We start from the raw sequence: 85,214 nt of genomic DNA, 5'->3' as shown, positions 1-85,214 counted from the left end.
TGCCCGGACTCGGAATCGAACCAAGGACACGGGGATTTTCAATCCCCTGCTCTACCGACTGAGCTATCCGGGCAACGGGGCGCATTAAACCGTATTCACGCATGCCAGTCAATCAAATTTCAGGAAAAGCTGCTCAACCGCTTAATATTGCGGCAATCTGTGTGTTTTTGCCTGAAGTTTGCACAAATTATCCCTGATAATCCAGGTGTAAGGGGGCACAACCATGGTGACACGTATTGCGTGCTAAATACGGTGGTTTTTGCTGATTCCAGCTGCGTGGGTGCATGGTAAGACAAGGTGAATAACAGAACATTTCGCACCACCGTGAAGATGGTGCGGTTTTAGCCGTGCGCCGGAAAGGAATGCTCGTTTAGGTGAGTGCGCCACCCTGACGACACTGAGCAAAACGCAGGATATCTTCGGCCAGACGATGTGCTGTTTCTACATCAGCATGGCTGCGATTAACCAGCATGCGACTCAGGCAGCCCTCCAGCACCAGTTCCATCTGTTTGGCGACCATGGCCGGGTCATCAACTTCCAGTGTCGTCAGCAGCTCATGTGTGAAGTCATGTGCAGCTTTTTTCTGCTGATCAGCTAACTGATGGACAGGATGGCCAGGATCGGGATAAAACGTGCAGGCAGCGATGAACAGGCAACCGGGATAGCGATTATTACTCACGCATTCGGACAGTGCGTTATAGCGTGCCAGTAGTTTCTGCTCAGCACTCAGCGTGTCATCCAGCAAAAGCTGACGCCGCCAGATATCCACCCGTTGGCTGAGGTAACGCAAGGCATCGTATAGAATGGCCTCTTTATCAGGCCAGAAGCGTTGCAGTTCATCAAGTGGATAATCGACATGCTCAGCCACCATTTCCAGTGTGGTATTGGCTATCCCTTGAACCTCAAGTAATTTCAGGGCTTCTCCCAGGACATCTTCACGTTGCACGGTATTCTCCTCCGTATTTCCTTTTGCAAGTGTCGCTCACGGTTGGCGATCACGCAAATGCGCACTAAAGGTCGATGCATCCATAAAGCCCGTTACCCGTGCTTGCGGATGCTCTTTACCCTGGGCATCAAAGAACAGAATTGTCGGCAGCCCTAATACCTGTAAATGTTTAAGAAGTGCGACATCTTGTGCATTGTTTGCGGTGACATCCGCCTGCAACAGCACCGTATCGCCCAGCGCGTGTTGCACCTGTGGGCTACTGAAGGTGTACTTCTCGAACTCTTTACAAGCAACACACCAGTCAGCATACAAATCCAACATGACAGGCTTGCCTCTGGCTCGCTCCAGTGCCTGATTTAACTCGTCCACCGATGTCACTGGGGCGAAGTTCAGGTGCGTCTGGGTTTGGGCATGCGACGCACCAAATGCCCAATCCTGCAATGGTCGTACACTTACCAGCGCTGCAGCTAACAGGACAATCTGCACGATACGCATCCAGCCTTGTTTTGCCTGCAGACTGGTGATGAACGCCCAGGCAAAGAATGCCACGCCAAGCAGTGACCACAGGCGAATGCCCCAATCATTGCCGATAATCCGCTCGAGTAAAAAGACGGGAAGCGCAAGGATGACGAAACCAAAAGCAGTCTTGACCTGTTCCATCCATGGGCCACTTTTTGGCAGTAGGCGGTTGCCAAATACGGTAATCAGCATCAGGGGTAATCCCATCCCCAGTGCGTAAAGATACAGCGTACCGCCTCCCAGCCACATATTCCCGCTCTGAGCGATATACAGCAAAATCGCGCTCAGTGGTGCCGTGGTGCAAGGGGAACAGATCAGTCCAGCAATCGCTCCCATTGTAAATACGCTGCCCGGAGAACCGCCTTGCTGGCGATTACTCATCAATGTCAGACGCGTTTGCAGCGAGGAAGGTAGTTGCAGCGTAAACAGGCCAAACATCGACAGAGCCAGCAGCGTAAAGACAATGGCAAGCCCAATCAGTACATAGGGATGCTGTAGCGCGGCCTGGAACTGTAGCCCGGCAGCCGCAACAACCAGACCCAGAGCAGTGTAGGTGAGCGCCATTCCCTGTACGTAGATGAAGGTCAGCAGCAGCGCACGCCCGGTTGATAAGCGTTGTTTACCACCGAGTACGATCCCGGAAATTAGTGGATACATCGGCAGTACACAAGGGGTAAAGGCAATGCCAATCCCGATCAGCAATGCCCACAGTGCGGAAAAGGGGAGTTGGGCGGCTGGTTGTGATTGTTCTTCCGGGGCGACTGTAACAGGCGTTGGTGTAGGCGTCGCATCTGTACGAGCCATGACTTCGCTGAGTGGAACGGTTTTGGTTTCCGGCGGATAGCAAAATCCGGCATCGGCACAGCCCTGGTAAGTGACGGTCAGCGTTGCTCCAGATGCGGCCTGATTGATCGTTACTGGAACGTTCAACTGCTTACGGTAAATTTCGCTTTTGCCGTAAAACTCATCTTCATGCCAGACGCCTGGCGGCAGCTTTACCTCGGCAATATCGGCCTGTGATGGCGTAATGCTTATCTGTTTGCGGTACAGGTAGTAGCCGTCTTTTACCTGCCATGAGAGGTTCAGATCATGTTGGTTTTGCTGAAAATCAAAAATAAATGCCCGGTCAGCAGGAACAAACTGCGAGCGGCCAGGCGAATCGAATAATCCGGCAAAAGTGGATGTGCTGCATAGCAGCAGGATCAGCGTAAGGATGCGTTGAGCCATGAGCGGTAATCAAAGTCTCCGTGAGTGACGGGTAAAACCAGAAGTTCAGGGGTTTGATACGGATGATGAGACTTCAGGCAATCGAGAAGTGCTTGCTGGTGCGTGACGGTGGTTTTTAAAATCATCTGGACTTCATATTCCTGCTCCAGCTTACCCTCCCAATAATAGAGAGACGTTGCACCGGGCAGCAGAGTCACGCAGGCGGCCAGTTTTTCTGCCAGTACTTTGGCTGCCAGATCCTGGGCCGTTGCTTCATCCGGGGCGGTACAAAGCACCACAACGGTATCGGGGATGGAAATATCCTGACTCTTTACATCAAGCATAAACACCTCGAAATAACAGAGTAACCAGCAAGAGAACGGTAACTATACAACGGACGAGGGAAGGATGTTAGTTAAAGCGAGGCGGGGAGGAACTGCGGGATGCATAAGCACCCCGCAGGTAAAACTTACAGCATGAAGCTACCCAGCAAGAAGCCGAAGCAGACAGCCAGAACCACACCCAGCGTACCTGGGATGAAGAACGGATGGTTAAAGACGAATTTACCGATACGGGTAGTACCGGTGTCATCCATCTGAACCGCCGCAACCAGAGTTGGGTAGGTAGGCAGAATGAACAGGCCAGAAACCGCAGCGAAAGACGCTACAGCGGTCAGTGGAGAAACGTTTAGTGCCAGAGCCATCGGCATCAGTGCTTTAGCCGTTGCAGCCTGAGAATACAGCAGTGCAGAAGCAAAGAAGAAGATGACGGCCAGCAGCCACGGATGACCCTGAATTACGCTACCTGCAGTATCTTTGATCCAGTCAATGTTGTGAGATACGAAGGTATCACCCAGCCATGCAACACCCAGGATACAAATACAGGCACTCATACCTGCTTTGAAGGTGCTGGAGTTCAGGATGGAGTCAGTTTCAACGCGGCAGATGATTGTCGTCAGCGTCGCGATGCTCAGCATAATGATCAGAATGGCGTTGGTGGTGTTCATCAGCGGCTTAGCAACCAGACCGAGGCTTGGGCTGTTGACGATGGCGTAAACGACGACACAAACCACACCGAGCAGGAACAGCCATACGGAGGTTTTCGCACCGGCTTTGATTTCAACTTGTCTTTCACCGCGCAGCTCAACCAAACCTTCTTCCAGACGCTTACGATAAATCGGATCGTCAGACAGTTTGGAGTTGAACAGCATGGTGACCAGGAAGGACATCACCAGCACAGCCAGCAGGGTGGACGGAATGACCACTGACAGCAGGTGAATGTAGCTGATACCATGACCTTCCATTACGGAAGACATGTAAACCACGGCCGCAGAGATAGGTGATGCGGTAATCGCAATCTGTGCAGAAACCACGGCAGTAGAGAGCGGACGGCAAGGTTTGATCCCTTGCTCCTTCGCGACTTCAGCGATAACTGGCAGCGTTGCCAGAGAGATGTTGCCGGTACCCGCGAAGATAGTCAGGAAATAGGTCACGATCGGTGCAAGGATTGTGATGTATTTCGGGTTCTTACGCAGCAGTTTTTCAGTTTGATGGACCAGATAGTCCAGACCACCAGCAATCTGCATGGCAGAGATAGCAGCGATAACTGCCATGATAATGGAAATAACATCGAACGGAATATTACCCGGTTTTACGCCAATAGCGGCGAGAACCAGAACACCCAGCCCACCTGCAAATCCAATACCGATACCCCCAAGTCTGGCACCTAAAAAGATTGCCAGCAAAACGATGATAAGTTCTAAAACTATCATATTAGCCTTCCTTGTTGTTTAACAAGTTGATATTAAATTGTTGTTTTTAAGTAACTTCGTGCAAGAAAAAAGGCACGTCATCATGACGTGCCCTCTCTGGTACTACCCTACACGATTACTGTTCGCTTTCATCAGTATAACGTTTTGCTTTATAAGCCGGGTGCATCAGGTTCTGTGCAGAGAAGATATCGTCCAGTTCTGCTTCGGTCAACAGACCGCGCTCCAGGACAACTTCACGCACGCTCTTACCGGTTTCGGCACAAATTTTACCGACGATGTCGCCGTTGTGGTGACCGATGAACGGGTTGAGGTAGGTGACGATACCGATGGAGTTATAAACGAATGCTTCACACACTTCTTTGTTAGCAGTGATGCCGCTAACGCATTTTTCCAGCAGGTTGTAGCAAGCGTTGCTCAGGATGTGGATAGATTCGAACATTGCCTGGCCGATAACCGGTTCCATTACGTTCAGCTGCAGCTGGCCTGCTTCAGATGCCATGGTAACAGTAACGTCGTTACCGATGACTTTGAAGCAAACCTGGTTTACAACTTCTGGAACAACCGGGTTCACTTTTGCTGGCATGATAGAAGAACCCGCCTGCAGTTCCGGCAGGTTGATCTCATTCAGGCCGGCACGTGGACCAGAGGAGAGCAAACGCAGGTCGTTACAGATTTTGGACATTTTCACAGCCAGACGTTTCAGTGCACCATGCACCATAACGTATGCGCCGCAGTCGGAGGTTGCTTCAATCAGGTCTTCTGCCGGAACGCAGGCGAAACCGGTCACTTCAGCCAGTTTTTGCACTGCCAGCGGAGAGTACTCTTTCGGTGTGTTCAGACCCGTACCGATTGCAGTTGCGCCGAGGTTAACTTCCAGCAGCAGCTCAGCGGTACGTCCAATGTTTTTCACTTCTTCTTTCAACAGTACGCTGAAAGCACGGAATTCCTGACCGAGGGTCATCGGTACAGCATCCTGCAACTGGGTACGACCCATTTTCAGGATGTCCTGGAATTCAATAGCTTTTTGCTCGAAGCCTTCACGCAGCTGGTTAAGAGCATCAATCAGTTTGATGATGGATGCGTAAACAGCGATACGGAAACCGGTCGGGTAAGCGTCGTTGGTAGACTGACATTTGTTGACGTGGTCGTTCGGGTTCAGGTACTGATATTCACCTTTCTGGTGACCCATCAGTTCCAGACCGATATTGGCCAGCACTTCGTTGGTGTTCATGTTGACGGAGGTACCCGCACCACCCTGGTAAACATCTACCGGGAACTGATCCATGCATTTTCCGTTATTCAGGACTTCATCACACGCCGCGATGATGGCATTTGCCACGCTCTTAGGAATAGTTTGCAGCTCTTTGTTGGCCAGTGCCGCTGCCTTTTTAACCATTACCATGCCGCGAACAAATTCAGGAATGTCACTGATTTTGTTGTTGCTAATGTAGAAGTTTTCAATCGCTCTCAGAGTGTGAACACCATAGTAAGCGTCCGCTGGAACTTCCCTGGTACCCAACAAGTCTTCTTCGATACGAATGTTGTTTAACATGTGAACCTTCTTTTTCAAGCTGCCAATGATTTGACTAAACACACAGGATATATGTGATTTCGATTGTTTCTCGACCGACGATTATCCCCTGCATCGGTCTGATACCCGAGATCATATGCTGGTTCAGGATTTCTACCGTAATCTGGATCACTTAAAACGTGGAATTTACCCCTTATTTATTATTCTGTGAAATAGATCACCCCTTTAGGATTAACACCAAATATTAGTGTACAAGTAGCTTGAAATTTTGCTAATCACCACAATATTTGGGTGATGCAAGTCACACAATTTTCGAACAGTTGTTGGTGAAAACGACTGTTTTCAACAGGAGAGCCCTTTGCGCTGGATACCATTACTTGCCATTTTTCTCTATGTTTACATAGAGATATCTATTTTTATCCAGGTCGCCCATGTGCTGGGTGTCCTGATGACCCTGATTTTGGTTATTTTTACCTCGGTTATCGGTATGTCTCTGGTTCGTAACCAAGGATTTAAGAACTTTTTACTGATGCAACAGAAAATGGCAGCAGGTGAAAGTCCGGCTGCAGAAATGATCAAGAGCGTGTCGCTGATTATCGCCGGCTTACTGTTGGTGTTGCCTGGTTTCTTCACCGATTTCCTCGGTCTTCTTCTTTTATTACCACCAGTGCAGAAACATTTGACCATGAAGTTACTGCCGCATTTGCGTTTTTCGCGTATGCCAGGTGGTGGATTTAGTGCCGGAACTGGCGGTGGTGATACCTTTGACGGTGAATTTCAGCGCAAAGATGACAAGCGCGACAGCATCGAACATAAAGACGATCGTCGGGATTAAGCATCAGTATGTAGGCCGGATAAGCGTTAGCGCCATCCGGCAAAAGTATTTATAGGCCGGATGATGGCGTCAACGTTGCCTTATCCGGCCTGCGGGGTAAAAACAGCCACAGTCCTGCCAGCATAATCAACGCATACAGACTCTTCCAGCCGATCATCGCCAGCAGCAGTAGGCACAGCAGCCCCCCCACTATCGCCAGCACGCGATAGTGCCCTTTTAGCAATCGACACCCTGCCAGCATGCATAGCAGATAAATCATAATAAAGATGCCGTTAGCGTAGACGATTAACGCGTCGAGATTGATTTGCAGCATATAGATGCACAAGGTACTGACGACGCAGCAACCCAATACGGCGTTTAGCGCATTGCTCGGAAGATGGCGAGGGGACAGGCGAGCCAGGTAGCTCTCAGGTTTATATTGTGCTTGCGACCACACCAGACGGGCGAAACTTTGGATATAAATGTTCAGGCTGGCAAAGCAGGCCAGATAACCAATGATGCAGGCAACCCACAGGGCCTGAACGCCAAACAGTTGGACGACGATTTCAGGCAGCGATGCCGCCGCCGCCATCTGTTCGCCGTAGGCATCAAAATGTAATACAACGACGGTACATGCCCAGTACACGGTACCGGCCAGGAGTAGGCCAATCATCAGGGCGCGCGGGAAATCCCGTTCTGGATTTTTGAATTCAGAGGCCAGGTGTGCGAACGCCTCAAGGCCAACAAAGCACCAGAACATCACCGACAGCGCGGCAAAAAGCCCGGGAAACTCAATCTTGTCGATGGCAGGAAAGGGGATCTCACTCGGTTTCAACTCGCCAGCCCACCAGATGGCGACAATCAGTGCTACGATCAGTCCGGCAATCACCGTTTGCAGGTTAGCGCTGGAGCTGGCACCCCGCGAACCGATGTACCAGACCAATACCAGCGTGCCAAGTTCAGCCAACAGAAGCTGCCAACCATGCCAGCCAAACATTGCCTGGCCAAATCCTGCGGCGATGTGCAATGCCGCAGGTAACCCCACTGGAATTACCGATAAAAAAAGCCATCCGGTAACGCGCTCAAGCCGTGAGCCAAAGGCCATGCCGACAAAATGCGCCACACCGCCTGCGCTGGGAAAATGGCGACCGAGTACGGCGAAGACAATCGCCACAGGAAAGACTAAAACGATCAGCACCGGCCATGCCCACAGGCTGTTGTTGCCAGCAACCAGCGCAGCCAGTGCGGGGACGGCGAAAACGCCTGTACCTAACAATGATGTCGACAACAGGCCAATGCCTTGAGCCAGTCCCAGCTCTTGTTTTAGTCCGCTCATAAGTTGTTATCCGGTTATGCCCATGTACCGGGCTACAGCGCAGATTTTCGATGGTATCACAATAGGATTTGCTTATGACGACGTGGCTGAAATCGTTATGAAATGTGAGGCGTGTCGGTGTTTTGACGGGATTTTCTGCTGATAAAAATTTTTTTTCGCTTGCCCCCTTGAAGGCACAAAAGCCCATCCCCATCTCTCTGGTCACTAGCCGGGATACCGTTTACGGGCCGGCGTCACCCATAACTGATAAAGACTTTCTCAAAGGAGAGCTATCAATGAGTATTCGTCCGTTACATGATCGTGTGATCGTCAAACGTAAAGAAGTTGAATCCAAATCTGCTGGTGGCATCGTACTGACCGGTTCCGCAGCAGGTAAATCAACTCGTGGCGAAATCATCGCTGTCGGTAAGGGTCGCATCCTGGACAACGGTTCTGTACAGCCGCTGGACGTGAAAGTCGGCGATATCGTCATTTTCAACGATGGCTACGGTGTTAAATCTGAGAAGATCGACAATGAAGAAGTGTTGATCATGTCTGAAAGCGACATCCTGGCAATTGTTGAAGCCTAATCCGCGAACGACACTGAACATACGAATTTAAGGGAAAGAGAAAATGGCAGCTAAAGACGTAAAATTCGGTAACGACGCTCGTGTGAAAATGCTGCGCGGCGTAAATGTACTGGCAGATGCAGTGAAAGTTACCCTCGGTCCAAAAGGCCGTAACGTAGTTCTGGATAAATCTTTCGGTGCACCGACCATCACTAAAGATGGTGTTTCTGTTGCACGTGAAATCGAGCTGGAAGACAAGTTCGAAAACATGGGCGCGCAGATGGTGAAAGAAGTTGCCTCTAAAGCGAACGACGCTGCAGGCGACGGTACCACCACCGCAACCGTTCTGGCCCAGTCTATCATTACTGAAGGCCTGAAAGCTGTTGCCGCGGGTATGAACCCGATGGATCTGAAACGTGGTATCGACAAAGCTGTCGCTGCTGCAGTTGAAGAACTGAAAGCACTGTCCGTACCGTGCTCCGACTCTAAAGCTATTGCTCAGGTTGGTACCATCTCCGCTAACTCCGACGAAACCGTAGGTAAACTGATCGCTGAAGCGATGGACAAAGTCGGTAAAGAAGGCGTGATCACCGTTGAAGACGGTACCGGTCTGCAGGACGAACTGGACGTGGTTGAAGGTATGCAGTTTGACCGCGGCTACCTGTCTCCTTACTTCATCAACAAGCCGGAAACTGGCGCAGTAGAACTGGAAACGCCGTTCATCCTGCTGGCTGACAAGAAAATCTCCAACATCCGCGAAATGCTGCCGGTTCTGGAAGCCGTGGCTAAAGCAGGCAAACCGCTGCTGATCATCGCTGAAGATGTTGAAGGCGAAGCGCTGGCTACTCTGGTAGTTAACACCATGCGTGGCATCGTTAAAGTAGCTGCAGTTAAAGCACCTGGCTTCGGCGACCGTCGCAAAGCAATGCTGCAGGATATCGCAACCCTGACTGGCGGTACCGTTATCTCTGAAGAGATCGGTATGGAGCTGGAAAAAGCGACCCTGGAAGATCTGGGTCAGGCGAAACGTGTTGTTATCAACAAAGACACCACCACCATCATCGATGGCGTGGGTGAAGAAGCGGCAATCCAGGGTCGTGTGACTCAGATTCGTCAGCAGATCGAAGAAGCAACTTCTGATTACGACCGTGAAAAACTGCAGGAGCGCGTAGCGAAACTGGCTGGCGGTGTTGCTGTGATCAAAGTCGGTGCTGCAACCGAAGTTGAAATGAAAGAGAAGAAAGCTCGCGTTGAAGATGCCCTGCACGCGACCCGTGCTGCGGTAGAAGAAGGCGTGGTTGCTGGTGGTGGTGTAGCGCTGATCCGCGTAGCATCCAAAATTGCTGGCCTGAAAGGTCAGAACGAAGACCAGAACGTGGGTATCAAAGTTGCGCTGCGCGCAATGGAATCTCCGCTGCGTCAAATCGTTCTGAACTGCGGCGAAGAGCCGTCTGTTGTTGCTAACACCGTGAAAGCGGGCGACGGTAACTACGGTTACAACGCTGCAACTGAAGAATACGGCAACATGATCGATATGGGTATTCTGGATCCGACCAAAGTAACTCGTTCTGCTCTGCAGTACGCGGCTTCTGTTGCGGGCCTGATGATCACCACCGAATGCATGGTTACCGACCTGCCGAAAGGCGATGCGCCTGACTTAGGTGCTGCCGGTATGGGCGGTATGGGTGGAATGGGCGGCATGATGTAATTTAATCTTCATACTTCAAGCCGCAGGTTCGTTGGCTGCGTTCGTTCACCCCAGTCACTTACTCATGTAAGCTCCTGGGATTCATGAACTTGCCGCCTGCCTGCAACTTGAATTATTTGATTAAATACATATCTCGCGAAAAATGAGAAACCCTCGGGCAGAAATGTCCGGGGGTTTTTCTTTTGGTCATCTTTTTAGTATATGATTCAGCTACGGACATAAGGTCCAACTAATTGATTATGGGGAATGACATGCACGTGAAATATTTAGCAGGGATCGTTGGTGCCGCGCTACTGATGGCGGGTTGTAGCTCCAGCAATGAACTGAGTTCAGCCGGACAAAGCGTTCGCTTTGTTGAAGATAAGCCTGGTGCTGAGTGTCAACTGCTCGGCACTGCGACCGGTAAACAGAGCAACTGGCTTTCTGGCCAGCATGGCGAAGAAGGTGGCTCTATGCGTGGCGCGGCGAACGATCTGCGTAACCAGGCCGCTGCAATGGGCGGTAACGTGATTTATGGCGTCAGCAGCCCATCTCAGGGAATGCTCTCCAGTTTTGTCCCGACCGCCAGCGAGATGAATGGCCAGGTTTATAAGTGCCCTAACTGATAGATGCTGTTGATGCCGGCTGGCGAGGCTGACATGTCTTATCCGGCCTACAGGTATCAGTAAACGTAGGCCTGATAAGCACAGCACGGAGTGTCCCTGAACAGGGCACTCACAGGGGTTACTGCTAGGGGTTACTGCTGTCGTAATTGCAAATCCAACGGCGTTTTACTTGGCTCACCGCCAATTTCGCGCGCCAGTTTTGGGACCATATAGCCTGAAATAAGCGTCAGCAGCTCTCGCATGATTTTACGCGCTTCATCGTCACTCACCATAAAGTGAGCGGCTCCCTGCACTTTATCCAAAACATGCAGGTAATAGGGCATCACGCCCGCATCAAACAATGCATTGCTCAGGTTTGCCAGCGTTTGTGCGTTGTCGTTCACGCCACGCAGCAGGACGCTTTGGTTAAGCAATGTGACCCCCACTTTACGCAAGCTGACCATCGCCTGACGAAATGTCTCATCAATTTCGTTCGCGTGATTAATGTGATTCACCAGCAGAATTTGCAGAGAAGATCGTGCAAAACGATCGACTAATCCTTCAGTAATGCGAGCCGGGATCACAATGGGCAAGCGGCTGTGAATTCGCAGACGCTTAATGTGTGAAATGGCCTCCAGTTGCGTGAGTAACCAGTCAAGCTCGTGGTCCTTAGCCATGAGGGGATCGCCACCGGAGAAAATAATCTCATCCAGCTCAGGGTGCGCGGCGATGTAATCTAACGCCACCTGCCAGTTGCGTTTATTCCCCTGGTTCTCGGCATACGGGAAGTGGCGACGGAAGCAATAGCGGCAGTTTACCGCACATCCGCCTTTTACCAGCAACAACGCCCGGTTGCGATATTTATGCAGCAATCCAGGAACGACGCTGTGCTGCTCTTCCAGTGGATCGGTAGAGAATCCGGGGGCGGCAACGAATTCATCCTGCGAGGTAAGCACCTGACGCAGTAGCGGATCGTTGGGGTTGCCTTTCTCCATGCGTGCGATAAACGATCGCGGCACACGAAGGGCAAAAAGACGTTTTGCCTCACGACCAGCGAGCAAATTTTCATCAGCGTCTATATTCAAAAGACGTAATAGTTCATCCGGATCGGTGAGAACATCGGCAAGTTGTACTAACCAATCTTCTCTGGATGGGGTGTTTAGGGTTACAATATGCGCCATTTTGTGGCTTAGCTACCAGTTAACAATTTCAGAGGGCCTTATGGCGACTTACTATAGCAACGATTTTCGTGCCGGTCTTAAAATCATGATGGATGGCGAACCTTATGCGGTTGAAGCCAGTGAATTCGTTAAGCCGGGTAAAGGCCAGGCATTTGCACGCGTTAAGCTGCGCCGCCTGCTGACCGGTACTCGTGTAGAGAAAACCTTCAAATCCACCGACTCTGCAGAAGGCGCAGACGTTGTAGATATGAACCTGACTTACCTGTACAACGACGGTGAGTTCTACCATTTCATGAACAACTCCACTTTCGAACAGCTTGCTGCTGACGCGAAAGCGGTAGGTGATAGCGCTAAATGGCTGCTGGATCAGGCTGAGTGCATCGTGACCCTGTGGAACGGTCAGCCTATCTCCGTGACCCCGCCGAACTTCGTTGAGCTGGAAATCATTGAAACTGACCCAGGTCTGAAAGGTGACACTGCAGGTACTGGTGGTAAACCAGCGACGCTGTCCACCGGTGCAGTGGTTAAAGTTCCGCTGTTCGTACAGATCGGCGAAGTCATCAAAGTGGATACCCGCTCTGGTGAATACGTATCCCGCGTGAAGTAATATTCTTCATCTTTCAGGCTGCATCAGGCGGCCTGAATGATTTTGCGTATTTTTAAGATGTTGGTGCAGATTGCTGCGCCATACTTTTCCAGGGCAGGAATGATGAAACGTCTTCTCGGTCTTGTAATGCTTATCCTTTTCACCAGCACCCTCCTGGCGGGCTGTAATACGGCGCGCGGTTTTGGTGAAGATATCAAACATCTTGGTAATTCAATTTCTCACGCTGCCAGCTAGTCCCCTCATATTGTCTTAAAAACGGTCGTTTATCCGTCACCCCCCCCGGATCTTGTCTATTATTAAGTAGCTATACACAAACAATATTGGCTAGAAAAGGAAGACGTTATGGTTAAGAAGACAATTGCTGCGATCTTTTCTGTGTTGGTACTTTCTTCCGTATTAACGGCGTGTAATACGACGCGAGGCGTAGGTCAGGATATTTCTGAGGGCGGTAGTGCCATTTCTGGCGCAGCGACAAAGGCTCAGCAATAACTATGAACGGTACGACGCACCGTCGTACCGTTAATTCATCTTCTCAGGTAGAGAGAGAAACGGTGAAAAGCGATTCCCAAGGTGCAGCTTCATACGGATATTTCGCTTATAGGTGTATACCGTCTTACCATGAATGCAGAGCGCGGCGGCTATTGCATTGTTATCAACGCCATCCATCCACAACGACAGTACCTTCTCTTCCTGCGGTGTAAGCAGCGGTGTGGCATTTTTGGATGTATCTAATACGGGGCGGATCTGTAGTGCATTTTGGATCGTGCGCGAAAGATCATGCAACGTGATGTGTTTGGACAATGTCGAGTGAACGGCAGAGTGAGGGGGATCGATTGGGTTATGCGATCGATCGCCTGATTGTAGTAAAATCAGCGGGATGGCGCCACAGCTCATAAAAAAGGGTGCGATAGGGGGGCTGGAGTGAATATCGCTGAGAAAACTACATAAATCTGCGATTACCAGATGTGGCTTCCACTGCAAAATATGCTCTTTAGCCAACATCAGATTATTAATCCCTGACACCAGAAATGAAGAGTTGAACATACCAGAATGATTAAGCAAGGCCTCTATCCCTATGCGGGTGAAGTGGCACCGGTCAATCACTAAAATTTTAAGCATAAACCTTTCGCATTCAGAAGAGGATCAAACGGCTTCCTGAGTTCAGAAAGCTCCCCATCATAGAGAAGTCCAATGTGAGCCAAATGCGGGAACTACGCCTCTAATTGGGCTTAATTCTTGCTTTAAGTAAGCAATGAATAAAAAGGTTGAAATTCATTTTCTCCCGGGCAAAAATGCCATTTCATACATCCGCTTTGCGGGACGACCTGCAAACGCATCTTTCACCCGGGGACGGCCCCATAGTGTTCTGGAGCCTGTTATGTCCTGGATCGTTTTACTTATCGCGGGCCTGCTTGAAGTTGTCTGGGCGATTGGTTTGAAATATACCCACGGTTTTACCCGTTTAACGCCAAGTATTATCACCATTGCGGCGATGATCGTCAGTATCGCTATGCTTTCCTGGGCGATGAGAACGCTGCCAGTTGGTACAGCTTATGCCGTCTGGACCGGGATTGGCGCGGTAGGGGCAGCCATTACCGGCATTCTGCTACTGGGTGAATCAGCCAGCCCGGCGCGTCTGCTCAGCCTGGGGTTGATTGTTGCCGGCATTATTGGCCTGAAGCTCAGCACCCACTAAGCGCCTGGCTGTTTTACCCAAATCAACTTGTTCACTTCAAACCCTTCCCGGGTCGCGACTGCCAGCATCTGCTGTTTCATCTCATCTGAAATCGTTGGGGTGCGAGAGAGGATCCACAGATAGTCGCGATCCGGGCCACAGACCAGCGCATGGCGATACTCCCGGTCGAGTGCAATCACGTTATACCCGCCATAGAAGGGACCGAAGAACGAGACCTTAAGAGCAGCCCGTCCAGGATCGCCGGTGAAATAGGCTTTGCCTTCCGTTTTTTGCCACATGCCTCGGTCCGGGTTGTAGCCTTTGTTGATGACGTTGATCCCACCGTCATCGCGCAAGCTATAGGTTGCAGTAACTTTATCCAACCCACGTTCAAAGCGGTGGTCGAACCGCGCGATCTCATACCAGGTGCCAAGATAACGTTTGGCATCAAAGTTGTTTACAACAGTAACGCCTTTGGGCGGCGTAGGTGAACTGCAAGCCACTACCAGAAATGCAGCCGTGACTGCAGCAACGACAGGCAGAATGCGCATGGGATATTCCTTGCTGTATTTTTGTTAAGTGTAGATGACAGCAGGAAAAGACGTGGAAGAAAGGAGGCCCGACGGATCGGACCTCAACGCCGGTTACTGCAGTTTTTCAAGGATGCGCCAGGCCGCGTCGACGCGAGCAGGATTCGGGTAGCTTTTATTGGCCAGCATCACGATGCCCAGATTTTTCTCCGGAATAAAAGCTACATAACTACCAAATCCGCCAGTCGAACCTGTTTTATGTACCCAGGAGGTTTTTACTGCGGGGGCTGGTGGGGTTACCTCAACGGCCGGAAGCGCCGCCAGAGCGATTTTACTGTCGCTGCCGTTGATAATCGTCTCTGCTTTTACTGGCCAGTTCAGCATTTCCCAGCCTAAGCCCTGGTACATCTCGCCAAGGCGCCAGTAACGTGACTGTGCGAGCCGGATGCCCTGCTGCAGGGTTTTCTCCGGTACGTGGCTGGCGTCCATATTGGCCTGAACCCAGCGTGCCATATCCATAATGCTGGATTTCACACCATACGCTTCGGCATCAAGCTGGCCCGGCGAAACATGTACGGGCTTACCATCGCGATAGCCCCAGGCATAATCCCGTTGCTCGTTCTGTGGAACGGTAATCCAGGTGTGTGCGAGTTTTAATGGCTGCAGGACGCGTCTGGTCATCGCCTCTTCGTAGCTCATTCCTGAGGGTTTCACCGCCAGTGCGCCAAACAGACCAATGCTGGAGTTAGCATAGAGACGTTTAGCGCCTGGGGCCCACTGAGGTTGCCAGTTTTGATAAAAGTGCATCAATGCGGTTTTATCCGTCACCTCGTCGGGGACCTGAAGCGGCAGGCCACCAGCCGTGTATGTGGCTAAGTGCAGCAGACGAATGCCCTGCCATTGTTTGCCTGTGAGTTCCGGCCAGTACTGGGTGACCGGATCGCTGAGTTTGATTTCGCCGCGGGCGATCGCATCGCCACCCAGCACGCCATTGAAGGTCTTACTGACTGAACCGAGCTCAAACAGCGTATTCTGTGTGACCGGGCGATTATTGGCGATATCAGCTTTACCCCAGGTAAAATAATACGGTTTTCCCTGGTAGATAACGGCCACGGCCATACCCGGAATGGCCTGTTCTTTCATCAGCGGTGTGATGGTGCGGTTAACGATATCGGCAATGTGTTGTTCTGTGTTCGAGGCGGCAAACGTTGAGAAAGAAGCGGCCATCAGCAGCATGCAGCATAACGATTTTTTCATCATGAAATCATTTCCGTAATAAAAAGCGAAAGGGTGTCCGGGCCCATCAGACGCGATAAGTTTGTTTGATTTGCACTGTGTTGACAAACGGTTAAATTTAGCAGCAGATATAAGTTTTTCTAACAGGCAAGATGATGACGCGTAGCTATATCCCACTTAATTCTCTGCGGGCTTTTGAAGCGGCCGCCAGGCATCTCAGCTTTACCCGCGCAGCAATTGAGCTGAATGTAACGCATTCTGCTATCAGCCAGCATGTGAAAGCGTTGGAGCAACAGCTGAATTGTCAGCTCTTTATCCGCGTTTCACGGGGACTGATGCTCACGACAGAAGGTGAGAGTCTGTTACCTGTACTTAATGATTCCTTCGATCGTATGGCGGCGATGTTAGACCGTTTTGCCGGTAACCAGGCTCAGGAAAAACTGAAAATTGGTGTGGTGGGCACTTTTGCGGTGGGGTGCCTTTTCCCACTTCTACACGATTTTAAACGGGGTTATCCGCATATCGATTTACAGCTTTCCACGCATAATAACCGTGTTGATCCTGCCGCCGAAGGCCTGGATTATACCATTCGCTATGGCGGTGGAGCCTGGCACGATACCGATGCGCAATATTTATGTAGCGCGCTGATGTCTCCACTTTGTTCACCCGATCTGGCCTTTCAGATTCAGACGCCTGCAGATATCCTGAAATTTCCGCTATTACGATCGTATCGTCGTGATGAATGGGCGCTGTGGATGCAGGCGGCCGGAGAGGCTCCCCCTTCACCAACGCACAATGTGATCGTGTTTGACTCGTCCGTCACGATGCTTGAAGCGGCGCAGGCAGGGCTGGGGGTGGCGATTGCTCCCGTCAGAATGTTCACGCATTTGCTGAACAGTGAGCGTATCGTACAACCGTTTTTAACGCAGATTGATTTGGGAAGTTACTGGATTACGCGATTGCAATCCCGTCCGGAGACGCCTGCGATGCGTGATTTTTCCCGCTGGTTGACCGGCGTTGTGCACAAATAAAAAGGCCCGCCAGTGGCGGGCCTAATAGGTAGCAACTGCGATTAGATAGTCAGAATGCCAATCGCTGTTACAACGGTCAGGATTGCAGCCAGGCCGTAGAATACCCATTTGCCAGCAGGCACGTGGATTTTCAGGTCATGCATAGCGTGGTGCATACGGTGTAAACCACACCACAGCGGCAGAACGATCATCAGGAACAGAAATGCGCGTCCGATGAAGCTCTGGGCAAATGCCATAATGCGCTCATAGCTCAGCGCATCGCCCGGGAACAGACCCAGCGGCAGCATAATACCAACCAGCAGAACCACTACCGGCGCAATGATTGCGCCCCACATACCACCTGCACCAAACAGACCCCAGAATACAGGTTCGTCAGAGCGTTTTGGATTTGGATTAATCATCCCGGACTCCTTACCAGTACAGGGCTACATACAGTATGACTACGGTCACAACCGCAGTAACTACCCAGAGACCTTTGATGATCGGCTCTGGCCCCATTTTTTCGTCTTTTACGATGATGTTGGCGGCTTTCGGCGCCAGTTCAAACCAGGTTTTGGTATGCAGCAGCGCTGCAGCCAGAACAACCAGGTTGAGGATGACCACCACCGGGTTTTGCAAAAAGCCGACAAAGCCCATCCAGGACTCAGCACCATGCTTCAGAGCAAACAGGCCGAAAATCAGTTCAATACTGAACCAGACTGCCGGAACTGCCGTGCCTTCGCGCAGCATGTAAAAGCGATAAAATGGCAGCTTTTTCCACCAGGTGGACGTCATCGGCCGCACATAGGGTTTGCGTTTAGTCGTCATCATGCACTCCTTAGCGTGGTTTCAGGGTAGCGATAAGAAAGTCTTTTGAACTTTCAACTTTACCCTGCTGAATGGCCGCAGCCGGATCGACGTGTTTCGGGCAGACTTCGGAGCAGTAGCCCACGAAAGTACAGGTCCAAACGCCGTTCGGGCTGTTCAACTGAGCCATACGCTCCTTCTTACCGTGGTCGCGGCTATCTTCGTTATAGCGATGCGCCAGCGTAATTGCAGCCGGTCCAATGAACTCAGGGTTCAGGCCGAACTGCGGACACGCGGCGTAACACAGACCACAGTTGATGCAACCGGAGAACTGATGATATTTCGCCATCTGCGCCGGAGTCTGGGTGTTTGGACCCTGATCCGGAGTACGCGGGTTACCAATGATGTACGGCTTGATCGCTTCCAGACTTTCGATGAAGTGCGTCATATCGACGACCAGATCGCGTTCAATCGGGAAGTTGCCCAACGCTTCAACCTTCATACCGCTGGTGTAATCACGCAGGAAGGTTTTGCACGCCAGCTTCGGCACGTTGTTGACCATCATGCCGCAAGAGCCGCAGATTGCCATACGGCAGGACCAACGATAGCTCAGGTCCGGTGCCAGGTTATCTTTGATGTAGCCCAACGCATCCAGCAGAGACGTGGTTTCATCATAAGGAACTTCATAGAAAGCACTGTGCGGCGCGGTATCGGTTTCCGGGTTATAGCGCACCACCTCAACTTTCAGGTTTTTCATCTCAGCCATTCGCCTTCTCCTTCTTATCGGCTGCTTCCGCTTCGCCACCGTACACACGTTTAGCTGGTGGCAGAGTGGTGATTTTCACGTCGCTGTATTCCAGGCGAGTCGTGCCGTCAGCATCGCGGAAGGCGAGGGTATGTTTGAGGAAGTTAACGTCGTCACGCTCGGTGCAGCCTTCATCCAGACGCTGGTGCGCGCCGCGGGATTCTTTACGTGCCAGCGCGGAGTGCGCCATACATTCGGCAACGTTCAGGCCGTGACCCAGTTCAATGGTGTACAGCAGGTCGGTGTTAAAGACGCTGGAGGTATCAGTGATACGTACGCGCTTGAAGCGTTCCTGCAGCTCAGCCAGCTTATCAACGGTTTTCTGCATGAGTTCCGGTGTACGGTAGATACCGCAACCTTCTTCCATAGACAGACCCATTTCGTCGCGGATCTTAGACCAGTTTTCGTTACCTTCCTGGTTAACCAGATCTTTCAGACGTTTTTCAACGCCAGCAACCTGTGCATCGAGCGCGGCACTGTTTGCAGCGCCAGCCGTTGCAGCACGTTCTGCAGCCTGCTCACCCGCCATACGGCCAAAGACCACCAGTTCCGCCAGAGAGTTGGAGCCCAGACGGTTAGCACCGTGCAGACCAACAGAGGAACATTCACCCACCGCGAACAGACCTTTAATACGGGTTTCGCAGTGCTGATCGGTTTCGATACCGCCCATGGTGTAGTGTGCGGTCGGGCGTACCGGGATCGGTTCTTTAACCGGATCAACACCCACGTAGGCTTTCGCCAGTTCGCAGATGAACGGTAAACGTTCGAGCAGTTTTTTCTCGCCGAGGTGACGCAGGTCGAGGTGAACGACATCGCCACGTGGGGTGGAGATGGTGTTGCCTTTACGCCATTCGTGCCAGAAAGCTTGAGAAACTTTGTCACGCGGACCGAGTTCCATGTATTTGTTTTTCGGCTCACCCAGCGGAGTTTCCGGGCCCATGCCGTAATCTTGCAGATAGCGGTAGCCATTTTTGTTGACCAGAATACCGCCTTCACCACGGCAGCCTTCAGTCATCAGGATACCGGAACCAGGCAGACCGGTTGGGTGATACTGAACGAATTCCATATCACGCAGCGGAACGCCGTGGCTCAGCGCCATGCCCATACCGTCGCCGGTTACGATGCCGCCGTTGGTGTTGTAACGGTAAACACGACCCGCGCCGCCCGTTGCCATCACGACGGCGTTAGCACGGATTTGTACCAGGGTGCCTTCCATCATGTTCATGGCGACCAGGCCGCGAGCATGACCGTCATCCACCAGGATATCCAGAACGAAGTGTTCATCAAAGCGCTGAATCTGCGGGAACTGCAAAGAAGTTTGGAACAGCGTATGCAGCATGTGGAAGCCGGTTTTATCCGCGGCAAACCAGGTACGCTCGATTTTCATGCCGCCGAAGCGACGTACGTTGACGCTACCGTCTTCACGACGGCTCCATGGGCAGCCCCATTGTTCCAGCTGCGTCATTTCAGTTGGGCAGTGGTGGACAAAGTAATCCACGACATCCTGCTCACACAGCCAGTCTCCGCCTGCTACCGTATCGTGAAAATGGTAGTCAAAGCTGTCATGATCCTGCGCGACAGCAGCAGAGCCGCCTTCGGCAGCAACGGTATGGCTGCGCATTGGGTACACTTTTGAGATCAGTGCGATTTTAGCGTTGGGATTTGCTTGTGCGGCAGCAATTGCAGCACGTAATCCCGCGCCACCGGCGCCTATAATGGCAAGATCGGCTTGAAAGGTTTGCACGACATTCCTCCAGATTGTTGTTATTTCATCCCCGCCCGAATTCAGATGCTTAATCGGATTCAAACAGGTTATGAACGCGTTTCCACTGCTCCTTTATAGGTACAATAGTATAGTCTTAGGGATGTGAGGGAAATTTGACGTGTTCGATTTTTTTAGCGTATCAGAGGGCTGAATTATCATTGAATTTGATTAATTTAATTACTAAACCACCCAATATTGCTTTTTTTACCCGCCAGCCAGTGTTTATTATTCCCGCGTGAAATTTGTCTCGCTAGCACGATACGAGTAGACTTCGTGCCCTTGTCTGAAATCGGAGAAACAACCATGAGCGAAACGGCAACCTGGCAGCCGAGCGCGTCCATCCCCAATCTGTTAAAACGTGCAGCAATTATAGCGGAGATTCGCCGCTTTTTTGCCGATCGTGGAGTGCTTGAGGTTGAGACACCTTGCATGAGTCAGGCGACGGTAACGGACATTCATCTGTTCCCGTTCGAAACGCGTTTCGTTGGCCCTGGTCATTCCCAGGGGATGAACCTCTATTTAATGACCAGCCCGGAATACCATATGAAGCGCCTGCTGGTCGCTGGATGTGGCCCGGTGTATCAGCTATGTCGCAGCTTCCGTAATGAAGAAATGGGGCGCCATCATAATCCTGAGTTCACCATGCTTGAGTGGTATCGCCCACACTACGACATGTATCGCCTGATGAACGAAGTGGATGATTTGCTGCAGCAAGTGCTGGACTGTTCACCTGCCGAAAGCCTTTCTTACCAGCAAGCTTTCCAGCGTCATCTGGAGATTGACCCGCTGTCTGCGGATAAAACCCAACTGCGAGAAGTGGCGGCGAAGCTGGATCTCAGCAATATCGCGGATACTGAAGAAGACCGGGATACCTTGCTGCAACTGCTGTTTACAATGGGTGTTGAGCCGCATATTGGCAAAGACAAACCAACGTTTGTGTACCATTTCCCGGCCAGCCAGGCGTCACTGGCACAAATCAGTACTGAAGATCATCGGGTCGCAGAGCGATTTGAGGTTTATTACAAAGGTATTGAGCTGGCGAATGGTTTCCATGAGTTGACCGATGCGCGTGAACAGCAGCAACGGTTTGAGCAGGATAATCGTAAACGTGCAGCGCGTGGCCTGCCGCAACAGCCAATTGACAACAACTTGCTTGAAGCGTTGAAAGTTGGGATGCCGGATTGCTCTGGTGTGGCGCTGGGTGTTGATCGTCTGGTGATGCTGGCGCTGGGCGCTGATAGCCTGGCTGACGTTATCGCCTTTACCGTCGATCGCGCATAACGTGTTTTCCCTTCACAAAACAAAGTGGCGGTAAAACCGCCACTTTGTAGCACATTTTTTCACTTTCCCTCTAATAGCCACAATTTGACTCTGGATATCTGGTATCGTTTAGGTATCAATTCTGTGTTGATTTTTAATTGCTGAACTCTGCAAAGAGAGCGGTGCCAATCGGTGAGCGGCGTTTGCTAAACGCTTGCCAGAGTAAGGGATGGTTGAATGACCCAAACAATAAAGAAGATGAGCCTGATAGGTCTCATCCTTATGATATTCACGTCAGTTTTCGGATTTGCAAATAGTCCCTCTGCATTTTATTTGATGGGATATAGTGCGATTCCTTGGTATATATTTTCTGCATTATTATTCTTTATTCCCTTCGCTTTAATGATGGCAGAAATGGGTTCCGCCTATCGGAAAGAAGAGGGTGGAATATATTCGTGGATGAATAATAGCGTTGGACCACGCTACGCGTTTATCGGCACGTTTATGTGGTTCTCCTCCTACGTGATATGGATGGTTAGCACAGCGGCAAAAGTATGGGTGCCTTTCTCGACCTTCTTATTCGGCGCAGACATGACGCAGCATTGGGGTATCGCCGGGCTTGAACCAACCCAGGTTGTCGGACTGCTTGCGGTCGGCTGGATGGTGGTGGTGACCTGTGTTGCTTCTCGCGGTATTAATAAGATTGCACGTATTACGGCTGTAGGCGGAATTGCCGTAATGTGTCTTAACTTAGTTCTGTTGTTAGTGAGTGTCGCTATTTTGTTATTAACAGGTGGCCACTTTGCGCAGGATATTAATTTTACATCTTCACCCAATCCGGGATATCAGTCAGGCCTGGCAATGTTGTCGTTCGTGGTATTTGCCATTTTTGCTTATGGTGGAATTGAAGCCGTTGGTGGACTGGTCGATAAAACGGAGAAACCAGAAAAGAACTTTGCAAAAGGCATTGTCTTTGCCGCTATCGTCATTTCAGTTGGTTATTCGCTGGCCATATTTTTGTGGGGTGTTAGCACCAACTGGCAGCAGGTATTAAGTAATGGTTCCGTTAACCTTGGTAATATTACTTATATCCTGATGAAAAGTCTTGGCATGACATTGGGTAATGCGCTGCACCTTTCCCCAGAGACGGCAACGACGATGGGGGTATGGTTTGCGCGTATTACCGGGCTTTCCATGTTCCTTGCCTATACCGGTGCTTTTTTTACCCTTAGCTACTCGCCGCTGAAAGCGATTATTCAGGGAACACCAAAAGCGCTGTGGCCGGCACCGATGACCAAACTGAATGCGATGGGTATGCCAACGACAGCAATGTGGATGCAGTGCCTGTTGGTGAGTTTGTTTATTCTGTTAGTTTCCTTCGGCGGTGATACGGCCTCCGCGTTTTATAACAAACTGACGTTGATGGCGAACGTATCTATGACGTTGCCGTATCTGTTCCTGGCGCTGGCGTTTCCGTTCTTCAAATCCCGCGTGGGGTTGGAAAGGCCGTTTGTTATTTTTAAAACCCGGGCGGCAACGTTGCTGGCAACGGGAGTGGTGGTACTGGTGGTGACGTTTGCCAACGTATTTACCATCATCCAGCCGGTGATCGAGGCCGGAGACTGGAACAGTGCGCTGTGGATGACTGGCGGTCCGATATTCTTCTCACTGCTGGCGATGGCGATTTATCAGAACTACAGTCGCCGCGCGGCCAATGAGCCTGAGTGGGCTGTGGAATAAACGACCTGCTTAATCCGGCCTACAAAGAAGCATCTTCGTAGGCCGGATTAGACCCAACGGGTCGCCATCCGGCATTTCTTGCCTGGATCATGCGCTACAAACTTCCCGCCGGACGACTGCTTCTGCCCGCAGAACTTAACGTTCTTCCCGTTTGCTTACCCCCCAGACTTTCCAGACGCATCTGGAACGGCGGGAATGGCATATCAATACCGTGCTCACGGAAGCCTGCCAGAATCAGTTGGTGGATCTCGTGGCGCAGCGGCATACGGTGTCCCATCTCCGCAGCATAGATACGCAGTTCGAAGATCTGAATCCCTTGCTGAAGGTCAACCAGGAAGACTTCCGGAGCAGGTGTGTCGATCACCAGCGAACAGCGGTGTGCGGCGGTAAGCAGGATTTGTGTGACTTCCTCGCTGTTAGCTTCCGACGGCGCCGGGATAGTTAACACGACACGCGTGACCGAGTCAGATAGTGACCAGTTGATAAACTGCTCGGTGATGAACGCTTTGTTGGGCACGATTATCTCTTTGCGGTCCCAGTCGCTGATGGTGGTCGCGCGGGTATTAATTTTCGTCACGCTACCGGTGAGATCGCGAATGGTCACCGTGTCGCCAATACGGATTGGTTTTTCAAACAGGATGATCAGGCCAGAAATAAAGTTGGCGAAGATCTCCTGCAAGCCAAAGCCCAGCCCCACACCGAGAGCCGCTACCAGCCACTGCAGTTTTGACCATTCGATACCAATCATTGAGAAGCCCACCAAACCGCCAATCAGCATCAGCAGATATTTGGTGATGGTGGTGATGGCATAACCGGTACCGGGGGTTAAATCCAGGTGTTGTAGCAACGCCAGTTCCAGCAATGCGGGCAGGTTTCGCACCAACTGCGTCGTGATAATAAACACCAGAATCGCAATTAACACCGCACCCAGTGTAATGGGCTCTAAACTTTCTACGCCCTGCACCGTGGAGGTGACATCCCATAGTGAGATATTTTCCAGGAAGCCGAAAGCGGAATGAATTTCTGACCACAGCACGATAACCGAGAGCAGGGCGATGAGCATCAGGATAGAACGCACCAGGCGCAGTGATTGTGCACTGATCGCATCAAGATCCACTTCGCTTTCGTCAACATCGACGGCCCCTTCAAGGCTGGTTGAATGAGGTGGCTCTTCCTCACCGCGCGCGCGTTGCGCCAGCATTTCAGCACGTCGATGCTTGGCACGATCGAATGCCAGACGGCGACGTTGGATTAGCATCCAACGGCGAATGACGTGATAGACCACCAGTAACAAGAACCAGATTGCTACCGAAGTCTCCAGGCGCGCCAGCAAGGCTTGTGATGTTGCCAGGTAGCCCACAGCAGCCGCGAGAATAGCAATGAGTGGTGCACCCATCAGCATATTCCACAGCATGCTGTTGACCATGTTGTCGCCATTGCCTTCTTTGTCGAGATACAGCGGTATACCGGCGCGTTTCAGGCTCAGGGTTACGATCGCCAGCGCCCCGCAAATCAGGATGAAGCACAAGCGTCCCAATGAGGCGGAGAATTCCCGGTCATTGAGGTTATCAAACATAATTACCGCCATGATCAGCGGGACAATCAGCCCGATACTCATCAGGTAATAGTGCATGGCCTTCGCGACACGGTTACGCGGCCAGCCAAAGTGCGCAATGAACAGACCGTTGGGGCGTGCGAAGGTGGCGCAAATCATTACCGCCCACAGCATGGGTACCGTTGCGGTAACGCCGTCTCCTATCGCGACGGCCAGCGGGTAGGGCCAGGCTTCCTGTAATCCGTAACCCAGTGTTGCCCATAGCACTGGCAGCGGTGAGGCCACAAGTATCGACCAGAATACCGTGCGTATCGTGAGCCAGAAGTGGTCCTGGGTGACTTTACCAACACGCGCTGACGAGCGTTCAAGAAAGCGGGTGAAGTGTTTACGTGAAGAAAGGCTAAACCCAACCAGCACCAGCGCACCGAACAGTGGCAGCAGCGTTTCTTTGCTGGTCAGCATCATGATCGTGGCTTTGCCGAGCTGATTAAATGTATCGAGTGAGATCAGGCGGCGCAGATCCTGAACAATGTCGACAGGCCAGGAAAGCGAGATGGGGCTGACGTCTGATGTCCAGAACAGATAACGGTGCGTCGCCTCGTTGACCTCTTTCAACGCGTCTTCCAGTTGGCTATTGGAGACTTTTAGCTTAGTGAGCTCGAGGATCAGTGTATCGCCACCCTGTAGCAGTGAGTTCAGTAGTTCACGCTGAGTGCGCAACTGGGCGTTGAGAATGCTGCTCTGCTCAGCGGTTAGTGGTTGTCCGTCGGCCTGGTGAATTTGACGTAATTGCGGCTGCTTGTTGAGGAGATCTTCATAGCGCATGCGGTGTACGCGCAGCTGTGCCATTTCGGTATCTAACTGCTGGGGTTTGGGCATTTCTGGCAGACGAGAAACTTGTGCACGCAGTGCTTCTCCCAGCATATTCGAGACGCCAAGCCATTGTGACTGTTCCCGCAGCGTATTCAGCGCCTGACGTACCTGCAACGTTTGGCTGGTGGCCTGACGCTGCTGGGAGGCGACCAGATCCATACGTTGCGCCTGCTGATTGAGTGCCTGAGACAGCTCACGGTTAACTTTAAACTGGTCAATGATGCCTTCCGGCAATCCTGCGCTGTTTTCTGCCAACAGTTCCGTGCTTTCCAGCGCACGTTCGGCTTCACGCTGGCGCTGGCTGTTGAGTTGGTTGCGTAATGCCTGCAGGTAAGCGTCGAGCTGTTGGCTCTGTTTTTCTGCCAGTTCGGAGCGCATGCGCGCCAGTTCCTGACGGTTGTTTGCGGAAAGCTGAGCCAGTTCCAGTTCATCGACCTGGGCTTTAAGCCTGGCGGATTCTGCCTGCATTGCTTGATTGAGCGCTGAGTTACTGTTGGCTGTACCAAGGCGCCGCTCAATATCATTTAGCTGGCGGCGAGCATCGGTTTGTTGCTGGGGAAGCTGGCTTAACGAGTCGGCGATTTCCCTGGCGCGATCCTGCTCCTGTTGAGCCTGGCGGCTTTTATCCAGTAACTGACTGCTGACCTGAAGGATCTCCTGGTTTAATGCATCCGTCGTGAGGCCGGTCGGTACGCTACGCGGTTCGTCGCGCAGGTTGTTTAGCTGTGCGCGTAACGTGGCGGACAGCTTGGGGAAGTTATCGATAACCTGTTGATATTGTTCAGCACGCTCAAGGGAGCCTTTCCGCTCCTCAAGAGCATTCAGCGCGGACTGGAGCGCCTCAACGGTTTCTGGCTGAGCGGGTTTCGCCGCCTTTGCCTGCTCCAGTTCCTGAGTGAGTTGTTTACTGTCGGGGGCCGTCGCAGCGTACGCCCCCTGGCTGAGGCACCAGGCCATCAGAAAAGTGATAATCAGGCGCACAGCAGCGATTCCTATGGTTAACTTTCGTCTTTTTTGTCTTCAACCAGCGGGCTGGCATCGTGTTCTGCTTCGATCTCTTCTTTCGGCAATGGCACGGGCTCTGCCGCTGGCGTCACGAAGGTCTCGGTCGAGATGGCCATCGGCTGGCCAATTTTGGTTACCGACAGATCCTGCAACTGTGCAACCAGATTAACTTTACCCGGCGCAAACAGGTTGATAACGGTTGAACCGAGTTTAAAGCGGCCCATTTCCTGACCTTTCAGCAGCGCCACAGAGCCTTCGCTTTCGCCTTCCGGCCATGTCCAGCGTTTGATCACGCCTTCACGTGGTGGGGTAATGGTGCCAGCCCATACGGTTTCAATGCTGCCGACGATGGTCGCACCGACCAGAATCTGCACCATCGGGCCGAATTCGGTATCAAACAGGCAAATAACACGTTCGTTGCGGGCAAACAGGTTCGGCACGTTCTGCGCGGTCAGGATGTTCACAGAGAAGAGATCGCCTGGCACGTACATCATTTCTCGCAAGATACCGTTACACGGCATGTGGACACGGTGGTAATCACGCGGTGAGAGGTAAGTCGTGACAAACGTCCCGTTACGGAATTTATCCGCCATCTGGTAGTTGCCTGCCAGCAGCGCTTCAAGGGTGTAGCTATGCCCTTTGGCCTGCAACAGTTTGTCTTCCTCAATATTACCCAACTGATTAATCACGCCGTCAGCGGGCATGACCAGCACATTGGGATCGGTATTGATCGGGCGTGCATCTTCGCGCAGCGGGCGAACAAAAAAGTCGTTAAAGGTACGATAGCTGGCGGTGTCCGGCTTTTGCGCCTCTTTCATATCGACCTTGTAATATTTCACGAACAGATCGATGACCAGTTTGGTCAACCATCCTGCACGTTTGCTCGCACCCCAACCCGCCAGGCGAGTGAGCCATAGTTTCGGCAGAATGTATTGTAGCGAAAGCTTAAATGAGTTTAACAAGGTAGCCTCCAGGCCATAATTTGTTCCCGATCCGGCATAGGGGCCGGATCCTGAAAAAAGGGGGACGATTCTAGCGATGCTTAGCTTAGTTGTCAGTTGTCTGTATCAGAAAAGTTTTTACGCGTTTTTACCTGCGCCATGCTTTCCAGGATGCGGTGATAATTTTCAAACCGAATCTCAGCGATTTTCCCTTCCTCGACAGCTTCACGGATTGCACAGCCCGGATCTGCATCATGTTTACAGTCGCGATACTTGCAATGGCCTAAATAGTCATGAAATTCGACAAAGCCATCAGTGATTTGTTCCGGTTCAAGATGCCACAGCCCAAACTCACGTACACCGGGGGAGTCGATGACATCGCCGCCGTGAGGGAAGTGGTACAGGCGAGAAGCTGTTGTGGTGTGCTGCCCAAGACCTGAGTTGTCGGAGACATCATTGGTCAGGATCTCTTCCTGCAGGCCGAGAAGGTTATTGAGCAGGCTGGATTTGCCTACGCCTGACTGACCAGCAAAGATACTAATACGATCGGTCAATGCTTCTTCAAGCGGTTTCAGGCCGTCTTTGGTGCGGCTTGAGACCATCAACACGCGATAACCAATGTTGCGATAGATGTCCATCTGCTCGTTAACGAAGGCCATACCTTCGTTGTCCAGCAGATCGATTTTGTTGAGTACGATGATGGGCTCTACGTGCAAGGTTTCGCAAGCCACCAGATAGCGGTCGATAATATTCAGTGACAGCTCAGGTAAGATGGCTGAAACAATCACGATTTGATCGATGTTGGCCGCAATGGGTTTCACCCCGTCGTAAAAGTCCGGGCGTGTGAGTACGGAGGTACGCTCATGTACCGCTTCAACGATCCCTTTAACATTAACGCCCTCTGCTGCCGCTTTACCCGGACGCCAGACTACACGATCGCCGGTAACCAGCGAACGAATGGTACGGCGGATGTTGCAACGGTGAATTTTCCCGTCAGCAGATTCTACGTCGGCATGCATGCCAAAACGGCTGATAACGATGCCTTCAGCAGTCTCGCCAAACAGGTTGTCGTCGTAGTCGGGCTTCTCCGCGGACGTTTTAAGACGACGCTGGTGATTGGCGTTCACGCGGCGCTGTTGGCCTTTGGAGAGTTTATTCTTACTCAATCGGACTGGCTCCTGGTCGCCCATAATGGGCAAAACATTTATGATACACGCAATTTTAGATGAATATAGTCACACTGAATGTGACGTCTGAAGGGTGGAAAATAGCATGAGTGCCAATGAAAACAACCTGATTTGGATCGATCTGGAGATGACAGGTCTGGATCCCGAGCGCGATCGCATTATTGAGATCGCTACGCTAGTGACTGATGCCAACCTGAATATCCTGGCTGAAGGACCAACAATTGCGGTGCATCAGTCTGATGAGCAACTGGCGCTAATGGATGACTGGAACGTACGTACGCATACCGGAAGTGGACTAGTGGAACGCGTAAAAGCGAGCACCATGGGCGATCGTGAAGCCGAGCTGGCAACGCTGGCCTTTTTAAAAGAGTGGGTACCTGAAGGAAAATCACCTATCTGTGGCAACAGCATCGGCCAGGATCGCCGTTTCCTGTTTAAATATATGCCGGAGCTGGAGGCGTATTTCCATTATCGCTATCTGGACGTCAGCACGCTTAAAGAGTTGGCCCGTCGCTGGAAACCAGAGATCCTTGATGGCTTCAAGAAACAAGGAACACACCAGGCAATGGACGATATTCGTGAGTCCGTTGCTGAGCTGGCTTACTATCGCGAGCATTTTATTAAGCTTTAATTTTGTGGATGACCGGGTGGCGGTTGTACTCTGCCCGGCCTACGAATATCGTTCCTGTGCGCTTGCACTGGGGCAAGATTGCCGCTAAATTAGACGACTTGTCGATAAATTCAGCACTTGAGCAGAAAAACGAAAAAATCGCTTTTAGGGGGGTTGCAGCTAAACGGATTTCTCGTATAATGCGCCTCCCGTAACGACAGAGAATTACACGTTACGGCAGCAACAAAAGAAGTACAAATTTGCGGGAATAGCTCAGTTGGTAGAGCACGACCTTGCCAAGGTCGGGGTCGCGAGTTCGAGTCTCGTTTCCCGCTCCAAAATTTGAAAGTGCTTATTAAGCACAGACCACCAATCGCAGAATTTCGAATTGCGACAAGGCGGCAACTGAATGAGTCCTCAGGAGCTTACAAAAGTAAGTGACTCAGGCGAATGAAGGCAGCCAACGCAGTAGCGGTTCGAAAGACGAAGATTATGCGGGAATAGCTCAGTTGGTAGAGCACGACCTTGCCAAGGTCGGGGTCGCGAGTTCGAGTCTCGTTTCCCGCTCCAAAATTTGAAAGTGCTTGTTAAGCACAGACCACCAATCGCAGAATTTCGAATTGCGGCAAGGCGGCAACTGAATGAGTCCTCAGGAGCTTACAAAAGTAAGTGACTTAGGCGAATGAAGGCAGCCAACGCAGTAGCGGTTCGAAAGACGAAGATTATGCGGGAATAGCTCAGTTGGTAGAGCACGACCTTGCCAAGGTCGGGGTCGCGAGTTCGAGTCTCGTTTCCCGCTCCAAAATTTGAAAGTGCTTGTTAAGCACAGACCACCAATCGCAGAATTTCGAATTGCGGCAAGGCGGCAACTGAATGAGTCCTCAGGAGCTTACAAAAGTAAGTGACTTAGGCGAATGAAGGCAGCCAACGCAGTAGCGGTTCGAAAGACGAAGATTATGCGGGAATAGCTCAGTTGGTAGAGCACGACCTTGCCAAGGTCGGGGTCGCGAGTTCGAGTCTCGTTTCCCGCTCCAAATTCTTATCTCAATAAAAATATCCACAACGTAGTATCGCGTTGGGGACGTTTTCGTTCGCCATTGACATACTTCTGTAAACAGACTTATCCACAGGTCGAGGCATCATTCCTTGAATGCAAATAACTTCGCCGGGTGAATAATATCTTTGTAACCAATTGAAATTATTGAACTAATTATCATTTCAAATTGTTAATGCGATCACTTGACGATTTTTTCCCTCTTGAATATCAATGTGTTTTTATTTTTATACACAAGCTGTGGATGATTTAAGCATCGCGCGGCAATCCTTTTTCAACGACCCTGACCAGGCGTTGTTTCTTCGGTAACTGTACTTCCACTACGCAGGCATTTCGCTTCTCAATTTGCCGGGCAATCGCCCATGATATGTGCTCGTCGAGAAGTGGGTGCTCACCTCTGCGGGTTTCCAGCGCATTGATTACGGCTTCATCCCAGGGGGCATTTCCCAGCGCAACGGCGATATTGCGCAGCCAGCGCAGATGGCCAATACGACGAATGGCAGATCCCTCCGTGACTTTCAAAAACCACGCCTCGCTCCAGCTAAATAGTTCTATTAACTCCGGAGCATGAAGCTGCTTGCGCGGATTGAAGTCATCCTCTGCCGTCAACTGCGAATAGCGATTCCACGGGCAGATGAGCTGGCAGTCATCGCAGCCATAGATGCGGTTCCCCAGTAGCGGACGAAACTCTTCCGGGATCGCGCCTTCCAGTTCGATCGTGAGATAAGAGATACAGCGGCGCGCATCCACCGTGTAGGGTTCAACGATAGCGCCGGTAGGACAAATGGTCATACAGGCCACGCATTTGCCGCATCCTTCTTCGACTGGCTTATCAACCGGGAGAGGCAAATCGATCAGTAACTCACCGAGAAAGAAGAATGAGCCAGCCTCACGGTTGAGGATAAGTGAGTGCTTACCTGTCCAGCCAAGCCCGGCTTTTTCCGCCAGTGGACGCTCAAGAATGGGCGCTGAATCGACAAAAGGTCTAAAATTCAGCGAAGCGCAGTGCTGTTGAATCATCTCGCCCAGCTTTTTTAAGCGGTTACGTAGCAACTTATGGTAGTCACGTCCAAGCGCGTAACGGCTGACGTAACCCAGGGAGGGGTTTTTCAACGTGCTGGCAAAGGCCGCGTTGGCAGGAAGATAGTTCATTCGCACGCTGATAACGCGTAATGTACCGGGCAATAATTCATGAGGTCGGGCGCGCATCATGCCGTGACGGGCCATCCAGTCCATCTCGCCGTGATAGTGTTTATCCAGCCAGGCCTGCAGTTTGGGTTCGGCTTCGCTGAGGTCGGTATCGGTAATACCGACCTGCTGAAAGCCAAGTTCCAGCCCCCACTGTTTAATATTTTGCGCTAACTGATTGAGATCGAGGGGCTCTGACATGACGGACCATACAATGAAGAAAAACCTCGCAAGTATACCACACTCCATCTGGCACGCCGATGACATCAAACGGATGGAACGAGAGGCGGCAGACAACTTAGGGCTGACGCTTTATGAACTGATGCTGCGTGCGGGAGAGGCTGTGTTTCAGGCTACACGGAACGTATATCCGTACGCTCAACACTGGCTGGTGCTATGCGGCCACGGTAACAATGGCGGTGATGGGTATGTGGTGGCAAGACTCGCTAAAGCGCTGGGTATTGATGTCACATTGCTGGCGCAGGAGAGCGATAAAACGCTTCCCGAGGAAGCACAGCAGGCGCGCGATGCCTGGCTTAATGCGGGGGGCGTCATCCATTCTACAGATATCGTCTGGCCAGGTCGTGTGGATGTCATTATCGACGCGCTGTTGGGGACCGGTTTAAAACAGGCTCCGCGCGAACCTCTCCGGACGCTGATTGAGCATGCCAATACCCATCCTGCCCCCATCGTCGCCGTAGACATTCCTTCTGGTCTGCTGGCACAAACAGGAGCGACACCGGGGGCGGTGATAAACGCAGCGCATACCGTCACCTTTATTGCGTTGAAACCAGGGCTGTTAACTGGCAAAGCGCGCGATGTTACCGGACATCTGAACTTTAACGCGCTTGGGTTGGACGCCTGGCTTGCCAGGCAAGATGCGCCGATTCAGCGTTATGAAGCCTCGCAGCTTGCGCATTGGTTAACACCACGTCGACCTACCTCACACAAAGGTTCCCATGGTCGGTTGGTCATTATTGGCGGTGACCACGGCACGGCGGGTGCCATTCGTATGGCCGGTGAAGCGGCGCTGCGTGCGGGGGCTGGATTGGTCAAAGTACTGACGCGCAGTGAAAATATCGCCCCCATTTTGACTGCCCGACCGGAACTCATGGTCGATACGCTAACGCCAAAGACGCTGGAAGAGGGTTTGGCGTGGGCGGATGTCGTGGTGATTGGTCCTGGTCTTGGACAGCAGGAGTGGGGCAAAAAAGCATTGCAAAAGGTCGAGAATTTTCGCAAACCGATGCTCTGGGATGCCGATGCGCTTAACCTGCTGGCAATCAATCCCGATAAACGTCACAATCGCGTGATCACGCCGCATCCGGGTGAGGCAGCACGGCTGCTGGGTTGTTCCATTGCAGAAATTGAGGACGATCGCTTACTTTGTGCACAACGTCTGGTAAAACGGTACGGGGGTGTGGTGGTGCTGAAAGGCGCGGGGACGGTTGTCGCCTCTGAACAGGCTGCATTGAGTATTATTGATGTCGGCAATGCCGGAATGGCCAGCGGCGGGATGGGGGATGTGCTTTCCGGTATTATTGGCGCATTGCTCGGACAGAAGCTTACCCCGTATGATGCAGCGTGTGCGGGATGTGTTGCGCACGGTGCGGCGGCGGATGTACTGGCAGCGCGTTTTGGTATGCGCGGCATGCTGGCGACAGATCTCTTTACCACGCTACAGCGTATTGTTAACCCTGATGTGATTGACGTTTATCATGATGAATCGAGTAATTCCACTACCTGATGAGCAGGCAACTTTAGACCTGGGACAGCGGGTAGCCAAAGCCTGTGACGGCGCGACGGTTATTTATTTATATGGCGACCTGGGGGCGGGTAAAACGACCTTCAGTCGGGGATTTCTGCAGGCGTTAGGTCACAAAGGTAATGTAAAAAGCCCGACCTACACACTGGTCGAACCCTATGCGCTCGATAATTTAATGGTCTATCACTTCGACCTGTATCGCCTTGCGGACCCGGAGGAGCTGGAATTTATGGGGATCCGCGATTATTTTGCCAATGATGCCATCTGCCTGGTGGAATGGCCGCAACAAGGTAAAGGTGTACTGCCAGACCCGGACGTCGAAATACACATTGAATATCAGGCGCAAGGTCGTGAGGCGCGCGTTAGTGCGGTCTCCTCATCGGGTGATTTATTGCTGGCGCGTTTGGCCGATTAACCTTAAGGGTGGCGGGATGATTTATCGCATCAGAAACTGGCTGATGGCAACCCTGGTCCTGCTGTGCGCGCAGGCAGGGGCCGCCAGCCTCTCCGATCTTCAGGTTTCCAATGGCGATCAACAGGCGCGGATTACGCTGAGCTTTATCGGTGAGCCGGAATACGCTGTGTCACAGGAGGGGAAACGAACGGTCACGCTGGATATTAAACAAACCGGTGTGATTCAGGGATTACCACTGCTGTTTAGCGGCAATAATCTGGTGAAGGCGATCCGTTCGGGTACGCCAAATGATGCCCAGTCTCTGCGGCTGGTTGTCGATTTAACCGAAAACGGAAAAGCAGAAGCCGTAAAACGACAAAACGGTGGCAATTACACCGTTGTGTTTACGATTAAAGCGGATGCGCCGCCACCGCCACCGCCGCCACCTGTGGTGGTCAAGCGTGTCGAGGCACCGGTTGTCGCTCCGCGTCCCGTTGAGCCAGCACGTAATCCGTTTAAAGCAGAAAATGATCGCACCACCGCGGTGACCAGCAGCAATACGGCCACGAGACCGGCAGCTCAGGCTCGCGTCAGCAACGGCGATAAAGTTGTTATTGCTATCGATGCCGGACACGGCGGGCAGGACCCAGGGGCGATCGGCCCTGGTGGTACACGCGAGAAAAACGTCACTATCGCTGTTGCACGCAAACTGCGCGGCTTGCTGAATGATGATCCGATGTTTAAGGGTGTACTCACCCGTGACGGCGATTACTTTATCTCGGTGATGGGCCGTTCTGATGTTGCGCGTAAACAAAATGCCAACTTCCTGGTCTCTATTCATGCGGATGCCGCACCAAACCGCGATGCGACAGGCGCTTCCGTATGGGTGCTGTCAAACCGTCGTGCCAACAGTGAAATGGCCGGTTGGCTGGAGCAGCACGAGAAACAGTCGGAACTGCTGGGCGGCGCGGGTGATGTGCTGGCTAACAGCCAGTCTGACCCCTATCTCAGTCAGGCCGTACTGGACCTGCAGTTCGGTCATTCGCAACGCGTCGGCTATGATGTGGCGACCAGCATGATCGGTCAGTTAGAGCGTATTGGTTCGATGCATAAACGCCGCCCGGAACACGCCAGCCTTGGCGTATTGCGCTCGCCGGATATCCCGTCAGTCCTGGTCGAAACCGGTTTTATCAGCAACAACAGCGAAGAACGGCTGTTGGCAAGCGATGATTACCAGCAGCAGCTGGCCGAGGCGATTTACAAAGGACTGCGTAACTATTTCCAGGCGCATCCGATGCAAACCGGCCCACAGGGTGCACCGGCGCAAACTGCCAGCGCCGTATCGCCTGGCAGCACGTTAACAAACTAAGGATTAGCCATGCCGATTCAGGTTCTACCGCCACAGCTGGCGAACCAGATTGCCGCAGGCGAGGTGGTGGAACGACCTGCGTCGGTGGTTAAAGAGCTGGTAGAAAACAGCATCGATGCGGGTGCAACGCGTATCGATATTGATATCGAACGCGGTGGGGCGAAGCTTATCCGTATTCGTGACAACGGTTGTGGGATTAAAAAAGACGAGCTGGCGCTGGCGCTGGCGCGTCACGCCACCAGTAAAATTGCCTCGCTTGATGATCTCGAAGCGATTGTAAGCCTTGGATTTCGTGGAGAGGCACTGGCGAGTATCAGCTCGGTTTCCCGTTTAACACTGACATCGCGTACGCAAGAACAACCCGAAGCCTGGCAGGCCTATGCTGAAGGGCGTGACATGGATGTGACGGTTAAACCCGCTGCGCATCCGGTGGGTACCACGCTGGAAGTACTGGATCTGTTTTACAACACGCCAGCACGACGCAAGTTTATGCGCACGGAGAAAACGGAATTTAACCACATCGACGAAATTATCCGCCGCATTGCGTTGGCGCGTTTCGATGTGACGATTAATCTGTCGCACAACGGCAAAATGGTGCGCCAGTATCGTGCCGTCGCGGAGGATGGACAAAAAGAGCGCCGACTGGGTGCTATTTGCGGGACGCCGTTTCTGGAGCATGCTCTGGCGATTGAATGGCAGCATGGCGATTTGGCGCTGCGCGGCTGGGTGGCCGATCCGAACCACACGACGGCGGCGCTGGCGGAAATCCAGTATTGCTATGTGAATGGCCGGATGATGCGCGATAGACTGATCAACCATGCCATTCGCCAGGCTTGTGAAGATAAGCTGGGCGCCGATCAGCAACCCGCATTTGTACTGTATCTGGAAATTGACCCGCATCAGGTGGATGTAAACGTGCATCCAGCCAAACATGAGGTACGCTTTCACCAGTCTCGTCTGGTGCATGATTTTATTTATCAAGGGGTGTTAAGCGTCCTGCAACAGCAGTTGGAAACCTCGCTGCCGTTGGTTGATGACGAAGAACTCGCCCCGAGACACATCCCGGAAAATCGCGTGGCGGCAGGGCGTAACCATTTTGCCGAACCTGCGCCAGCGCGTGAACCTGCTACTCCCCGTTATTCTGCCTCTTCCAGTAGCGGGAGTGGTCGCCAGGGGCAGGCAAGCGCCAGTTGGCCGCATGCCCAGCCTGGATATCAAAAGCAGCAGGGCGAAATTTATCAGCGCCTGCTGCAGACACCGGCTCCGATGCACAAACCACCGGTCGCTGAAACACCGACGGTACCTCTTACCGGCAACAGTCAGGGGTTTGGACGGGTGCTGACTATCGTAGGGACAGACTGTGCATTACTGGAAAGCGATGGCCAGATTCGGCTGCTGGCGTTACCTGTTGCGGAACGGTGGTTGCGTCAGGCGCAGCTTACGCCTGGGCAGGGTCCTGTTTGCGCTCAGCCACTGCTGATCCCGTTGCGTCTAAAAGTCACCGCTGATGAAAACGTCGCGTTGCAAAAAGGACAAAGCCAACTGGCTGATTTGGGGATTGAATTTCAGCTGGATGCGCAGCATGTGACCATCCGAGCGGTGCCTTTACCCTTACGCCAACAAAATTTACAAATCTTGATTCCTGAACTGATAGGCTACCTGGCGCAGCAAACCGTATTTGAACCGGGCAACATTGCGCAGTGGATTGCACGTAATCTGATGAGCGAGCATCCGCAGTGGAGCATGGCTCAGGCGATTACGCTGTTGGCGGATGTTGAGCGGCTATGCCCACAACTCGTGAAGGCGCCGCCGGGTGGTCTGTTACAACCTGTTGATTTACATTCGGTAATGAACGCCCTGAAACATGAGTGATACCTGTAAGGCGAGCCTGCCAAAGGCAATTTTTTTAATGGGGCCGACGGCCTCCGGTAAAACGGCATTAGCAATTGAATTGCGTAAAGTTTTGCCTGTAGAGTTGATAAGCGTTGATTCCGCCCTTATTTACAAGGGGATGGATATCGGCACCGCGAAGCCTGATGCTGATGAATTGAAGGCCGCACCACACCGATTGCTGGATATTCGTGATCCGGCGCAAGCGTATTCTGCAGCGGATTTTCGTCGCGATGCGCTAGCCGAGATGGCCGATATCACCGCAGCGGGGCGTATCCCGCTGTTAGTGGGTGGCACAATGTTATATTTCAAAGCGTTGCTTGAAGGGTTGTCACCGTTACCGTCGGCGGACCCGGAGGTCAGGGCCAGAATTGAGCAGCAGGCGGCAGAGCTTGGATGGGACGCGTTACACCGACAGCTTCAGGAGATTGACCCGGTAGCTGCGGCGCGGATTCATCCAAATGATCCGCAAAGACTTTCCCGGGCACTGGAAGTTTTTTTCATTTCGGGTAAAACTTTAACGGAGCTGACGCAAACGTCAGGAGATGCTTTACCGTATGAGGTGCACCAGTTTGCGATCGCTCCGGCGAGCCGTGAATTGCTCCATCAGCGAATTGAGCAGCGTTTTCATCAGATGTTAGCTTCAGGTTTTGAAGCAGAAGTCCGGGCGCTTTTTGCCCGAGGAGATTTGCATACGGATTTGCCTTCCATTCGTTGTGTAGGGTATCGCCAGATGTGGTCATACATTGAAGGCGAAATTTCATACGATGAAATGGTTTATAGAGGTGTTTGCGCCACGAGGCAGTTAGCGAAGCGGCAGATAACCTGGTTGCGTGGTTGGGAAGGGGTGCACTGGCTTGACAGTGAAAAGCCTGACCAGGCGCGAAACGAAGTATTACAGGTTGTTGGTGCTATCGCGAACTGAATGTGTACAATTGAAACGTATCGTGCGCAATTTTTCAGAACCATAAGGTTCAATACGCAAAGTCATTCAAGTTGCATCAAGGCAGCAAGAGAGTGAATCCCCAGGAGCTTACTCAAGTAAGTGACAGGGGTGAACGAACGTCGCTAACGTAGAGGCAACCTGAAGGATGAAGCGTATTAAGTACAAATAAGCATATAAGGAAAAGAGAGAATGGCTAAGGGGCAATCTTTACAAGATCCGTTCCTGAACGCACTGCGTCGGGAACGTGTTCCAGTTTCTATTTATTTGGTGAATGGTATTAAGCTGCAAGGTCAAATCGAGTCTTTTGATCAGTTCGTGATCCTGTTGAAAAACACGGTCAGCCAGATGGTTTATAAGCACGCGATTTCCACTGTTGTCCCGTCTCGCCCGGTTTCTCATCACAGCAATAATGCCACCGGCGGCACTGGCAGCAACTACCATCACGGTAGCAACGCGCAGGGTTCATCAGCGCAACAGGACAGCGAAGAAACCGAATAAGGTTTTAGGCTGTTTTACACACGGGGAGCCAGAGATCCTGCGTTCCCCGTTGATATATATTGAGGGGTTGACGCTTGTTTGACCGTTATGATGCCGGTGAGCAGGCGGTACTGGTACACATCTATTTTTCGCAAGACAAAGATATGGAAGACCTCCAGGAGTTTGAATCTCTGGTTTCTTCCGCCGGTGTCGAAGCAATGCAGGTGATTACCGGGAGCCGTAAAGCACCGCACCCGAAGTTTTTTGTTGGTGAAGGTAAGGCAATCGAAATTGCTGAAGCCGTAAAAGCGACTGGCGCTGCGGTGGTGATTTTTGATCATGCTCTAAGCCCCGCCCAGGAACGTAACCTGGAACAGTTATGCCAGTGTCTTGTTATCGACAGGACTGGTCTCATTTTAGATATTTTTGCCCAGCGTGCGCGGACCCATGAGGGTAAGTTGCAGGTTGAGCTGGCGCAGTTGCGCCATATGGCTACACGCCTGGTCCGTGGCTGGACTCACCTTGAAAGGCAAAAAGGCGGGATTGGTTTGCGTGGTCCGGGTGAAACCCAGCTCGAAACTGACCGTCGTTTGCTGCGTAATCGCATTTTGCAAATACAGTCGCGCCTGGAAAAAGTTGAAAAGCAACGTGAGCAGGGGCGGCAGTCGCGCAAGAAAGCGGATGTCCCAACCGTATCACTGGTGGGATATACCAACGCCGGAAAATCCACCCTGTTCAACCAGATAACCGAAGCTCGGGTCTACGCAGCGGATCAGCTGTTCGCGACCCTGGATCCGACGCTTCGTCGAATAGACGTTGCGGATGTCGGTGAAACCGTGCTGGCGGATACTGTAGGGTTTATCCGTCATTTGCCGCACGACCTGGTGGCGGCGTTTAAGGCCACTTTGCAGGAGACTCGTCAGGCGACCTTGCTGTTGCACGTTATTGATGCGGCAGATTTTCGTGTGCAGGAAAACATTGAGGCCGTCGACACGGTTCTTAAAGAGATCGATGCAAATGAAATCCCGACGCTGCTGGTAATGAATAAGATCGATATGCTGGATGATTTTGAACCGCGTATCGACAGAGATGAAGAGAATAAACCCATTCGCGTGTGGGTCTCAGCGCAAACGGGAATTGGCATACCACAGCTTTTTCAGGCTTTGACAGAGCGACTTTCCGGTGAGGTTGCGCAACATACGTTGCGTCTGCCGCCGCAGGAAGGGCGACTGAGAAGCCGGTTTTACCAACTTCAGGCAATAGAGAAAGAGTGGATGGAGGAAGACGGTAGCGTAGGTCTGCAAGTACGTATGCCGATCGTAGACTGGCGTCGCCTCTGTAAACAAGAACCGGCACTGGAAGACTATGTTGTCTGACCTGACGGATATGGCCTGAAGATTTTTTCGCCTCTATTCCTCGTGGATTTTATGCGGCAGGAAGGCGGCAAGTCCTGAAATCTCCAGGCACATAGTCAACTATGTGACTGGGGTTGAAAGACGTAGCCAACGCATCTGCAGCTCAAAAGACGCAGGTATAGCATCGCATAACAAATATGGAGCACAAAAATGGCGTGGAATCAGCCCGGTAATAACGGACAAGACCGCGACCCCTGGGGAAGCAGCAAACCTGGCGGCAACCCTGAGGGAAATGGAAACAAAGGTGGTCGCGATCAGGGACCTCCCGATCTGGATGATATCTTCCGCAAACTGAGTAAAAAACTCGGTGGTTTGGGTGGCGGTAAAGGTACTGGCTCTGGCGGTGGTAGTTCATCACAAGGCCCGCGTCCGCAACTGGGCGGCCGAGTCTTTACTATCGCAGCGGCAGCTATCGTCATTATCTGGGCGGCTAGCGGTTTCTACACCATTAAAGAAGCGGAACGTGGCGTGGTGACACGCTTCGGTAAATTCAGCCATCTGGTTGAGCCGGGTCTGAACTGGAAACCGACCTTTATCGACGAAGTGACTCCGGTCAACGTTGAAGCTGTGCGTGAACTTGCCGCATCCGGCGTGATGCTGACATCAGACGAAAACGTCGTGCGCGTTGAAATGAACGTGCAGTACCGTGTGACCGATCCACAGCGTTACCTGTTTAGCGTAACCAGCGCGGATGACAGTCTGCGTCAGGCAACTGACAGCGCCCTGCGTGGGGTCATCGGCAAATACACCATGGATCGTATCCTGACCGAAGGGCGTACCGTTATTCGTAGCGATACCCAGCGTGAACTGGAAGAAACCATTCGTCCGTACAATATGGGTATCACCCTGCTGGACGTCAACTTCCAGGCTGCACGTCCGCCGGAAGAGGTAAAAGCGGCGTTTGATGATGCTATCGCAGCGCGTGAAAACGAGCAGCAGTACATCCGTGAAGCAGAAGCGTATACCAACGAAGTTCAGCCACGTGCAAACGGTCAGGCGCAGCGTATTCTGGAAGAAGCGCGTGCGTATAAGACCCAGACCATCCTGGAGGCACAGGGTGAAGTGGCTCGTTTCGCAAAAATTCTGCCGGAATATAAAGCCGCACCGCAGATTACTCGCGAGCGTCTGTATATCGAAACCATGGAAAAAGTGCTGAGCCATACCCGTAAAGTCCTGGTTAACGATAAGGGCAGCAATCTGATGGTTCTGCCGCTGGATCAGATGCTGAAAGGCGGTAATGCGCCGGCAGCGAAGAGCGACAGCAGTTCAAATCTGCTGCGTCTGCCACCGGTAACGTCTTCCGGCACTGGAGCAAGCAACACCTCGTCCACCAGTCAGGGCGATATTATGGACCAACGCCGCGCGAACGCGCAGCGTAACGACTACCAGCGTCAGGGGGAATAACGATGCGTAAGTCAGTTATTGCGATTATCATCATCGTTCTGGTAGTTCTGTTCATGTCTGTCTTTGTGGTCAAAGAAGGCGAGCGCGGTATTACCCTGCGCTTTGGTAAAGTTCTGCGTGACGATGACAACAAGCCGCTGGTCGTTGCACCAGGCCTGCACTTCAAGATTCCGTTTATTGAATCCGTGAAGATGCTGGATGCGCGTATTCAGACCATGGACAACCAGGCCGATCGCTTTGTGACCAAAGAGAAGAAAGACCTGATCGTTGACTCCTACATCAAGTGGCGCATCAGTGACTTTAGCCGCTACTACCTGGCAACGGGCGGTGGCGATGTTTCTCAGGCAGAAGTGCTGTTGAAACGTAAGTTCTCTGACCGTCTGCGTTCTGAAATCGGTCGCCTGGACGTGAAAGATATCGTTACCGATTCCCGCGGTCGTTTGACTCTGGAAGTCCGTGATGCGTTGAACTCCGGTTCTGCTGGCACAGAAGATGAAGTCGCGACTCCGGCGGCGGATAGCGCGATTGCCGAAGCGGCTGAACGTGTGCAGGCTGAAACGAACGGTAAAGTCCCGGTCATCAACCCGAACAGTATGGCGGCACTGGGTATCGAAGTGGTCGATGTGCGTATCAAGCAAATCAACCTGCCAGCTGAAGTGTCCGAGGCTATTTACAACCGTATGCGCGCTGAGCGTGAAGCGGTAGCACGTCGCCATCGTTCACAGGGTCAGGAAGAAGCGGAAAAACTGCGTGCAACAGCGGACTATGAAGTCACTAAAACGCTGGCAGAGTCTGAGCGTCAGGGCCGCATTATGCGCGGTGAAGGCGATGCAGAAGCCGCTAAATTGTTTGCCGATGCGTTCAGTCAGGATCCTGACTTCTACGCCTTCATCCGTAGCCTGCGCGCTTACGAGAAGAGCTTCGAAGGAAACCAGGATGTCATGGTCATGAGCCCGGACAGCGATTTCTTCCGCTACATGAAGACGCCGAATAGCGCAACACGCTAAAATAGTTCCAGCGGTTTTAGACCAGCAAAACCACCGGTATCCCCAGGGATGCGGTGGTTTTCTTTTTTATATAAGGACGACGGATGAATTCAACAATTTTGCTGGCGCTCGCGCTGGTTTTGGTGCTGGAAGGCTTGGGTCCTATGCTGTATCCCCGCGCCTGGAAGAAAATGATCTCGGCGATGGCACAACTTCCTGAAAATATTTTGCGTCGTTTTGGTGGAGGTCTTGTGGTCGCGGGCGTTGTCGTCTACTACATGTTGAGGAAAACGATTGGCTGATCAATAAGTAGACTAATTTGCAGATTTTTGGATGCAAAAAGTGCTGTATATCTGAAAAAGCGGTGGTAGAATCCATTTTTAAGCAAACGGTGATTTTGAAAAATGGGTAACAACGTCGTCGTACTGGGCACCCAATGGGGTGACGAAGGTAAAGGGAAGATCGTCGATCTTCTGACTGAACGGGCTAAATATGTTGTGCGCTACCAGGGCGGTCACAACGCAGGCCATACTCTCGTAATCAACGGTGAAAAAACCGTCCTCCATCTTATTCCATCAGGTATTCTTCGCGAGAATGTAACCAGCATCATCGGTAACGGTGTTGTTCTGTCTCCGTCCGCGCTGATGAAAGAGATGAAAGGGCTGGAAGATCGTGGTATCCCGGTTCGTGAGCGCCTGCTGCTGTCTGAAGCGTGTCCGCTGATCCTTGATTATCATGTTGCGTTAGATAACGCTCGTGAGAAAGCGCGCGGTGAGAAAGCGATCGGTACCACCGGTCGTGGTATCGGCCCGGCTTATGAAGATAAAGTGGCTCGTCGCGGTCTGCGCGTTGGCGATCTGTTTGATAAAGCAACTTTCGCTGAAAAACTGAAAGAAGTGATGGAATATCACAACTTCCAGTTGGTGAATTTCTACAAAGTTGAAGCAGTTGACTACCAGAAAGTGCTGGATGATGTGATGGCGATTGCCGACATCCTGACGTCTATGGTTGTTGATGTTTCCGATCTGCTGGATCAGGCGCGTAAGCGTGGCGATTTCGTCATGTTTGAAGGTGCGCAGGGTACTCTGCTGGATATCGACCACGGTACCTATCCGTACGTAACGTCCTCCAACACCACTGCTGGTGGCGTGGCGACCGGCTCCGGCCTGGGTCCGCGTTATGTGGACTACGTTCTGGGTATCATCAAAGCTTACTCTACTCGTGTAGGTGCAGGTCCGTTCCCGACTGAATTGTTTGATGATGTCGGCGAGTTCCTGTGTAAACAAGGTAACGAGTATGGCGCAACGACGGGTCGCCGTCGTCGTACCGGCTGGCTGGACTCCGTCGCTGTGCGCCGTGCGGTACAGATTAACTCCCTGTCTGGCTTCTGCCTGACCAAACTGGACGTACTGGACGGTTTGAAAGAGGTGAAAATCTGTGTTGCTTACCGTATGCCGGATGGCCGTGAAGTCACGACTACTCCGTTGGCAGCAGACGACTGGAAAGGTATTGAGCCGATTTACGAAACCATGCCTGGCTGGTCTGAATCCACCTTTGGTGTGAAGGAACGTAGTGGTCTGCCGCAGGCAGCACTGAACTACATCAAGCGTATTGAAGAACTGACCGGTGTGCCGATTGATATTATCTCAACTGGCCCAGACCGTACTGAAACCATGATCCTGCGCGACCCGTTCGACGCATAATCATGTTTGGCGCAGTGCCGCTGGCGCTGCGCATATCAGGCCTACATGTGTTATTTTGTAGGCCGGATCAGGCGCTTTTCACCGCCATCCGGCTTAACAAAGAGTGAATTCCTCGCTTTTTTCCTTCCCGAACTGAAATAAATTAGCGACCTGGCTGGTGGCTGGTTTATCATCAATATAAATAATACTACCAGGCTTATCCGTTTTATCCCTTTTCCTGAGGTTGATGTGCAGTTAACAAGTTTCACCGATTACGGATTACGTGCGCTAATCTACATGGCGTCGCTACCCGAAGGACGTATGACCAGTATTTCTGAGGTGACAGAAGTCTACGGCGTGTCCCGTAATCATATGGTCAAAATAATCAATCAACTTAGCCGGGCGGGCTTCGTTACTGCTATTCGTGGAAAAAATGGCGGCATCCGCCTGGGCAAACCGGCTAAGGCTATTGGAATTGGTGATGTGGTTCGCGAGCTGGAACCCTTATCGCTGGTTAACTGTAGCAGCGAGTTTTGCCACATTACCCCTGCCTGCCGACTCAAGCAGGCGCTTTCTAAGGCAGTGCAAAGTTTTCTCACGGAACTGGACAACTACACACTTGCTGATTTGGTTGAAGAGAATCAACCGCTTTATAAATTATTGCTGGTGGAGTGACGAAAATCTTCATCAGAGCTGACAATGGAGGAACCTCGATGTCACAAGATCCTTTCCAGGAGCGCGAAGCTGAAAAATACGCGAACCCTATCCCGAGCCGGGAATTTATCCTCGAACATTTAACTAAACGTGAAAAACCGGCCAACCGCGATGAGCTGGCCGCTGAACTCAATATTGAAGGTGAAGAGCAGCTGGAAGCGCTGCGTCGCCGCCTGCGCGCGATGGAGCGTGACGGGCAACTGGTCTTTACCCGTCGTCAGTGCTACGCGCTGCCGGAGCGTCTTGACCTGCTAAAAGGCACCGTTATTGGCCATCGTGATGGCTACGGTTTCTTGCGCGTCGAAGGACGCAAAGATGATTTGTACCTGTCCAGCGAGCAGATGAAAACCTGCATTCATGGCGATCAGGTACTGGCACAACCGCTGGGTGCGGATCGTAAAGGCCGCCGCGAAGCACGTATCGTGCGCGTGCTGGTACCGAAAACTAGCCAGATTGTTGGTCGCTACTTTACTGACGCTGGTGTGGGATTTGTCGTACCGGACGATAGCCGACTGAGTTTTGACATCCTGATCCCGCCTGAAGAGGTGATGGGTGCCCGTATGGGCTTTGTGGTGGTGGTTGAACTCACTCAGCGCCCGACTCGTCGTACCAAAGCGGTGGGTAAAATTGTCGAAGTGCTGGGCGATAATATGGGCACCAGCATGGCCGTTGATATGGCCCTGCGTACTCATGAAATTCCCTATATTTGGCCGCAGGCCGTAGAGAAACAGGTCGCCGGTCTGAAAGAAGAAGTACCGGAAGAAGCGAAAGTCGGGCGTGTTGATTTGCGTGATTTGCCGCTGGTTACAATCGATGGTGAAGATGCGCGTGATTTCGATGATGCCGTCTATTGCGAGAAAAAGCGTGGCGGCGGCTGGCGTTTGTGGGTGGCGATTGCTGACGTAAGTTATTACGTTCGCCCACCGACCCCGCTGGACCAGGAAGCCCGTAGCCGCGGTACATCCGTGTACTTCCCGTCGCAGGTTGTACCGATGCTGCCGGAAGTACTTTCCAACGGATTGTGTTCGCTCAACCCGCAGGTGGACAGGTTGTGTATGGTGTGCGAAATGACCATTTCGTCAAAAGGTCGTTTAACCGGCTTTAAATTCTACGAAGCGGTAATGAGCTCCCATGCTCGTCTGACCTACACCAAAGTCTGGCATATGCTGCAGGGCGATCAGGAACTGCGTGAGCAGTACGCGCCGTTGGTGAAACATATTGAAGAGCTGCATAACCTCTACAAAGTGCTGGATAAAGCGCGTGAAGAGCGCGGCGGTATCTCGTTTGAAAGTGAAGAAGCGAAGTTTATCTTCAATGCTGAACGCCGCATCGAGCGTATTGAACAGACGCAGCGTAATGACGCGCACAAACTGATTGAAGAGTGCATGATCATGGCGAATATCTCAGCGGCGCGATTCGTTGAGAAAGCCAAAGAGCCTGCACTGTTCCGTATTCACGATAAGCCAACGACCGAAGCGATTAATTCTTTCCGCTCGGTACTGGCCGAGCTGGGACTGGAGCTGCCTGGCGGTAACAAACCAGAGCCGCGTGATTATGCTGAACTGCTGGAGTCGATTGCTGACCGACCTGACGCAGAAATGCTGCAAACTATGTTGCTGCGCTCCATGAAACAGGCCATTTACGATCCGGAAAACCGTGGTCACTTTGGTCTGGCGCTGCAATCTTATGCGCACTTCACCTCACCGATTCGTCGTTACCCGGACCTCTCGTTGCACCGTGCTATCAAATATCTGCTGGCGCAGGAGCAGGGTCATAAAGGTAACACCACGGAGACGGGGGGCTACCATTATTCGATGGAAGAGATGCTGCAACTGGGCCAGCACTGTTCGATGGCAGAGCGCCGTGCTGACGAAGCCACGCGCGATGTTTCTGATTGGCTGAAGTGCGATTTTATGCTGGATCAGGTCGGTAATGTCTTTAAGGGCGTTATTGCCAGCGTGACGGGTTTTGGCTTCTTTGTTCGTCTTGATGAGCTGTTTATCGACGGTCTGGTGCATGTCTCCTCGCTGGATAACGACTACTATCGTTTTGACCAGGTAGGGCAACGCCTGACAGGCGAATCCAGCGGTCAGATGTATCGCCTTGGCGATCGTGTGGAAGTCCGTGTGGAAGCCGTCAATATGGACGAGCGCAAAATCGACTTTAGTCTGATTTCCAGCGAACGTGCTCCGCGCAATGAGGGTAAAACCGCGCGCGAAAAAGCCAAAAAAGGCGATGCAGGTAAGAATACCGGTAAACGTCGCCAGATGGGCAAAAAGGTGAATTTCGAGCCGGACAGTGCTTTCCGCGGTGAGAAAAAAGGCAGAGCCAAACCTCAGGCGGATAAAAAAGCGGCTGAGAAAAAAGGCGACAAAAAAGCGAAAAAGCCTTCGGCGAAAACGCTTAAAATCGCTGCCGCCACCAAAGCCAAACGCGCGGCGAAAAAGAAAGTCACGGAATAAGCCATAAACCGTAAGCCGGGTGGCCAGCGTGCCGCCCGGCGTTACACCTAAACTATTAACGAGTACATTCATGAGTGAAATGATTTACGGCATCCATGCGGTGCAGGCTCTGTTGGAGCGTGCGCCTGAGCGCTTTCAGGACGTCTTTATTCTCAAAGGTCGCGAAGATAAACGTCTGCTGCCGCTGATCCATGCACTGGAAGCACAGGGTGTTGTCATCCAGTTAGCTAACCGCCAGTTCCTGGATGAGAAAAGCGAGGGTGCGGTACATCAGGGGATTATTGCGCGCGTGAAGCCGGGTCGTCAGTATCAGGAGAACGATCTGCCGGATCTGATTGCTGCGCTCGATCAGCCGTTCTTTTTAATCCTCGATGGCGTCACCGATCCGCATAACCTGGGCGCATGCCTGCGTAGCGCGGATGCAGCTGGAGTTCATGCGGTTATCGTACCTAAGGATCGCTCTGCACAGTTGAATGCGACGGCGAAAAAAGTGGCCTGTGGCGCGGCAGAAAGCGTACCGCTGATCCGCGTGACCAACCTGGCGCGCACCATGCGTATGTTGCAGGAAGAGAACATCTGGATTGTTGGTACCGCGGGCGAAGCTGACCATACGCTGTATCAGAGCAAAATGACCGGGCGTCTGGCACTGGTAATGGGCGCAGAGGGCGAAGGTATGCGTCGCCTGACCCGTGAACATTGTGATGAACTGATCAGCATCCCAATGGCTGGGAGCGTTTCATCGCTTAACGTCTCTGTCGCGACCGGCATCTGCCTGTTTGAAGCCGTTCGTCAGCGCGGCTAAATTTAATTTTCAGACAAAACCATCCAATTTTGGATGGTTTTTTTTTATCTAAAACGCGTATTATAAGTGAGTATAAATGACATTTATTCTATTTATTCCTAAATAACTAATATATGGAAAATATATGGTGTGGACTCCACAAGTGCTCGCTGCTGCGCTGCAGAATATCCATGATTTAAATATTAAAACTCATAATAATGAGCAGTCATTAATAGTTGAAATGGATGATTATGGCGATCTGCAACTCAATATTTTATTTACTTCCCGCCAGATGATAATTGAAACTATTATTTGCCCGGTGAATGATATTCAACGCCAGCACGAATTCAATCTCTTTTTGTTACGTCATCAAAAACTTCTGCCGCTGTCTTCTGTGGGCATTTCTCGCGTTCAGCTTGAGGAATATTACGTTGCGTTTGGTGCACTGTCGCTGAATTCATCTTTGGATGACGTTGTCCTTGAGATGAAAACGTTAGCCGATAATGCGCTGGATCTGGCTGAAATCACTGAAGAATACACGCACTAATACCAAGGAATGCTATTAATGGGAATTTTGAAAAGCCTGTTCACTCTCGGCAAGTCAGTGATTTCGCAAGCGGAAGAATCAATTGAAGAAGCACAGGGTGTGCGGATGCTGGAGCAACATATTCGTGATGCGAAAGGTGAACTGGATAAAGCCGGGAAATCGCGGGTGGATCTGTTGGCGCGCGTGAAGCTCAGCAACGACAAACTGAAAGATCTGCGTGACCGTAAATCCACGCTGGAAACGCGAGCGATGGAAGCGCTGAGTAAAAACGTTAATCCATCCTTGATAAATGAAGTTGCGGAAGAGATTGCCCGCCTCGAGAATATTATCGCAGCTGAAGAGCAAGTGCTTACTAACCTTGAGGCGTCGCGCGATGGCGTTGAAAAAGCGGTGAACGCAACCGCACAACGGATTGCGCAGTTTGAACAGCAGCTTGAGGTGGTAAAGGCAACGGAAGCGATGCAGCGCGCTCAGCAGGCGGTGACCACGTCGACCGTGGGCGCATCATCCAGCGTGTCTACAGCCGCAGAGTCGCTCAAGCGCTTACAAACACGGCAGGCAGAGCGTCAGGCCCGCCTGGATGCGGCTGCGCAGCTGGAAAAGGTTGCCGATGGGCGTGGCCTCGACGAGAAGCTGGCCGAAGCTGGCATTGGGGCGACCAGTAAAAGTTCGGCTCAGGATGTGCTGGCGAGGCTACAGCGGCAGCAAGGCGAGTAACCGCAGGGGGCTGTCAGTAGCTGATTAGTGATTAAGGGAAAATGATGACGAGTTTTTTCCAGCGTTTATTTGGTAAAGCAGTTGCCGATGCGCCAGTACGCGGACCGTTGGGATTACATCTGAATGCCGGATTTACGCTCAACACGCTGGCGTTTCGTCTGCTGGAAGGGTCTTTACTGATCGAATTACCCGGCGAAGAGTACACCGTTGCTGCGATTAGCCATATTGATTTGGGGGGAGGAAGCCAGATTTTCCGCTACTACACCTCTGGAGAGGAGTTTCTGCAAATCAATACCACGGGCGGCTCAGATATTGATGATATCGACGATATCAAATTTTTTGTTTATGCAGAAAGTTATGGGATTTCGCAGAAAAAACACTGGCAGTCTGCCATTAGCCCATCCGTGATAGGTGCGCCAACGCTTAACTGGCAGGAAGAGTGCTGGCAGCGCTTTTTTAACGATGAAGAACCGGGAAACATTGAGCCGGTTTATATGCTGGAAAAAGTGGAAAATCATCAGCATGCCACATGGGATGTCCATAATTTTACTATGGGCTACCAGCGGCAGGTTACAGATGACACCTGGGAATACCTGCTGTTAAACGGTGAAGAGTCGTTCAATGAGCAGGGTGAGCCCGAGTGGGTATTTTCGCGGGCGTTAGGTGTAGATATTCCATTAACATCACTTAATATTATTGGTTAATTTCAGGGACAGTGACAATGCACATACTGGATTCATTACTGGCTTTTTGCGCCTATTTTTTTATTGGCGCAGCCATGGTGATCATTTTTCTGATCATCTATTCAAAGATTACGCCGCACAATGAATGGCAACTGATTAAAAATAATAATACGGCGGCATCGCTGGCATTTAGCGGTACATTACTTGGCTATGTTGTTCCGCTATCCAGCGCGGCAATAAATGCTGTAAGCATCCCGGACTATTTTTGTTGGGGGGTAATTGCACTGATAATCCAGCTCATTATCTACGGTAGTGTGCGTTTATACATGCCACAGCTGAGCGAAAAAATTATTAATCACAATACCGCCGCGGGATTATTTATGGGGACCGCTGCTCTGGCGGGTGGTATTTTTAATGCTGCCTGCATGACATGGTAATGGAAGATCATGGCAAGAAAACGTAAATCCGGAAACAAAGACAAGGCGTCACGGCATTCTGCCATCACGCGAATCGATCGCCCGGTTAATCCCTTTGCAAAAAAACGCAGTCGTTACAGCGGAAAGTATCTGACGCTGGCCATTATGGGGGGAGCGGCATTTTTCATCCTAAGAGGGTGCGCGGATGACGGCAATACCGATAACGATGGAGACGGTACATTTTACTCTACGGTGAGTGGATGTATTGACGATGGTAATAGCGCCACCGTTTGTGCCGATGGCTGGAACAATGCGAAATCAGAATTCTACTCTGACCTGCCAAAGCAAATGAGCAAGGAGAGTTGCCAGACGCAGTTTGGCGACTGTTATCTCGACAGCACCGACCAAAGCTGGGTGCCGGTGTTCACCGGTTTTTTACTCAGCCGGGCGATTCGTCAAGATCGTGATGAACGGTATGTCTACAGCAGCGGCGGTTCTTCTTATGCCTCGCGTCCGGTCTGGCGTACGACTTCCGGGGATTATAGCTGGCGTTCTGGTAGCGGAAAAAATGATACCGCAACCAGCCATAGCTATTCGACGAAGAAAGTCTCGACGGTTTCACGCGGCGGCTACGGACGTTCATCCAGCGCACGTGGGCATTGGGGAGGTTAACGATGCTGCGACATGATGTCCCTGTTCGGCAAGATCTGGACAGGATCGCATACGATCACGGTTTCGATTTTCATATTATCGATAACGAAATCTACTGGGATGAGAGTCGGGCATACCGCTTTACGCTCCGGCAAGTGGAAGAGCAGATCGAAAAGCCTACTGCGGAGTTGCACCAGATGTGTCTGGATGTCGTCGAGCGGGCAGTTAACAATGAACAGATTATGCAGCAATTGGCGATCCCGCCCCTGTACTGGGATGTGATTGCCGAAAGCTGGCGTCATCGCGATCCTTCTCTGTACGGTCGAATGGATTTTGTTTGGTGCGGCAATAATTCCCCTGTCAAGCTACTGGAATACAACGCGGATACGCCAACGTCGCTCTACGAATCGGCGTATTTTCAGTGGCTATGGCTCGAAGATGTCCGCCGTAGTGGGGCGATCCCGCGTGACGCCGACCAGTATAATGCCATTCAGGAACGGCTAATCTCCCGTTTTGCTGAGCTTTATAGTCCCGAGCCCTTCTATTTCTGCTGCTGTGAAGATACCGATGAAGATCGGACCACGGTGTTGTATTTACAGGATTGCGCGCAACAGGCTGGGCAAGAGTCACGGTTTATTTATGTCGAGGAACTGGGGCTTGGCGTCGGCGGTGTTCTTACGGATCTGGATGACAACGTTATTCGTCGCGCCTTTAAGCTCTATCCTTTGGAGTGGATGATGCGCGATGAAAATGGCCCTTTGCTGCGCCATCGCCGTGAACAGTGGGTTGAGCCGTTGTGGAAGAGTGTACTCAGCAATAAAGGGCTGATGCCTTTGCTGTGGCGATTTTTTCCCAACCATCCCAATCTGCTCCCCGCCTGGTTTGACGGTGAAACGCCACAAGTTGCGGCTGGTGAAAGCTATGTGCGTAAACCGCTATTTTCCCGTGAAGGGGGAAACGTCACGATTTTTGATGGTCAGCAACAGGTTATTGAGTATGCTGAGGGTGACTACGCCGAAGAACCAATGATCTACCAGGCGTTTCAACCGCTGCCGCACTTTGGCGACAGCTATACGCTAATCGGCAGTTGGCTCGTCGACGATGAAGCGTGTGGTATGGGGATCCGCGAGGATAATACGTTGATCACTAAAGATACTTCTCGTTTTATTCCTCACTATATCGCTGGCTAATGATGCTTTTGTGATCTTTCTCCACCGTCATGCACGCAGCTGCGACCATACTTAATGGCGCAGCCGTTGAAGGAGGGAGACACAATGCACTGGCAAACGCATACCGTTTTTAACCAACCTGTACCGCTCAATAACAGCAACTTATACCTGTCCGATGGCGCACTGTGTGAAGCCGTTGCTCGCGAAGGCGCGGGCTGGGACAGCGATCTTCTCGCCAGTATTGGCCAGCAATTAGGGACCGCGGAATCGCTTGAGTTGGGCCGCCTGGCCAATGCCTTTCCCCCCGAATTATTGCGTTACGATCCGCAAGGGCAACGACTGGATGATGTGCGGTTTCATCCCGCGTGGCATTTACTGATGCAGGGATTGTGCGCAAACCGCGTGCATAACCTGGCCTGGGAAGAGGAGGCCAGGCAGGGCACGTTTGTTGCCCGGGCTGCACGTTTTATGCTGCATGCGCAGGTGGAGGCGGGCACCTTGTGCCCGATAACCATGACCTTTGCCGCCACGCCGCTGTTACTGCAGATGCTACCTTCACAATTTCATGATTGGTTTACCCCTCTGCGCAGCGATCGCTATGACTCACATTTGCTGCCCGGTGGACAAAAGCGTGGGGTGCTGATTGGTATGGGAATGACGGAGAAGCAAGGGGGTTCAGATGTGCTGAGCAATACCACTCAGGCTGAACGTCTTGCAGATGGCTCATATCGCCTGGTGGGACATAAATGGTTTTTCTCCGTGCCGCAAAGCGATGCGCATTTGGTACTGGCGCAGACAAGGGGGGGCTTATCCTGCTTTTTTATGCCGCGATTCTTGCCTGATGGTCGACGCAACGCCATCCGCCTTGAACGCCTGAAAGATAAGCTCGGTAACCGTTCTAATGCCAGTTGCGAGGTCGAGTTTCAGGATGCTATCGGCTGGCTGCTGGGCGAGGAAGGGGAAGGTATTCGCCACATCCTGAAAATGGGCGGTATGACGCGTTTCGACTGCGCGCTGGGTAGTCACAGTATGATGCGACGTGCTTTTTCCGTGGCGATTTATCATGCACATCAGCGACAGGTATTTGGTAAACCTTTGATCGAACAACCGATGATGCGTCAGGTACTAAGCCGAATGGCATTGCAGTTGGAAGGGCAGACCGCATTACTGTTTCGGCTGGCGCGAGCCTGGGATCGCCGCACCGATGCGAAAGAAGCCCTGTGGGCCAGATTATTCACACCCGCAGCGAAATTTGCCATCTGCAAAAATGGCATGCCGTTTGTTGCCGAGGCGATGGAAGTGCTGGGCGGAATTGGCTATTGCGAGGAGAGTGAGTTGCCGCGTTTGTACCGTGAAATGCCGGTAAACAGTATCTGGGAAGGCTCCGGCAACATCATGTGTCTTGATGTATTGCGGGTACTGACGAAACAACCCGGCATGTACGATATGCTCAGTGAGGCTTTTGCCGAAGTAAAAGGGCAAGATCGTCATTACGATCGGATGGTGCGTCAGTTGCAGCAACACCTGCGTAAGCCCAGTGAGGCGTTGGCGAGGGAGATTACGCAGCAGCTTTTTCTGCTCGGGTGTGGCGCGCAGGTACTGCGTTATGCCTCTCCGCCAGTCGCGCAGGCCTGGTGTCAGATGATGTTGGATACGCGTGGTGTAAAACAGTTGTCTGCACAGGTGCAGAGTGATTTGCTACTGCGGGCGACGGGAGGAATACGGTAAGACTATGCCAGATGGCGATGCTGTCGCGTCGTATCCTGCCTACGTTCAATACCGGCAGGATACGTTTACGCCATCCGGCAATCTGTTATGCATAAAGTATGGCCTGTACGCGCCAGTTATCTGGCTGCTGTTCTTCATACATCTGAATAATCCGGTACCATGAGGCACCTTGTTCATCCGCTTTTAACGCCACAACGCGTTCTACATCCTGCGGGTTTCCTGCAATGTTACTGACCGATATCAGGCCAATTTCGTTCAGGCCTGTTACGCAGTCAGCACTGGCGAACTCGGCAGACTGCGCCGTTGTACCTACCAGTCCGGCAGAAAGCAGCAGTGAGGATAAGGCAAGTGATTGTTTCATAGTCAGCTCCATTATTCGTACCCCTACACATGGCAGGGCATTCCATCGCGATAATAAACCTCAAGCTCCCTGCTGTTGGTTTATTGTGCACAGGTAAACGCATAGGGGCGCAAAGCAATGTAAAGCTGACTAAATTTCAACCCAATGTTATTTACGATACAAAATAGCTTGTGAATACCATTGGCCTGTCACTACGGTCTCATCAACTAATAAGACAACGTAATAATCAGCTTTAGCCGCGACGGCTTTGGCACGGATCTCTGCCAGCGCATCATCTGGAGAGCCTCTTACCAGCGCATTGACTGTCCCTATTCGCTGCAACCCGTTGCTCTGGTCGCGGCGGATTTCTTGCGGGTGGTCGGCTACGGGCGGTGCAGGTTGTGGTGTACCCTGTAATACGCTACAGGCGCTTAAAAACGTCACCAGCAACAAAGAGGCAAACCGACGCATAACTCTATCTCGTTTCCTGATAGCCATAGTGTAGTGCCTTATTAAATTCCCTTTAGGGGAATGTTCCCGAATTGTTATCTCTCACGCGATTTTCGAATGAAAATGTTGCGAAAGCGTAACCCAGTTCTCAACATTATGAATCATTGCTGAACACATTCACTTGCGTTAAGTATTTCTCCATGGCATACCAGAAAAAAAGAGGCGACAAATGATCGAAATTGAAACACGCCAGCTGGCTGGTATCCCTGTCCTGCACGCCGTTCCTGCGGGTAAACGCGAGTGCTCACTCCCTTGTATTATCTTCTATCACGGGTTTACCTCTTCAAGTCTGGTCTACAGCTATTTTGCCGTTGCTCTGGCACAGGCCGGATTCCGGGTCGTGATGCCAGATGCGCCCGATCATGGCGCACGCTCGACGAGTGACGCTCAGGGGAGAATGTATCGCTTCTGGCAGATTTTGCAGCAAAATATGCAGGAGTTTGCGACGTTACGTGCGGCGCTGGTGGCAGAAAATTGGCTATCAGATGAACGTCTTGCCGTCGGAGGAGCCTCAATGGGGGCAATGACGGCTCTGGGCATTATGGCGCGTCATCCTGACGTAAAATGTGCAGCGAGCCTGATGGGTTCGGGGTATTTTACCCGGCTTGCACAAACGCTTTTCCCCCCCGTAGTGGTTCAGACGCCAGAACAGCAGGCGGAATTTGATAAGATTATCGCCCCACTGGCCGAGTGGGATGTTACACATCAGTTGCAACGTCTGGCCGACAGACCATTACTGTTGTGGCATGGCCAGGATGACGATGTGGTTCCGGCTGTGGAAACGTTCCGTTTGCAGCAGGCGTTAATTCAGGCAGGTCTGGATAACAATCTAACCTGCCTGTGGGAAGCGGGTGTCCGACACCGCATCACGCCAGAAGCGCTCGCTGCGACAGTATCGTTTTTCCGCCAGCACCTCTAAACCCGTAAAATGTTCACGCCCTGAGCTTCAAGTTGTTCCAGGATCTCAGGGTTAGCATTTTTGCCGGTAATCAGCATATCGATTTGATCGGCACGGCTGAACAACATTCCCGCACGTTCTCCAACTTTACTGCTATCGACCAGCACCACCAGTTTACCGACCACGTTGAGCATCTTTTGCTCGGCCATTGCTGTCAGCATATCGGTTTTATACAGTCCATCAGCGGTCAGCCCTTTACCACTCGTAAACATCCAGTGTCCGGCATACAGGCTATTTTCGCTGCCCTGTGGGCTAAGTGTGATGGATTGGCTCTTGTTGTATTGCCCTCCCATGATGATCACGCTTTCATGCTCCTGGTCGATCAGATAGTTTGCCAGCGGCAGATAATTGGTGATGATCTGCACGGGTTTGCCGCACATTTCGCGTCCGAGCAGGAAGGCGGTTGATCCGCAGTTGATCACCACGCTTTCGCCTGCATTCACTAACTGGGATGCCGCTTTGGCAATGCGAACTTTTTCATCGTGATTCTGTGCCTGGTGCAGATTCATCGGTGTCCAGCGTGGGCGCTGCTGGGTAATGGCTTCTGCGCCGTTACGGACTTTCTTGAGTTTGCCGCTTTCGTCGAGCTTGTTGATATCCCTGCGTGCTGTGGCCGGTGAAATCCCCAGGCGCTCAATTACGTTCTCAACGGTAACAAAGCCCAATTGCGCCAGCATATCCAGCAATATTTGATGTCTTTGTGCTTCAGTCATGAGCTATTCCGATACAAATTGATTTGAAAAGATGATATTTGAAATAGCCTGGAAATACTAAGTAAATGGGAAAAAATGCCGGGAGAAACCGGCATTTTGTATGGATTACAGGAAGGATTTAAACGGTAAATCCGGCTCAATCGTAAAGCAGTCATCAAAGCCGCGTGGATAGTGATATTCGAAGTTATCTTTATCCAGTGGCCAGGTGAACTTGCCGCCGACCTGCCAGATAAACGGTTTGAAATTATACTTCAGCCGATCTTTTTTCATGTCCCACAGGACGCGGATCTCCTGTGGATCAGCCTGAAAGTTTGACCAGATATCATGATGGAAAGGGATCACCACTTTTGTATTCAAGGATTCCGCCATACGCAGTATGTCGGAGCTGGTCATCTTGTCCGTAATCCCACGCGGGTTTTCACCGTAGGAGCCGAGCGCGACGTCGATCTGATACTCATTTCCGTGCTTGGCGTAGTAGTTTGAGTAGTGGGAGTCGCCACTGTGGTACAACGTGCCGCCCGGAGTCTTGAACAGATAGTTGACTGCGCGTGCATCCATACCATCTGGCAGAACGCCTGCGGCTTTTTGGTCGGCTGGCAGGGTGATTAACGCAGTACGGTCGAACGCGTCAAGCGCATGAATTTCAATATCTTTTATCTTAACAACATCACCTGGTTTTACCACAATACAGCGCTCTTGTGGTACGCCCCAACCTATCCACAGATCGACACAGGTTTGTGGTCCAATAAACGGGACATTGTCAGCACAGTTCTGCATGATGGCAGCGGCGACATTCACATCAATGTGATCGTTATGATCGTGCGTAGCAAGAACCGCATCGATCTGACGAATAGCAAACGGATCAAGGACAAACGGCGTCGTGCGCAGATTGGGTTGTAGTTTCTTTACACCCGCCATGCGCTGCATTTGGTGGCCGGTTTTCATCAGTGGATTGCCGTGGCTTTGTTTACCGGTGCCGCACCAGAAATCGACGCAGACGTTCGTCCCGCCTTCCGACTTCAGCCAAATTCCAGTACAGCCAAGCCACCACATCGCAAAGGTGCCCGGTGCAACCTGTTCCTGCTCGATCTCTTCATTTAGCCAACTTCCCCATTCCGGGAATGTGTTCAGGATCCATGATTCACGCGTGATGCTTTTTACTTTACTCATCGCATTTACCCTCATGTTTATTCATATCGAATCATAACGTGATTTAATTTGATTGATACTGACATCATTTTATCAAGAAGGCAATGTGCTGATTTTTTATGTCACCGCAAGGAATGGGGAGAATTCACAGGGTTATAAGTTGTTTTTGTATCAGTGTTTAATTGTATTTATTTGTTTTATCAGAGGTTATTTTTTTACTGCTGAATAACGAACAAGACCTTTCTTACAGTGAGAGAATTATTTGCGTACTGCATCACATTTAATCAAATTCAATCTTGTTGTGATTACTTTTGAAAACTAGAGTGGGGGCACAACATCCTGGGCATCTGTAATGAATGTTCAGCAACTTCGTCTACTGGAGATCGTTATGGAGATCCTCTACAACATCTTTACCGTCTTTTTTAATCAGGTTATGACTAACGCCCCACTGCTGCTGGGGATTGTGACCTGTCTCGGCTACATCTTGCTGCGTAAAAGTGTCAGCGTCATTATCAAAGGCACGATCAAAACGATCATCGGCTTTATGTTGCTGCAGGCAGGGTCCGGCATCCTGACCAGCACGTTCAAACCGGTAGTGGCTAAGATGTCTGAGGTCTATGGCATCAATGGGGCAATTTCAGATACCTATGCCTCAATGATGGCAACCATTGAACGCATGGGGGATGCCTATAGCTGGGTGGGGTATGCGGTGCTGTTAGCGCTGGCGCTGAATATTTGTTACGTACTTCTTCGACGTATTACCGGTATCCGCACCATCATGTTGACCGGACACATCATGTTCCAACAGGCGGGGCTGATTGCGGTTTCTCTGTATATCTTTGGTTACCCGATGTGGACCACCATTATCTGTACGGCGGTACTGGTGTCGCTCTATTGGGGTATTACCTCCAACATGATGTATAAGCCGACGCAAGAAGTGACCGATGGCTGTGGCTTCTCCATTGGTCACCAGCAGCAGTTCGCCTCCTGGATTGCTTACAAAATTGCCCCCTATCTCGGTAAGAAAGAAGAGAGTGTCGAAGACCTTAAACTGCCGGGCTGGCTGAATATCTTCCATGACAACATCGTATCGACCGCGATAGTGATGACTCTTTTCTTCGGCGCAATTCTGCTCTCTTTTGGTATTGATGTAGTCCAGGTGATGGCGGGAAAAACGCACTGGACGGTGTATATCCTGCAAACTGGTTTCTCGTTCGCTGTTGCCATTTTCATCATCACCCAGGGTGTGCGTATGTTCGTTGCTGAACTTTCAGAAGCGTTCAACGGTATTTCTCAACGTTTGATTCCTGGGGCAGTACTGGCGATTGACTGTGCGGCGATATACAGCTTTGCCCCAAACGCTGTGGTCTGGGGTTTTATGTGGGGCACCATCGGTCAACTGATTGCTGTTGGCATTCTGGTAGGCCTCGGCTCTTCCATTCTGATTATTCCCGGCTTTATTCCAATGTTCTTCTCTAACGCCACTATCGGCGTATTTGCTAACCATTTTGGCGGCTGGCGAGCGGCGCTTAAGATTTGTCTGGTGATGGGCATGATCGAAATATTTGGCTGTGTCTGGGCGGTAAAACTCACCGGTATGAGCGCCTGGATGGGAATGGCTGACTGGTCGATTCTGGCTCCACCCATGATGCAAGGGTTTGCCTCTATCGGACTGATTTTTATGGCCGTCATTATTCTGATTGCACTGGCTTATATGTTTTTCGCAGGTCGCACGTTGCGCGCTGAGGAAGACGCAGAAAAACAACTGGCAGAACAGTCTGCTTAATAAGGAGTTCCGATTATGACCGTACGTATTCTGGCTGTATGTGGCAACGGACAGGGCAGTTCCATGATCATGAAAATGAAGGTGGATCAGTTTTTAACTCAGTCAAATATTGACCACACGGTGAATAGCTGTGCAGTGGGTGAGTACAAAAGTGAACTGAGCGGCGCGGACATCATCATCGCCTCTACTCACATCGCCGGCGAAATTACCGTTTCTGGCAATAAGTATGTTGTAGGGGTGCGCAACATGCTGTCTCCCGCTGATTTTGGTCCAAAACTGCTGGAAGTGATTAAAGAACACTTTCCGCAGGACGTGAAGTAAGGACACGGAATATGAAACTACGAGATTCGCTGGCGGACAATAACGCCATCCTTTTACAGGCTGACGCCAGTAACTGGCAGAACGCGGTAAAGCTGGGCGTGGATCTGCTGGTTAAGGCTGATGTGGTCGAGCCACGCTACTACCAGGCTATTCTCGACGGGGTTGCACAGCACGGTCCTTATTTTGTGATTGCCCCTGGGCTGGCTATGCCGCATGGCCGCCCTGAAGAGGGGGTTAAAAAAACCGGTTTTGCGTTGGTCACGCTGAAAACACCGTTAGTGTTCAACCATGAAGATAATGACCCGGTCGACATCCTGATCACAATGGCGGCGGTTGATGCTAATACGCATCAGGAAGTCGGCATCATGCAGATCGTTAACCTGTTTGATGATGAAGCCAATTTTGACCGTTTACGCGCCTGCCGCACCGCGCAGGAAGTGCTGGATTTAATTGATAACGCCACTGCGGCGGCTGTTTAAAGGAACAATAAAATGTCATTACCTATGTTGCAGGTTGCGCTGGATAACCAATCAATGGCTTCTGCGTATGAAACGACGCGGCTGATTGCCGAAGAGGTGGATATTATTGAGGTCGGCACCATCCTTTGTGTTGCTGAAGGCGTACGCGCCGTACGTGATCTGAAGGCGCTCTATCCACATAAAATTGTGCTGGCGGATGCCAAAATTGCCGATGCGGGAAAAATCCTGTCGCGGATGTGCTTTGAAGCCAATGCCGACTGGGTCACTGTGATTTGCTGTGCAGATATCAACACTGCCAAAGGTGCGCTGGAAGTGGCGCACGAGTTTAACGGCGACGTACAGATTGAACTGACTGGCTATTGGACGTGGGAACAAGCACAAGAGTGGCGCGAAGCGGGTATTGGGCAGGTGGTATATCACCGCAGCCGCGATGCGCAGGCGGCCGGTGTGGCATGGGGGGAGGCGGATATCAGTGCCATCAAACGTCTGTCTGATATGGGCTTCAAGGTCACCGTTACCGGGGGGCTGGCGCTGGAAGACCTGCCGCTGTTCCAGGGGATTCCGATTCATGTCTTTATTGCTGGTCGCAGCATCCGCGACGCCGCCTCTCCGGTGGAGGCTGCGCGTCAGTTCAAACGTTCCATTGCCCAACTGTGGGGATAAGGAGCGGACATGTTGTCAAAACAGATCCCACTTGGCATCTATGAAAAAGCGCTCCCCGCCGGGGAGTGTTGGCTGGCGCGCCTACGCCTGGCAAAGGAGTTGGGTTTTGACTTTGTTGAAATGTCGGTTGATGAAACCGACGCGCGCCTGTCGCGGCTTGACTGGAGCCGCGAACAGCGTCTGACGCTGGTCACCGCTATTGCCGAAACCGGTGTGCGTGTCCCCTCTATGTGCCTGAGCGCCCACCGTCGTTTCCCGCTGGGTAGTGAAGATGATGCGGTACGCGAGCAGGGGCTTGAGATTATGCGTAAAGCGATTCGGTTTGCACAAGATATCGGCATTCGCGTTATTCAGTTAGCTGGGTATGACGTCTACTATCAGCAGGCCAACAACGAAACGCGTCGCCGTTTTCGCGATGGCCTAAAGGAAAGTGTCGAGATGGCGAGTCGCGCACAGGTCACACTGGCGATGGAGATCATGGATTATCCGTTGATGAATTCGATCAGTAAGGCGCTGGGCTATGCCCACTACCTCAATAATCCGTGGTTCCAGCTCTATCCTGACATTGGCAATTTGTCGGCGTGGGATAATGACGTACAGATGGAACTGCAGGCGGGTGTTGGGCATATCGTGGCGGTGCATGTGAAAGATACCCGGCCGGGTATCTTTAAAAATGTCCCCTTCGGTGAAGGAGTTGTTGATTTCGAACGCTGTTTCGAGACGCTCAAGCAGAGTGGGTATTGCGGGCCATACCTGATTGAAATGTGGAGTGAAACGGCGGAGAACCCCGTGCTAGAAGTGGCAAAGGCGCGCGATTGGGTGAAAGCGCGGATGGCCAGTGCCGGTCTGATGGAGGCAACATGATACAAGAGCTCAAGCAGCAGGTTTTTGCAGCTAACATGGATCTTCCACGCTACGGGCTGGTGACCTTTACCTGGGGCAACGTCAGCGCCATCAATCGTGAACATGGGCTGGTGGTGATTAAACCTAGCGGTGTTGCCTACGAAACCATGCAGGTCGACGACATGGTGGTGGTAGATTTGGACGGAAACGTGGTTGAAGGGCGCTATCGCCCTTCATCTGACACGGCCACGCATCTGGCGCTGTACTGCCGTTATCCGTCGCTTGGCGGCGTGGTGCATACCCACTCAACTCATGCCACAGCGTGGGCGCAAGCGGGGCAGTCCATTCCGGCGCTTGGCACAACGCATGCAGATTACTTCTTTGGCGATATTCCCTGTACCAGGGCGTTAAACGAAGCAGAAGTGCAGGACGAATATGAGTTGAATACCGGTAAGGTCATCATTGAAACACTGGGAGACGTTGCGCCACTGCATACGCCTGGCGTCGTCGTGTATCAGCATGGCCCGTTTGCCTGGGGCAAAGATGCTCACGATGCGGTACATAACGCGGTGGTGATGGAAGAGGTGGCAAAAATGGCGTGGATTGCGCGTGGCATTAATCCGGCGCTAAACCCCATTGATGGTTATCTGATGAAAAAGCATTTTATGCGTAAGCATGGACCCGATGCTTATTACGGGCAGAAGTGAAACGTTGCCCCGGGCTACGTACACTTCTGGGTGTGTGTAACCGATCCGCTCGGGGTAACGCCTTCATGCAAAAAAAGCCCCCAATAAAGGGGGCAAGTCAAACTGTGGCAATGTTCTCGTTGGTTATTTCCGGGTGCTAGCGATAAATGTCTGCGCTGGCGTGTATGTTGCCGTTACTACCGGGTTCTCTGATGAGGATCTCGTGGTAGTAAGTTGCGCCTTGCGCATCTGTCTCTTCGTTCAGAGCTTGAGTGGCTTCACTTTCAGTGGCGAAGTTATGATTTATGTAAATTACGCCTAAGCTCTGTACATCATCCATATTTCTGGCCTGATGATTGTCAATTTTGATGGCTGCCATTGCATTTGCGCTCAGCAAAAGCACAGCCAGAAGGGTCAAAACACGGGCTCGCATATGTACCTCCTCGACTGCGGTCTTTGGTTGCTTGTCTCCTGTGAGTCGTTAGCTTCTGATGTAATTTTAACCGCAACCAACGTAGTCGATAGCGACCATTTCTGATGCAGTTGTTCAAAAAATTACCGCATTGCCATCTTTCCTTTAATTAACAGTCAGCTGATATCTACCGCTGCGATAAAAAATACCTGTTTCCCAGGCATAAACTCTTACCAAATTGTCAATTTTACCAGAGGAGTACGCCGTTTATAGTGGGCTGAATAATCAACATAACTTTATGATTATAAGGCAAAAACTTATGGATACTTCATTCATGGATTTCAGCTACTTTGTGATTATGTTTATGGTCGCGCTGGTGGCTGGCTTTATTAACGTGGTGTCTGGCGGAGGCGGGTTTCTCTCTATTGGCGCATTGCTGATTTCCGGTTTACCCCCGGCTAACGCGCTAGCAACCAATAAGATTCAGGCGTTGGGCAGTTCGCTGACCTCTGGGATTTACTTTTTACGCCGGGGACACATCAACGTACAGGAACATAAGTCTGTGTTCTTATCTGCTTTTATTGGTTCGGCGTTAGGTACGACGCTTATTCAGTTCATTGAGCCTGAACTGCTGAGAAAACTGCTGCCGGTACTGATTATTGCTGTCGCTATCTACTTTATTTTTGCGCCTAATCTCAGCGAGCCGAAGAGAAAGCAAAAAGTCTCCCTGTTTCTCTTTTCGTTGATCGGTGGTGGTTGTATTGGTTTTTATGATGGATTTATCGGCGCTGGGGCCGGCTCCTTTTATACGCTCAGCTATATCTTGTTGTGGGGATACAGTATCGATAAGGCGCAAATTCACTCGAATTTTATTAACCTTGCATCGAACATCGCCTCAATTTTGTTCTTCATTTTCGGCGGCAAAATGATCTGGTCGCTGGGACTGGTGATGTTTGCCGGGCAATCGCTCGGCGCGCGTCTTGGCGCAACGGTGGTACTGACGCGCGGGAAGAAAGTTATCCGGCCGATGATTGTCATTGTCTCTATTTGCATCAGCGTCAAAATGCTGCTGGATATGTATTAATGGCGGCATGGTAAATAATCGTACAAGCACCTTGAGTTTACCGGCTGACCCCAGTATTATGACGCGTCATTTTTCAGCCGACCTTTAACACGTTCCTTGCCTCCATGGGCCTCGGCTGACCCAGACAGGAGGCTGAATAATCCGTAAGGAGCAATTCGATGCGTCATTACGAAATCGTTTTTATGGTCCATCCTGACCAGAGCGAACAGGTTCCGGGTATGATCGAACGCTACACTGCTGCCATCACTGGTGCAGAAGGCACGATCCACCGTCTGGAAGACTGGGGCCGCCGTCAGCTGGCTTACCCGATCAACAAACTGCACAAAGCTCACTACGTTCTGATGAACGTTGAAGCGCCGCAGGAAGTGATCGATGAGCTGGAAACTACCTTCCGCTTCAACGATGCCGTTATCCGCAGCATGGTTATGCGTACTAAACACGCTGTTACCGAAGCATCTCCGATGGTTAAAGCGAAAGACGAGCGTCGTGAACGTCGCGATGATTTCGCTAACGAAACCGCAGATGATGCTGAAGCTGGGGATTCTGAAGAGTAATTTCTGATGACCAACCGTCTGGCGTTGTCCGGCACTGTGTGCAGGGCTCCCCTTCGAAAGGTCAGTCCATCAGGAATTCCTCATTGCCAGTTCGTGCTTGAGCATCGTTCTGTGCAGGAGGAAGCCGGGTTTCACCGGCAGGCGTGGTGCCAAATGCCCGTTATTATTAGCGGACACGAAAACCAGGCCATTACTCACAGTATAACGGTCGGTAGCGCAGTGACCGTTCAGGGGTTCATCTCTTGCCATAAGGCAAAGAACGGCCTGAGCAAAATGGTTCTGCATGCCGAGCAGATTGAATTGATAGATTCTGGAGACTAGCCATATGGCACGTTATTTCCGTCGTCGCAAGTTCTGCCGTTTCACCGCGGAAGGCGTTCAAGAGATCGACTATAAAGATATCGCTACGCTGAAAAACTACATCACCGAAAGCGGTAAGATTGTCCCAAGCCGTATCACCGGTACCCGTGCAAAATATCAGCGTCAGCTGGCTCGCGCTATCAAACGCGCTCGCTACCTGTCCCTGCTGCCGTACACTGATCGTCATCAGTAATCGGTCACGGTCCATTAATACGACTTTGAGAGGATAAGGTAATGCAAGTTATTCTGCTTGATAAAGTAGCAAACCTGGGTAGCCTGGGTGATCAGGTTAACGTTAAAGCGGGCTATGCTCGTAACTTCCTGGTACCACAGGGTAAAGCTGTTCCTGCTACCAAGAAAAACGTTGAATTTTTCGAAGCGCGTCGCGCTGAACTGGAAGCCAAACTGGCTGACGTTCTGGCCGCTGCTGAAGCTCGTGCTGAGAAAATCAATGCACTGGAAACCGTAACCATCGCGTCTAAAGCTGGCGACGAAGGTAAACTGTTCGGTTCCATCGGTACTCGCGACATCGCTGACGCTGTAACTGCAGCTGGCGTTGACGTTGCTAAGAGCGAAGTTCGTCTGCCGAACGGCGTTCTGCGTACCACTGGTGAGCACGAAGTGAGCTTCCAGGTTCACAGCGAAGTGTTTGCTAAGCTGACTGTAAACGTAGTTGCAGAATAAGTTTTTATTCTGATGACCGCGTAAAAGCGCCGGCCTTGTGCCGGCGTTTTGCTTTTCTACCCTCCTGTTTTTCGCTCTGGCTATTCTTTGTCCTTTTCGGGATAATCATAAAAATAAAACATTATTTCAAAGTGGTGATGGAATGGAACCAACGCACCAACCTCTGTTCGCGCGTAAAAATGTTGTCTACCTGGGCGCAGCCTTCTGTTGCCTGTTGTGGGGGAGCGCTTATCCAGCGATAAAAAGCGGATACGAGATCTTCCAGATTGCCACGGATGATATTCCGTCAAAAATTGTCTTTGCCGGATATCGTTTCCTGTTTGCGGGATTATTGCTGTTGCTGCTGGCGATGGTGCAACGTAAACCGATTGGCAGGTTAAGCCCACGTCAGTTTGGCCAGCTTACGCTGCTTGGGTTGACGCAAACCTCACTGCAATACATTTTCTTTTATATCGGTCTGGCATTTACGACGGGTGTAAAGGGGTCAATCATGAACGCTACCGGTACATTCTTTAGCGTGCTTCTGGCCCATTTTATCTATCAAAACGACAAACTAAGCTACAACAAAGCGCTGGGTTGTATTCTGGGTTTTACCGGCGTGATGGTGGTGAACTTCAACAGCGGAATGGATTTTAGTTTCAGCCTGTTAGGGGACGGTTCAGTCGTGATGGCGGCCTTTATTCTCTCTGCGGCCACGCTATACGGTAAGCGCATTTCTCAGACGGTAGACCCAACGGTCATGACAGGTTACCAACTGGGGATGGGCGGTCTGGCGCTGGTTATCGGCGGCTATGCTTTTGGCGGGACACTGACCGTACACGGCTCTGCTTCAGTGGCTATTCTGGGTTACCTGACGTTGCTTTCATCGGTGGCCTTCGCGTTGTGGAGCATTTTGCTCAAGTACAACCGCGTGGGAATGATCGCGCCGTTTAACTTCCTGATCCCGGTTTCAGGGGCGGTGCTGTCGTCAATTTTCCTCGGTGAGAACATTCTCGAATGGAAATATGCGGTGGCGCTGGTGCTGGTCTGTTCGGGGATTTGGTGGGTGAATAAGGTGAAGCGGTAACGCCTGATGGCGCTACCGCTTATCAGGCCTACAATTGCGGGGGGCGTAAGCCGGGTAAGGCGAAGCCGCCACCCGGCAATCAGTACATTTAACGGGCGCGAATAAAGCTGCCGTTGGGCTGGCGGGTAAACAACACCTGCTGACCATTTCCGCTATCAATGGTTAACCCGGTCACCACCCCGTTAGCATTCTGCCTGATTTGGATCATCTGGCCGTCTTTCAAATTGCTCAGCGGCTTCCCGGCGCCTTCCACTTGTGCCATTGCGTACACATCTGTTGGCGGAAGGTTATGGTCCCGGAAGACCTGCGCCAGCGTTTTCCCTGAGTCTACGCGGTAGGTACGCCACTGCTGCTCAATACCACTATTCTGCTGAAAGGGCTGTGTCTGAGACTGTGATTGCTGGCTCTGTGGCTGTGTATCGGGATCGCCTTCCTGGATGGGTTCCGGCGCAACGGGAGCCACCTGGCCGGGATCATTTTGTGGTGCGACCAACTGTGCCTGAAGCTGTGCTTCAGTTGGCGGCTGGGACTGCGACTGCAAATCCAGCTGCGCATTACGCGTGACCACCGGGGTATCGTTGGTGTCATTGGAAGGGAGCAGGAAACCTATCACCAGCACGATGGCAGCAGCAATAATGCCACGGCGATGCATAGGCGGTAGCGGGTCCATAATGCGAAAATTGTCCGGTGCATGCCAGATTTTCGCCAGGGTTGGTTTTAATTCAAAGCGCCCGGGCATGGCTTTCCTCCTGCTCCGCGTCTCGTTCCTCTGTCATAGAGTATAGATCGCTAACTCTATGATACTTGTTCAGGTACCCGCTTTCGTGACATTGATACGGGCAATAGCATTGTTTCTTTTTCCTCGCGATTTGTCATCTGTTCCCGAGACAAAGTTTTACCGGATGCGGCATGGCTGATATGCTGCCCGCTACTTTACATCCGATGAAAGGAAATATGATGGCTACCCCGACTTTTGACACTATCGAAGCGCAAGCAAGCTACGGCATTGGTTTGCAGGTAGGACAGCAGCTGAGCGAATCCGGTCTGGAAGGGCTGTTGCCTGAAGCGCTGGTAGCGGGTATCGCTGATGCGCTGGAAGGTAAACACCCGGCAGTGCCTGTTGATGTTGTGCACCGTGCGCTGCGTGAAATTCACGAACGTGCTGATGCAGTACGTCGCGAGCGTTTCCAGGCAATGGCGGCTGATGGCGTCAAATATCTGGAAGAAAACCGTGAGAAAGAAGGTGTGAATAGCACTGAATCTGGTCTGCAGTTCCGTGTGTTGACCCAGGGTGAAGGTTCTATCCCGGCACGTACCGACCACGTACGCGTGCATTATACCGGTAAACTGATCGACGGTACCGTGTTTGACAGCTCTGTTGCGCGTGGTGAACCAGCTGAATTCCCGGTTAACGGCGTGATCCCTGGCTGGATTGAAGCACTGACCCTGATGCCGGTAGGTTCCAAATGGGAACTGACTATTCCTCAGGAACTGGCTTACGGTGAGCGTGGCGCTGGCGCGTCCATTCCTCCGTTCAGCACGCTGGTATTTGAAGTTGAGCTGCTTGAAATCCTGTAAGCAGTAATTTCTGTTCCCCCCGACGCAGGGGGGAGCAACAAAATAGCGTGAAAAGCTATTGTTATGCCGATGTCGATATTTTATCTTGCAAATGATGTTATTGCGTGTATTTTTGTGAACTGATTCTCGCTATCAGAGTGATATGACACTCACTTTAAACATAAAATTAACATTATATCTAAATCTTAGTATTCATCCCGCCGATTCTTACCTAATATCGATGAGTCCTGCCAACAGGATCGTCGTATCATAGACACACTAAAGGCCGTAGAGCCTGAACAACACAGACAGGTACAGGAAGAAAAAACATGGTAGATCAGGTAAAAGTCGAAGCCGTTGAAGAGGCTTCGTCTGAACAGTCGCTACGGCGCAATCTCACAAACCGTCATATTCAACTTATTGCCATTGGTGGCGCTATCGGTACCGGCCTGTTTATGGGTTCAGGGAAAACCATCAGCCTCGCCGGGCCGTCGATCATTTTTGTCTATATGATCATCGGTTTTATGCTGTTTTTCGTGATGCGGGCAATGGGAGAATTGCTGCTCTCGAATCTCGAATACAAATCCTTTAGTGATTTCGCCTCCGACCTGCTCGGGCCATGGGCCGGGTATTTTACCGGCTGGACCTATTGGTTCTGCTGGGTGGTTACTGGGATGGCAGACGTCGTTGCGATTACGGCGTATGCGCAATTCTGGTTCCCCGGACTGTCAGACTGGGTGGCATCGCTGGCGGTGATCATTCTGTTGCTGGCTCTTAACCTCGCCACGGTGAAAATGTTTGGTGAGATGGAGTTCTGGTTTGCGATGATCAAAATCGTCGCCATTGTCGGCCTGATTGTCGTCGGTCTGGTGATGGTACTGACGCACTTCCAGTCGCCAACCGGCGTTCAGGCTTCGTTTACTCATCTGTGGAATGACGGTGGCTGGTTCCCGAAAGGTCTGAGTGGCTTCTTTGCGGGCTTCCAGATAGCAGTCTTCGCGTTTGTGGGCATTGAACTGGTGGGTACGACGGCTGCAGAAACTAAAGATCCAGAAAAGTCTCTGCCGCGCGCGATTAACTCGATTCCAATCCGTATCATCATGTTCTACGTTTTCGCGCTGATCGTGATTATGTCCGTGACGCCGTGGAGCTCGGTGGTTCCCACTAAGAGCCCATTCGTTGAACTGTTTGTGCTGGTAGGTCTGCCAGCGGCGGCGAGCCTGATTAACTTTGTGGTGCTGACATCAGCGGCCTCTTCCGCAAACAGCGGCGTGTTCTCTACCAGCCGTATGCTGTTTGGTCTGGCTCAGGAAGGTGTTGCGCCAAAAGCGTTTGCTAAGCTGTCTAAACGTGCGGTGCCGGCGAAAGGCTTGACCTTCTCCTGTATCTGCCTGTTGGGCGGCGTGGTAATGCTGTACGTGAATCCGAGCGTAATCGGTGCGTTCACCATGATCACCACCGTGTCGGCCATCCTGTTTATGTTTGTCTGGACCATCATTCTTTGCTCTTATCTGGTGTATCGCAAACAGCGTCCACACCTGCATGAGAAATCGATCTACAAGATGCCGTTAGGCAAGCTGATGTGCTGGGTATGTATGGCGTTCTTCGTCTTCGTACTGGTGCTGCTGACGCTGGAAGAGGATACCCGTCAGGCGCTGATCGTCACGCCGCTGTGGTTTATCGCACTGGGTCTGGGCTGGTTGTTTATCGGTAAGAAACGTATGGCAGGTACGCGTTAATCGCTAAGCAGTGAGGTGTAGGCCGGATAAGGCGTTTATGCCGTCGGGATTGCCTGATGCGCTGCGCTTATCAGGCCTACGTTCAAGGTCGTTGTAGGCCCGGTAAGGCGAAGCCGCCACCGGGCAAAAGGTTACTCCCCGGCTAACGCACGCGGGAACAACACATTATTTTCCAGACTGATGTGTTCCATCAGATCGTCGATCATCTCGTTAATGCCGTTATACATTGCTTTCCATGTGGTGCAGGCTTCTGGCGGCGGCGTTACGTTGTTGGTGATGTGCTTGATCACTTCTACCAGTTCGCCGGCCTCGTCATGTTCGCTTTCCATCACGCTGATTGGTCCCATCGCCTGACTCCCCATTCCCTGTTTGATCATTGGGAACAGAATTTGCTCTTCTTTCATCATGTGGCTTGACAGCTCTTCATGCAGCATCGTCAGGTTCTTCGCCAGACCACGCGGTACGCTCGGCTTGTCGGCATGAACACGTTCAACTTTAGTGGCTTGCAGGATCAGCTCCGGCAGCTGTTCGCGGTGGCGGTCATGATAACGTATGACGATATGGTCGATGATTTCTGCCAGTGCCACGGTGCGCCAGTCTTTTTCCAGCGGCTGCTCAGCCAACTGAGCGAGCTGCGCTTCGATAGCTTCCACATCCAGCTCTTTACGTGCGGCAGCGCGTGCCAGCGTTTGCTTACCGCCGCAGCAGTAATCCATATCGTATTTACGAAACAGTGCCGACGCGCGAGGAATAGAGAGCGCCAGTTCACCTAAAGGTTGATCGCGATAAGACATAGCCGTTACCTCATTCTCAATAATATAAGATGTATTTTAAATGCAACTTATGTGGAAGGATATAACCCTTTCGGGGCAGAGGATTTTGTGATGACTGTCACGAAAAATTCTTGTCCCTTTAACGTGCTGAATCTTATTGAAAAGGGGTAACGCGGTGAAAAAAGCTACGCCGCAAGATTAAATAAGCCGACGCTGCTGCCGATAGTTAGACCTCAGACAATACCTGCATAACTAAAAGGCAACAGATGTTCAAACGAATCAAAGTGATAACCTTACTTATCACCGTGTTACTCGCCCTGGGCGCGATGCAGCTCATTTCCGCAGGCGTTTTTATTGGCGCGCTTAAAAACGACAAGGAAAACTTTAACGTTTCTCAACTTTCCAGCCAGAACGTGGCGGAGTTTACCGATGCATGGATTAGCCTGAACCAGGCTCGCGTCACGCTCAACCGGGGCATGCTGCGTTTGCAAGGGACGATGGCGAGCGAAATTAATGGCGGACAGTTGACGGAGTTAGTGAACACGGCGAATCGCCTGCTGGCAGACGCAAAAGAGCATTACGATAAATACTACGCGCTGCCGGAAACGCCGGGTCTGGATGAAAGTCTGGCAGACCGACTGGAAGAACAGTACGGTATCTATTCTACTGCGCTTGCAAAAATGAACGCGCTGCTGGCTGAAGGCAAACTGGAAGACATGTTCAAACAGAATGCCGAGCAAAAGCAGACGGCCATGCAGGAGGTTTATCAGGAGTGGCGTGCCGCACAAGCCGCACTGGCGAATGAGGGAGTACGGGATAACGAAAATGATTACCAGAAAATTATCTGGTTGTTGTCCGCCGTACTGTTGATTGTGTTGACCGTCATTATCGTCAGTTGGATTGCCATGCAGCGTGTCCTGCTGAAACCACTCCACGAAGTGATGGGACATATTCGCCATATCGCTTCAGGTGATCTGACCCACACTATTACCGCCGATGGCAGTAACGAAATGGCGCTATTGGCACAGAACGTCCGTGATATGCAGCAGGCGCTGGCGAATACGGTTAGCGTGGTACGTGACGGTGCGGATACTATCTATACCGGTGCGGGTGAAATTGCCGCAGGCAGTAACGATCTTTCTTCGCGCACTGAACAGCAGGCTGCTTCTCTGGAAGAAACTGCTGCCAGTATGGAACAGCTCACGGCCACCGTAAAACAGAATGCGGACAATGCGCGACAGGCGACTAGCCTTGCAAAAAATGCCTCGCAGACGGCGCAGAAAGGCGGAACAGTGGTCGACGGCGTGGTGCGTACGATGGATGAAATCGCCACCAGTTCCAGCAAAATTGCGCAAATTACCACGGTTATCGACGGTATTGCTTTCCAGACGAATATTCTGGCATTGAATGCGGCGGTAGAAGCGGCGCGTGCGGGTGAACAGGGGCGCGGTTTTGCCGTGGTGGCAGGTGAAGTGCGCACGCTGGCGCAGCGTAGCGCTCAAGCGGCGAAAGAGATTAAGGCGCTGATTGATGACTCAGGGAATCGGGTCAATGCCGGTACGGCACTGGTGCATGAAGCGGGTGAGACGATGGCGGAAATTGTCAGTGCCGTCACTCAGGTTACCGATATTATGAGCGAAATTGCGTCGGCGTCCGATGAGCAGAGTCGGGGTATCGATCAAGTCGGGCAGGCCGTTGCCGAAATGGATCGTGTGACACAGCAAAACGCCTCGCTGGTGGAAGAGTCTGCCTCTGCAGCTGCCGCGCTCGAAGAGCAGGCGGCCAGACTGAATCAGACGGTGGCGGTGTTTAAAGTGTCGCGCCGGACGGCGGCGTAAACGCCTTATCCGGCCTACATGAGATCGTACAGTCCTTGTAGGCCTGATAAGCGCAGCGCCATCAGGCATCCCCTGAAACCGGCACTACCGCCGGTTTCTGCGGTTTTGACCGCACCGCAATTACCACGCCTATTACCAGCAGCGCAATACCGCTTAGCGTCAGCAATGGCGGCATCTCCTGACGCAGCATAAAGGTGTATAACAGACCCGCCAGTGTTTCAAAGACAATCAGCGGTCCGAGGATCACCGTCGGCAACTTCTGACTGGCGACGTTCCAGCACAGTGCGCCAACCCACGAGCACAATATCGCAATGGCGATCATCAGGCCGATAAACACGTCCGGTCGCGGGCCAAAGGGCAGCGAGAATTCCGGTGTTTGTCCACGCAGCCACAGGCAGGCTGCGATGTACCCCAGCAGCGAAACCGGAAGCGTCACCAGCGCCTGAGCCGTTGCCCACATCATTGGATGCTTATCCGGGTTTTCCCGCAGCCAGCGGGCATTGCGTAGCGCGTACCAGGCCCAGCACACCACGGAGATCAGCGCCAGAGCGATGCCTGAACCATATCGCCAGCCGCTAAAATCAGGCAACCCCTGACTGAGCTCAGAGATATTCACGCACAGCAGGCCCATGCCGATCAGTACCAGCGCAGGAGCCAGGTGCCACCACGATAATTTGCCGTCGCGTTGGCTATAAAGCAGGTTGGCGAAGACCGGGATCACGACCGGTAATGTGCCGATGATCATGGTTGAAACCGGCGCGCCGGTGCGCTGAATGGCGCTGGCCAGGCAAACGTAATAAATCAGGTTGCCCATCAGGGTTAACGCCAGCGCCGTTATCCAGTCTTTACGCGTCAACTGACGCAGACGCCCGCGACCCAGCCAGGCCAACGGTAGTGCGATTAGCCCCAATGCCAGATAACGCCCCATCGACTGTAATACCGCCGGGTATTCCGGTACGAGCAAGGGTCCGACAAAAATTAATCCCCACATCAGCCCGGCAAGCAGGGCATACAACACACCGCTAATCATTTTTGACATCCACATCATTAAACATAGCGCTGAGTGTAGGCAGGGAAAACATCACTGTATTGTATGAGATTGCGCATTAGCGCGAATAAACCTGCTTCTGATAGCGTACCGGCGTAATGCCATAGCGATGGGTAAAGGCGCGGGTGAGGTGCGATTGGTCGGTCAGTCCGGTGGCGGCGGCCACATCTGCGGCAGGCATACCGTAGGTCAGAAAACCTTTGGCTCGCCACAGGCGGATCGCCATCAGCATCTGATGCGGTGTGACGTGAAAATGAGATTTGAACTGGCGCTGAAAATGCCAGGGACTGAGTGACGCCACGCGAGCCAGCTCATCGAGTGTCACAGGGTGCATGTAGTTATCGTGCAGGTATTCACGCACGCGTTCGAAGCGATGTGCCCCCTCCGGTAATACCGGTGCATGGCGAGCCAGCGGCTGGAATGTATCGATCAGATCGAGCAGCAATCCCTTTTGCGCCAGCGGGTCTTCGGTGTTCCACAGACCATGGATCAATGAACAGATCTGACGCGAGCGCAGCGGATCGTGACGGGTAACGTCATGGAACCACCAGTGACGAACGCCGGTGACCTCTTCCAGAAGATCGGGCTCAAGGTAAATCATCCGATAGCGCCAGCCGTCGGCGGTTTCAGCTTCACCGGTGTGCAGTTCATCGGGGTTCATGGTGACAACGGAGTGGGCAGGCGCTACGTATTGCGTGCCACGGTAGCGAAAACGCTCGGCACCGGCTTCAATCGCGCCAATGCCGAAAGCTTCATGGGTGTGCGGCTCAAACGCATAACGGGAGATGTGTGCATGGTACAGTTCAACGCCTGGCACCTGCGCCAGGTGGCGAAAGCGGGCGCTGTCTTTCTCATCAAAAAACTGCTCAGGTACACCTTGCACGTTATCTCTCCCCACGCATCATCTTGTCATTATCAGAGAGGATGCGTGAGGATGCCACCACAATTAACCGATTTTTAACACTTACACGATACCTTTGACGCTGTCCGCCAACGAGGTGGTTGGGCGGCCAATCAGTTTGCCCAGCGTATGGCTGTCGTCAAAGAGTCCGCCTTTGGAGGCACCGACGTCAGAATCGGCCAGCATGTCCGCCAGTCCGGCAGGCAGACCAAAACCTTTTAGCGCGGCGGCAAAATCGGCCTCACTCAGGTTCTGATATACCACCTTTTTACCACTCTGTTTGGCCAGCTCAGCGGCCAGTTGGCTCAGCGTCCAGCCCTCATCGCCTGCCAGTTCGTAGATTTTACCAGCGTGACCGTCTTCGCTGATAATGCGCGCGGCGGCTGCGGCATAGTCGGCGCGGGTCGCTGAGGCGATTTTGCCTTCTCCTGCAGCCCCAATAAACACGCCGTGCTCCAGTGCCGCTGGCGCACTCGCCAGATAGTTTTCGGTGTACCAGCCGTTACGTAACAACGCGTAGGCAATGCCGGAGTCTGCCAGCATCTTCTCGGTTGCCACATGCTCCTCAGCCAGCCCCAGCGGGGAGGTGTTGGCGTGAAGCAGGCTGGTATAGGCGATAAATTTCACGTGGGCAGCTTTCGCCGCGTTAATCACGTTGCGATGCTGCGGAGTACGTTGTCCGACTTCGCTCGACGAGATCAGCAGCAGCTTGTCGATACCCTGCAAAGCCGTCGTAAAGGCGGCCTCGTCGGTGTAATCCGCCTGGCGAACGATGATGCCTTGCTGACTCAGTGCTGCCGCTTTAGCAGGGTTGCGTACAATCGCCACTATCTGGCTGGCAGGTACGGTTTTCAACAGGCTTTCAATAACGTGTTGGCCCAATTGGCCAGTGGCGCCGGTAATCGCAATCATGGGGAACTCCTTGGTATTGGTCTTGTGTTTAAACACGCTAACACCTAAACTTACTTTTAGTAAGTACGTACAAAAAGGTAAGTATAGAGATGACAGCGTCAACGCTTTCTCAGCAATTGCGCGACGGCAATTTGTTTGCCGAGCAGTGTCCCTCCCGCGAGGTGTTAAAACACGTCACCAGTCGCTGGGGCGTATTGATTCTGGTGGCGCTGCGTGACGGTACGCACCGGTTCAGCGATTTACGTCGCAAAATGGGCGGCGTCAGCGAAAAGATGCTGGCGCAATCACTGCAGGCGCTGGAGCAGGACGGGTTTATCAACCGGGTATCGTATCCGGTCGTCCCGCCGCATGTGGAGTATAGCCTGACCCCGTTGGGTGAGCAGGTGAGCGATAAAGTTGCGGCACTGGCCGACTGGATTGAAATGAATTTACCGCAGGTTTTGGCGCAGCGGGACGAGCGGGCGGCGTGATGGGTAGGCGGCGTATTTTGTAGGCCGGATAAGACGCTATTGCGTCGCATCCGGCACGAAAATTACTTACTCAAATCCAACTGATAAATCGCAAAGCCGATATCGTCGGTGGCGACTTTCTTCAGCGGATACTGCCCGTTGTCTTTGATAAACGCCGCGGCCTTATCGGACGGTGACGTTTCAAATCGAATATCCAGTTTCTTATCGCTGTGAATCGGTGCCAGACGCCAGTTGTTATCTGCCGCCGGGTGGATTTCACCGGCGCTCTTCGTTTGAGCGCTTATCCATGCAGCCAGCACCGCGCGGTTTTCATCCGGCGACGCAAAGGCGATGTGGCTGTCTCCGGTTCCGGCGAACTTACCACCATAGGCACGATAGTTGTTGGTTGCGACGAGGAAGGTTGCATCAGGATCGATAGGTTTGCCGTTAAAGGTCAGGTTTTTAATACGTTCCGCTTGCGGGTTTATGGTCTGGCACTCGCCGTCGTAACGGGCCGGCTGTGAAACATCAATCTGATAATCCACGCCGTCAATGACGTCAAAGTTATAGGTACGGAACCCATCCCAGTTAATCAGCGACTGCGGCTTGCTGCTGTGAATATCTATCTGATTAAACTGACCGGCGGAACATTCCAGCCACTCTTTAACCTCTTTACCGCTGGCTTTTACGACCACCAGGGTGTTGGGATAGAGATACAAATCAGCGGCATTACGGAAGGTTAGCTGGCCTTTTTCGACTTCCACAAAGCTTGCCGGATCGTTCTTACGTCCTCCGACCTTAAATGGCGCGGCAGCAGAGAGCACCGGCAGTTTTGCCAGATCCGGGTCACCCTGAATAAAGTGTTCCACATAGGCTTTCTGCGCGTTATTCACCACCTGCACGGTCGGGTCATCCTGTACCAGTGCCAGATAGCTGTACATGTTGTCGGCTGATTTACCGATGGGTTTGCTTACGAACTCGCGGGTGGCGTCGTGATCGGCTTTCAGGATCTTAACGATTTTCTGGTCCTCGCCCGCCAGTGATTTTTTCGCAGCGGCGTCGTAAATCGGGCGCGCCTCGGCTTTCGCCTGGGTGACCTGCCATTTACCACTATCGTTATTCAGTACCAAATCTACCACGCCCAGGTGATCGCCCCACATGCCCGGCATGACTGCAGGTATGCCATTGAGCGTGCCTTTCGCGATATCAGCTCCTTTGATGTTGGCAAAATCTTTCCCCGGGAAGACGGCATGAGCATGGCCAAACATAATGGCGTCCACGCCCGGGACTTCGCTGAGGTAATAAACGGAGTTTTCCGCCATGGTCTGATACGGGTCGGCAGAAAGACCGGAGTGAGCAATCACTACTACTACATCCGCGCCTTTTTCCCGCATCTGCGGAATATATTTACGTGCGGTTTCGGTGATGTCGTTCACGGTCACTTTACCGCTGAGGTTGGCTTTATCCCAGGTCATGATCTGTGGGGGCACAAAGCCAATGTAACCTATCTTCAGCGTCTGCTTATTCCCCGCTTTGTCGACGACGTCAGTGTCTTTAATCAGATAAGGGGTGAACAGCGGCTTTTGGGTTTTAACATCGATAATATTGGCGTTAACGTAGGGGAATTTCGCGCCAGCGAGGGCATTGTGCAGATAGTCGAGGCCGTAGTTAAATTCATGATTACCAAGGTTGCCGACTGCGTAGTCCAGCGTGTTGAGCGCCTTATATACCGGATGTGTTTCACCCGCTTTAAGCCCTTTGGCAGCCATGTAATCCCCAAGCGGGCTGCCCTGAATCAGATCGCCGTTATCAACCAGCACGCTGTTTTTGACTTCGCTGCGTGCTGCATTAATTAGACTCGCCGTCCTCACCAGGCCGAATTTTTCAGTCGCCGTATCTTTGTAATAATCGAAATCCATCATATTGCTATGCAAATCAGTGGTTTCCATTATACGCAGATCGACGGTCGCGGCATTCACGCTGGCTGCAATCAGCGTGGCGAGAAGCGTTGCACTAAACTTAATCATCAGGGGCATCCTTTTAAGATCTAAGCCACAAAAGAAAATGTATATAAATCTTCTTGCTTACAGAACTGTGAATCATGACATGAATATAGCGTTTAAAACCGCAGACGCTATCACAGTTGGCGGATCCCTTGACGATCGGGTATAAGTAAAACAACGAGTTAACACCACTGACAGAAACGAGGTGGAGAATGCTAGAACATGTATGCCAGCTTGCACGGAACGCGGGCGATGCCATTATGCAGGTCTACGATGGACGCAAACCGATGGAGATTACCAGCAAGCAGGATGATTCTCCGGTCACGGCGGCGGATATTGCCGCGCACACGGTGATCCTCGAAGGATTACTGGCACTAACGCCGGATATTCCGGTTCTGTCTGAAGAGGCACCCCCAGGCTGGGATGTTCGTCAACACTGGCAGCGCTACTGGTTGGTCGATCCGCTGGATGGAACCAAAGAGTTCATTAAGCGTAACGGTGAATTTACCGTTAACATTGCGCTTATCGAGAAGGGAAAGCCGGTGCTGGGCGTGGTGTATGCCCCTGTGATGAAAGTGATGTACAGCGCGGAACAGGGCAAAGCGTGGAAAGAAGAATGCGGTGTACGCAAACAAATTCAGGTTCGTGATGCTCGTCCACCGCTGGTAGTGATTAGCCGTTCGCACGCGGACAATGAGCTAAAAGAGTATTTGCAACAGTTGGGCGAACATCAGACCACGTCGATTGGCTCGTCGCTGAAGTTCTGTCTGGTTGCCGAAGGGCAGGCGCAACTGTATCCGCGTTTTGGACCCACAAATGTGTGGGACACCGCAGCAGGCCACGCGGTTGCAGCCGCTGCCGGGGCTCACGTTCACGACTGGCAGGGAAAACCTCTGGATTACACACCGCGTGAATCGTTCCTTAACCCCGGCTTCCGCGTCTCTATTTACTGAGCAATTTGTGCAGCAGGGCGATAACCTGCTGCACCTCATCCTGCGTTAGCGCACCATCTTTTGCCCACTGTACGCGTCCGTCCTTGTCGAGAACGACAATAGCGGAGCTCTCTTCATCCAGTTGCCAGGCTTTACGCGCAATACCCTCGCTGTCGACAATAAATTGTGACCACGGGTAGAGTTTCTTATTACTCTCCAGGCTGCTGCGCACGAACATGCCCGAACCAGGAATGGCGTCATCCGTGTTGACGATGGTGGTGGTCTGGTATTTATCATGCGGCAGATTTGCCGCTTTGATGGCTTCAATCAGTGTCGCATTTTTCTCTTTGGCGGAGGTACGTCCGGCGATGTGTTGCACGATGCGGACTTTCCCTGGCAGTTGCGCGCTATTCCAGTTTTTGTAGCTAAACTTATCATTATCGAGAATCAGTTCGCCGCGATCGGCAATGCCCACCGGCGGTACACGTTGGTTGGTTTCAAACTTATGCGCGGAGGCAATCATCGGCAGCAGCAGGCACGACAGGGCCAGCAGTTTTTGTAAGGTCATGGGTTTTCCTTCTTTCTTTATTTTGCAGGTGATCCGACCACTTGGGCCTGGAATTTAATCATATGTGCGAATGATGCTTTTTCCCGCAAGCGCGATGCCAGTTTGCGGACGGGCGCACAAATCCTGCGAAAAATGAAGGCTTATACTGAAGACAGCGAAGCGTTGAAAAGATAATTCTGAATAATTGTAACCTGAAGGTAAATAAACTTATACACGCTGGAAACATGGTTCAGATAGTCTATAGTCATAAGGCATTAAAATTTGCGCCTGAGGATTGTCGGACCGATTGTGGTACCGCAAAGGCGTAACGCTCAGCAGGAGATACAATGAAAATTTTCCAACGATACAACCCGCTGCAGGTGGCGAAGTACGTGAAGATCCTGTTTCGTGGACGGTTATATATCAAGGATGTAGGCGCTTTTGAGTTTGATAAGGGTAAGATTCTTATCCCAAAAGTGAAGGACAAACTGCATTTTTCTGTTATGTCCGAAGTTAACCGTCAGGTTTTGCGTCTGCAGACAGAGATGGCTTAACCAAAGTGCTATGCAGTAGTTAAAAAAACGGCTCCTGATGGGAGCCGTTGATGTTTCTGGCGGGATTACGCCCTGGTCTCTTCTTTTGCATCCGGCAGTTTCGGTACCAGGACGCTCGGTTTACTGTCCAGACGTGTTACCAGCAGCTGATCGATCTTGTAGTTATCGATATCCACCACTTCAAATTTGTAGCCTGAGAATTTCACTGAATCGGTGCGTTTCGGGATTTTACGCAGCATGAACATCATGAAACCGCCGATGGTTTCATAGTTACCGGACTGCGGGAACTCGTCGATATCCAGCACACGCATCACGTCATCAATCGGCGTACCGCCGTCAATCAGCCATGAATTCTCATCACGCGCGACGATCTGTTCTTCCAGACCCTGGCCGACTAAGTCACCCATCAGCGTCGTCATTACGTCATTAAGCGTAATAATCCCCACTACCAGTGCATACTCGTTCATGATGACGGCAAAGTCTTCGCCTGCGGTTTTGAAGCTTTCCAGCGCTTCTGAGAGCGTCAGCGTATCCGGCACAATCAGCGTGTTGCGGATCTGCACGCCGCTATTCAGCGCCATGCTTTGGTTTGCCAGTACGCGATTAAGCAAGTCTTTGGAATCCACATAGCCAATGATGTGGTCGATATCTTCATTACAGACCAGAAACTTGGAATGCGGATGTTCCGCCACTTTGTTCTTCAGGCTCTGTTCGTCTTCGTGCAGATCAAACCAGATAACGTTTTCGCGCGAGGTCATTGAAGACGGCACGGTACGGGATTCCAGTTCAAATACGTTTTCGATCAGCTCATGTTCCTGCTTGCGCAGAACCCCTGCCAATGCACCGGCTTCTACTACGGCGTAGATATCGTCCGAAGTGATGTCATCTTTACGCACCATCGGGATCTTAAACAGACGGAAAATGTTATTTGCCAGGCCATTAAAGAACCATACCAGCGGGCGGAACACGAGCAGACAGAAGCGCATCGGGTTGATGATACGCAAAGCCACAGCTTCTGGCGCAATCATACCGATGCGTTTCGGGGTTAAATCCGCGAACAGGATGAACAGGCCAGTCACCAGGGAGAACGACAGAATAAAGCTCAATTGTTCGGACAGCTCTGGGGCAAAGTATTTCGAGAACAGACCGTTAAATGCCGGTGAAAATGCTGCGTCACCGACGATACCGCCAAGAATAGCAACCGCATTAAGACCAATTTGCACGACGGTAAAGAACATGCCGGGGTTTTCCTGCATCTTCAAAACACGTTGTGCGTTTACGTTGCCTTCATCGGCAAGCAGTTTAAGTTTTATTTTGCGTGAGGCAGCAAGCGAGATCTCGGATATCGAGAAAAACGCACTCACGGCGATCAGGCAGAGAATGACTAAAATACTGTTTAACATATCTTATCCAGCGTTACGCCAGATCCTCGGAAGGGAGAAGTTGGTACTCGTCGTCTTTCAAGTTGCAGGGGCGTTGGGGCCAGCGCTAGCGCTGTTCAAAACACCTATGGCGTTTTGTCCTGCAACCCGAAATCCATAAAGTATAAATCCAATGGAAAATTCATTGAAAACCTGCTCGTGGAGTTGAGCCGGTAAATTCAGACGCTAGTATAGCGTAAGGTACTGTAAAGCCGCCAGAGGTCACGTTAAGGGCGTGGAAATGCCCGATAAGCGCTGTGCTATCGGGCCGTTGCGGATTAACTCTGCGGTGGCAGGCAAACGCCTATGCCGCCAATGCCACAGTATCCATAAGGGTTTTTATGCAGATATTGCTGATGATCGTCCTCGGCGTAGTAGAACGGGGTCGCCGTGCTGATTTCCGTCGTAATCTTGCGTTCGTCGCCCGCGGCGGTCATTGCCGCCTGAAAGCGTTCAAGGCTGGCCTGCGCGGCTGCGCTTTGCTCCGGGGTTAGTGGATAAATCGCGGAACGGTACTGAGTGCCCTGGTCGTTACCCTGACGCATACCCTGCGCCGGGTCATGATTTTCCCAGAACACCTGCAGCAGTTGTTCGTAGCTGATAACATGCGGGTCATAGACGATGCGTACCGCTTCGGCATGGCCCGTATCGCCAGAACACACTTCCCGATAGGTTGGGTTTGGGGTATAGCCACCGGTGTATCCGGCTGCTGTGCTGTATACCCCTGGTAGTGACCAGAATAAGCGCTCCACGCCCCAGAAACATCCCATGGCGAAGAGGGCTATCTCCATGCCGTCGGGCACGTTGGTCATCGAATGCTGATTAACCGCATGCAACGTTGCTACCGGCATCGGGGTATTGCGTCCAGGTAGCGCATCTGCTTGAGTAACAAGATGCTTTCTATCAAATAAACTCATGGCCGTTCTCCCGAAATCAGTCATTTGGGTTAAGGTTGTAACGAGACACGTCTTTGCCCACAATAAATAGTGTGAATGCGTCTAGAGTTAAACATAAGAAATATTTGGGTTGTCGTCTGTTTTTCAACTCTTATTGTTGATTTTTTGTTAAGCCGAGGAACGGCATAGTATTTTTTTCCAGGGGTGGGAAAAAAGGATATTCAGGAGAAAATGTGCCACATATCCGTCAGTTATGTTGGGTGGGATTACTGTGCTTAAGTGGCTCCGCCGCCGCTGCGAATGTTCGCTTACAGGTCGAAGGATTATCAGGACCGCTGGAGAAAAACGTCCGTGCGCAGCTGTCCACGATTCAGAGTGACGAAGTCACACCAGACCGGCGTTTTCGTGCGCGCGTTGATGATGCTATCCGCGAAGGGCTAAAAGCGCTGGGCTACTTTGAGCCGACCATTGATTTTGAGTTACGTCCACCACCGGCGAAAGGACGTCAGGTGCTGATTGCTAAAGTGACGCCCGGCGAGCCGGTGCTGATTGGCGGCACCGAGGTGATTCTGCGCGGCGGCGCGCGTACGGACAAAGATTACCTGGATCTGCTGAAGACGCGTCCGGCCATTGGCACCGTGCTGAATCAAGGCGATTATGACAGCTTCAAAAAGTCGCTCACCAGTGTGGCGTTGCGTAAAGGCTATTTCGACAGCGAATTTAATAAAAGTCAGCTCGGAATTGCACTCGATCGCCGCCAGGCATTCTGGGATATTGATTACAACAGCGGAGAGCGCTACCGCTTTGGCCATGTCACTTTTGAAGGTTCGCAAATTCGCGATGAGTACCTGCAAAACCTGGTGCCGTTCAAAGAGGGTAAAGAGTACGAGTCGAAAGATCTGGCTGAGCTAAACCGTCGCCTTTCGGCAACCGGATGGTTTAATTCCGTGGTGGTGGCGCCTGAATTTGATAAAGCCCGTGAAACCAAAGTACTGCCGCTAAAAGGCGTGGTCTCGCCGCGCACTGAAAATACCATCGAAACCGGGGCCGGCTACTCGACTGACGTCGGACCGCGGTTGAAAACCTCGTGGAAAAAGCCGTGGATGAACTCCTACGGCCATAGCCTGACCACCAGTGCCAGTATTTCTGCGCCAGAGCAGGTCCTTGATTTCAGCTATAAAATGCCGTTGCTAAAGAACCCGCTGGAGCAGTATTACCTGGTGCAGGGGGGGTTTAAGCGTACCGATTTAAACGACACCGAACAGGACTCCACCACGCTCGCGGTCTCCCGCTACTGGGATCTGTCGAGTGGCTGGCAGCGTGCAATCAACCTGCGCTGGAGCCTCGACCACTTTACCCAGGGTGACGTCACCAACACGACGATGCTGCTCTATCCGGGCGTGATGATTAGCCGGACGCGCTCGCGCGGCGGCCTGATGCCTGTCTGGGGGGATTCCCAGCGCTATTCCATTGACTATTCCAATACGGCCTGGGGTTCAGACGTTGATTTCTCCGTCTTCCAGGCGCAGAACGTCTGGATCCGTACACTGTACGACAAACACCGTTTTGTGATGCGCGGTAACCTCGGCTGGATCGAAACCGGTGACTTCGACAAAGTCCCGCCGGATCTGCGTTTCTTCGCCGGGGGCGACCGCAGTATCCGCGGCTACAAATACAAATCTATTTCGCCTGAAGGCAGTGACGGTAAGCTGAAAGGGGCCTCGAAGCTGGCGACCGGTTCGCTGGAATATCAATACAACGTGACCGGGAAATGGTGGGGCGCGATGTTTGTCGATAGCGGTGAAGCGGTCAGCGATATCCGCAGAAGCGATTTCAAAACCGGTGCCGGGGTCGGTGTACGCTGGCAGTCGCCGGTGGGACCTATCAAGCTCGACTTTGCCGTCCCTGTAGGCGACAAAGATGAACATGGTTTACAGTTTTACATCGGTCTGGGGCCTGAATTATGAGTTTATGGAAGAAGATAAGCCTCGGGGTGCTGGTTTTTATCCTGCTGTTGTTAGGTACCGTCGCGTTCCTGGTGGGGACAACCTCCGGTCTGCATCTGGTCTTCAAGGCAGCTAATCGCTGGGTGCCTGGGCTGGAGATTGGCCAGGTTACCGGCGGCTGGCGGGATCTGTCGCTGAAAAATATCCGCTACGACCAGCCCGGTGTGGCGGTAAATGCCGGTGAAGTACATCTGGCGGTGGGACTCAACTGCCTGTGGAACAGCAGCCTGTGCGTCAACGATCTGTCGCTGAAAGATATCAACGTGGCGATCGACAGTAAAAAGATGCCGCCTTCCGCGCCGGTTGCAGAAGAAGAGAGCGGGCCGCTCAACCTTTCCACGCCTTATCCCATCACGCTTTCACACGTGGCGCTTAACAACATCAATATCAAAATTGATGACACCACGGTTTCCGTCCTGGATTTCACGTCCGGCCTCAACTGGCAGGAAAAAACGCTGACCCTGAAGCCTACGTCATTACAGGGGCTGCTGATCGCGCTGCCTAAAGTGGCAGATGTGGCGCAGGAAGAGGTTGTCGAACCGAAGATTCAACATCCGCAGCCGGACGAAAAACCGCTGGGTGAAACGCTAAAAGATCTGTTCTCAAAGCCGGTGCTGCCGGAAATGACCGATGTCCATCTGCCGCTGAATCTCAACATTGAAGAGTTTCGCGGCGAGCAGCTGCGCGTGACCGGGGATACGGATTTAGCGATACATAACATGCTGCTGAAAGTAAGCAGTATTGACGGCAACATGAAGCTTGATGTGCTGGATATCGACTCGAATCAGGGAACAGTAAAAGCCAGCGGCACGGCACAACTCACCGACACATGGCCGGTCGAT

General features: G+C 51.9%; 86 protein-coding genes and 5 tRNA genes (1 of these 91 cut by a window edge). 58 read left to right on the top strand and 33 right to left on the bottom strand.

Translation table 11 applies throughout. From position 1 onward, the window contains the following. From QMN38_RS17140 to aspA, 6 genes are all read right to left on the bottom strand, one after another. Window positions 1-73, bottom strand: a tRNA-Phe gene (locus tag QMN38_RS17140). A 297-nt stretch (window positions 74-370) separates the two neighbouring features. Next, entirely contained in the window at window positions 371-946 is a 576-nt protein-coding gene (locus QMN38_RS17135; RefSeq protein ID WP_271440259.1) for a transcriptional regulator, read from the bottom strand. Window positions 947-982: 36 nt separating this feature from the next. Beyond that, entirely contained in the window at window positions 983-2,692 is a 1,710-nt protein-coding gene (locus QMN38_RS17130; protein ID WP_323605420.1) for a protein-disulfide reductase DsbD, read from the bottom strand. After that, entirely contained in the window at window positions 2,668-3,015 is a 348-nt protein-coding gene (cutA, locus tag QMN38_RS17125; RefSeq protein WP_003025447.1) for a divalent cation tolerance protein CutA, read from the bottom strand. The genes QMN38_RS17130 and cutA overlap by 25 nt, the downstream gene beginning before the upstream one ends. 125 nt (window positions 3,016-3,140) lie before the next feature. Beyond that, on the bottom strand, window positions 3,141-4,442 hold the full coding sequence (dcuA, locus tag QMN38_RS17120) for an anaerobic C4-dicarboxylate transporter DcuA (protein ID WP_181509695.1): 1,302 nt from the start codon (window positions 4,440-4,442) through the stop codon (window positions 3,141-3,143). Window positions 4,443-4,557: 115 nt separating this feature from the next. Further along, window positions 4,558-5,994, bottom strand: coding sequence for an aspartate ammonia-lyase (aspA, locus tag QMN38_RS17115; RefSeq protein WP_323605419.1), 1,437 nt, complete (start codon window positions 5,992-5,994; stop codon window positions 4,558-4,560). Window positions 5,995-6,331: 337 nt separating this feature from the next. On the opposite strand from aspA, the gene QMN38_RS17110 reads away from it, so the two are divergent. Next, entirely contained in the window at window positions 6,332-6,808 is a 477-nt protein-coding gene (locus tag QMN38_RS17110) for an FxsA family protein (RefSeq protein ID WP_271440261.1), read from the top strand. 49 nt (window positions 6,809-6,857) lie between these two features. Here the strand turns inward: QMN38_RS17110 and yjeH are convergent, their stop codons facing one another. Next, window positions 6,858-8,123 carry an L-methionine/branched-chain amino acid transporter gene (yjeH, locus tag QMN38_RS17105; protein ID WP_323605418.1) on the bottom strand — a complete coding sequence of 422 codons (1,266 nt, stop codon included), beginning with the start codon at window positions 8,121-8,123 and terminating at the stop codon, window positions 6,858-6,860. Window positions 8,124-8,398: 275 nt separating this feature from the next. On the opposite strand from yjeH, the gene QMN38_RS17100 reads away from it, so the two are divergent. The 3 genes from QMN38_RS17100 (at window position 8,399) to QMN38_RS17090 (ending at window position 10,984) form a co-directional block, all read left to right on the top strand. Further along, a complete protein-coding gene (locus QMN38_RS17100; protein WP_005120976.1) occupies window positions 8,399-8,692 on the top strand; it encodes a co-chaperone GroES in 294 nt (97 codons plus the stop codon). A 43-nt stretch (window positions 8,693-8,735) separates the two neighbouring features. After that, window positions 8,736-10,379: a chaperonin GroEL gene (gene groL, locus QMN38_RS17095; RefSeq protein ID WP_137384020.1), complete on the top strand. Its 1,644-nt coding sequence runs from the start codon at window positions 8,736-8,738 to the stop codon at window positions 10,377-10,379. 251 nt (window positions 10,380-10,630) lie between these two features. Then, window positions 10,631-10,984 carry a DUF4156 domain-containing protein gene (locus tag QMN38_RS17090; RefSeq protein ID WP_137384019.1) on the top strand — a complete coding sequence of 118 codons (354 nt, stop codon included), beginning with the start codon at window positions 10,631-10,633 and terminating at the stop codon, window positions 10,982-10,984. Between the two features lie 131 nt (window positions 10,985-11,115). On the opposite strand, the gene epmB is transcribed toward QMN38_RS17090, so the two are convergent. Next, a complete protein-coding gene (gene epmB, locus QMN38_RS17085) occupies window positions 11,116-12,144 on the bottom strand; it encodes an EF-P beta-lysylation protein EpmB (protein ID WP_323605417.1) in 1,029 nt (342 codons plus the stop codon). Window positions 12,145-12,184: 40 nt separating this feature from the next. Between epmB and efp the strand changes: the two genes are divergently transcribed. The 3 genes from efp (at window position 12,185) to ecnB (ending at window position 13,240) form a co-directional block, all read left to right on the top strand. Next, complete coding sequence (gene efp / locus QMN38_RS17080; protein WP_005120972.1) at window positions 12,185-12,751, top strand: elongation factor P; 567 nt, start codon at window positions 12,185-12,187, stop codon at window positions 12,749-12,751. A gap of 99 nt (window positions 12,752-12,850) precedes the next feature. Then, window positions 12,851-12,985, top strand: a complete 135-nt coding sequence (ecnA, locus tag QMN38_RS17075) for a lipoprotein antitoxin entericidin A (RefSeq protein ID WP_040232999.1) — start codon at window positions 12,851-12,853, stop codon at window positions 12,983-12,985. Window positions 12,986-13,093: 108 nt separating this feature from the next. After that, window positions 13,094-13,240 (top strand): lipoprotein toxin entericidin B, encoded by a 147-nt coding sequence (gene ecnB / locus QMN38_RS17070; RefSeq protein ID WP_003025482.1) that lies wholly within the window; start codon window positions 13,094-13,096, stop codon window positions 13,238-13,240. 30 nt (window positions 13,241-13,270) lie between these two features. On the opposite strand, the gene QMN38_RS17065 is transcribed toward ecnB, so the two are convergent. Then, complete coding sequence (locus tag QMN38_RS17065) at window positions 13,271-13,870, bottom strand: helix-turn-helix transcriptional regulator (RefSeq protein WP_323605416.1); 600 nt, start codon at window positions 13,868-13,870, stop codon at window positions 13,271-13,273. A gap of 259 nt (window positions 13,871-14,129) precedes the next feature. Here QMN38_RS17065 and sugE point away from each other — a divergent pair, with 259 nt between their 5' ends. Next, entirely contained in the window at window positions 14,130-14,447 is a 318-nt protein-coding gene (gene sugE, locus QMN38_RS17060) for a quaternary ammonium compound efflux SMR transporter SugE (RefSeq protein ID WP_000118520.1), read from the top strand. Here the strand turns inward: sugE and QMN38_RS17055 are convergent. Continuing rightward, a complete protein-coding gene (locus tag QMN38_RS17055; RefSeq protein ID WP_202039898.1) occupies window positions 14,444-14,977 on the bottom strand; it encodes a lipocalin family protein in 534 nt (177 codons plus the stop codon). The genes sugE and QMN38_RS17055 overlap by 4 nt on opposite strands. Window positions 14,978-15,070: 93 nt before the next feature. Further along, complete coding sequence (gene blaCMY / locus QMN38_RS17050) at window positions 15,071-16,216, bottom strand: CMY-2 family class C beta-lactamase (protein WP_323605415.1); 1,146 nt, start codon at window positions 16,214-16,216, stop codon at window positions 15,071-15,073. Window positions 16,217-16,347: 131 nt separating this feature from the next. On the opposite strand from blaCMY, the gene ampR reads away from it, so the two are divergent. Next, complete coding sequence (gene ampR / locus QMN38_RS17045; protein WP_271449196.1) at window positions 16,348-17,223, top strand: LysR family transcriptional regulator AmpR; 876 nt, start codon at window positions 16,348-16,350, stop codon at window positions 17,221-17,223. Between the two features lie 41 nt (window positions 17,224-17,264). Here ampR and frdD read toward each other — a convergent pair whose 3' ends face one another. The 4 genes from frdD to frdA are packed head-to-tail and all read right to left on the bottom strand — an operon-like array spanning window position 17,265 to window position 20,558. After that, the gene (gene frdD / locus QMN38_RS17040) at window positions 17,265-17,624 is read right to left on the bottom strand and encodes a fumarate reductase subunit FrdD (protein WP_048212909.1); all 360 of its coding nucleotides are present in this window, start codon (window positions 17,622-17,624) and stop codon (window positions 17,265-17,267) included. A gap of 10 nt (window positions 17,625-17,634) precedes the next feature. Next, window positions 17,635-18,030 carry a fumarate reductase subunit FrdC gene (gene frdC / locus QMN38_RS17035; RefSeq protein WP_048212908.1) on the bottom strand — a complete coding sequence of 132 codons (396 nt, stop codon included), beginning with the start codon at window positions 18,028-18,030 and terminating at the stop codon, window positions 17,635-17,637. A 10-nt stretch (window positions 18,031-18,040) separates the two neighbouring features. Next, window positions 18,041-18,775, bottom strand: a complete 735-nt coding sequence (gene frdB / locus QMN38_RS17030; protein WP_137384014.1) for a fumarate reductase iron-sulfur protein — start codon at window positions 18,773-18,775, stop codon at window positions 18,041-18,043. Further along, window positions 18,768-20,558 (bottom strand): fumarate reductase (quinol) flavoprotein subunit, encoded by a 1,791-nt coding sequence (frdA, locus tag QMN38_RS17025; RefSeq protein WP_003830519.1) that lies wholly within the window; start codon window positions 20,556-20,558, stop codon window positions 18,768-18,770. The genes frdB and frdA overlap by 8 nt, the downstream gene beginning before the upstream one ends. Window positions 20,559-20,882: 324 nt before the next feature. On the opposite strand from frdA, the gene epmA reads away from it, so the two are divergent. Together epmA and yjeM are read left to right on the top strand one after the other, a co-directional pair. Then, window positions 20,883-21,860, top strand: coding sequence for an elongation factor P--(R)-beta-lysine ligase (gene epmA / locus QMN38_RS17020; protein ID WP_137384013.1), 978 nt, complete (start codon window positions 20,883-20,885; stop codon window positions 21,858-21,860). A 216-nt stretch (window positions 21,861-22,076) separates the two neighbouring features. Next, on the top strand, window positions 22,077-23,579 hold the full coding sequence (yjeM, locus tag QMN38_RS17015) for a glutamate/gamma-aminobutyrate family transporter YjeM (protein WP_271440266.1): 1,503 nt from the start codon (window positions 22,077-22,079) through the stop codon (window positions 23,577-23,579). A 94-nt stretch (window positions 23,580-23,673) separates the two neighbouring features. Here the strand turns inward: yjeM and mscM are convergent, their stop codons facing one another. The 3 genes from mscM to rsgA form a co-directional block, all read right to left on the bottom strand. Further along, window positions 23,674-26,988 (bottom strand): miniconductance mechanosensitive channel MscM, encoded by a 3,315-nt coding sequence (gene mscM, locus QMN38_RS17010; protein ID WP_271454077.1) that lies wholly within the window; start codon window positions 26,986-26,988, stop codon window positions 23,674-23,676. 17 nt (window positions 26,989-27,005) lie between these two features. Beyond that, window positions 27,006-27,974 (bottom strand): archaetidylserine decarboxylase, encoded by a 969-nt coding sequence (asd, locus tag QMN38_RS17005; RefSeq protein ID WP_271440268.1) that lies wholly within the window; start codon window positions 27,972-27,974, stop codon window positions 27,006-27,008. Between the two features lie 92 nt (window positions 27,975-28,066). Beyond that, a complete protein-coding gene (rsgA, locus tag QMN38_RS17000) occupies window positions 28,067-29,119 on the bottom strand; it encodes a small ribosomal subunit biogenesis GTPase RsgA (RefSeq protein WP_323605414.1) in 1,053 nt (350 codons plus the stop codon). Window positions 29,120-29,225: 106 nt separating this feature from the next. Here rsgA and orn point away from each other — a divergent pair, with 106 nt between their 5' ends. The 5 genes from orn to QMN38_RS16975 all read left to right on the top strand — a co-directional run bounded on the left by orn (window position 29,226) and on the right by QMN38_RS16975 (window position 30,784). Continuing rightward, the gene (orn, locus tag QMN38_RS16995; protein WP_040232952.1) at window positions 29,226-29,771 is read left to right on the top strand and encodes an oligoribonuclease; all 546 of its coding nucleotides are present in this window, start codon (window positions 29,226-29,228) and stop codon (window positions 29,769-29,771) included. Between the two features lie 241 nt (window positions 29,772-30,012). Continuing rightward, a tRNA-Gly gene (locus QMN38_RS16990) sits at window positions 30,013-30,088 on the top strand. A gap of 156 nt (window positions 30,089-30,244) precedes the next feature. Beyond that, a tRNA-Gly gene (locus QMN38_RS16985) sits at window positions 30,245-30,320 on the top strand. Between the two features lie 156 nt (window positions 30,321-30,476). After that, window positions 30,477-30,552: transfer RNA gene (locus tag QMN38_RS16980), tRNA-Gly, on the top strand. Window positions 30,553-30,708: 156 nt separating this feature from the next. Beyond that, window positions 30,709-30,784 (top strand) — tRNA-Gly (locus QMN38_RS16975). A gap of 269 nt (window positions 30,785-31,053) precedes the next feature. Here QMN38_RS16975 and queG read toward each other — a convergent pair. Then, window positions 31,054-32,193, bottom strand: a complete 1,140-nt coding sequence (gene queG / locus QMN38_RS16970; RefSeq protein ID WP_271440270.1) for a tRNA epoxyqueuosine(34) reductase QueG — start codon at window positions 32,191-32,193, stop codon at window positions 31,054-31,056. Between queG and nnr the strand changes: the two genes are divergently transcribed. The 21 genes from nnr to QMN38_RS16865 all read left to right on the top strand — a co-directional run bounded on the left by nnr (window position 32,192) and on the right by QMN38_RS16865 (window position 54,188). Continuing rightward, window positions 32,192-33,739, top strand: a complete 1,548-nt coding sequence (nnr, locus tag QMN38_RS16965) for a bifunctional ADP-dependent NAD(P)H-hydrate dehydratase/NAD(P)H-hydrate epimerase (RefSeq protein WP_323605413.1) — start codon at window positions 32,192-32,194, stop codon at window positions 33,737-33,739. The two genes, queG and nnr, sit on opposite strands and share 2 nt — an antisense overlap. After that, entirely contained in the window at window positions 33,711-34,172 is a 462-nt protein-coding gene (gene tsaE / locus QMN38_RS16960) for a tRNA (adenosine(37)-N6)-threonylcarbamoyltransferase complex ATPase subunit type 1 TsaE (protein ID WP_271440272.1), read from the top strand. The genes nnr and tsaE overlap by 29 nt, the downstream gene beginning before the upstream one ends. A gap of 16 nt (window positions 34,173-34,188) precedes the next feature. Continuing rightward, entirely contained in the window at window positions 34,189-35,520 is a 1,332-nt protein-coding gene (amiB, locus tag QMN38_RS16955) for an N-acetylmuramoyl-L-alanine amidase AmiB (protein WP_271440273.1), read from the top strand. Window positions 35,521-35,529: 9 nt separating this feature from the next. Then, window positions 35,530-37,392 (top strand): DNA mismatch repair endonuclease MutL, encoded by a 1,863-nt coding sequence (gene mutL / locus QMN38_RS16950; protein WP_323605412.1) that lies wholly within the window; start codon window positions 35,530-35,532, stop codon window positions 37,390-37,392. Continuing rightward, complete coding sequence (miaA, locus tag QMN38_RS16945; protein WP_101742904.1) at window positions 37,385-38,335, top strand: tRNA (adenosine(37)-N6)-dimethylallyltransferase MiaA; 951 nt, start codon at window positions 37,385-37,387, stop codon at window positions 38,333-38,335. Before mutL ends, miaA begins: the two co-directional genes overlap by 8 nt. Before the next feature lie 210 nt (window positions 38,336-38,545). Continuing rightward, window positions 38,546-38,854, top strand: a complete 309-nt coding sequence (gene hfq, locus QMN38_RS16940) for an RNA chaperone Hfq (protein ID WP_003025584.1) — start codon at window positions 38,546-38,548, stop codon at window positions 38,852-38,854. 74 nt (window positions 38,855-38,928) lie between these two features. Then, window positions 38,929-40,209, top strand: coding sequence for a ribosome rescue GTPase HflX (gene hflX, locus QMN38_RS16935; protein ID WP_323605411.1), 1,281 nt, complete (start codon window positions 38,929-38,931; stop codon window positions 40,207-40,209). A 189-nt stretch (window positions 40,210-40,398) separates the two neighbouring features. Further along, entirely contained in the window at window positions 40,399-41,652 is a 1,254-nt protein-coding gene (gene hflK / locus QMN38_RS16930; protein WP_137384000.1) for an FtsH protease activity modulator HflK, read from the top strand. 2 nt (window positions 41,653-41,654) lie between these two features. Continuing rightward, the gene (gene hflC / locus QMN38_RS16925; RefSeq protein ID WP_005122169.1) at window positions 41,655-42,659 is read left to right on the top strand and encodes a protease modulator HflC; all 1,005 of its coding nucleotides are present in this window, start codon (window positions 41,655-41,657) and stop codon (window positions 42,657-42,659) included. An 83-nt stretch (window positions 42,660-42,742) separates the two neighbouring features. Continuing rightward, on the top strand, window positions 42,743-42,940 hold the full coding sequence (locus QMN38_RS16920; RefSeq protein ID WP_005122170.1) for a DUF2065 domain-containing protein: 198 nt from the start codon (window positions 42,743-42,745) through the stop codon (window positions 42,938-42,940). A gap of 102 nt (window positions 42,941-43,042) precedes the next feature. Continuing rightward, the gene (purA, locus tag QMN38_RS16915) at window positions 43,043-44,341 is read left to right on the top strand and encodes an adenylosuccinate synthase (protein WP_005134423.1); all 1,299 of its coding nucleotides are present in this window, start codon (window positions 43,043-43,045) and stop codon (window positions 44,339-44,341) included. A 228-nt stretch (window positions 44,342-44,569) separates the two neighbouring features. Then, window positions 44,570-44,995 (top strand): nitric oxide-sensing transcriptional repressor NsrR, encoded by a 426-nt coding sequence (nsrR, locus tag QMN38_RS16910; RefSeq protein ID WP_005134424.1) that lies wholly within the window; start codon window positions 44,570-44,572, stop codon window positions 44,993-44,995. A gap of 38 nt (window positions 44,996-45,033) precedes the next feature. Beyond that, window positions 45,034-47,496 carry a ribonuclease R gene (rnr, locus tag QMN38_RS16905; RefSeq protein WP_271440278.1) on the top strand — a complete coding sequence of 821 codons (2,463 nt, stop codon included), beginning with the start codon at window positions 45,034-45,036 and terminating at the stop codon, window positions 47,494-47,496. 70 nt (window positions 47,497-47,566) lie between these two features. Then, window positions 47,567-48,298 carry a 23S rRNA (guanosine(2251)-2'-O)-methyltransferase RlmB gene (gene rlmB / locus QMN38_RS16900; RefSeq protein ID WP_220393911.1) on the top strand — a complete coding sequence of 244 codons (732 nt, stop codon included), beginning with the start codon at window positions 47,567-47,569 and terminating at the stop codon, window positions 48,296-48,298. A gap of 124 nt (window positions 48,299-48,422) precedes the next feature. Beyond that, window positions 48,423-48,824, top strand: a complete 402-nt coding sequence (locus QMN38_RS16895) for a YjfI family protein (protein ID WP_323605410.1) — start codon at window positions 48,423-48,425, stop codon at window positions 48,822-48,824. A gap of 18 nt (window positions 48,825-48,842) precedes the next feature. Beyond that, complete coding sequence (locus QMN38_RS16890; protein WP_323605409.1) at window positions 48,843-49,541, top strand: PspA/IM30 family protein; 699 nt, start codon at window positions 48,843-48,845, stop codon at window positions 49,539-49,541. Between the two features lie 44 nt (window positions 49,542-49,585). Further along, entirely contained in the window at window positions 49,586-50,245 is a 660-nt protein-coding gene (locus tag QMN38_RS16885) for a YjfK family protein (RefSeq protein ID WP_323605423.1), read from the top strand. A 17-nt stretch (window positions 50,246-50,262) separates the two neighbouring features. Continuing rightward, window positions 50,263-50,661 carry a DUF350 domain-containing protein gene (locus QMN38_RS16880; protein ID WP_323605408.1) on the top strand — a complete coding sequence of 133 codons (399 nt, stop codon included), beginning with the start codon at window positions 50,263-50,265 and terminating at the stop codon, window positions 50,659-50,661. A 9-nt stretch (window positions 50,662-50,670) separates the two neighbouring features. Then, window positions 50,671-51,312, top strand: coding sequence for a DUF1190 domain-containing protein (locus QMN38_RS16875; RefSeq protein ID WP_323605407.1), 642 nt, complete (start codon window positions 50,671-50,673; stop codon window positions 51,310-51,312). 2 nt (window positions 51,313-51,314) lie between these two features. Continuing rightward, window positions 51,315-52,481: a glutathionylspermidine synthase family protein gene (locus QMN38_RS16870; RefSeq protein WP_323605406.1), complete on the top strand. Its 1,167-nt coding sequence runs from the start codon at window positions 51,315-51,317 to the stop codon at window positions 52,479-52,481. A gap of 84 nt (window positions 52,482-52,565) precedes the next feature. Next, window positions 52,566-54,188 carry an isovaleryl-CoA dehydrogenase gene (locus QMN38_RS16865; protein ID WP_271449155.1) on the top strand — a complete coding sequence of 541 codons (1,623 nt, stop codon included), beginning with the start codon at window positions 52,566-52,568 and terminating at the stop codon, window positions 54,186-54,188. A gap of 85 nt (window positions 54,189-54,273) precedes the next feature. Here QMN38_RS16865 and yjfN read toward each other — a convergent pair whose 3' ends face one another. Further along, window positions 54,274-54,549, bottom strand: coding sequence for a DUF1471 family protease activator YjfN (gene yjfN / locus QMN38_RS16860; RefSeq protein WP_005134428.1), 276 nt, complete (start codon window positions 54,547-54,549; stop codon window positions 54,274-54,276). A gap of 147 nt (window positions 54,550-54,696) precedes the next feature. Further along, window positions 54,697-55,026, bottom strand: coding sequence for a biofilm peroxide resistance protein BsmA (bsmA, locus tag QMN38_RS16855; RefSeq protein ID WP_271440281.1), 330 nt, complete (start codon window positions 55,024-55,026; stop codon window positions 54,697-54,699). 181 nt (window positions 55,027-55,207) lie between these two features. Here bsmA and yjfP point away from each other — a divergent pair, with 181 nt between their 5' ends. Further along, window positions 55,208-55,957, top strand: a complete 750-nt coding sequence (yjfP, locus tag QMN38_RS16850) for an esterase (RefSeq protein ID WP_271454069.1) — start codon at window positions 55,208-55,210, stop codon at window positions 55,955-55,957. Here yjfP and ulaR read toward each other — a convergent pair. Beyond that, window positions 55,954-56,709 (bottom strand): HTH-type transcriptional regulator UlaR, encoded by a 756-nt coding sequence (gene ulaR / locus QMN38_RS16845; protein ID WP_271440283.1) that lies wholly within the window; start codon window positions 56,707-56,709, stop codon window positions 55,954-55,956. The two genes, yjfP and ulaR, sit on opposite strands and share 4 nt — an antisense overlap. A 105-nt stretch (window positions 56,710-56,814) precedes the next feature. Beyond that, on the bottom strand, window positions 56,815-57,879 hold the full coding sequence (gene ulaG / locus QMN38_RS16840; protein WP_271449157.1) for an L-ascorbate 6-phosphate lactonase: 1,065 nt from the start codon (window positions 57,877-57,879) through the stop codon (window positions 56,815-56,817). Between the two features lie 367 nt (window positions 57,880-58,246). Between ulaG and ulaA the strand changes: the two genes are divergently transcribed. Genes ulaA through QMN38_RS16810 form a run of 6 tightly spaced genes read left to right on the top strand, consistent with a single transcriptional unit; the run spans window position 58,247 to window position 62,657 of the window. After that, window positions 58,247-59,644: a PTS ascorbate transporter subunit IIC gene (gene ulaA, locus QMN38_RS16835; RefSeq protein WP_323605422.1), complete on the top strand. Its 1,398-nt coding sequence runs from the start codon at window positions 58,247-58,249 to the stop codon at window positions 59,642-59,644. A gap of 15 nt (window positions 59,645-59,659) precedes the next feature. Then, window positions 59,660-59,965, top strand: coding sequence for a PTS ascorbate transporter subunit IIB (gene ulaB, locus QMN38_RS16830; RefSeq protein WP_045439008.1), 306 nt, complete (start codon window positions 59,660-59,662; stop codon window positions 59,963-59,965). Window positions 59,966-59,976: 11 nt separating this feature from the next. Further along, window positions 59,977-60,444, top strand: coding sequence for a PTS ascorbate transporter subunit IIA (gene ulaC / locus QMN38_RS16825; RefSeq protein WP_323605405.1), 468 nt, complete (start codon window positions 59,977-59,979; stop codon window positions 60,442-60,444). Between the two features lie 12 nt (window positions 60,445-60,456). Next, the gene (gene ulaD / locus QMN38_RS16820) at window positions 60,457-61,107 is read left to right on the top strand and encodes a 3-keto-L-gulonate-6-phosphate decarboxylase UlaD (RefSeq protein WP_271440286.1); all 651 of its coding nucleotides are present in this window, start codon (window positions 60,457-60,459) and stop codon (window positions 61,105-61,107) included. 9 nt (window positions 61,108-61,116) lie between these two features. Then, window positions 61,117-61,971, top strand: coding sequence for an L-ribulose-5-phosphate 3-epimerase (locus QMN38_RS16815; RefSeq protein ID WP_271440287.1), 855 nt, complete (start codon window positions 61,117-61,119; stop codon window positions 61,969-61,971). Beyond that, complete coding sequence (locus QMN38_RS16810; RefSeq protein WP_323605421.1) at window positions 61,971-62,657, top strand: L-ribulose-5-phosphate 4-epimerase; 687 nt, start codon at window positions 61,971-61,973, stop codon at window positions 62,655-62,657. Before QMN38_RS16815 ends, QMN38_RS16810 begins: the two co-directional genes overlap by 1 nt. Window positions 62,658-62,793: 136 nt before the next feature. Here QMN38_RS16810 and yjfY read toward each other — a convergent pair whose 3' ends face one another. Then, on the bottom strand, window positions 62,794-63,069 hold the full coding sequence (gene yjfY, locus QMN38_RS16805; RefSeq protein ID WP_202039800.1) for a DUF1471 family protein YjfY: 276 nt from the start codon (window positions 63,067-63,069) through the stop codon (window positions 62,794-62,796). A 298-nt stretch (window positions 63,070-63,367) separates the two neighbouring features. Here yjfY and QMN38_RS16800 point away from each other — a divergent pair, with 298 nt between their 5' ends. From QMN38_RS16800 to QMN38_RS16775, 6 genes are all read left to right on the top strand, one after another. Further along, on the top strand, window positions 63,368-64,132 hold the full coding sequence (locus QMN38_RS16800) for a TSUP family transporter (RefSeq protein ID WP_323605404.1): 765 nt from the start codon (window positions 63,368-63,370) through the stop codon (window positions 64,130-64,132). A 158-nt stretch (window positions 64,133-64,290) separates the two neighbouring features. Then, entirely contained in the window at window positions 64,291-64,686 is a 396-nt protein-coding gene (gene rpsF / locus QMN38_RS16795) for a 30S ribosomal protein S6 (RefSeq protein WP_003025672.1), read from the top strand. A gap of 6 nt (window positions 64,687-64,692) precedes the next feature. Next, entirely contained in the window at window positions 64,693-65,007 is a 315-nt protein-coding gene (priB, locus tag QMN38_RS16790; RefSeq protein ID WP_003025674.1) for a primosomal replication protein N, read from the top strand. Window positions 65,008-65,011: 4 nt separating this feature from the next. After that, a complete protein-coding gene (rpsR, locus tag QMN38_RS16785; RefSeq protein ID WP_000135199.1) occupies window positions 65,012-65,239 on the top strand; it encodes a 30S ribosomal protein S18 in 228 nt (75 codons plus the stop codon). Window positions 65,240-65,280: 41 nt separating this feature from the next. Next, the gene (rplI, locus tag QMN38_RS16780; RefSeq protein ID WP_137383988.1) at window positions 65,281-65,730 is read left to right on the top strand and encodes a 50S ribosomal protein L9; all 450 of its coding nucleotides are present in this window, start codon (window positions 65,281-65,283) and stop codon (window positions 65,728-65,730) included. Between the two features lie 142 nt (window positions 65,731-65,872). Further along, on the top strand, window positions 65,873-66,796 hold the full coding sequence (locus QMN38_RS16775; RefSeq protein WP_202039798.1) for a DMT family transporter: 924 nt from the start codon (window positions 65,873-65,875) through the stop codon (window positions 66,794-66,796). 88 nt (window positions 66,797-66,884) lie between these two features. Here QMN38_RS16775 and QMN38_RS16770 read toward each other — a convergent pair whose 3' ends face one another. Next, window positions 66,885-67,535: an OapA family protein gene (locus tag QMN38_RS16770; RefSeq protein WP_271440289.1), complete on the bottom strand. Its 651-nt coding sequence runs from the start codon at window positions 67,533-67,535 to the stop codon at window positions 66,885-66,887. Between the two features lie 218 nt (window positions 67,536-67,753). Here QMN38_RS16770 and fklB point away from each other — a divergent pair, with 218 nt between their 5' ends. Further along, a complete protein-coding gene (gene fklB, locus QMN38_RS16765) occupies window positions 67,754-68,374 on the top strand; it encodes a BamJ family beta-barrel-assembly machinery protein (protein WP_170974407.1) in 621 nt (206 codons plus the stop codon). A 308-nt stretch (window positions 68,375-68,682) separates the two neighbouring features. After that, the gene (cycA, locus tag QMN38_RS16760) at window positions 68,683-70,092 is read left to right on the top strand and encodes a D-serine/D-alanine/glycine transporter (RefSeq protein ID WP_271440290.1); all 1,410 of its coding nucleotides are present in this window, start codon (window positions 68,683-68,685) and stop codon (window positions 70,090-70,092) included. 131 nt (window positions 70,093-70,223) lie between these two features. Here cycA and ytfE read toward each other — a convergent pair whose 3' ends face one another. Further along, a complete protein-coding gene (ytfE, locus tag QMN38_RS16755; protein ID WP_137383984.1) occupies window positions 70,224-70,886 on the bottom strand; it encodes an iron-sulfur cluster repair protein YtfE in 663 nt (220 codons plus the stop codon). Window positions 70,887-71,131: 245 nt separating this feature from the next. Here ytfE and QMN38_RS16750 point away from each other — a divergent pair, with 245 nt between their 5' ends. Further along, window positions 71,132-72,703 carry a methyl-accepting chemotaxis protein gene (locus tag QMN38_RS16750; RefSeq protein ID WP_271440291.1) on the top strand — a complete coding sequence of 524 codons (1,572 nt, stop codon included), beginning with the start codon at window positions 71,132-71,134 and terminating at the stop codon, window positions 72,701-72,703. Between the two features lie 61 nt (window positions 72,704-72,764). On the opposite strand, the gene QMN38_RS16745 is transcribed toward QMN38_RS16750, so the two are convergent. The 3 genes from QMN38_RS16745 to QMN38_RS16735 form a co-directional block, all read right to left on the bottom strand. Next, window positions 72,765-73,733 (bottom strand): DMT family transporter, encoded by a 969-nt coding sequence (locus QMN38_RS16745; RefSeq protein ID WP_271449199.1) that lies wholly within the window; start codon window positions 73,731-73,733, stop codon window positions 72,765-72,767. Window positions 73,734-73,809: 76 nt separating this feature from the next. Continuing rightward, on the bottom strand, window positions 73,810-74,634 hold the full coding sequence (locus QMN38_RS16740; RefSeq protein WP_271440292.1) for an AraC family transcriptional regulator: 825 nt from the start codon (window positions 74,632-74,634) through the stop codon (window positions 73,810-73,812). Window positions 74,635-74,715: 81 nt separating this feature from the next. Then, window positions 74,716-75,564 carry an SDR family oxidoreductase gene (locus QMN38_RS16735; protein WP_323605403.1) on the bottom strand — a complete coding sequence of 283 codons (849 nt, stop codon included), beginning with the start codon at window positions 75,562-75,564 and terminating at the stop codon, window positions 74,716-74,718. A gap of 89 nt (window positions 75,565-75,653) precedes the next feature. Between QMN38_RS16735 and QMN38_RS16730 the strand changes: the two genes are divergently transcribed. After that, complete coding sequence (locus tag QMN38_RS16730; protein WP_271440294.1) at window positions 75,654-76,034, top strand: winged helix-turn-helix transcriptional regulator; 381 nt, start codon at window positions 75,654-75,656, stop codon at window positions 76,032-76,034. A 62-nt stretch (window positions 76,035-76,096) separates the two neighbouring features. Here QMN38_RS16730 and QMN38_RS16725 read toward each other — a convergent pair whose 3' ends face one another. Continuing rightward, window positions 76,097-78,040, bottom strand: coding sequence for a bifunctional 2',3'-cyclic-nucleotide 2'-phosphodiesterase/3'-nucleotidase (locus QMN38_RS16725; RefSeq protein WP_271449164.1), 1,944 nt, complete (start codon window positions 78,038-78,040; stop codon window positions 76,097-76,099). A gap of 188 nt (window positions 78,041-78,228) precedes the next feature. Between QMN38_RS16725 and cysQ the strand changes: the two genes are divergently transcribed. Then, on the top strand, window positions 78,229-78,969 hold the full coding sequence (gene cysQ, locus QMN38_RS16720; RefSeq protein WP_271440296.1) for a 3'(2'),5'-bisphosphate nucleotidase CysQ: 741 nt from the start codon (window positions 78,229-78,231) through the stop codon (window positions 78,967-78,969). Here the strand turns inward: cysQ and QMN38_RS16715 are convergent. Beyond that, window positions 78,959-79,516, bottom strand: a complete 558-nt coding sequence (locus QMN38_RS16715; RefSeq protein WP_271440297.1) for a YtfJ family protein — start codon at window positions 79,514-79,516, stop codon at window positions 78,959-78,961. The genes cysQ and QMN38_RS16715 overlap by 11 nt on opposite strands. A gap of 326 nt (window positions 79,517-79,842) precedes the next feature. On the opposite strand from QMN38_RS16715, the gene QMN38_RS16710 reads away from it, so the two are divergent. Further along, window positions 79,843-80,049, top strand: coding sequence for a DUF1107 domain-containing protein (locus QMN38_RS16710; RefSeq protein WP_003025710.1), 207 nt, complete (start codon window positions 79,843-79,845; stop codon window positions 80,047-80,049). A 65-nt stretch (window positions 80,050-80,114) separates the two neighbouring features. Here the strand turns inward: QMN38_RS16710 and paeA are convergent, their stop codons facing one another. Beyond that, window positions 80,115-81,452 (bottom strand): polyamine export protein PaeA, encoded by a 1,338-nt coding sequence (paeA, locus tag QMN38_RS16705; protein WP_271440298.1) that lies wholly within the window; start codon window positions 81,450-81,452, stop codon window positions 80,115-80,117. A gap of 296 nt (window positions 81,453-81,748) precedes the next feature. Beyond that, window positions 81,749-82,387 carry a peptide-methionine (S)-S-oxide reductase MsrA gene (gene msrA / locus QMN38_RS16700; protein ID WP_323605402.1) on the bottom strand — a complete coding sequence of 213 codons (639 nt, stop codon included), beginning with the start codon at window positions 82,385-82,387 and terminating at the stop codon, window positions 81,749-81,751. 212 nt (window positions 82,388-82,599) lie between these two features. Here msrA and tamA point away from each other — a divergent pair, with 212 nt between their 5' ends. Beyond that, window positions 82,600-84,333, top strand: coding sequence for an autotransporter assembly complex protein TamA (tamA, locus tag QMN38_RS16695; RefSeq protein WP_271449168.1), 1,734 nt, complete (start codon window positions 82,600-82,602; stop codon window positions 84,331-84,333). After that, on the top strand, window positions 84,330-85,214 hold the 5' portion of the coding sequence (gene tamB / locus QMN38_RS16690; protein WP_323605401.1) for an autotransporter assembly complex protein TamB. The gene runs 2,892 nt beyond the window's last position; only the first 885 of its 3,777 coding nucleotides appear in the window; it begins with the start codon at window positions 84,330-84,332; the stop codon falls past the right edge of the window. The genes tamA and tamB overlap by 4 nt, the downstream gene beginning before the upstream one ends.

The organism is Citrobacter sp. R-1.5.2 (genome assembly GCF_035064245.1).
Lineage (GTDB): Bacteria > Pseudomonadota > Gammaproteobacteria > Enterobacterales > Enterobacteriaceae > Citrobacter.
This window is presented reverse-complemented; position numbering and strand designations above follow the sequence as displayed.

Bases quoted from the DNA above. Each gene is read 5' to 3' on its own strand.
- fklB (WP_170974407.1), top strand. From the start codon at position 67,754: ATGGCTACCCCGACTTTTGACACTATCGAAGCGCAAGCAAGCTACGGC.
- QMN38_RS16885 (WP_323605423.1), top strand. From the start codon at position 49,586: ATGACGAGTTTTTTCCAGCGTTTATTTGGTAAAGCAGTTGCCGATGCG.
- dcuA (WP_181509695.1), bottom strand. From the start codon at position 4,442: ATGATAGTTTTAGAACTTATCATCGTTTTGCTGGCAATCTTTTTAGGT.
- yjfY (WP_202039800.1), bottom strand. From the start codon at position 63,069: ATGCGAGCCCGTGTTTTGACCCTTCTGGCTGTGCTTTTGCTGAGCGCA.
- ecnA (WP_040232999.1), top strand. From the start codon at position 12,851: ATGATGAAACGTCTTCTCGGTCTTGTAATGCTTATCCTTTTCACCAGC.
- QMN38_RS16715 (WP_271440297.1), bottom strand. From the start codon at position 79,516: ATGACCTTACAAAAACTGCTGGCCCTGTCGTGCCTGCTGCTGCCGATG.
- hflC (WP_005122169.1), top strand. From the start codon at position 41,655: ATGCGTAAGTCAGTTATTGCGATTATCATCATCGTTCTGGTAGTTCTG.
- QMN38_RS16730 (WP_271440294.1), top strand. From the start codon at position 75,654: ATGACAGCGTCAACGCTTTCTCAGCAATTGCGCGACGGCAATTTGTTT.
- bsmA (WP_271440281.1), bottom strand. From the start codon at position 55,026: ATGGCTATCAGGAAACGAGATAGAGTTATGCGTCGGTTTGCCTCTTTG.
- rpsR (WP_000135199.1), top strand. From the start codon at position 65,012: ATGGCACGTTATTTCCGTCGTCGCAAGTTCTGCCGTTTCACCGCGGAA.
- rplI (WP_137383988.1), top strand. From the start codon at position 65,281: ATGCAAGTTATTCTGCTTGATAAAGTAGCAAACCTGGGTAGCCTGGGT.
- paeA (WP_271440298.1), bottom strand. From the start codon at position 81,452: ATGTTAAACAGTATTTTAGTCATTCTCTGCCTGATCGCCGTGAGTGCG.
- queG (WP_271440270.1), bottom strand. From the start codon at position 32,193: ATGTCAGAGCCCCTCGATCTCAATCAGTTAGCGCAAAATATTAAACAG.
- nnr (WP_323605413.1), top strand. From the start codon at position 32,192: ATGACGGACCATACAATGAAGAAAAACCTCGCAAGTATACCACACTCC.
- frdD (WP_048212909.1), bottom strand. From the start codon at position 17,624: ATGATTAATCCAAATCCAAAACGCTCTGACGAACCTGTATTCTGGGGT.
- purA (WP_005134423.1), top strand. From the start codon at position 43,043: ATGGGTAACAACGTCGTCGTACTGGGCACCCAATGGGGTGACGAAGGT.
- rlmB (WP_220393911.1), top strand. From the start codon at position 47,567: ATGAGTGAAATGATTTACGGCATCCATGCGGTGCAGGCTCTGTTGGAG.
- QMN38_RS16745 (WP_271449199.1), bottom strand. From the start codon at position 73,733: ATGATTAGCGGTGTGTTGTATGCCCTGCTTGCCGGGCTGATGTGGGGA.
- QMN38_RS16880 (WP_323605408.1), top strand. From the start codon at position 50,263: ATGCACATACTGGATTCATTACTGGCTTTTTGCGCCTATTTTTTTATT.
- cutA (WP_003025447.1), bottom strand. From the start codon at position 3,015: ATGCTTGATGTAAAGAGTCAGGATATTTCCATCCCCGATACCGTTGTG.
- ulaR (WP_271440283.1), bottom strand. From the start codon at position 56,709: ATGACTGAAGCACAAAGACATCAAATATTGCTGGATATGCTGGCGCAA.
- ampR (WP_271449196.1), top strand. From the start codon at position 16,348: ATGACGCGTAGCTATATCCCACTTAATTCTCTGCGGGCTTTTGAAGCG.
- miaA (WP_101742904.1), top strand. From the start codon at position 37,385: ATGAGTGATACCTGTAAGGCGAGCCTGCCAAAGGCAATTTTTTTAATG.
- cysQ (WP_271440296.1), top strand. From the start codon at position 78,229: ATGCTAGAACATGTATGCCAGCTTGCACGGAACGCGGGCGATGCCATT.
- QMN38_RS16870 (WP_323605406.1), top strand. From the start codon at position 51,315: ATGCTGCGACATGATGTCCCTGTTCGGCAAGATCTGGACAGGATCGCA.
- ulaC (WP_323605405.1), top strand. From the start codon at position 59,977: ATGAAACTACGAGATTCGCTGGCGGACAATAACGCCATCCTTTTACAG.
- epmB (WP_323605417.1), bottom strand. From the start codon at position 12,144: ATGGCGCATATTGTAACCCTAAACACCCCATCCAGAGAAGATTGGTTA.
- rnr (WP_271440278.1), top strand. From the start codon at position 45,034: ATGTCACAAGATCCTTTCCAGGAGCGCGAAGCTGAAAAATACGCGAAC.
- QMN38_RS16920 (WP_005122170.1), top strand. From the start codon at position 42,743: ATGAATTCAACAATTTTGCTGGCGCTCGCGCTGGTTTTGGTGCTGGAA.
- QMN38_RS16750 (WP_271440291.1), top strand. From the start codon at position 71,132: ATGTTCAAACGAATCAAAGTGATAACCTTACTTATCACCGTGTTACTC.
- QMN38_RS16775 (WP_202039798.1), top strand. From the start codon at position 65,873: ATGGAACCAACGCACCAACCTCTGTTCGCGCGTAAAAATGTTGTCTAC.
- QMN38_RS16890 (WP_323605409.1), top strand. From the start codon at position 48,843: ATGGGAATTTTGAAAAGCCTGTTCACTCTCGGCAAGTCAGTGATTTCG.
- mutL (WP_323605412.1), top strand. From the start codon at position 35,530: ATGCCGATTCAGGTTCTACCGCCACAGCTGGCGAACCAGATTGCCGCA.
- QMN38_RS17130 (WP_323605420.1), bottom strand. From the start codon at position 2,692: ATGGCTCAACGCATCCTTACGCTGATCCTGCTGCTATGCAGCACATCC.
- frdC (WP_048212908.1), bottom strand. From the start codon at position 18,030: ATGACGACTAAACGCAAACCCTATGTGCGGCCGATGACGTCCACCTGG.
- yjfN (WP_005134428.1), bottom strand. From the start codon at position 54,549: ATGAAACAATCACTTGCCTTATCCTCACTGCTGCTTTCTGCCGGACTG.
- QMN38_RS16865 (WP_271449155.1), top strand. From the start codon at position 52,566: ATGCACTGGCAAACGCATACCGTTTTTAACCAACCTGTACCGCTCAAT.
- ulaB (WP_045439008.1), top strand. From the start codon at position 59,660: ATGACCGTACGTATTCTGGCTGTATGTGGCAACGGACAGGGCAGTTCC.
- rpsF (WP_003025672.1), top strand. From the start codon at position 64,291: ATGCGTCATTACGAAATCGTTTTTATGGTCCATCCTGACCAGAGCGAA.
- QMN38_RS16800 (WP_323605404.1), top strand. From the start codon at position 63,368: ATGGATACTTCATTCATGGATTTCAGCTACTTTGTGATTATGTTTATG.
- cycA (WP_271440290.1), top strand. From the start codon at position 68,683: ATGGTAGATCAGGTAAAAGTCGAAGCCGTTGAAGAGGCTTCGTCTGAA.
- epmA (WP_137384013.1), top strand. From the start codon at position 20,883: ATGAGCGAAACGGCAACCTGGCAGCCGAGCGCGTCCATCCCCAATCTG.
- ytfE (WP_137383984.1), bottom strand. From the start codon at position 70,886: ATGTCTTATCGCGATCAACCTTTAGGTGAACTGGCGCTCTCTATTCCT.
- yjeM (WP_271440266.1), top strand. From the start codon at position 22,077: ATGACCCAAACAATAAAGAAGATGAGCCTGATAGGTCTCATCCTTATG.
- QMN38_RS16710 (WP_003025710.1), top strand. From the start codon at position 79,843: ATGAAAATTTTCCAACGATACAACCCGCTGCAGGTGGCGAAGTACGTG.
- ulaG (WP_271449157.1), bottom strand. From the start codon at position 57,879: ATGAGTAAAGTAAAAAGCATCACGCGTGAATCATGGATCCTGAACACA.
- hflK (WP_137384000.1), top strand. From the start codon at position 40,399: ATGGCGTGGAATCAGCCCGGTAATAACGGACAAGACCGCGACCCCTGG.
- QMN38_RS16735 (WP_323605403.1), bottom strand. From the start codon at position 75,564: ATGATTGCGATTACCGGCGCCACTGGCCAATTGGGCCAACACGTTATT.
- frdB (WP_137384014.1), bottom strand. From the start codon at position 18,775: ATGGCTGAGATGAAAAACCTGAAAGTTGAGGTGGTGCGCTATAACCCG.
- orn (WP_040232952.1), top strand. From the start codon at position 29,226: ATGAGTGCCAATGAAAACAACCTGATTTGGATCGATCTGGAGATGACA.
- tsaE (WP_271440272.1), top strand. From the start codon at position 33,711: ATGATGAATCGAGTAATTCCACTACCTGATGAGCAGGCAACTTTAGAC.
- blaCMY (WP_323605415.1), bottom strand. From the start codon at position 16,216: ATGATGAAAAAATCGTTATGCTGCATGCTGCTGATGGCCGCTTCTTTC.
- QMN38_RS16875 (WP_323605407.1), top strand. From the start codon at position 50,671: ATGGCAAGAAAACGTAAATCCGGAAACAAAGACAAGGCGTCACGGCAT.
- QMN38_RS16895 (WP_323605410.1), top strand. From the start codon at position 48,423: ATGGTGTGGACTCCACAAGTGCTCGCTGCTGCGCTGCAGAATATCCAT.
- QMN38_RS16770 (WP_271440289.1), bottom strand. From the start codon at position 67,535: ATGCCCGGGCGCTTTGAATTAAAACCAACCCTGGCGAAAATCTGGCAT.
- hfq (WP_003025584.1), top strand. From the start codon at position 38,546: ATGGCTAAGGGGCAATCTTTACAAGATCCGTTCCTGAACGCACTGCGT.
- QMN38_RS16725 (WP_271449164.1), bottom strand. From the start codon at position 78,040: ATGATTAAGTTTAGTGCAACGCTTCTCGCCACGCTGATTGCAGCCAGC.
- efp (WP_005120972.1), top strand. From the start codon at position 12,185: ATGGCGACTTACTATAGCAACGATTTTCGTGCCGGTCTTAAAATCATG.
- yjfP (WP_271454069.1), top strand. From the start codon at position 55,208: ATGATCGAAATTGAAACACGCCAGCTGGCTGGTATCCCTGTCCTGCAC.
- QMN38_RS17065 (WP_323605416.1), bottom strand. From the start codon at position 13,870: ATGCTTAAAATTTTAGTGATTGACCGGTGCCACTTCACCCGCATAGGG.
- QMN38_RS17090 (WP_137384019.1), top strand. From the start codon at position 10,631: ATGCACGTGAAATATTTAGCAGGGATCGTTGGTGCCGCGCTACTGATG.
- groL (WP_137384020.1), top strand. From the start codon at position 8,736: ATGGCAGCTAAAGACGTAAAATTCGGTAACGACGCTCGTGTGAAAATG.
- ulaD (WP_271440286.1), top strand. From the start codon at position 60,457: ATGTCATTACCTATGTTGCAGGTTGCGCTGGATAACCAATCAATGGCT.
- amiB (WP_271440273.1), top strand. From the start codon at position 34,189: ATGATTTATCGCATCAGAAACTGGCTGATGGCAACCCTGGTCCTGCTG.
- priB (WP_003025674.1), top strand. From the start codon at position 64,693: ATGACCAACCGTCTGGCGTTGTCCGGCACTGTGTGCAGGGCTCCCCTT.
- QMN38_RS16815 (WP_271440287.1), top strand. From the start codon at position 61,117: ATGTTGTCAAAACAGATCCCACTTGGCATCTATGAAAAAGCGCTCCCC.
- sugE (WP_000118520.1), top strand. From the start codon at position 14,130: ATGTCCTGGATCGTTTTACTTATCGCGGGCCTGCTTGAAGTTGTCTGG.
- ulaA (WP_323605422.1), top strand. From the start codon at position 58,247: ATGGAGATCCTCTACAACATCTTTACCGTCTTTTTTAATCAGGTTATG.
- QMN38_RS17100 (WP_005120976.1), top strand. From the start codon at position 8,399: ATGAGTATTCGTCCGTTACATGATCGTGTGATCGTCAAACGTAAAGAA.
- yjeH (WP_323605418.1), bottom strand. From the start codon at position 8,123: ATGAGCGGACTAAAACAAGAGCTGGGACTGGCTCAAGGCATTGGCCTG.
- QMN38_RS17055 (WP_202039898.1), bottom strand. From the start codon at position 14,977: ATGCGCATTCTGCCTGTCGTTGCTGCAGTCACGGCTGCATTTCTGGTA.
- ecnB (WP_003025482.1), top strand. From the start codon at position 13,094: ATGGTTAAGAAGACAATTGCTGCGATCTTTTCTGTGTTGGTACTTTCT.
- aspA (WP_323605419.1), bottom strand. From the start codon at position 5,994: ATGTTAAACAACATTCGTATCGAAGAAGACTTGTTGGGTACCAGGGAA.
- msrA (WP_323605402.1), bottom strand. From the start codon at position 82,387: ATGAGTTTATTTGATAGAAAGCATCTTGTTACTCAAGCAGATGCGCTA.